The sequence below is a fragment of the Pseudomonas fluorescens HK44 genome (genome assembly GCF_000217955.3).
In the GTDB taxonomy this organism is placed as follows: Bacteria; Pseudomonadota; Gammaproteobacteria; order Pseudomonadales; family Pseudomonadaceae; genus Aquipseudomonas; species Aquipseudomonas fluorescens_AQ.
In genome coordinates this window covers 277,971-390,670 of sequence record NZ_AFOY02000004.1, presented here as the reverse complement: position 1 = coordinate 390,670, position 112,700 = coordinate 277,971, and the positions used below count along the sequence as shown (strand labels likewise).

At 58.4% G+C, this 112,700-nt stretch carries 111 protein-coding genes, 1 tRNA gene and 7 pseudogenes (2 of these 119 cut by a window edge); 35 read left to right on the top strand and 84 right to left on the bottom strand.

Going from position 1 to position 112,700, the window contains the following annotated elements:
• Positions 1–850, bottom strand: the 5' portion of a protein-coding gene (locus HK44_RS03755; protein WP_019689425.1) for an NAD-dependent epimerase/dehydratase family protein. 140 nt of this gene lie to the left of the window's left edge; the window shows 850 of its 990 coding nt (coding positions 1–850); it begins with the start codon at positions 848–850; its stop codon lies off the left edge, out of view.
• A 94-nt stretch (positions 851–944) separates the two neighbouring features.
• Here HK44_RS03755 and HK44_RS03750 point away from each other — a divergent pair, with 94 nt between their 5' ends.
• A complete protein-coding gene (locus tag HK44_RS03750) occupies positions 945–1,886 on the top strand; it encodes a LysR family transcriptional regulator (RefSeq protein WP_019689424.1) in 942 nt (313 codons plus the stop codon).
• A 29-nt stretch (positions 1,887–1,915) separates the two neighbouring features.
• A complete protein-coding gene (locus HK44_RS03745; RefSeq protein WP_019689423.1) occupies positions 1,916–2,494 on the top strand; it encodes a DUF4337 domain-containing protein in 579 nt (192 codons plus the stop codon).
• A gap of 156 nt (positions 2,495–2,650) precedes the next feature.
• Here HK44_RS03745 and HK44_RS03740 read toward each other — a convergent pair whose 3' ends face one another.
• Positions 2,651–2,986, bottom strand: a complete 336-nt coding sequence (locus tag HK44_RS03740) for a hypothetical protein (RefSeq protein ID WP_024264732.1) — start codon at positions 2,984–2,986, stop codon at positions 2,651–2,653.
• Between the two features lie 309 nt (positions 2,987–3,295).
• On the opposite strand from HK44_RS03740, the gene osmE reads away from it, so the two are divergent.
• From osmE to istB, 4 genes are all read left to right on the top strand, one after another.
• Positions 3,296–3,661: an osmotically-inducible lipoprotein OsmE gene (gene osmE, locus HK44_RS03735; RefSeq protein ID WP_019689421.1), complete on the top strand. Its 366-nt coding sequence runs from the start codon at positions 3,296–3,298 to the stop codon at positions 3,659–3,661.
• Between the two features lie 389 nt (positions 3,662–4,050).
• On the top strand, positions 4,051–4,437 hold the full coding sequence (locus HK44_RS03730; RefSeq protein ID WP_019689420.1) for a hypothetical protein: 387 nt from the start codon (positions 4,051–4,053) through the stop codon (positions 4,435–4,437).
• A gap of 204 nt (positions 4,438–4,641) precedes the next feature.
• On the top strand, positions 4,642–6,141 hold the full coding sequence (istA, locus tag HK44_RS03725) for an IS21-like element ISPpu27 family transposase (protein WP_141651662.1): 1,500 nt from the start codon (positions 4,642–4,644) through the stop codon (positions 6,139–6,141).
• The gene (gene istB, locus HK44_RS03720; RefSeq protein WP_024264730.1) at positions 6,134–6,937 is read left to right on the top strand and encodes an IS21-like element helper ATPase IstB; all 804 of its coding nucleotides are present in this window, start codon (positions 6,134–6,136) and stop codon (positions 6,935–6,937) included. Before istA ends, istB begins: the two co-directional genes overlap by 8 nt.
• 145 nt (positions 6,938–7,082) lie before the next feature.
• Here istB and HK44_RS03715 read toward each other — a convergent pair whose 3' ends face one another.
• Both HK44_RS03715 and HK44_RS03710 read right to left on the bottom strand, forming a co-directional pair.
• Positions 7,083–7,304, bottom strand: coding sequence for a carbamoyltransferase N-terminal domain-containing protein (locus tag HK44_RS03715; protein WP_024264729.1), 222 nt, complete (start codon positions 7,302–7,304; stop codon positions 7,083–7,085).
• 97 nt (positions 7,305–7,401) lie between these two features.
• Positions 7,402–8,025: a LysE family translocator gene (locus tag HK44_RS03710; protein ID WP_019689419.1), complete on the bottom strand. Its 624-nt coding sequence runs from the start codon at positions 8,023–8,025 to the stop codon at positions 7,402–7,404.
• Positions 8,026–8,467: 442 nt separating this feature from the next.
• On the opposite strand from HK44_RS03710, the pseudogene HK44_RS03705 reads away from it, so the two are divergent.
• Positions 8,468–8,833, top strand: a pseudogene (locus HK44_RS03705) (GntR family transcriptional regulator); the annotation flags it as partial.
• 321 nt (positions 8,834–9,154) lie between these two features.
• Here HK44_RS03705 and HK44_RS03700 read toward each other — a convergent pair.
• Both HK44_RS03700 and HK44_RS29590 read right to left on the bottom strand, forming a co-directional pair.
• Positions 9,155–9,793: a LysE family translocator gene (locus HK44_RS03700; RefSeq protein ID WP_019689417.1), complete on the bottom strand. Its 639-nt coding sequence runs from the start codon at positions 9,791–9,793 to the stop codon at positions 9,155–9,157.
• 44 nt (positions 9,794–9,837) lie between these two features.
• Positions 9,838–9,933: pseudogene (locus tag HK44_RS29590) on the bottom strand (hypothetical protein); the annotation flags it as partial.
• Between the two features lie 427 nt (positions 9,934–10,360).
• Here HK44_RS29590 and HK44_RS30385 point away from each other — a divergent pair.
• The 7 genes and pseudogenes from HK44_RS30385 to HK44_RS03660 form a co-directional block, all read left to right on the top strand.
• Positions 10,361–10,975: pseudogene (locus HK44_RS30385) on the top strand (tyrosine-type recombinase/integrase); the annotation flags it as partial.
• Between the two features lie 172 nt (positions 10,976–11,147).
• A pseudogene (locus tag HK44_RS03685) lies at positions 11,148–12,353 on the top strand (YfjI family protein); the annotation flags it as partial.
• Between the two features lie 162 nt (positions 12,354–12,515).
• Positions 12,516–12,791: a hypothetical protein gene (locus tag HK44_RS03680; protein ID WP_019689413.1), complete on the top strand. Its 276-nt coding sequence runs from the start codon at positions 12,516–12,518 to the stop codon at positions 12,789–12,791.
• Between the two features lie 531 nt (positions 12,792–13,322).
• Positions 13,323–14,087, top strand: a complete 765-nt coding sequence (locus tag HK44_RS03675; RefSeq protein WP_019689412.1) for an SDR family oxidoreductase — start codon at positions 13,323–13,325, stop codon at positions 14,085–14,087.
• Between the two features lie 11 nt (positions 14,088–14,098).
• Positions 14,099–14,557 (top strand): lipocalin-like domain-containing protein, encoded by a 459-nt coding sequence (locus HK44_RS03670; RefSeq protein ID WP_019689411.1) that lies wholly within the window; start codon positions 14,099–14,101, stop codon positions 14,555–14,557.
• 80 nt (positions 14,558–14,637) lie between these two features.
• Positions 14,638–15,933, top strand: coding sequence for an NAD(P)/FAD-dependent oxidoreductase (locus HK44_RS03665; protein WP_019689410.1), 1,296 nt, complete (start codon positions 14,638–14,640; stop codon positions 15,931–15,933).
• Positions 15,934–15,955: 22 nt separating this feature from the next.
• Positions 15,956–16,864: a LysR family transcriptional regulator gene (locus HK44_RS03660; protein ID WP_019689409.1), complete on the top strand. Its 909-nt coding sequence runs from the start codon at positions 15,956–15,958 to the stop codon at positions 16,862–16,864.
• Positions 16,865–16,873: 9 nt separating this feature from the next.
• On the opposite strand, the gene HK44_RS03655 is transcribed toward HK44_RS03660, so the two are convergent.
• The 9 genes from HK44_RS03655 to HK44_RS03615 all read right to left on the bottom strand — a co-directional run bounded on the left by HK44_RS03655 (position 16,874) and on the right by HK44_RS03615 (position 26,644).
• Positions 16,874–18,427: a carbohydrate porin gene (locus HK44_RS03655; protein ID WP_141651660.1), complete on the bottom strand. Its 1,554-nt coding sequence runs from the start codon at positions 18,425–18,427 to the stop codon at positions 16,874–16,876.
• Complete coding sequence (locus tag HK44_RS03650) at positions 18,424–19,638, bottom strand: L-lactate MFS transporter (protein ID WP_033865260.1); 1,215 nt, start codon at positions 19,636–19,638, stop codon at positions 18,424–18,426. The genes HK44_RS03655 and HK44_RS03650 overlap by 4 nt, the downstream gene beginning before the upstream one ends.
• Positions 19,639–20,002: 364 nt before the next feature.
• A complete protein-coding gene (locus HK44_RS03645; protein WP_019689406.1) occupies positions 20,003–21,064 on the bottom strand; it encodes an NADH:ubiquinone reductase (Na(+)-transporting) subunit F in 1,062 nt (353 codons plus the stop codon).
• Positions 21,065–21,074: 10 nt separating this feature from the next.
• Positions 21,075–21,434 (bottom strand): phenol hydroxylase subunit P4, encoded by a 360-nt coding sequence (locus tag HK44_RS03640; RefSeq protein WP_019689405.1) that lies wholly within the window; start codon positions 21,432–21,434, stop codon positions 21,075–21,077.
• A 72-nt stretch (positions 21,435–21,506) separates the two neighbouring features.
• Positions 21,507–23,063, bottom strand: a complete 1,557-nt coding sequence (locus tag HK44_RS03635; RefSeq protein ID WP_019689404.1) for an aromatic/alkene/methane monooxygenase hydroxylase/oxygenase subunit alpha — start codon at positions 23,061–23,063, stop codon at positions 21,507–21,509.
• 53 nt (positions 23,064–23,116) lie between these two features.
• Positions 23,117–23,389, bottom strand: coding sequence for an MmoB/DmpM family protein (locus tag HK44_RS03630; protein WP_019689403.1), 273 nt, complete (start codon positions 23,387–23,389; stop codon positions 23,117–23,119).
• Positions 23,386–24,381: an aromatic/alkene monooxygenase hydroxylase subunit beta gene (locus HK44_RS03625; protein ID WP_019689402.1), complete on the bottom strand. Its 996-nt coding sequence runs from the start codon at positions 24,379–24,381 to the stop codon at positions 23,386–23,388. The genes HK44_RS03630 and HK44_RS03625 overlap by 4 nt, the downstream gene beginning before the upstream one ends.
• A gap of 47 nt (positions 24,382–24,428) precedes the next feature.
• Positions 24,429–24,683: a phenol hydroxylase subunit gene (locus HK44_RS03620; protein WP_019689401.1), complete on the bottom strand. Its 255-nt coding sequence runs from the start codon at positions 24,681–24,683 to the stop codon at positions 24,429–24,431.
• Between the two features lie 260 nt (positions 24,684–24,943).
• Entirely contained in the window at positions 24,944–26,644 is a 1,701-nt protein-coding gene (locus tag HK44_RS03615) for a sigma-54-dependent Fis family transcriptional regulator (protein WP_031319303.1), read from the bottom strand.
• Positions 26,645–26,893: 249 nt separating this feature from the next.
• Here HK44_RS03615 and HK44_RS03610 point away from each other — a divergent pair, with 249 nt between their 5' ends.
• From HK44_RS03610 to HK44_RS03600, 3 genes are all read left to right on the top strand, one after another.
• Entirely contained in the window at positions 26,894–27,844 is a 951-nt protein-coding gene (locus HK44_RS03610; RefSeq protein ID WP_019689399.1) for an alpha/beta hydrolase, read from the top strand.
• A gap of 63 nt (positions 27,845–27,907) precedes the next feature.
• Positions 27,908–28,822: a SphA family protein gene (locus HK44_RS03605; protein WP_019689398.1), complete on the top strand. Its 915-nt coding sequence runs from the start codon at positions 27,908–27,910 to the stop codon at positions 28,820–28,822.
• Between the two features lie 318 nt (positions 28,823–29,140).
• Positions 29,141–30,829 carry a flavin-containing monooxygenase gene (locus tag HK44_RS03600; protein WP_019689397.1) on the top strand — a complete coding sequence of 563 codons (1,689 nt, stop codon included), beginning with the start codon at positions 29,141–29,143 and terminating at the stop codon, positions 30,827–30,829.
• A 94-nt stretch (positions 30,830–30,923) separates the two neighbouring features.
• Here the strand turns inward: HK44_RS03600 and HK44_RS03595 are convergent.
• Positions 30,924–31,749 (bottom strand): annotated as a pseudogene (locus HK44_RS03595) (efflux transporter outer membrane subunit); the annotation flags it as partial.
• 247 nt (positions 31,750–31,996) lie between these two features.
• Positions 31,997–32,086: transfer RNA gene (locus HK44_RS03590), tRNA-Ser, on the bottom strand.
• 308 nt (positions 32,087–32,394) lie between these two features.
• Between HK44_RS03590 and HK44_RS03585 the strand changes: the two genes are divergently transcribed.
• The 3 genes from HK44_RS03585 to HK44_RS03575 all read left to right on the top strand — a co-directional run bounded on the left by HK44_RS03585 (position 32,395) and on the right by HK44_RS03575 (position 35,124).
• Positions 32,395–33,084: a crotonase/enoyl-CoA hydratase family protein gene (locus HK44_RS03585; RefSeq protein WP_019689396.1), complete on the top strand. Its 690-nt coding sequence runs from the start codon at positions 32,395–32,397 to the stop codon at positions 33,082–33,084.
• A 213-nt stretch (positions 33,085–33,297) separates the two neighbouring features.
• The gene (locus HK44_RS03580; protein WP_019689395.1) at positions 33,298–34,020 is read left to right on the top strand and encodes a 1-acylglycerol-3-phosphate O-acyltransferase; all 723 of its coding nucleotides are present in this window, start codon (positions 33,298–33,300) and stop codon (positions 34,018–34,020) included.
• A gap of 132 nt (positions 34,021–34,152) precedes the next feature.
• Complete coding sequence (locus tag HK44_RS03575; RefSeq protein ID WP_019689394.1) at positions 34,153–35,124, top strand: magnesium and cobalt transport protein CorA; 972 nt, start codon at positions 34,153–34,155, stop codon at positions 35,122–35,124.
• A gap of 109 nt (positions 35,125–35,233) precedes the next feature.
• Here the strand turns inward: HK44_RS03575 and HK44_RS03570 are convergent, their stop codons facing one another.
• From HK44_RS03570 to HK44_RS03560, 3 genes are all read right to left on the bottom strand, one after another.
• Entirely contained in the window at positions 35,234–35,962 is a 729-nt protein-coding gene (locus tag HK44_RS03570) for an amidotransferase (protein ID WP_019689393.1), read from the bottom strand.
• A gap of 107 nt (positions 35,963–36,069) precedes the next feature.
• On the bottom strand, positions 36,070–38,214 hold the full coding sequence (locus HK44_RS03565; RefSeq protein ID WP_019689392.1) for a 3-hydroxyacyl-CoA dehydrogenase NAD-binding domain-containing protein: 2,145 nt from the start codon (positions 38,212–38,214) through the stop codon (positions 36,070–36,072).
• 41 nt (positions 38,215–38,255) lie between these two features.
• Complete coding sequence (locus HK44_RS03560) at positions 38,256–39,461, bottom strand: acetyl-CoA C-acetyltransferase (RefSeq protein WP_019689391.1); 1,206 nt, start codon at positions 39,459–39,461, stop codon at positions 38,256–38,258.
• 606 nt (positions 39,462–40,067) lie between these two features.
• Between HK44_RS03560 and HK44_RS03555 the strand changes: the two genes are divergently transcribed.
• Positions 40,068–40,874: a c-type cytochrome gene (locus tag HK44_RS03555; RefSeq protein ID WP_019689390.1), complete on the top strand. Its 807-nt coding sequence runs from the start codon at positions 40,068–40,070 to the stop codon at positions 40,872–40,874.
• A 63-nt stretch (positions 40,875–40,937) separates the two neighbouring features.
• Here HK44_RS03555 and HK44_RS03550 read toward each other — a convergent pair whose 3' ends face one another.
• The 14 genes from HK44_RS03550 to HK44_RS03485 form a co-directional block, all read right to left on the bottom strand.
• Positions 40,938–41,741, bottom strand: a complete 804-nt coding sequence (locus tag HK44_RS03550) for a transglutaminase family protein (RefSeq protein WP_019689389.1) — start codon at positions 41,739–41,741, stop codon at positions 40,938–40,940.
• Positions 41,738–42,688, bottom strand: coding sequence for an alpha-E domain-containing protein (locus HK44_RS03545; RefSeq protein ID WP_019689388.1), 951 nt, complete (start codon positions 42,686–42,688; stop codon positions 41,738–41,740). The genes HK44_RS03550 and HK44_RS03545 overlap by 4 nt, the downstream gene beginning before the upstream one ends.
• Before the next feature lie 12 nt (positions 42,689–42,700).
• A complete protein-coding gene (locus HK44_RS03540) occupies positions 42,701–44,110 on the bottom strand; it encodes a circularly permuted type 2 ATP-grasp protein (RefSeq protein ID WP_019689387.1) in 1,410 nt (469 codons plus the stop codon).
• A gap of 302 nt (positions 44,111–44,412) precedes the next feature.
• Complete coding sequence (locus HK44_RS03535; protein ID WP_019689386.1) at positions 44,413–44,754, bottom strand: ribonuclease E inhibitor RraB; 342 nt, start codon at positions 44,752–44,754, stop codon at positions 44,413–44,415.
• Between the two features lie 211 nt (positions 44,755–44,965).
• Complete coding sequence (locus HK44_RS03530) at positions 44,966–45,202, bottom strand: hypothetical protein (protein ID WP_019689385.1); 237 nt, start codon at positions 45,200–45,202, stop codon at positions 44,966–44,968.
• Positions 45,203–45,339: 137 nt separating this feature from the next.
• Positions 45,340–45,945 carry an START domain-containing protein gene (locus tag HK44_RS03525; RefSeq protein ID WP_019689384.1) on the bottom strand — a complete coding sequence of 202 codons (606 nt, stop codon included), beginning with the start codon at positions 45,943–45,945 and terminating at the stop codon, positions 45,340–45,342.
• A 41-nt stretch (positions 45,946–45,986) separates the two neighbouring features.
• Positions 45,987–46,241, bottom strand: a complete 255-nt coding sequence (locus HK44_RS03520) for a YkgJ family cysteine cluster protein (RefSeq protein ID WP_019689383.1) — start codon at positions 46,239–46,241, stop codon at positions 45,987–45,989.
• A 167-nt stretch (positions 46,242–46,408) separates the two neighbouring features.
• On the bottom strand, positions 46,409–46,912 hold the full coding sequence (locus tag HK44_RS03515) for a hypothetical protein (protein WP_019689382.1): 504 nt from the start codon (positions 46,910–46,912) through the stop codon (positions 46,409–46,411).
• 91 nt (positions 46,913–47,003) lie between these two features.
• Entirely contained in the window at positions 47,004–48,443 is a 1,440-nt protein-coding gene (locus HK44_RS03510; RefSeq protein ID WP_019689381.1) for a PLP-dependent aminotransferase family protein, read from the bottom strand.
• A 211-nt stretch (positions 48,444–48,654) separates the two neighbouring features.
• Positions 48,655–49,467, bottom strand: a complete 813-nt coding sequence (locus tag HK44_RS03505; protein ID WP_019689380.1) for an OmpA family protein — start codon at positions 49,465–49,467, stop codon at positions 48,655–48,657.
• On the bottom strand, positions 49,464–49,820 hold the full coding sequence (locus tag HK44_RS03500) for a DUF4398 domain-containing protein (RefSeq protein ID WP_019689379.1): 357 nt from the start codon (positions 49,818–49,820) through the stop codon (positions 49,464–49,466). The genes HK44_RS03505 and HK44_RS03500 overlap by 4 nt, the downstream gene beginning before the upstream one ends.
• A 9-nt stretch (positions 49,821–49,829) precedes the next feature.
• Entirely contained in the window at positions 49,830–50,654 is an 825-nt protein-coding gene (locus tag HK44_RS03495) for a substrate-binding periplasmic protein (protein WP_019689378.1), read from the bottom strand.
• An 80-nt stretch (positions 50,655–50,734) separates the two neighbouring features.
• On the bottom strand, positions 50,735–51,664 hold the full coding sequence (locus HK44_RS03490) for an electron transfer flavoprotein subunit alpha/FixB family protein (protein WP_019689377.1): 930 nt from the start codon (positions 51,662–51,664) through the stop codon (positions 50,735–50,737).
• Between the two features lie 2 nt (positions 51,665–51,666).
• Entirely contained in the window at positions 51,667–52,416 is a 750-nt protein-coding gene (locus HK44_RS03485) for an electron transfer flavoprotein subunit beta/FixA family protein (protein ID WP_019689376.1), read from the bottom strand.
• A gap of 547 nt (positions 52,417–52,963) precedes the next feature.
• Between HK44_RS03485 and HK44_RS03480 the strand changes: the two genes are divergently transcribed.
• Entirely contained in the window at positions 52,964–54,628 is a 1,665-nt protein-coding gene (locus HK44_RS03480; protein ID WP_019689375.1) for an electron transfer flavoprotein-ubiquinone oxidoreductase, read from the top strand.
• Positions 54,629–54,726: 98 nt separating this feature from the next.
• On the opposite strand, the pseudogene HK44_RS03475 reads toward HK44_RS03480, so the two are convergent.
• Positions 54,727–54,918: pseudogene (locus tag HK44_RS03475) on the bottom strand (helix-turn-helix domain-containing protein); the annotation flags it as partial.
• Between HK44_RS03475 and HK44_RS03470 the strand changes: the two are divergent.
• A pseudogene (locus tag HK44_RS03470) lies at positions 54,878–55,211 on the top strand (hypothetical protein); the annotation flags it as partial. The pseudogenes HK44_RS03475 and HK44_RS03470 sit on opposite strands and share 41 nt — an antisense overlap.
• Positions 55,212–55,218: 7 nt before the next feature.
• On the opposite strand, the gene HK44_RS03465 reads toward HK44_RS03470, so the two are convergent.
• The 4 genes from HK44_RS03465 to HK44_RS03450 all read right to left on the bottom strand — a co-directional run bounded on the left by HK44_RS03465 (position 55,219) and on the right by HK44_RS03450 (position 58,424).
• The gene (locus tag HK44_RS03465) at positions 55,219–56,022 is read right to left on the bottom strand and encodes an IclR family transcriptional regulator (protein ID WP_019689373.1); all 804 of its coding nucleotides are present in this window, start codon (positions 56,020–56,022) and stop codon (positions 55,219–55,221) included.
• A 60-nt stretch (positions 56,023–56,082) separates the two neighbouring features.
• On the bottom strand, positions 56,083–56,712 hold the full coding sequence (locus HK44_RS03460) for a 2-dehydro-3-deoxy-6-phosphogalactonate aldolase (RefSeq protein WP_019689372.1): 630 nt from the start codon (positions 56,710–56,712) through the stop codon (positions 56,083–56,085).
• Positions 56,713–56,721: 9 nt separating this feature from the next.
• The gene (locus tag HK44_RS03455; RefSeq protein WP_019689371.1) at positions 56,722–57,723 is read right to left on the bottom strand and encodes a 2-dehydro-3-deoxygalactonokinase; all 1,002 of its coding nucleotides are present in this window, start codon (positions 57,721–57,723) and stop codon (positions 56,722–56,724) included.
• A 218-nt stretch (positions 57,724–57,941) separates the two neighbouring features.
• Positions 57,942–58,424, bottom strand: a complete 483-nt coding sequence (locus HK44_RS03450; RefSeq protein ID WP_019689370.1) for a GNAT family N-acetyltransferase — start codon at positions 58,422–58,424, stop codon at positions 57,942–57,944.
• A gap of 122 nt (positions 58,425–58,546) precedes the next feature.
• Here HK44_RS03450 and HK44_RS03445 point away from each other — a divergent pair, with 122 nt between their 5' ends.
• Positions 58,547–59,194, top strand: coding sequence for an HD domain-containing protein (locus tag HK44_RS03445; RefSeq protein ID WP_019689369.1), 648 nt, complete (start codon positions 58,547–58,549; stop codon positions 59,192–59,194).
• 138 nt (positions 59,195–59,332) lie between these two features.
• On the top strand, positions 59,333–60,205 hold the full coding sequence (locus HK44_RS03440; RefSeq protein ID WP_019689368.1) for an esterase/lipase family protein: 873 nt from the start codon (positions 59,333–59,335) through the stop codon (positions 60,203–60,205).
• A gap of 63 nt (positions 60,206–60,268) precedes the next feature.
• Here the strand turns inward: HK44_RS03440 and HK44_RS03435 are convergent, their stop codons facing one another.
• The 4 genes from HK44_RS03435 to HK44_RS03420 form a co-directional block, all read right to left on the bottom strand.
• Positions 60,269–60,829 (bottom strand): DUF1285 domain-containing protein, encoded by a 561-nt coding sequence (locus HK44_RS03435; protein ID WP_019689367.1) that lies wholly within the window; start codon positions 60,827–60,829, stop codon positions 60,269–60,271.
• A 17-nt stretch (positions 60,830–60,846) separates the two neighbouring features.
• Complete coding sequence (locus HK44_RS03430) at positions 60,847–61,452, bottom strand: DUF4823 domain-containing protein (protein ID WP_019689366.1); 606 nt, start codon at positions 61,450–61,452, stop codon at positions 60,847–60,849.
• 249 nt (positions 61,453–61,701) lie between these two features.
• Entirely contained in the window at positions 61,702–62,670 is a 969-nt protein-coding gene (locus HK44_RS03425) for a GTP 3',8-cyclase MoaA (RefSeq protein ID WP_019689365.1), read from the bottom strand.
• Positions 62,671–62,810: 140 nt separating this feature from the next.
• Positions 62,811–63,449, bottom strand: coding sequence for a TetR/AcrR family transcriptional regulator (locus HK44_RS03420; RefSeq protein WP_019689364.1), 639 nt, complete (start codon positions 63,447–63,449; stop codon positions 62,811–62,813).
• 79 nt (positions 63,450–63,528) lie between these two features.
• Between HK44_RS03420 and HK44_RS03415 the strand changes: the two genes are divergently transcribed.
• Complete coding sequence (locus tag HK44_RS03415) at positions 63,529–64,662, top strand: aminotransferase class V-fold PLP-dependent enzyme (RefSeq protein WP_019689363.1); 1,134 nt, start codon at positions 63,529–63,531, stop codon at positions 64,660–64,662.
• 393 nt (positions 64,663–65,055) lie between these two features.
• Here the strand turns inward: HK44_RS03415 and HK44_RS03410 are convergent, their stop codons facing one another.
• From HK44_RS03410 to HK44_RS03350, 13 genes are all read right to left on the bottom strand, one after another.
• Positions 65,056–65,844, bottom strand: coding sequence for a TatD family hydrolase (locus HK44_RS03410; protein WP_019689362.1), 789 nt, complete (start codon positions 65,842–65,844; stop codon positions 65,056–65,058).
• Positions 65,845–65,856: 12 nt separating this feature from the next.
• The gene (locus tag HK44_RS03405) at positions 65,857–66,213 is read right to left on the bottom strand and encodes a PilZ domain-containing protein (RefSeq protein ID WP_019689361.1); all 357 of its coding nucleotides are present in this window, start codon (positions 66,211–66,213) and stop codon (positions 65,857–65,859) included.
• A 42-nt stretch (positions 66,214–66,255) separates the two neighbouring features.
• On the bottom strand, positions 66,256–67,242 hold the full coding sequence (locus tag HK44_RS03400) for a DNA polymerase III subunit delta' (protein WP_019689360.1): 987 nt from the start codon (positions 67,240–67,242) through the stop codon (positions 66,256–66,258).
• Entirely contained in the window at positions 67,235–67,867 is a 633-nt protein-coding gene (tmk, locus tag HK44_RS03395; RefSeq protein ID WP_019689359.1) for a dTMP kinase, read from the bottom strand. Before tmk ends, HK44_RS03400 begins: the two co-directional genes overlap by 8 nt.
• A gap of 19 nt (positions 67,868–67,886) precedes the next feature.
• Positions 67,887–69,071, bottom strand: a complete 1,185-nt coding sequence (mltG, locus tag HK44_RS03390) for an endolytic transglycosylase MltG (protein WP_019689358.1) — start codon at positions 69,069–69,071, stop codon at positions 67,887–67,889.
• Between the two features lie 3 nt (positions 69,072–69,074).
• Positions 69,075–69,890, bottom strand: a complete 816-nt coding sequence (pabC, locus tag HK44_RS03385; protein ID WP_019689357.1) for an aminodeoxychorismate lyase — start codon at positions 69,888–69,890, stop codon at positions 69,075–69,077.
• A complete protein-coding gene (gene fabF / locus HK44_RS03380) occupies positions 69,890–71,134 on the bottom strand; it encodes a beta-ketoacyl-ACP synthase II (RefSeq protein WP_019689356.1) in 1,245 nt (414 codons plus the stop codon). The genes pabC and fabF overlap by 1 nt, the downstream gene beginning before the upstream one ends.
• Positions 71,135–71,244: 110 nt before the next feature.
• Positions 71,245–71,481 carry an acyl carrier protein gene (gene acpP / locus HK44_RS03375; RefSeq protein WP_003175607.1) on the bottom strand — a complete coding sequence of 79 codons (237 nt, stop codon included), beginning with the start codon at positions 71,479–71,481 and terminating at the stop codon, positions 71,245–71,247.
• A gap of 197 nt (positions 71,482–71,678) precedes the next feature.
• Positions 71,679–72,419, bottom strand: coding sequence for a 3-oxoacyl-ACP reductase FabG (fabG, locus tag HK44_RS03370; RefSeq protein WP_019689355.1), 741 nt, complete (start codon positions 72,417–72,419; stop codon positions 71,679–71,681).
• 17 nt (positions 72,420–72,436) lie between these two features.
• A complete protein-coding gene (gene fabD / locus HK44_RS03365) occupies positions 72,437–73,375 on the bottom strand; it encodes an ACP S-malonyltransferase (RefSeq protein WP_019689354.1) in 939 nt (312 codons plus the stop codon).
• Positions 73,376–73,501: 126 nt separating this feature from the next.
• On the bottom strand, positions 73,502–74,512 hold the full coding sequence (gene plsX / locus HK44_RS03360) for a phosphate acyltransferase PlsX (protein ID WP_019689353.1): 1,011 nt from the start codon (positions 74,510–74,512) through the stop codon (positions 73,502–73,504).
• Positions 74,513–74,515: 3 nt separating this feature from the next.
• The gene (rpmF, locus tag HK44_RS03355; protein WP_003179396.1) at positions 74,516–74,698 is read right to left on the bottom strand and encodes a 50S ribosomal protein L32; all 183 of its coding nucleotides are present in this window, start codon (positions 74,696–74,698) and stop codon (positions 74,516–74,518) included.
• Between the two features lie 13 nt (positions 74,699–74,711).
• Entirely contained in the window at positions 74,712–75,239 is a 528-nt protein-coding gene (locus HK44_RS03350) for a YceD family protein (protein ID WP_008152342.1), read from the bottom strand.
• 105 nt (positions 75,240–75,344) lie between these two features.
• Here HK44_RS03350 and HK44_RS03345 point away from each other — a divergent pair, with 105 nt between their 5' ends.
• Positions 75,345–75,923: a Maf family protein gene (locus HK44_RS03345; protein ID WP_019689352.1), complete on the top strand. Its 579-nt coding sequence runs from the start codon at positions 75,345–75,347 to the stop codon at positions 75,921–75,923.
• 66 nt (positions 75,924–75,989) lie between these two features.
• Here HK44_RS03345 and HK44_RS03340 read toward each other — a convergent pair whose 3' ends face one another.
• From HK44_RS03340 to rluC, 3 genes are read right to left on the bottom strand one after another with little or no spacing between them, the layout of a single operon-like run.
• Positions 75,990–76,979, bottom strand: coding sequence for a S49 family peptidase (locus HK44_RS03340; protein ID WP_019689351.1), 990 nt, complete (start codon positions 76,977–76,979; stop codon positions 75,990–75,992).
• Between the two features lie 21 nt (positions 76,980–77,000).
• Entirely contained in the window at positions 77,001–77,663 is a 663-nt protein-coding gene (locus tag HK44_RS03335; protein WP_019689350.1) for an HAD-IA family hydrolase, read from the bottom strand.
• On the bottom strand, positions 77,653–78,612 hold the full coding sequence (rluC, locus tag HK44_RS03330) for a 23S rRNA pseudouridine(955/2504/2580) synthase RluC (protein WP_019689349.1): 960 nt from the start codon (positions 78,610–78,612) through the stop codon (positions 77,653–77,655). The genes HK44_RS03335 and rluC overlap by 11 nt, the downstream gene beginning before the upstream one ends.
• A 740-nt stretch (positions 78,613–79,352) precedes the next feature.
• On the opposite strand from rluC, the gene rne reads away from it, so the two are divergent.
• The gene (rne, locus tag HK44_RS03325; protein WP_019689348.1) at positions 79,353–82,535 is read left to right on the top strand and encodes a ribonuclease E; all 3,183 of its coding nucleotides are present in this window, start codon (positions 79,353–79,355) and stop codon (positions 82,533–82,535) included.
• A gap of 184 nt (positions 82,536–82,719) precedes the next feature.
• Here rne and HK44_RS03320 read toward each other — a convergent pair whose 3' ends face one another.
• From HK44_RS03320 to HK44_RS03280, 9 genes are all read right to left on the bottom strand, one after another.
• Complete coding sequence (locus tag HK44_RS03320) at positions 82,720–83,304, bottom strand: nucleotidyltransferase family protein (RefSeq protein WP_019689347.1); 585 nt, start codon at positions 83,302–83,304, stop codon at positions 82,720–82,722.
• A gap of 222 nt (positions 83,305–83,526) precedes the next feature.
• Positions 83,527–84,546 carry a UDP-N-acetylmuramate dehydrogenase gene (gene murB / locus HK44_RS03315; RefSeq protein ID WP_019689346.1) on the bottom strand — a complete coding sequence of 340 codons (1,020 nt, stop codon included), beginning with the start codon at positions 84,544–84,546 and terminating at the stop codon, positions 83,527–83,529.
• Positions 84,543–85,007, bottom strand: a complete 465-nt coding sequence (locus HK44_RS03310) for a low molecular weight protein-tyrosine-phosphatase (RefSeq protein WP_019689345.1) — start codon at positions 85,005–85,007, stop codon at positions 84,543–84,545. Before HK44_RS03310 ends, murB begins: the two co-directional genes overlap by 4 nt.
• Positions 85,007–85,771 carry a 3-deoxy-manno-octulosonate cytidylyltransferase gene (kdsB, locus tag HK44_RS03305; protein ID WP_019689344.1) on the bottom strand — a complete coding sequence of 255 codons (765 nt, stop codon included), beginning with the start codon at positions 85,769–85,771 and terminating at the stop codon, positions 85,007–85,009. Before kdsB ends, HK44_RS03310 begins: the two co-directional genes overlap by 1 nt.
• Positions 85,768–85,953, bottom strand: a complete 186-nt coding sequence (locus HK44_RS03300) for a Trm112 family protein (RefSeq protein ID WP_019689343.1) — start codon at positions 85,951–85,953, stop codon at positions 85,768–85,770. Before HK44_RS03300 ends, kdsB begins: the two co-directional genes overlap by 4 nt.
• Before the next feature lie 24 nt (positions 85,954–85,977).
• Positions 85,978–86,988, bottom strand: a complete 1,011-nt coding sequence (lpxK, locus tag HK44_RS03295) for a tetraacyldisaccharide 4'-kinase (protein WP_019689342.1) — start codon at positions 86,986–86,988, stop codon at positions 85,978–85,980.
• A complete protein-coding gene (locus HK44_RS03290; protein WP_019689341.1) occupies positions 86,988–87,416 on the bottom strand; it encodes an ExbD/TolR family protein in 429 nt (142 codons plus the stop codon). The genes lpxK and HK44_RS03290 overlap by 1 nt, the downstream gene beginning before the upstream one ends.
• Positions 87,413–88,048 (bottom strand): MotA/TolQ/ExbB proton channel family protein, encoded by a 636-nt coding sequence (locus HK44_RS03285; protein ID WP_019689340.1) that lies wholly within the window; start codon positions 88,046–88,048, stop codon positions 87,413–87,415. The genes HK44_RS03290 and HK44_RS03285 overlap by 4 nt, the downstream gene beginning before the upstream one ends.
• A gap of 110 nt (positions 88,049–88,158) precedes the next feature.
• Positions 88,159–90,393: a DNA internalization-related competence protein ComEC/Rec2 gene (locus HK44_RS03280; protein WP_019689339.1), complete on the bottom strand. Its 2,235-nt coding sequence runs from the start codon at positions 90,391–90,393 to the stop codon at positions 88,159–88,161.
• A gap of 135 nt (positions 90,394–90,528) precedes the next feature.
• Between HK44_RS03280 and HK44_RS03275 the strand changes: the two genes are divergently transcribed.
• The gene (locus tag HK44_RS03275; RefSeq protein WP_019689338.1) at positions 90,529–91,044 is read left to right on the top strand and encodes a DUF2062 domain-containing protein; all 516 of its coding nucleotides are present in this window, start codon (positions 90,529–90,531) and stop codon (positions 91,042–91,044) included.
• A gap of 566 nt (positions 91,045–91,610) precedes the next feature.
• Entirely contained in the window at positions 91,611–91,985 is a 375-nt protein-coding gene (locus HK44_RS03270) for a DUF6124 family protein (RefSeq protein WP_019689337.1), read from the top strand.
• A gap of 348 nt (positions 91,986–92,333) precedes the next feature.
• Here the strand turns inward: HK44_RS03270 and HK44_RS03265 are convergent, their stop codons facing one another.
• The 4 genes from HK44_RS03265 to HK44_RS03250 all read right to left on the bottom strand — a co-directional run bounded on the left by HK44_RS03265 (position 92,334) and on the right by HK44_RS03250 (position 95,502).
• Positions 92,334–93,113 carry an ABC transporter permease gene (locus HK44_RS03265; protein ID WP_019689336.1) on the bottom strand — a complete coding sequence of 260 codons (780 nt, stop codon included), beginning with the start codon at positions 93,111–93,113 and terminating at the stop codon, positions 92,334–92,336.
• The gene (locus HK44_RS03260) at positions 93,110–94,042 is read right to left on the bottom strand and encodes an ABC transporter ATP-binding protein (protein ID WP_019689335.1); all 933 of its coding nucleotides are present in this window, start codon (positions 94,040–94,042) and stop codon (positions 93,110–93,112) included. Before HK44_RS03260 ends, HK44_RS03265 begins: the two co-directional genes overlap by 4 nt.
• A gap of 133 nt (positions 94,043–94,175) precedes the next feature.
• Positions 94,176–94,799 (bottom strand): glutathione S-transferase family protein, encoded by a 624-nt coding sequence (locus tag HK44_RS03255; protein ID WP_019689334.1) that lies wholly within the window; start codon positions 94,797–94,799, stop codon positions 94,176–94,178.
• A 43-nt stretch (positions 94,800–94,842) separates the two neighbouring features.
• Positions 94,843–95,502, bottom strand: coding sequence for a transglutaminase-like domain-containing protein (locus tag HK44_RS03250; RefSeq protein WP_019689333.1), 660 nt, complete (start codon positions 95,500–95,502; stop codon positions 94,843–94,845).
• A gap of 249 nt (positions 95,503–95,751) precedes the next feature.
• On the opposite strand from HK44_RS03250, the gene HK44_RS03245 reads away from it, so the two are divergent.
• Complete coding sequence (locus HK44_RS03245; protein WP_019689332.1) at positions 95,752–98,199, top strand: acyl-CoA dehydrogenase; 2,448 nt, start codon at positions 95,752–95,754, stop codon at positions 98,197–98,199.
• 95 nt (positions 98,200–98,294) lie between these two features.
• Positions 98,295–98,693, top strand: a complete 399-nt coding sequence (locus HK44_RS03240) for a PA2817 family protein (RefSeq protein WP_019689331.1) — start codon at positions 98,295–98,297, stop codon at positions 98,691–98,693.
• Between the two features lie 108 nt (positions 98,694–98,801).
• On the opposite strand, the gene HK44_RS03235 is transcribed toward HK44_RS03240, so the two are convergent.
• The 7 genes from HK44_RS03235 to HK44_RS03205 all read right to left on the bottom strand — a co-directional run bounded on the left by HK44_RS03235 (position 98,802) and on the right by HK44_RS03205 (position 104,707).
• Entirely contained in the window at positions 98,802–99,566 is a 765-nt protein-coding gene (locus HK44_RS03235) for an ABC transporter ATP-binding protein (protein WP_019689330.1), read from the bottom strand.
• A gap of 103 nt (positions 99,567–99,669) precedes the next feature.
• Positions 99,670–100,380: an ABC transporter permease gene (locus HK44_RS03230; RefSeq protein WP_019689329.1), complete on the bottom strand. Its 711-nt coding sequence runs from the start codon at positions 100,378–100,380 to the stop codon at positions 99,670–99,672.
• On the bottom strand, positions 100,377–101,105 hold the full coding sequence (locus tag HK44_RS03225; protein WP_019689328.1) for an ABC transporter permease: 729 nt from the start codon (positions 101,103–101,105) through the stop codon (positions 100,377–100,379). The genes HK44_RS03230 and HK44_RS03225 overlap by 4 nt, the downstream gene beginning before the upstream one ends.
• Before the next feature lie 57 nt (positions 101,106–101,162).
• Positions 101,163–101,942: a transporter substrate-binding domain-containing protein gene (locus HK44_RS03220; RefSeq protein ID WP_019689327.1), complete on the bottom strand. Its 780-nt coding sequence runs from the start codon at positions 101,940–101,942 to the stop codon at positions 101,163–101,165.
• A gap of 356 nt (positions 101,943–102,298) precedes the next feature.
• Positions 102,299–103,675: a vWA domain-containing protein gene (locus HK44_RS03215; RefSeq protein ID WP_141651659.1), complete on the bottom strand. Its 1,377-nt coding sequence runs from the start codon at positions 103,673–103,675 to the stop codon at positions 102,299–102,301.
• Positions 103,672–104,127, bottom strand: coding sequence for a TadE/TadG family type IV pilus assembly protein (locus HK44_RS03210; protein ID WP_141651658.1), 456 nt, complete (start codon positions 104,125–104,127; stop codon positions 103,672–103,674). Before HK44_RS03210 ends, HK44_RS03215 begins: the two co-directional genes overlap by 4 nt.
• Before the next feature lie 106 nt (positions 104,128–104,233).
• Positions 104,234–104,707 (bottom strand): TadE/TadG family type IV pilus assembly protein, encoded by a 474-nt coding sequence (locus tag HK44_RS03205; protein ID WP_019689324.1) that lies wholly within the window; start codon positions 104,705–104,707, stop codon positions 104,234–104,236.
• Positions 104,708–105,183: 476 nt separating this feature from the next.
• Here HK44_RS03205 and HK44_RS03200 point away from each other — a divergent pair, with 476 nt between their 5' ends.
• From HK44_RS03200 to HK44_RS03190, 3 genes are all read left to right on the top strand, one after another.
• A complete protein-coding gene (locus HK44_RS03200; RefSeq protein WP_019689323.1) occupies positions 105,184–106,425 on the top strand; it encodes a type II and III secretion system protein family protein in 1,242 nt (413 codons plus the stop codon).
• 107 nt (positions 106,426–106,532) lie between these two features.
• A complete protein-coding gene (locus HK44_RS03195) occupies positions 106,533–107,270 on the top strand; it encodes a tetratricopeptide repeat protein (protein WP_019689322.1) in 738 nt (245 codons plus the stop codon).
• Between the two features lie 2 nt (positions 107,271–107,272).
• Entirely contained in the window at positions 107,273–107,536 is a 264-nt protein-coding gene (locus HK44_RS03190; RefSeq protein ID WP_019689321.1) for a DUF3613 domain-containing protein, read from the top strand.
• Between the two features lie 361 nt (positions 107,537–107,897).
• Here the strand turns inward: HK44_RS03190 and HK44_RS03185 are convergent, their stop codons facing one another.
• From HK44_RS03185 to cpaB, 5 genes are all read right to left on the bottom strand, one after another.
• The gene (locus HK44_RS03185; protein ID WP_019689319.1) at positions 107,898–108,866 is read right to left on the bottom strand and encodes a type II secretion system F family protein; all 969 of its coding nucleotides are present in this window, start codon (positions 108,864–108,866) and stop codon (positions 107,898–107,900) included.
• Positions 108,867–108,895: 29 nt separating this feature from the next.
• A complete protein-coding gene (locus HK44_RS03180) occupies positions 108,896–109,882 on the bottom strand; it encodes a type II secretion system F family protein (RefSeq protein WP_019689318.1) in 987 nt (328 codons plus the stop codon).
• A complete protein-coding gene (locus HK44_RS03175; RefSeq protein WP_019689317.1) occupies positions 109,879–111,318 on the bottom strand; it encodes a CpaF family protein in 1,440 nt (479 codons plus the stop codon). Before HK44_RS03175 ends, HK44_RS03180 begins: the two co-directional genes overlap by 4 nt.
• A gap of 3 nt (positions 111,319–111,321) precedes the next feature.
• On the bottom strand, positions 111,322–112,539 hold the full coding sequence (locus HK44_RS03170) for an AAA family ATPase (protein WP_019689316.1): 1,218 nt from the start codon (positions 112,537–112,539) through the stop codon (positions 111,322–111,324).
• Positions 112,540–112,695: 156 nt separating this feature from the next.
• Positions 112,696–112,700, bottom strand: partial view of a Flp pilus assembly protein CpaB gene (gene cpaB, locus HK44_RS03165; RefSeq protein ID WP_019689315.1) — the 3' end only. It continues 808 nt past the right edge of the window; 5 of the gene's 813 nt are visible here — the last part of the coding sequence; its start codon lies off the right edge, out of view; the stop codon is at positions 112,696–112,698.

The window sequence follows — 112,700 nt, the reverse complement described above, 5'->3', positions numbered from 1 at the left end:
GCCACAAATAACGCATTTCCAGCGTTTCACGGAAGGTCACAACAAAGGGCGAAGCCACTGTCAGCAACCACCACGGGAACGCCGTCACACGCGGCTCCATGCCCGTGTGCCGATAAACAACACGCTGGATAGCACGGCCCATCCGGATACCGTCGGTGTCCAGATGACCGGCCATATGAAAGCTTTCGAAAGCGTGGAGTGTGGTGCGGCGCTCCAGCAACTCGACCATGGTTCGCGCAACGTCAGGCAGATAGGCCCACTGATGAGCAACACCCCGCTCACCTGGATAACTCACTGCTTTGACGGGCCTCCCCGGCTTGATCAAGCCCAGGGAAAACCAGTTGTTACCGGCTCGCGGCCCGAAAAAATCCCCAGCGCGAACGATCAGCGCACGAGCGCCGTTGTCAGCAGCCTTGCGCAAGCGCTGCTCCATCTCCACCCGAATAGCACCTTTTCGGGTACGCGGCTGCTGTGGTGAATCTTCATGCAATACCGGAAAAGCATCAGGGCCGAAGTTATAAACCGTGCCGGGCAGCACGATGGTTGCCCCCTCGACCACGGCCGCAGCGATGGTGTTGTCGAGCATCGGCAACACCAGCTCCGACCATCGACGATAGCCCGGCGGATTGACCGCATGCACAATCACCGAACACCCTTTCGCTGCCTCGATAACCTCCTGCCGATTCAATGCATCGCCGCGCAACCACGTGATATCCGCTTGTTGATTGACGGCCTTTTCGAGGTGACGTGTCAGCGCGCACACCTCCCAACCGGCGTCTTTCAATTGACGCGCCACCTCCCCGCCAATCCCGCCCGTCGCTCCCAGTACCAGCACTTTATTGCTGCTCATGCCCGACACCTCAAGGTTATAGAGGGCTTGATCCTGAGCGAATGGAGGCTATAGATAAATTGCAGAAGATCAGCGTGACGCTATACATTTATGCATGGCATCAAATATTGCTTGGGAGCTCTATCGATCCTTCCTGGGTGTACTCAACGAAGGATCGCTGTCGGGCGCGGCGCGCTTGCTCGGCATCACACAGCCAACGGTCGGCCGGCACATCGCTGCGCTCGAAAAAGCGCTGGGTGTTGTTTTGTTTACGCGATCACAAACAGGGCTGATGCCCACCGAAGTGGCACTGACCCTGCGCGCCCACGCACAAACCATGGAAAATACAGCGGCCTCGATTGAGCGAGCCGCCTCAAGTCAGGGCGCGGCTGTACACGGGATTGTCCGTATTTCAGCCAGCGACGTGATTGGCGTCGAAGTGTTGCCGCCCATCATCACCCGGCTTCGCCAGCAACACCCGGCGTTGAAAGTTGAACTCGTGCTGACTAATCGCGTGGTCGATCTCTTGCAGCTCGAAGCCGACATCGCCGTGCGAATGATGCGCCCCCGGCAAGAGCAACTCGTGGCGCGGCGGATCGGTCAGATCGAACTCGGGCTGCATGCGCACGCCGAGTATTTGAGCCAACATGGCATGCCGCGCGACCTCAACGAACTGGCCGGCCATTCGATCATCGGCTACGACCAGCCGAACGCCTTTATCCGCAGCATCAGCAAGTCCATCAAAGGCATTGACCGCCAGCTCTTCTCACTGAGCAGCGACAGCGATCTGGCGCAGTTAGCATTGATACGCGCGGGGGCCGGTATCGGGTTTTGCCAGGTTCCGCTGGCCAAGCACGATGCAGCATTGCAACGCGTGCTGTCGACGTCGTTTTCGCTGGGACTGGAAACCTGGGTCACCATGCACGAGGACTTGCGCAATAGCCCGCGATGCCGCGCGGCCTTCGACGCGTTGGTGGAAGGGTTGCAGCAATATGCAAATCCGGATGGCAGGATGATTGAAATAGCGCCTTCGGCATCCACTCCAGTTACAATTTGATACCCATTCCCTCCTGCAGACTCACAGCCATGACTGAAGACTTCGAAGTCCCCAGCCCGCACGAAAAGCATCTGGAACACACGACCGAACACGCCCATGCCCGCGGGGACAGTTTCGCCAGCAAGATAGCGGTGATGACGGCGATCATGGCAACCATCGGTGCCATGCTCAGCTACCAGGCGGGTTCCACGGAAAGCGAAGCGGCCATGGACAAGAACAACGCCGCCATCAAGAAAACCGAAGCCTCCAACGAGTGGAATTACTACCAGGCTAAATCCAGCCGACAAAACCTCTCTGAACTGGCGATTCACATTCCCGGCCTCGACGCCGCGCACTACACCGCCGAAGCGCAACGCTACAAGACCGAAAAAGAAGCAGTGCGCAAGAAAGCGGAAGAACTCGAAGCAGAAGCTCGCGCGTGGGATGCAAAATCAGAATTGGTATTGCACCAGCATCACCGCTGGGCGCAGGCAATGACGGCGATTCAGATTGCCATATCGCTGGCGGCAATCACCTTGTTGACGCGCAAGGAATGGCTGAAACGGGTTGCGTACAGTGCAGCGGGCATTAGTATCGTGTTGGGTTCGCTGGCGTGGTTGCATCTATAAGTGTTTTGAGGGGACGACATCAGGTCATCCCCTTCGACCCGACTTTTTGACAAGCGGGCGGGCAGGCAATCAATAAACAATCGTGACCAGAACAGCCAGCCAAAGCAGCGGTGCGCGCATCCCGCATCACTCCAACGTCAATTCATAAGGCATGAATTACAAACAGTCGTGCACCGACTTCATCAGAGCGCGGGATTTGGCCCACGGCGGGCCTTGATACAGCGATATGCGGCTCCCATTCTTGTACTTCACGATATCCAGCGTCTCATCGGCCGTCACTACGCTTGGCGCAGTAATCCTGTAGCCGTTTGAAATCGTAGTCTGGGTGGTTTTAGGGATCTCGCGCTGCCAGGCCGGCAGAACGCACTGGGCGTAATCCTTGGGAACCTTGGCAGTGATCTCGCTGACATTCGGTTCACCCGGCACCAAAGAGGCCGGCAAAGAGCACCCCGCCAACGCTGCAACTGCAAGCGCACCTATCAAAACTCGCATAATTGTTCCCTGCAATAAAATGTGGCAAATGTAACGCGAGGCCGGGTAGACATCCAGCGTAATTAAGAGAACGCACTGTTGCATAATTGAGAACAAATCTATCGAAAAGGAACGTTTTCGTACGTTTCTGAAAGTCGCTCTGCTCCTTTTCGCAAACCCCGCCACGCGTGGGCTTTCTGTTATCTGCTCTTCCCTCGCACACCAATGCCTCAGCCCTGAGGATATTTGGCGTGCACCGCCGAACTCGACTTTACTTTTATTGATGCACCCAAGAGTTTCTTCACGACACTCACTTTCGGGAGCCCTGTCATGAACACCCCTGTATTCGCACTGGTCGTCGTGCTGTCCGCGGTGGCTGGATGCAGCTCCGAGACATCGGTCTATCGAGAGCAACCGCTGGTCGCAAAGGTAGAAATGGGCATGAGCAAGGATCAAGTCCAGCAAATCGGCGGCAAGCCTTTATCAATCAGTGATCGCACCGTCGAGCCCGGCACCTGTTTTGACTATATGCTTGCGCAAGCTGACCAAAAGCACACGTTCAATGTCAGTTTTGATGGTCGAGGCAAAGTCGACCACAAGAGCTTTATGACGTGCGCGGAATGGAGTCATGTGCAGCAAAAGGCCAGAGAGCCATCCAGCGGCATGGGCGGCGGGATGGGCGGTGGCGGTTATTAGCGCATGACGCTCCCTTGTCCTCACGGGGTTCTGCCCTATAAAGCCCCAAAATGACGCCCCCAATCTTTTTTCAACCATCAAAATACCCCCCTTGACTGCATTGGGAGTCAGGGGAGGGATCGAACAAGACAGTGTGAGCGTGATTGACACATAGACATTCACAAGGCGTCATCCCGGTTTCAATTTCTGCCTCCTTCCCCCGACATCAGATCAACAGTATTTCGTCGCAGAGTCATTGACGCGCCCCTTTTTGGGGCGTGGAATATTCTGGATCTGTTGACGTTTGGTGGCGAGCCGGGTTGCGATGCCCTGCGTCAAATGGGCTGCCGTCGCGGTCATCACAAAACATCAATAATCCCTGATGCAACAGATGTCGGGAGGATTTCCACATGGCTAAAATTAATGTTCTAGCTGGTGATTTTCTTCATGGAGTGGGGGCGTACGAATCCGGTGTTGTCAGTATCGAGACAGCGCTCTATCCGTGGCCTGGTATCAATGTCCCGGTTACCGATATCAAACATATCAACGTCGTCAACCAAACCCCGATCGCGCTGACACAATGCCCTTCCGGAATGGGCTTGGCCGCTGCGATGGCTTTAGCACCCACTTGGTCCGTGACAGACACCGCCATGACCCGGGCTGATGCAGAAGTAACGTTCTGGATTGAGCTCAGCGATGGCAGGAAAATGCTCTGCCTGACAGATATTGCCACCTATCGGCGCCTGGAAGCGGGATGCTCGCGGCCCACTTCGGGACTCAACCAGGAGGAAAGCTGAAAATGACCAACTCCGTGAAGAAAATGCAAATCCATACCGAAGACAAAGCCAGTCAGGCGCCGGTAACGACTGACCTTTGGCGCCCTCTGTGTTGCCGCTGACCGAAAACTGACCCAGTAAAGGCTGTTCTGCCGACTGAAAACTGACCCAGGTGTTCAACTGCTTCTGCTCGCTTTCCGAGCAGGAGAACACAGGGTGATCAGCATGGAAATGTTGGGAAAAATCCGGCGGATGTACTTCCGCGACAAGCTCTCGCTGCACCAGATAGCCAAGCGTACCGGGCTGTCGAGAAACACCATCCGAAAATGGGTCAGAGCACCCGAAGCCACCCAGCCGGCGTACCAACGGTGCGCAACCTTCAACAAACTCAGTCCATTTCACGAGACGCTGGAGCAGGCGCTCAAGGCCGATTCGTTTCGGGCAAAGCACAATCGCAGAAGTGCCAAAGCACTCTTCGAACAGATCAAGGCCGAGGGGTACGACGGCGGCTACAGCCAGCTCACCGCCTTCATACGCTCGTGGCGCGGCGAGCAAGGCAAGTCTTTACGGGCCTTTGTGCCGCTGACCTTTGCACTCGGGGAGGCCTTTCAATTCGACTGGAGCGAAGAAGGTCTGCTGATCGGCGGCCTGTTCCGACGCATCCAGGTCTCCCATATGAAGCTGTGCGCCAGTCGCGCATTTTGGTTGGTTGCGTATCCCAGCCAAGGCCACGAGATGTTGTTCGATGCCCATACCCGCTCGTTTGGCGCGTTAGGTGGGGTGCCGCGTCGCGGCATCTACGACAACATGAAGACCGCTGTCGACAAGGTCAACAAGGGTAAGGGGCGCACGGTCAATGCCCGGTTTGCCGTGATGTGCGCGCACTACCTGTTCGACCCGGACTTCTGCAACGTGGCCTCCGGCTGGGAAAAAGGCATCGTTGAAAAGAACGTCCAAGACAGCCGACGGCGCATCTGGCTCGATGCTCAAAACTGCATGTTCCACACCTTCGAGGAATTGAATGCCTGGCTCGGCCAACGCTGCCGTGCGCTCTGGGACGAACTGGTGCACCCGCAGTACAACGGGCTGACCGTGGCGGACGTCCTGGAACTGGAACGGGTGGAAATGATGCCCATGCCGACTGCCTTTGATGGCTACGTCGAGCGCACCGTTCGGGTCTCCAGCACCTGTCTGATCAGCGTGGCGCGAAATCGCTATTCGGTGCCGTGTGAGCGGGTCGGCCAATGGGTCAGCAGCCGTCTGTATCCTTCTCGGGTGGTTGTCATCGCCGATGAAACGACGATTGCCAGTCACGAGCGCCTGTTTGATCGAGATCAGGTCAGTTTCGACTGGCAGCATTACATCCCGCTTATCGAGCGCAAGCCCGGAGCGCTGCGCAATGGCGCTCCGTTTGCTGATCTGCCGAAGCCTTTGCAACTGCTAAAACGCGGTCTGAGGCGTCACACCAATGGTGATCGAATCATGACGCAGGTACTGGCGGCTGTCCCCATCGCCGGGCTCGATGCCGTGTTGGTGGCTGTGGAGTTGGTACTTGAATCAGGCAGCTTGAGTGCTGACCACATCCTGAATGTCCTGGCTCGACTGACATCGACAGCAGCCCCTCCGTCCGCCGAAACCAGCCTGCAACTCAAGATAGCGCCTGTCGCCAATACGGCACGCTACGACCGGCTCCGTACCACCGATGAGGAGACTCGCAATGCGTGATCTTATGGCGGAACTCAAAGAACTGCGTCTGCATGGCATGGCCAGCGCCTGGGAAGAACTGGCCTCGCAAGGCGAAGCCTCAACGACCTCGTCGAAATGGCTACTTGAGCATCTTCTCCAACAAGAACATGCGGATCGAGCGGTGCGCTCAGTGAACCACCAGATGAACATGGCCAAACTCCCCATGCATCGTGATTTGGCCGGCTTCGACTTTAGCGCTTCCAGCGCAGACGCTCGCTTGGTCAGGGATCTGTCCAACCTGGAGTTCACCGATACCGCGCAGAATGTCGTATTCATCGGCGGGCCTGGAACAGGCAAAACACACCTCGCCACCGCCTTGGCCGTGTCCGGGATCACGACACATCACAAACGCGTGCGCTTCTACTCCACGGTGGATCTGGTCAATCTGCTGGAGCGCGAAAAGTACGACGGCAAGACGGGCCGCATCGCTCAAGGGCTGTTACGCACAGACCTGGTGATACTCGATGAACTGGGGTATTTGCCTTTCAGTCAGAGCGGTGGTGCCCTGTTATTTCACTTGCTGTCCAAGCTGTACGAGCACACCAGCGTGGTGATCACCACCAACCTCAGCTTCTCGGAATGGTCGAGTGTGTTTGGTGACGCCAAGATGACCACGGCGTTGCTGGATCGGCTGACACACCACTGCCACATCGTCGAAACGGGCAACGAGTCCTACCGCCTGCAACACAGCAGCTTGGTCGCCCAGACGAAGATCAAATCACGTGAACGAAAGCGCAAAGACGAGGATGGTGCCGAGGACGATGAGTTGTTTTGATCCGCACCGAAAATACCCTGCCGCATGCCCACATGCGGTGGGGCTTAATGCCTTTTCCACCGGGACACGACTGCTAAGCTTATCCACAATTGCTGATGCCAAATCAGCAATCCGCCCTGGGTCAATTTTCAATCGGCAGGGTGGGTCAGTTTTCAATCAGCGCCGACAAGACCACGGCCTCCAGGTCATCCAGGGTAATACCCTCGGCATCAGGGCAATACTGAATCGCCTGGGCCGGAAATGCCGCATCGTGCCGCACGCGGGTGAAACGTTCTTCCTGGGCAGCTGCAACCGGGACACCCTCTTTCACCAAGGCGGCAGCACTGTTGTGATAGAAGGCAGAGATCGCTAAAACGTAAATAGCCATTTAAACGAGCATCCTCTTGGCATCATGCCAATACATGGAATCCCTTTCGCCAACACATCTACTGGCGTCTCGGTAACTCTTGCTTTTATAAACACCTTCAAGACCACCACTCGCCGAACGGCAAGCTTTTCAATACCGGTATCAATGACACCACCAGCACCAGGCTCATGGTGATATTGAACGCCTTCAAACGCTGCGGGTGAGTCAAGAAGCGCCGCAGGTATTGCCCAAAAAACACCCAGACCATCGAGCACGGCGAGCCGAACAAAAAGAACAGCAGCGCGATCAGCAAAATCTGAAAACCGTAGGCATCGACCGGCGAGGTATACGTCAACACCGCACCCACCGCCATCACCCAAGCCTTGGGGTTGACCCACTGAAACAATGCCGCACGGGTGAAGCCCAAGGGCTTTCCAGACTTGTCGTTAAGGTCCACTGTCGGCGCGCTGGCGATCTGGTAGGCCAGGTACAACAGGTACAGCGCACCCACCACCTGCAACACATCGTGAAGCCTGGGGTACTGTCGAAAAATCGCCCCGGCCCCCGCCCCGACGGCAATCAGCATCAATGGAAAACCGATGTTGATCCCCGCCACATGGCGCATCGTGCGCCCGATGCCAAAGTTCGCTCCCGACGACATCAACATGACGTTGTTAGGCCCCGGCGTGACGCAGGTGGCGATGACAAACAAAATGATCGAGTAGTAATCGAGGGTTTGCATCGTCACGCCCTTATCAACGGTAATCTTCCAGCGTCCCGCGCCGACGGACGTCGACCGACACGTCCAGGCCCCCAAATGGCTCGTTCAAATCCAGCCGCCGGATGTCCAACGGCAGGCTTTTTCAGCCATCTGCGGAGTGAGTGTCATCCTTGCCGTCATGCCGCCTTCATCCTCATTGGTAATCGCTGACCATGTACCGGAAGCGTTCTAAGCTGCTGCCAGACGTCTGAATTTGTAGGATTTTTCCCAAGACATGGGGTGCCGCCTTGGAATTTTGCGACTAACGTCTTGACTGGACATTCGTGCACCCTAGGAGAACTATCATCCCAAGGTATCTGGGTGTATTGCAGATACAGCGCCGGCTATTTTTTTTAATACAGTTGGCTTTTTTTGGCGAAAAATACTTCAAAACAAGTCCAATCTGTAGCTTCTTAAGCTACAGATGACGCGCTACAGTCAGAGCCATGACTCTCATCTGAACCTCGCCGAATTCTTCAGCAGCCACATCGAGCAGGGCCTTTATGGGCCAGGCGAGCGCCTGCCCTCTGTGCGCACGCTAAGCCAGGAACACCGCGTCAGCCTGACCACCGTGCAACAGGCCTATCGCGTACTTGAATGTTCGGGGCTGGCAATGCCGCGCCCCAAGTCCGGTTACTTCGTGCCGACCGGCCGACGCATGCCGGAACTGTCGTAGATGGGCCGCCCGACCTTGCGGCCGGTGGACATTTCCCAGTGGGACATGGTGCAGGAGCTGATGCGCTTCGAACAAAGCGCCAGCGTCGTGCAGCTGGGTTGCGGCATGCCCGACGACCGCCTGCGATCGGTCCGGGGCGCGCTCGACCGAAGCGCTGGCAAAAATGGTGAATTCATCACCGTAAGAAGGTCCTGCGGCCCTTATTGCAGACAAGTCAGCTCGCCCTCCGGGCAGAAGCGGGACCGTGTTTGCTGCGCGACAGCGCGGCGTCGAAGACGGGGGCGCAATCTCCGACAAAACGGCTTTCGCCGCGGATTTTCCCGGGAAGGATTTGTTGGGAACAGCGCCGAAAAAAGCCCTGTCTCTCATTGAGAGACAGGGCTTTTTTAAATCGCAGACAGGGTGTGCACCTGGATCGTGGGGACGATCAAAAAATCACGCGGTACGATGCTGCTCGAGCATTAAACGTACCGCGAGCCCCGCCAGCACAAACCCCATAAAGTAGCGCTGCACCGCCAGCCACAATGGGTTGTGGACGAACCACGCGGCAATCCCGGAGGCGAACAGCGCAATCAGCAGGTTGACCGAAAAGCTTACGCTGATCTGGGTCAACCCGAGGACGATACTCTGGGTGAACACTGAACCGTGCTCGGGGTTGATGAACTGGGGAAACACCGACAGGTAGAACACCGCGATTTTCGGGTTCAGGGCGCTGGTGAGAAACCCCATCAGGATCAGTTTCTTCGACGAGTCCGGCGGCAGTTGCTGGGCCTCGAACGGCGAGCGGGCCCCAGGTTTGAGCGCTTGCCAGGCCAGCCACCCCAGGTACAGCGCACCGGCCCACTTCAGCACTTCATAAGCCATCGGTACGGCGAGGAACACTGCCGTCAAACCTGCGGCGGCGGCAAATAGATGCACGAAGAAACCCGCCACCACCCCCAGCAAAGAGGTGATGCCAGCCCTGCGGCCCTGGCAGATCGAGCGGGAAATCAGGTAGATCATGTTCGGCCCGGGCGTGAGTACCATGAGCAGCGCGGCAGCAACGAACACGACTAAGTCTTGAGTGGGAATCATGGGGCAGTCCTTTGTCCTCTGGAGATCCGCTCGATGGCGATAGCTCGAATGATGATGGCTAGGCTACCGATGCGCAACCCAGAAGTCACGAACGGTGAGCGCGGGTCGTTGGGCACCGAGTTTTTGTTAGCGGTGATGTAGGGGGTGACGATCATCGAAGAGATCGAACATCTGCTGCATGGAGTCGAGTTTTTTGGAGAGCCTGGTCCTTTGTGCCCGTTCGTATCCAGATTGGGTTTGGATGATCTCGAAAGCTGGCTTGTCAGTACGCTCAATAGACTGAACGAGAGGGTGGGGAACAGAAACTGCAGAATGCAAAAAGGCCCCATAAATGGGGCCTTTAAGTTTAAATGTGGCGGTGAAGGAGTCCGCTATTTTAGCGTATTTATAAGTCCAGCGACGCTCAAGAAGATCTATAAAACCTCCATAAAAACATACAGTTGACGTAGATATTTTCTTTTGTGGTCCAGGCGTGACTACGGGAAGCCAGGGTCCAAGGTATGGGCTGGAGTATGGGCTGGCATTCATTTAGATTGAGTCATCATCCTTTCAAAGAGGAAGTGAGTGATGGCATCTCTGACGACGAAAGCGGTAGAAAAAATAGTCAGATCGGGGCTCCCCGGAATGACCAACGATGGTGACGGCCTCTACTTGAAACTCGGCCGTACCGGTGGGGCAAGTTGGATCTTCCGCTACAAGCTTGCTGGCAAGAGCCGAGACATGGGACTGGGCAGGCACCCCGAAGTAAGTCTTGCGGCAGCTCGTGAGAAAGCAGCAGAAGCCAGAAAGCTGAGTAAGTCTGGCGTCGATCCGCTTACCAGTCGGGATGAGGAGATGGAACGGCAACGGCTGGAGAAAGAAGCTGAACGTTTAGCTCAGGATGCAGCCAGGGCCAAAGCAACCACTTTCAAAGAGGTTGCTCTCGACTACATTGCTGCCCACAGGGCGGGCTGGAAAAATGCCAAGCATGCCCAGCAGTGGGAGAACACTCTGGCGACTTATGCGTTCAAGGTCATAGGCGATCTTCCGACGCAGGAAATAGGCATTGAGCATGTGCTGAAAATCCTCAAACCGATTTGGACAGTAATACCCGAAACCGCCAGCCGTTTGCGAAACCGTATCGAACTGGTACTCGATGCAGCAAAGGCCAGAGGGCTGCGCGATGGAGAAAACCCCGCGCGATGGCGTGGACACCTGGACAAACTGCTACCACCTCGCGCAAAAGTGCGAGCTGTGAAACATCACGCAGCAATGTCGTGGACAGAGCTTCCCGCCTTCATGGCGCCCCTTGGGAAAGCAAATGATCTGAGCTCTAAAGCATTGCGCTTTACCATCCTGACTGCCTGCCGAACCAGTGAGGTGCTTGAATCGACGTGGGCAGAGATCGACGTGGCAGCAAGGGTACCCGGTCGAAGCACTCGGGGATCTGTTGGGCCCTGCGGTCGAACGACTGGCCGAGGTGATCGGCGTGCCCTGCGCCATGGCCGCGCAATCGGTGCTGGCCAGCGCTGCCCTGGTGAGCCAGGGTCATGCCAATGTCCAACTCGACGGTCGAACCTATCCGCTGTCCCTCTACCTACTGACGGTGGCGTCTTCGGGTGATCGCAAAAGCGCGGTGGATCACCTGGCACTGAAGGCGGCGCGCGAGTGGGAACGACAGCAGTGGACCCTGTATGAGGAAAAGCTCAAAGCCTATCGCGCCGCTACCAGCATCATGGCCAAACCCAAAACCTCAAAGACAATCTCCGGGGCGGAAGGCGGCGAGCTGTCCGAGCCGGTACCACCGAGACTGATCATTGCCGAGCCCACCATTGAGGCCCTTGTCAAAAGCCTGTGCCATGGCTTGCCCAGCATGGGCTTGTTCAATGATGAAGGTGGCCAATTTTTGGGTAGCAGCACCATGAGCAAAGAGAATCTGCTCAAGGCAATCACCACCTTGTCGATGCTGTGGGATGGCAGCCCGATCGACCGGGCCCGCTCCATGGCCGGAGAAAGCCTGCGCGCCTATGATCGCCGCCTCAGCCTGCACCTGATGCTGCAGCCCTACCTGGCCAACCAACTGTTCAAAGACCCGGTGATCAATGGCCAAGGCATCCTCGGCCGTTGCCTGATCAGTTGGCCCGAGCGCCTGGCCGGCCAGCGACTCTACAAGGCGATCGACCTGACCCGAGATGCCAACGTCCAGCGCTACCAACAGCGGATCACCGCCCTGCTGCAAAAGCCCTGGTCGCTTCACAAGGATGGCTCACTCAATCCCCCCACGCTGGAGCTGACTCCCCGCGCTCGTCGGGCCTGGATTGATATTCACGACACCATCGAGTGCCAGTCTGGCGAGTTCGGCGAGCTGGCCGGCGTCCAACCTGTCGCGGGCAAGGCCGCGGCGAATGTACTGCGTATCGCGGGCGTGCTGGCCATGGTTGAAGAGGCCAGTGCGTTGGACGAAGCACACATCCAGCGCGCCTCCACGTTGATGGATTACTACCTGGCCGAGATTCAGCGCCTGACCGAACAGGAGCCGGTCAATAGCCGACGCGAGGAAGCGGATCGACTGCTGCGCTGGGCGAACAGCAACACGACCGGGTGGCCGTGATTATCCTGTTGGCCCGAACAACCGGTATGCGCCTGCGCGAAGCGATCCTGATCGACAGGCGCGGCAACAGATCAGTCATGAGCTCGGGCATAACCGGATCGATGTGGTGTCGGCCTACATTGGAGGTCGAGCGTGAACAAACCCTTCGATATGGCGCTGTTCCTGAGCGGTGTACTGACCGGCTCGCAGGTCACGCAGCAACGCCATCTGCGGCAAGCCCGAATCATGCAAGCGGCCATTCAACAGCGATGGCAGCGAGACAATCCCTGGACCTGGCAGCTCAAGCATGTGCGCTGGTTTCTCACTCAGCACCTGAAAGACCACTCCGACGCCACCCGGTATTACTACCGACTTACCGCCCTATTGGTCTGGAAACGATTAGGGAACGGCCGAGAATTGCCGATCTGACGCTCGACTAGTCGTGGGTAGGTGGCCCTCCAGTCTCACTTGTCCGCCTTCAACTATCTCAGTGTGGATATTTTCTTGGTGAATGAATCCACTCGAAAACACCGCCACAAAGGCAAAAAACAACCCAAACCGGTTAGTCGTGACAGGCCGAAAACGACCGATTGTGTTGAAAAAGTCGACCCGGCTTGGCTAGCCATGTATTGAACGGTGAAAACGCCGTTTTTGCACGCTGCTACGTCAAATCTGAGCACTTGAACCTACTGCGCAAAACACAGATTTCAATCTCAGACGCGTACTTTTCTGTCGTGGAATATAAGCCGACTTTTTCAACAGAATCGACCAAAAGCAGTCATTGGCCGCGTGCGAGGTTCGCACTCTTTTCCGTATAGATAACCTATGCAAACTGCTTATATGTCGTATCTCAATCATAGATTTCACTGATTGCATTAGGGGGGCTATTGTTAATCCATCAGATAAACAAACAGCGCCTGGCCCCTTTGGCTCGGCTATTCCTTGAACAGGAGACTAAGCATGACTGTGCAACGTGTTCTTATTACAGCAGGTGCCGGCGGTATCGGCCGTGCCATTGTCCAAGCGTTCATGGCCAAAGGCGCCAAGGTTTTTGTTTGCGACATTGATGCCGATGGTTTAACAAGGCTCGAAGTGGACTTTCCAGGCGTGAAATCCACGCTGTGCGACATATCCAGTCTCGCTGACATTGAAAAAATGGTGGCCTTGGCAGCTCAAACCCTGGGCGGGTTGGACGTGCTCATCAACAACGCCGGTATCGCCGGACCTACCGCGCCGGTAGATCAGCTGGATCCGGCTGATTGGGCCAAGGTCGTGCAAATCAACCTCAATGGCACGTTCAACGTGACCCACTTCGCGATTCCTCACCTGAAGAAATCCGCTGCTGGTTCGATCATCAACATGTCCTCGGTCTCGGGCCGTTTCGGTTACCCGAACCGCAGCGCCTATTCCACGACCAAGTGGGGCCTGATCGGGTTCACCAAGACCCTGTCGATCGAACTGGGCGCCGACAATATTCGCGTCAACGCCATTCTGCCGGGCGCCGTAGATGGCCCACGCTTCCAGAACGTGCTCAAGGGCCGTGCGCAACTGAGCGGTCGGAGCATCGAAGAAGAGACTGTTGCGGCGTTGGGCACCCAATCGATCAAGCACCTGGTCAACCCGAACCATATCGCCGATCTGGCGTTCTTCCTCGCCTCGCCAAGCGGTGAGTCGATTTCCGGTCAGATGCTGCCGATCGACTGCGACATGCAACACACTTCCTGAGGATAAAGACCATGAGCATGAAACTGCGCGACCAATTGATCGGCGCCTGGAAACTGAACTCCTATGTCGAAACACCGGTAGACGGTTCCGAACCTTTTTATCCGATGGGCGAGAAGCCAATGGGCATCATCATGTACACGCCGGACGGCTACATGTCCGCGCAACTGATGAAGCCAGAAGGCCGCGATAACTTCGCCATCAATGACTTCTACGAAGGCACCCTGGAAGAATACAAAGCCGCTGGTTCTACCTATATCGCCTACACCGGCCCGTTCAAGGTCGATGAAGAAAAACGCACCCTGACCCACAGCATGTTCATCTCGCTGTTCCCCAACTGGATGGGCCAGACCCAGCCTCGCGTCGTGAGCCTGGAAGGTGACGTCCTGACCCTGGGCACTGCAAGCCCCATCAATTCCAAAGGCAAGACCGTCAATTCGAAACTGGTATGGCACCGCGCCAAACCTGAATAACGGTAGCGCCCCGCACGTTTTTTTTCATCGCCGGCTGCCCTCCCGAGGGCAGTCAGTGAATATTTAGAGTGGTTTTCGTAATGCACCGAATAGTGATTGTGGGTGGCGGTGCCGGCGGGCTGGAATTGGCCACCCGACTCGGTCGCACCCTGGGCAAGAAGCGCAAGGCACGCGTGACATTAGTCGACGCGCACCTGACGCACATCTGGAAACCGTTGCTGCACGAGGTGGCCACGGGGTCATTGAACAGCACTGACAACGAACTCAACTACGTGGCCCAGGCTAACTGGAATCACTTCGAGTTTCAGATTGGCCGGCTCAACGGGCTGGATCGCGAGACCCGGCGGATCAGCCTTTCGGCGACGCTCGATGAACAAGGCAATGAGCTGGTGCCTGCACGCACGATGAGCTACGACAGCCTGGTCATTGCCGTGGGCAGCGTGACCAATGACTTTGGTACAAAAGGCGCCGCCGAGCACTGCATTTTCCTCGATGACCCCAAACAGGCCCTGAACCTGCACCGCAAACTGCTGAGTCACTATCTCAGCGCCCATGCGCGCCAGGAAACGGGCGACCACCTCAATGTGGCCATTGTCGGCGCGGGCGCCACCGGTGTCGAACTGGCGGCGGAGCTGCACAATGCTGCACAGGAATTGGCCGCTTACGGACTCAACAGCATCGAGCCGCAGAACATGCGGATCAATCTGATCGAAGCCGGCCCCCGAGTGTTGCCCGCCCTGCCTGAGCGCATCGGTTCGGCCGTACTGCGTGAACTGGAAAAGCTCGGTGTCATGGTGCGCACCTCATCACCGGTCAAGGCAATCACGGATGATGGCATGGTCATCGCCGATGGCACCTTCGTTCCGGCGACCTTGAAAGTCTGGGCCGCGGGTATCCGCGCGCCGGCCTTCCTGAAGGACATCGATGGTCTTGAGACCAATCGAATCAATCAATTGGTGGTCAAGCAAAATCTGCAAACCAGCCGCGACGAAAACATCTTTGCCCTGGGTGATTGCGCAGCTTGCCCAATGGGCGATGGCAGCGATAAAAACGTACCACCACGGGCACAAACCGCGCACCAGCAGGCAACGCTGTTGGCCACTTCCCTCAAGAATCGGCTGGAAGGAAAACCCATCGCCGACTACCAGTACAAGGACTACGGTTCGCTGGTCTCGCTGGCGAAATTCAGTGCCGTGGGCAACCTGATGGGCAGTTTGATGGGCAGCGTGAAAGTAGAAGGCTGGTTGGCGCGAATGTTCTACATTTCGCTGTACCGCATGCACCAGATGGCGCTCTACGGTATGTTCCGCACCGGCTTGCTGATGCTCAGCGATCGCATCGGGCGCAAGACCAATCCAAGAATGAAGTTGCACTGAAGCATTGTTACTGGAGAGGCGCATGGAACTGAGCGATATCGATTTGAATCTCCTAGTCTCCCTCGAGGTCTTGCTCCAGGAGTGCAATGTCACGCATGCGGCCCAACGCTTGAACATTAGTCAACCGGCCCTGTCTGCCCAGTTGGCCCGGTTGCGCCTGGCGTTCAACGATCCCCTGCTGATGCCTGCCGAACGAGGCCGGGGCATGACGCCCACGGCCATGGGACATTCGCTGAAGGAGCCGCTGAGCACGGCGCTGAAAGGCCTCAAGCAATTGGTCAGATTTCAGCCCAGTTTTGACCCGAAGCTGGACTCGCGACTGTTCAATATAGCCGCCAGCGACAATGCCATGATCGCACTGGGCACCCCTTTGCTGACCAAACTGCAAACCTTTTCCCCGCAAACGCTGCGCTTCATTTTTGGCCAGCCACAGAAGGACCAGATTGCGACACAGTTTGAACGCGGCGAGATTGATTTGTTGATCGATGACGTGCGTTTGATTCCTCAAAACATGAAAAGCCGAACGCTCTTTCGCAGTGGCTTCGTCATGGCTCAACGCCAAGGCCATCCAAGAGGCTTGGCGCCGCTGGATCTCGAGACGTATTGCTCACTTCAGCACCTGCTGGTATCGAGCGACACCGGCAACCCGCAAGGCTACATGGACGAATACCTTTCGACTTTGCAACGCAGCCGCAACGTATTCGTCACCCTCCCCCAACTGTCGCTCGTACCGAGGACGCTGCAAAGCGGCAATCTAGTGTGCACCCTGCCCGCTTCGCTGCTTGTCCACTTCGCTGATGGCCTGGATCTTTTTGAGCTACCGTTCACCGTACCCGAGTACGTTTTGAGCGTAGCCTGGCACCCCCGAAACCACTATGACCCCGGCGTCACCTGGCTCAGGGAACTGATCCTCGAGATTGCATCGGTTTAATAGTGTTGCTCAGTACATCATGTGCGGCAGGCCAAAGAACTTGTCCAGGCTGATGTTCAGTTGCAGCCCGAGTACCAGCGTATTGGGAATATCCTGAGGCGACGTCGGGGTGTACCGAGTGTCAGGATTGAAGGTGTACTGGATGTTGGGTAGCACCACCACCCCCGGCGATACATGAATCCCATAGTTCAACTCGACAATTTCTTCATGGGAAGAAACGTTGGAGTGACCGCCCCCCACGCTTCGCATGCCCGAAAGATAATCGACCTCTTTGCCGCTGAAGCGGATTTGTGAAACGGCCAGCCCGATCGTGTCCTCGTCGCGACCTTCGAAGGTGCCGGTTTTCACCAGCCCGCCCTTGACCGTGTATTGAATCGCCTCGGAGTCGTCGAAGTTGTAATAGACACTGCCAAAGGCCGCGAGGTTACGCCGCGATGAGGCATCAGGACGTAGCAGGACTTGTCCTCCTGTCAGGTAAATGGCCGTTTCACCTCGCTGGGTCTTGGGACTGCCTCCATGCCTCCAGCGCTCCTGCCCTTCGGTGTTGAGCAACACATCGTTACGCCGGGCATCCAGATAGGACACCCCTAAACGGTAGTAACGAGGCTTTACTTCATCATTGAAGTGAGTCTCATAGCCCGTCTCGGCCAGGTAATTGGTGCCGTGGATATGTTGGGTACCGAGATCAAACAAACCGGTGCGATCGTCGAAGGTCGTGTCATCCGCCACAAACGCGCCTGCCTGCACATAGGTTCGGGGGGCAGGGCTGAACTTGACGCGCCCACCCCATGACGACACCGGCGCCACTGCGGTTCCCGTACTTTGCGGGAAGCCGTACAGCACGCCGCAGAAGGCATGACTCATGAACTGGCAGGTGAGTTCGGACTGAGCAAAATAAGGCAATGCACCCATGCGCCCGACGATCACATTCAGGTCATTGTCATGGAGCAGGGAAAATCGTTGTTCCAGTGTCAGGTTCAGGAACCGCACCAGATTGAAAGGCGCGAAGTTTTCCTGAGAGTCGACGCCACCGCCAATGTACTCGGTGTTCAAACCTTTGCTGTGCAAGGCAATGACCGTCCAGTGCAGCGCGGCCTGGTTCCATCCCAGCATTTTTTGCAGATCAAGATCCATACCGACGGTGGCGTACTCGGAGGCCGTTACGCCCTTGCGTAGACCACCGGTGACGTTGCCGGCGATTTCTTCATTGAATCCTGCACGAAAATACATCCCTTTTTCGGCCGCATCTTCAAAAAAAAGCTTCGTCGACGATCCCATCAGTTGCCCATTGTCGGCGAGCCCCTTGCGAACTGGGGCTGCCTGGGTTGACGGGTCGGCCAGGGTCATCGGCTCCGCCCATGCCTGGATACAACTGGATGCCGCTAACGAGATGAACAAATAAGAAAGAGGCTTGAACGCAGCCTGGGAACGCACACACAAACGCATGACGATTGATTCTCGAAATATCCGGAGGCAGCCGAAGCTGTGAGACGGAGAACGCTGAACTGGATTGAACCGTTCACCCGCGCCGGTCGGCACCGGGTGAATAATGGGCGCCTTCAAGCCTGAGCCTTGCTCCAGTTGGAAAGGTTGCGACTCAGCAGGATGGCCAATGCGGTTCCGACCAGGCAAATGACAATCGCGATGCTGAATGCGTCGCTGAAATCGCCGTTGTTCTGGGCCGCCATCGAGGCGCCAAGACGAGGACCTACCGTGGCGGCAATGGCATAGCCGGTAAACATGATGCCGTAGTTGACACCGAAGTAACGGGCACCGAAACGCTGCGAAACCAGAGAGGGGAAAACCCCCATTACGCCCCCGAACGATACGCCGATGCCACAGATGGCAATGACGAAGCCCAGGGTTGATGTCGCATTGATCAACAACAGCAACATCAGCGCGACCAGGATGAAAATGATCACCAGGGCATTCGGACAGCCGATCCGGTCAGACACCGAGCCCCAGATAAAGCGACCTGCCGCATTGCTCGCTGCATAGAAGCCCACGTAGAGCGCCGCTGCACTCGAGGTGATGGCGAACATGTTTTGCCCCACTTGAGAGGCGTTGGCGGCGATCATCAAGCCGGACACGGCACCCGCTGCCATCAGGCTCAGCATCAGATAGAACATCGGGCTGCCGAGCATCTGTTTCCAGTCGGAGATTGGCGTCTCTTTGCCGGTCTTGACCGGTGGCGTCCATCCGGCTGGACGGTAGTCGTTAGGTGCCGTGCGAGAAATCACGCCACAGATGACCGCGATTACGATAAAACCGATACCCAGTGTGCGCACGGTCGACAGCACACCCTGACTGTCAATCATGGTTTGAGCCAGCGGTGCAGAGATCAACGCCGCCGCGCCATTGCCGGCCGTGACCAGACCTGTCGCCATGCCACGCTTGTCCGGGAAGTAACGCGTCGCATTACCCAGCGCACCGGCATAAGCCACCGACATACCCACGCCGCCCACCACGCCATAGCCCAGGTACAAGCCTGTCAGCGAAGAGAAATAGCCCATGCCCACGTAAGCCAGACCAAAAAGGACACCACCGACCAGGATCGCTTCACGCGCGTAACCCTTGTCGACGATCTTGCCGGCGATGATCATCGGGATCGGGCATACAGCGGTGCTGATGGTGAAGGCCAGGGAGATATCTTGCGCCGTCCAGCCTCGTGCCAGGGCAAGGGGCCCTGCCAGTACGCTGAAGGCATAGATAGAACCCGTGCACAGTAAAATCAGTACTGCCGCGGCAATGTTTATCCAGCGGTTGGCTGTCATGTTGACGTCCTCTCCAATGTTGCCTTCAGGCACCTGAAACATCGAGCGGATTCATGCTCAAAGCATTCCCCTCCCCTGAACTTGTGCTCAGTGGCAGACGCGATTGTTTGACAGGTGTGACCATGTGTGCCTTGCAGGACGCTCAAGACTGTCTGCCAGGGCTTATCGTGAGCGGCACCTTATGCCTTATCAAAAGTTCCATAAAACAATCCGCGGCTATATGTCGCATACCGAATTTCGATAGGTCTTCGAATGGCAGGTGGCGCCTGGCATGGCGGGGGCAGTGATCGAGTAGGAGGCTGTTCGCAAAAGCCAGGCAAAGCGCTGTCGAGGCCGGCAGCGCCCGGTTTTGCTGGAGGTTGAATCAGATTCGCTTGAACAGTGCCGAGCGCTGGCTGGTATCACCACCGTCGGCGGCGCTGTAGAAACGCTCCATGAAGATATCGCGCTCGAACAGCCGTCCCTGCATCAGGCACGTGACGGCGGCGTCGATCATCGGCGGCGGCCCGCACAGATAAGCCTTGTTGGCACTGAAACGACCGTCGAAATGCTGCTTCGCGGCGTCATGCACAAAGCCCTTGTACCCCGTCCATTCAGGATCCTCCGCCGCCTGATTGAGGGCCGGTACATAGGTGAAGTTGGCGTGGTCCCGGGCCAGTGCCTCGAACAGTTCGCGGTTGTACAGTTCGGCACGGTTGCGCGCGCCCTGGAACAGCACGATCTGGCGGGTATCACCGGCCTGCAACAGGTCGAGAATCATCGACTGCGGGCTCGACAACCCGGAGCCACCGGCGATGAATATCAGGTCCCCAGGCTGAGACGTGCGCACGAAGAACTGGCCGTAGGGTCCGGACAGTTCCACCGCATCACCCACCTTCAAATCGTCGTGAATCTTGCTGGTGACCCGCCCGCCGTCGACCCGGCGTACGTGCAGTTCGACTTCATCGGCGCGGCTCGGTGGGTTGGCCAGCGAGAAGGCCCGTGTGCCTTCAACCCCGGGCAGTTGCAGGTTGATGTATTGTCCGGACTGGAACGCCATCGGCCGATCAAGCTTGAGGTGCACGCCCTTAATGGTCGGCGACAGGTCCACTAGGGCGCTGACCACCGCCCGATAGTCTTCGACGGGATGGCCGAGGAAATCCGGGTCCGCGTCGATATCGGCCTCGATCACCATGTCGCTCTGCGGGATCGCGCAGCACGCCAGTACCTTGCCTTCTTCGCGTTCGATATCCATCAGCGCAAAGGGCGAGGCCGCGCCAAGATCCACTTCGCCTTCCAGCACCTGGACCTTGCAGGTGGCGCAGGTGCCATGGCCGCAGGCAAATGGCAACCAGACGCCTTGGCGCAACGCGGCCTGAAGGATGGTCTGCCCCTCTTCCACTTCGATCTGCTCGCCAGTGGGTTCGATGGTTACTTGGTAGCTCATGGCTGTGTCCTCAGTTGAAGCTGCCGGCAATGCCGTTCAAGCCAGGGGTATTGAGGTGCAACAGACTCTTGTGGTCGATGCCGTTGGCGATCAGGCTCGCGCCGTTGTCCGGGGTGAACGGCCGATCGTTGAGGCGCCACAGCGCCTGGCCGAAGTCGATCCGTGCCGTATCCGGGTGCTGGGCAATCGCGGGCTTGACCACCTGCTCGATGAAATCGCCGAACAGCATCGCCGGTGGCAGCGGGAAGGTCAGCGGGGCGCAGAACATCAGGTGTTTTTCCCAGCACAGGTACACCAGTTGCAGGCCATGGAAATTTTCCTGGCGGTCCAGGGGTTGTGCGTCATAGGCTCCGATGGCAGTCACGGGCATGATCGTTTTCCTTATTGTTGTCTGTTTGGGGAAGCAAGCCCGCAGGCTTGCTTCGGCACGCAAAGTCAGTGCTCAACCGGTCTTGAGTAGGTCCGGGTCCACCGGGGTGGCCGGCGCGCTGTTGCGGTCGTTGGGGTGCCAGTCCTGCCAGCGTCGATGTTCGGCGGAGCCGAGGTATTCGAAGTTGTCCTGGCCAGGGTTGATGTTGTAGTAGTCGCGTACCACCGACTCGACATCGGCACCACCGCAGTTGCCCTGCAGGATCTGGTGCACCGGCAGCCAGGCCTGGATGTACTTGGTCGGCTCGTATTCGAAGATGTCGCAGCAACCCTGGGAGCAGAAGTGATAACGCTCGCCTTCGTGCTCGGTGCTGCGATGACTGAGCGTGGTCTGGTCATCCGGCTCGCCGAAGGACAGCGGGATCTGGCAGATCTGGCAGAGCATCGGCAGGGTCGGGTTGTAGAAGCGCTCGCCCTTCTCTTGCAGTGCGCGCCAGTGTTCGAAGCGCGGGCGATAGATCTTGTCGAAAGTGTCGGGATATTTGGATGACAGCCAGTCCAGCTCTTCGTCGGTGGGCATCCAGGTGTGGAAGTTGGTCGCCTGGCTGTACTGGTAAAAGATCGACCAGGCCTGGTGGCTGACGTGATCCTTGCCGATCTTGGCCTCCTCGACGTGCTTGGGCGGACGGATGCCGTAGCGCTCCAGATCCTTGAACAACGCGCCACCCGCATCTTCGAAATACACACCCCAGGCTTCGGACCACGACATGACCTTATTGGGCAGCATGTAGTCCATCATCATCCCCACCAGCGTCAGCAGGCGGTAGCCGCGCCAGAACCACTTGTCGATCCAGCGCTGGATGATCGGCACGTTGTCTTCGTGCTGTTCGAGCAGGAACTTGATCACTTCAAGACCCAGGGTCATGTGCCGGGCTTCGTCGGACTGCGCGGAGAAACCGAAGGTCACCGTGGCCATGTCGCCGTTGAACGCCGCGCCTGACATGAACGGCACGAACAGCAGGTTGGTCAGCACGTACTCGAACGAAAACGAAATCGCCGTGAGGAACTCAAACGGGCCGGCCGTGCGCGCGTCCTCGAAGAACGACTTGGGCACCGAGAGGAACCACAGGCGGTCATGCATATGGGAAAAATCATGCAGGCCGTTGAAGTGTTTGTTGTAGTGACTCATGGCGTGGATCTGGGTCTGCACGTGGCGCAGTTCATCGATGGCCTGCATCTGGCAGGCGATCCGCGCACCGGCACCGCTGAATTGCCGGCCAACCCGGGCGAAGCCTTGATAGGCCTGGTATTCCAGCGGCGTGATGCCCGACAGAAACAGCTTCAGCGCGTTGACATAACGGGCATCGGAGAGCGTGGTATGGCCGTTGTTCTGCGAGAACGCATCGAAGATCGCGTAGAGCTTTTTCTCTTTCTCGGCCTGGTATTTCCAGTAGCTGTCCATGGTCAGGCGGAACGGGTCTTCCCACTTGTCCCAGTCGGTGATCTTGATGCCCTCGAAGCGCTCATGCGGATAGATATCCTCGTGGGTCTGGTAGCTGGGCTCCCAGTCCAGGTCACGGGTCATGCAGCGGTATTTCTCTTTGGCATTAAGGCGTTTTTTCACGGCCATGATGGCACTCCCGAATTCTTGTTATGGATCAAACACGCAATGGCGACTGGCGATCAGTTGCTCCAGTGCAGGGAGAAGCTGTCGTCCTCTTCCACCACGTTGCCGCCCAGGGTGATCACGTACATCAGCATTTCCTGGATATCCCAGTGGCTGCCGGTGATCTGCTCCACCGTGTCGCGACGAATATCCAGGCGGCCCCGGGCTTCGATGCGGATCATGGAGGGCTGGTGCTGGATCTCGGCATGGGGGTTGTCCTGGACAATGGCACTGACGATCGAGCGCGCGTAATCGGTGTCTTGCAGGTTGATGTAAACGAGGGAAGTCATACGTTGGCTCCTGTCAGGCCGATTTTTTTCAAACGTGCGGCGAACTCAGTGCATACGGTATCCAGTGCCGACTCATCGAGACCCAAAGCAGTCAAGGGTTGCAGAGCCTCGACCGAGCGCTGGCTCCAGTGATCGATCCAGCCCTGCACGAGGTCCTTGTTGGCCGCGCTTTCATTGATCACCGTCTTGAGCATCGCATCGACCCAGCGCTGGCTTTCGGCAAACCACAGGCGCATGAACTCGGTCAGCATGCCGACCTGGCCCGCGCCGTTGGCCGACAGTTGCTCGTCGAGCTTGTGGAACAGCAGCGGGTACACCAAGCCGTCGCTGACCAGGTTCTGCGCCACTGTCAATTCGAACCAGTCACGCACCACCAGGGTGTCCTCGACGTAGCGGCGCATGCCCTGCCACACCGGATCACTCAGCCACTGCTGTTTGGCCTGGGCCAGCAATAGCACGTCGCCGTCATCGAGCATCAGGCCGATGCGCGACAGGTACTGGGCGATGCCCAGACGGTCTACGGCATGGAACATGTGCATCTGCGTGACGCTGGTGCCAAAGCCGTCGGCGGCAATGTTGCTGTTGTTCATGTTGGCGCCCATCTCGGCGTGGCGCAGCGGCAACAAGAGCTTGCTGATCAGCTGAATATTGGCGCTGGACAGGCCGGCGAGCATGTCGCGCTTTTCGCAAAAGGCGTAATCGTGCTCGGCGTTTTCCTGCATCCTGGCCCGGGCCTGGACATAGGCGCCGTAGTAGTACTGGCGTGGGTCGCTGACCGCGTACCAGTCGGCCATGACCACTGCGGTGCGGGTGGCATCGTTGAGCAGTTTGTCCGGCTGCCACAGCGGCCGGTAATGAAAGTTGGTCGCCGATTCCAGGTCGAAACTGGCTTCCTGGTAACGACTGGCGACCTTGTCGCCAAACCGGCGACGGGTGTGGCTGAAGGTGTTGCGTAGGGTCTGGGCGGTAGTCGTCTTGATTTCAACGCTCATGGGCGTGCGTCCTGTCATTGTTGTTGTAGGGGGCGACGTGCCAGGGCTCAATAGCTCGGGTCTGCCTCGCCGTAGCGCCACTTCTGCATGTCTGCATCGATGGCCGCGGACATCTGCGCGTTCATGTGCTGTACGCGGTTGTGGGTGCAGAACTGTTCGAAGGCCAATCGCGGCAGTACCAGCTCGACGTAGAGCTCGGGGTCGCCAATGGCGAAGTCGAATTCGACGAAAGGATCAAAGCTGGAGCTGCGCACGCGAACGTAGCGCGGCATATCGTTGAAAGCAGTGGGTGATGGGTTCATGCATCCGGCTCCTGGTTGGGGCTGATGCAGAACAGAGCAATGGCTGTGCCACAGTCCATTGTCGGGGTGGGATGTGCTTATAGGTGGTTGATTAACAACAATTTATTTTATTTATCTGACAGGATGAATGGAGACCGCGGCGGGTGTTCAGCAGACTGCGTGGCCAGCGCTTTTCAGCATTTGATGAAGCGTTTTTCAGCATTTGCGCTATCCGGCCCAGGACGCCCCCCGCCAACTCGCGATGCCGGGGGAATGCCTGTTCAACTGTCTTTTTTCTCCAGGCGATAAGCTAACTGGGCACGGGTCAACCCCAGTACCCGAGCTGCCTTGGAAACGTTGCCATCCACTTTTTTCATCGCCGTTCGCAGCAGACGCGCCTCGAACTCTTCGAGGTTGAAGGCATCGCTGAGCAACGCATCGCAAATCGGATCGACATCGGCTGATTCCGGGGCAGGGGTGGACTTCAGATGTCCCTTGGTATCGATTTGATTCAGCGCCCGGCCTGGCTCTTGCACCGTCGAGAACAGCCCGTGCATGTCTATCATTTGATGGTTATCGGTCAGGATAACGCCCCGTTCGATCATGTTTTCCAGCTCGCGGATATTACCTGGCCAACCATGATCCATCAGTGCCAGCATCGCCTTGTCGGACACTCCCGAAATTCGCTTGTTGTAAAGGGTCTGGTACTTGCCAAGGAAGTGATCCACCAACAGCGGGATATCTTCCTTGCGCTCACGCAAGGCGGGAATGTAGACCGGGTACACGTTGAGACGGTAGAACAGGTCCGCGCGGAAACGGCCCAGTTTGACCGCCTCGGCGAGATCGGTATGGCTGGCTGCCACAAGACGGACATCGACCCTGATCGTGTTCGTCCCCCCTACCCTCTCCAATTCACCTTCCTGCAGCACCCGCAACAACGCGGCCTGCGCGCGGGGCGTCAGTTCCGCCACCTCGTCGAGGAACAGCGTTCCGCCGTTGGCCCGCTCGAACTTGCCTTCACGACTGGTGTTTGCACCGGTGTAGGCGCCTTTCTCCACGCCAAACAGTTCAGCCTCTATCAGCTCGGGGGAGATACAGGCACAGTTCAAGGCAATGAATGGATTTGAAGCCCTGGGTGACTGCAGATGCAAGCCACGAGCAAAGATTTCCTTGCCGACCCCGGTTTCGCCCTGCAGCAACACGCTGACCGGGCCTGAGGCCGCACGCTGAAGCAATTTGCTGGCCTGGCGAAAACTTGCCGAGCGGCCCACTGAATTGGCAATCAGGTCGTCATGTTCCGCATTGTCACGGACGTTATCCTGCAAATGGCTCAATTGGCTTTGCAGCGCCAATAATTCATCGGCCATCGAGTCGGGTTGCAGAAGCCGTTCGATCTCTTCGCGGTCCTCCCATTCGTTGGCAGGCTTTCCAACGATCCGGCAGTGACTGGCCCCGCATCCCAGGCATTCCACCTCCTTGTAGAAGATGCTTTGCCCCATGTAATAGGTGGTAAAGCCGCTGGAGTACCCGGTGAGAAGCCAGCACACCGGATCGTTGACAGGCCCGTGTTCCTTGAGGTGCAGTTCCGCTTCATAAGCATCCTGCCACTGGAACTCGGCGTAGAAACTTCCTTTGGCTACATCGAACTCCAGCTTCAATGGTTTGACGTTCACCATGCCCTTGATCAACGCCAATTGCGGCCCTGCAAAAAAGGAATCCGACGTGGAAAGGTCGGGGCGCAACGTTCGCGCGAGATTGGCATCACGCCACCCGGAATGGTAGCCCAGGCGCATCATCAAACCTCGGGCACGGGGGATGCCCAACGTGTTGATCAACTCCTTGCGCAAGTTGGCGAACAGGCTGCTATGGACCAGGAGCATGCGCTGCTCCTGCATCCAGATTTTACCCTGGTCAGTATCGAAGCTGATTTGCGAGACCAGGTCACGACTGGTTGGAAACTTTGGATCGAGGGCAGTAGGCATCAAGAACCTGCATGTCTGGTTAGAGCTGATCACCGGCGCATCCGGGCTGGATTTGCTGATTTGCTGAACTGCATGTCGCAAATCATGAAATCTTGCTTCGATGGCTTCGCCCAAGGCGCGGATCAAGACCCGTTCTGTTATTTTTATTGTGCTTTTTCAATAGCTTATTCGTATTCCAGGATTCGTCATCAAGCCTGGCACAGCTGTTGCTCTGTGCACCTCAACAACAATAACAATCAGAGGTGACATATGGCGCTCGATGCTGCAAGCCAATCATTGCTTGGGCAACTGGCTGATCAAGGGATCGCTCCGTTTCATCAAATGGACATGGCACAGGCGAGAGATTTCATGTCTGGCTTGCGCCCAGCGATCGGGCCGGGCCCGGATCTGTATCTTGTCGGCGAGACGATCATAGGGTCGGCTGGACATGAAATTCGCCTGCGAATGCTGAGTCCGTCAGCCGTTCCCAATGGCATCATCGTCTACTGTCATGGCGGTGGCTGGTGTCTGATGGGCATTGAGGATTACGACAGTCTAGGTCGTTTTCTTGCCGAGGAAACCGGGTGCACGGTAATACTGGTCGATTATCGGCTAGCGCCTGAGCACCCCTACCCGGCCGCGATTGACGACGTCTGGACAGCACTGGTCTGGGCTGACGAAAATCGATTCGCCTTGGGCGGCTCCATCCACTGCCCTCTCCTTGTCATGGGCGACAGTGCCGGAGGCAACCTGGCCGCTGTAGTCGCGCAAAAAGCCGGGCTTGCAGGGAAGCCGCAACTTGCACAACAGGTACTTGTCTACCCGGTCGTGCAGCCTGACACAAACGGCCAGAGCTACCTGAACCCGCAAAATCAAGGGCTCTTGGGCAAGCTATCGATGGAGTGGTTCTGGGATCATTACCTCACGGACGTGCAAGCCCGTCATACCCCTCAAGCCTCTCCCCTGCTGGCGGCCGACCTGAGTGGACTTCCTCCCACACTGTTGATCACGGCTGAACATGACGTGTTGTGCGATGAAGGACTGGCGTACGCGTTAAAACTGCAGGCTGCCGGCATCGAGGTCCAATGGCGTCAGTTCACCGGGCAGATGCATGGGTTCTTCACGCTTTTGAATGTGCTGCCGGAAAGTGTTGGCGCTCGCCGATATATCACTGACGGCATAAAGGCACGCTTGAAAAGATTGAAATCCATCACGGCATGACCATCACGCTGACCGCAACCTGACACTCCACCCAGAATTTACCGAGAATAAGGAAAACAAAAAATGACTCGAATCATTACATTCTGCCGCGTTTTTTTTGCCCTACTGGTGTTATGCCAGACCAGTTTCAGTATTGCCTCTGAGAATGGTGGGACCAACTGGCCCTTGGGAGTGAACACGGTAGTTCCCGCGATACTCATACCTCCGGGAGCCACTGAACTGTACAGTTACACGGCTTATTATTCCGCCGATTCCTTTCGCGGCAACGACGGAAAGTCATCGTTACCCGACTTCAAACTGGATGTATTTGTCCAGGCGCTCCGGGTGGTGCATACCTGGGACGTGAAAACCGAATCGGGGGTAGGATTCAGCTCCGGAGCGATCCTCTCGGGAGGCCGCAATTCCCTGGAAGTAGCAGGTCTGAAGGATCATAAAAGCGGATTCAACCAAATCTACTTGACGCCCCTTTACCTGACGTGGTCGCCAACGCCGGAACTCCATCTACTCACGGGTTTCAGTGCGTTCATTCCGCTGGGGAATTACGATCGAAAAGACCTGGTCAATACCACCAGCAACTACGCGTCCTATGTACAGGAGTTCGGCTTGACCTGGCTGCCCACTCCGGCTTGGGAGTTCTCGGCTTCCCCCACCTTTTCCTTCAATCAGAAAAACGATGATACCAACTATAAGTCAGGCAACATTTTCAATGTCGACTTCAACGTCGGCTATCGCCTGCCGATGAATCCGAACTGGCAAGTGGGCCTGGCCGGTCACTACACCAAGCAATTCACTGATGATCAGTTCGATGGCCATGACGTCCCTGGCGGCAACCGTCTGAGCAAAGTTGGCATAGGCCCCCAAGCGATTTACTACTTCAATCCGGCGACGGCCGTCGTATTCAAATGGCTGACAGAAACGTCCGTCAAGAATGGCCCGAAGGGCAATTCGCTGTGGTTCGAGTTTGCTCTACCTCTGTAAGTCTCTGCTCCACTTTCAGGCGCCTTTGGCGCCTTTTTTTTTCGCCACTTTTCTGTGCTTTTCATGAAATGGTTAAAACAGCCTTTGCTCTTTACATCATTTCAGAAACCCTTTGCATAACCCACAGTTCTTCGCCCTGCAAAACCAATTTATCTATATGATTTTTAAGGGTTTTATCAACTTGGCACATGACTTGCTCTAATCACATCAGCCGGTGAAGAACGCCTCACCGCAAGCCCCGGCAAACCGCAAAACGGTAGGTCGCCGAGGTTGAGCAAACAGACATATTCATCCCCACAAAAATAAAAGGTGAGTCCCATGTCCATCAGCAATCCAACCCACCACACTTCCCAGTCTCGAACAGAAGTGGATGCCGTCGTCGTAGGCGCAGGTTTTGCCGGTCTCTATATGCTCCATCTGCTGCGCGACAAACTGGGACTCGATACCCAGGTTTATGAAGCCGCGGATGGCGTAGGTGGAACCTGGTACTGGAACCGCTACCCCGGGGCTCGATGCGACATCCCAAGTCACCACTATTCGTATTCGTTCTCGGAAGAACTGCAACAAGAATGGACCTGGACCGAGAAGTACGCTGCCCAACCTGAGATCCTCAGCTATCTCAATCACGTCGCCGAGCGTTTCGATCTGCTCAAGGATATACGCTTCCAGTCCCGGGTCGTCTCTGCTCATTATGACGAGGCTTCACAGCGCTGGCTGGTCGACACCGATACGGGCGAACACGTCAGCGCGAAGTACTTCATCCCGGCCGTCGGCACCCTGTCGTCGGCGAACATTCCGAAGTTCAAGGGACACGGCAGCTTCAAAGGTGATGTCTATTTCACTGGCCAATGGCCCAAGGACGGCGTGGACTTCACCGGCAAGCGAGTCGGCATCATCGGCACGGGTGCTACTGCCATGCAGGCGATTCCCTTGATTGCCGATCAGTCCGCGCATCTCACGGTATTCCAGCGCACGCCCAACTACGCCGCTCCGCTGGTTAACGCCCCGATGGACGCCGATAGCGACCGGCAGGCGAAAGACAATTATCGTGAACTTCGCGAGCAGGCCTGGGAAACCTTCGCGGGCGTTCCATTCAATAATCTGAAACCCTCGGCACTTGAGGAGACGGCTGAGCAACGCCAGGCGCATTATCAATCCTGCTGGGACGATGGCGGCTTCAGTCTGTGGATCGGCAGCTATCAAGACATTTTGTTCGACAAGGAAGCCAACGAGACGGCAGCACAGTTCGTCAGGGAGAAAATTCGCCAGCGTGTCACTGATCCAGCAATCGCCGACCTGCTATGCCCTCCCGCTGGACAGACCTACGGCACCAAGCGCCAACCTTGTGAAACCAACTACTACGAAACCTATAACCGCGATAACGTCACACTCGTCGATATCAAGGCAGCCCCTATCGAAGCGATCACAGAGACTGGAATAACCACCACCAACCAACAGTACGATTTCGATTGCCTTGTTTACGCCACCGGATTCGATGCCTTTACCGGCGCCCTGTTCAAGATGGACATCCGCGGCCGAAACGGCCAGACCTTGCAAGATTGTTGGTCTGCCGGCCCACGCACATTGGTTGGCCTCTCGGCCCATGGCTTCCCGAACATGTTCACCATCACCGGACCGCAAAGCCCTTCGGTGCTGTTCAATATGCCGCTTGGTATCGAGATGCATTGCGAATGGATTGCCGAGTGTATCGACTACATGAACTTGAACGGTTTCGGCAGTATTGAAGCCAATCTTCAGGACGAAGATAAATGGATTGCCCACGTCAAAGAGGTAGCCGACGCGACGCTTCTGCCACACGCGACCTCCTGGTATTCAGGGGCAAACATCCCCGGCAAACCGCAAGTGTTCATGGTTTATCTTGGAGGCGGCAAACATTACAAACAAGTCATTACCGATATTGCCAACTCGGGCTACAAAGGCTTTACCCTCGAGCGATCGGTAATCTCCGATTTAGCTACGGCACGCCAGGCGGACATGGCTGTTTGAACAACGTCTGAACGAGCGAACAAGGCGGGAGAGTCGAGTGACTCTCCCGCCTTGTTCATGAACAGCATGTTTCGCTTGTCTGATTCCGTTGAGCTCAGGACTTCGCCGGCACCTGCCTCAACCAGCCACCGCCCAGAGCCTTGAACAGCGCCACCTCACTGCTCATCTGATTGAATCGGTCAGTCAGCAAGCCCTGTTGCGCGGTGAACAACTCCCGTTGTGCATCGAGCACCACGAGGTAACTGTCGACGCCTTCATCGTAGCGCTGGCGAGCCAGCTCGAAGTACTCCTGGGAAGTTACCGTCAGATCCTGCTGGGCCTTTAACTGCTCGCCAAAGGTGCCGCGTGCGGCGAGCCCGTCGGCCACTTCGCGAAAAGCCGTCTGAATGGCTTTCTCGTACTGCGCGACGTTGATGTCCTTGAGCACCTCGGCGTAATCCAGGTTGGCCTGCAGTCGCCCGGCGGTGATATTGATTTGCGGCACGAAGCTCCAGCTACCGGAGCCACCCTCGAACAGTCCACTCATGTCTTTGCTCAGCGTGCCTGCGTGGCAGTCAGCCTGACGCTCGGGAAGAACGCGGCACGCGCGCCGCACCGATATTGGCGTTGGCCGCCAGCAAGTTGTGTTCGGCCGCACGGATGTCCGGACGACGCAGCAGCAAATCAGCCGGCATGCCCATCGGTAGCACGGCGAACTGCTGTTCGTCGAAGCGCTCAGGCATCGCTGGCAACTCACTGCCCAGCAACAGGCGCAGCAGGCTCTGGACTTGCGCGACCTGACGCGTGTGGCGTGCCAGGTGTCCCCTCGCCTGCTCGACCAGACTGCGCGCCTGACGCACATCCAGAGATGAAGCGATTCCGGCGTCGTGACTGCTCCGGACCAGCGCCAGGCTTTCGTCGTAACGCGCTATTACTATCTGCTGACGATTGCTGCCCAGCGTTCGCGCGTTGGTGTCGATCAGAGGATGATCCCGATTACAACGATGCAAGTCAGATCGATCGACGGATCGCTGCTGGACTACACCGCTTAGAAACTGTCGGAATAATTAGCCTTTGGTCGCAAAGCACTGAGCCATCCAGGGTATGGGGCAAAGTATGGGCTGGGATTTTTTTCAGAAACGCAGAAACGAAAAAGCCCTGAATAATCAGGGCTCTAACGTAGAAATGTGGCGGTGAAGGAGAGATTCGAACTCTCGATACAATTTCTTGTATACACACTTTCCAGGCGTGCTCCTTAAGCCACTCGGACACTTCACCGTATCTCTTCAAACATGTTCTGTCTGTCGAGGCGCGCTAATGTAGTCGAAAGCTTTTCCGATGGCAAATATTTTTTTCAGAATTTTCATGCGGTTAAGCGATTTGTGCGTTCGGATGGATTTCGAGGCAGGGCAAACCTGCCAATCTTCGGCCGGGTGAATGCTTCTATATAGAGGGCAATGCGCGGTATGTATGGCCGACAACGCTGGGCGGGCGCGAATTGGCTGACTGGCCGGTCAGTCATGGCGCTTTACCTGACCTACAGCGGTGGGTAACGTCTGCCCCACTTCAATACAAGGAATAGCGTCATGAGTGAGTTGATTTCCTACCACCTCGAAGACGGTATCGCGACCCTGACCTTGAGTAATGGCAAGGTCAATGCCATCTCCCCGGACGTGATTGCCGCGTTTAATGCTGCGCTGGATCAGGCGGTGACGGATCGTGCAGTGGTGATCATCACCGGTCAGCCGGGCATTCTGTCGGGCGGTTATGACTTGAAGGTAATGACAGCCGGCCCTAAAGAAGCAGTGAGCCTGGTGACCGCTGGTTCGACTCTGGCCCGCCGTCTGTTGTCGCACCCCTTCCCGGTGATCGTCGCGTGCCCTGGGCATGCGGTGGCCAAGGGCGCGTTCATTCTGTTGTCGGCCGATTACCGGATTGGTGTCGACGGCCCGTTCAGTATTGGCCTGAACGAAGTGCAGATCGGCATGACCATGCACCACGCCGGCATCGAGCTGGCCCGTGATCGTCTGCGCAAGTCGGCGTTCCACCGTTCGGTAATCAATGCCGAGATGTTCGATCCGCAGGGCGCTGTGGATGCTGGCTTCCTCGACAAGATCGTTTCTGCCGAAGAACTGCAAGGTGCAGCACTGGCTATGGCGCGTCAGTTGAAGAAGATCAACATGACCGCGCACAAGAATACCAAACTCAAAGTACGCAAGGCCCTGCTGGAGACGCTGGACAACGCGATCATCCTGGATCAGGAACATTTGGTTTAACCCGAAAGCGCACCAACGAAAAGCCCGACCGCCGAGTCGGGCTTTTTCTTGCCTGATCTGTTTACAGTCCTTCAGCCGCTCTACTCCGCATCTGACGCTATCAGTCTGAAACATGCGCTTAAACATCGCCTATCTCCTACCTCTATAGCGGCAATTGCCGAAAACAGTGCACATCCGTACACTGCGCCACCTTTTGTCCCGGTGGGCCTGTAGATGCTGTATCTGTTTCGCATGTTATTGATGGGCCTGCATTTTGCTGTAGCGGGTGTGCTCGGTGTAGTGCTTGGCCTGTGCCGGCCGTTCAACCCGGATAACAGCCGTTTGTGCGCACGCCTTTATGCCTGGCCGGCGATGTGCATTTTGCGATTGCGAGTGAAGGCCGAGGTCGGCGGGCTAACGAACAAGACGCAAAGCTGTGTGGTGATCGCCAACCATCAGTCCAACTACGATCTGTTTGTGCTGGGTAATGTGGTGCCGCACCGCACCGTGTGCATCGGTAAAAAGAGCCTGAAATGGGTGCCGCTGTTCGGGCAGCTGTTCTGGTTAGCCGGTAATGTGCTGATCGATCGTGGCAATGCGCACAAGGCTCGGCAGTCGATGCTCACCACCACCAACACCTTGCAGCACAAAGACACCTCGATCTGGGTGTTCCCGGAGGGCACACGCAACCTGGGTGAAGAGTTGCTGCCATTCAAGAAAGGTGCGTTCCAGATGGCCATTGCTGCCGGGGTGCCGATTGTGCCTGTGTGCGTCAGCAGCTACATCAAACAAATGCGCCTGAACCGCTGGCGCAGTGGCAAGATCCTGATCCGCTCGCTACCGGCGATTCCTACCGCCGGCCTGAGCCTGGACGACATGCCGATGCTGATTGCCCAATGCCGCGAACAGATGCGCGAGTGCATCGAATCGATGGATCGACAGCTGCAAGCTGCCTGAATGAAGCCCGCCTCGTGCGGGCTTCTTTTTGCCGGCGAACTTCGCTTATTTTGCTGACTCTCAAGCTTAAGAGCAGGATAAGCTGAACACTGCCTGTCATTGCCATTTGCCAAGAAGAAGTGAATAAGAATCATGGGTAGAGTCGTTGCGGCTGCGGTCTACAGTGCCGGTAAGAGAGTCACCAATATCTCCCTCGATGAGGGCGCCGCCTGGGCGGCAAAACCGGGCCACTTTGTATGGATCGGCCTCGAAGAGCCGAACGCCCAGGAGCTGGCCAACCTGCAACGTCAGTTCGGCCTGCATGAATTGGCGATTGAAGACGCCCTCGATAAACACAGCCGATCGAAGCTGGAAACCTTTGGCGATGCGCTGTTTATCGTCACGTACTCGCCGGTGCGCCATGAGGGCAAACTGGAGTTCATCGAAACCCATATCTTTGCCGGCAAGGGTTACATCATCACCTGCCGTAACGGTCACTCCGCGTCCTACGCGCATGTGCGCCAACGTTGTGAGGCGCGTCCGCTGCTGCTTGAGCATGGCGAAGATTTCGTGCTCTACGCCCTGCTCGATTTCGTCATCGCAAACTATCAACCAGTGGGCGAAGCGATCCATAACGAGATCGATGAGCTGGAGCGCAACGTGCTGTGTAGCACGCTCAACGAAAAGGACATTCAGAACCTTCATGGATTGCGTCGCGACGTATTGCGCCTGCGCCGTTATGCGGCGCCGATGGTGGAAATCAGCGAAGAGCTGCAGAGGCTGAGCTTCCCGTTTATCGACAAGAACATGCGCCCGTACTTTCGCGATGTGCAGATCCATGTCACGCGGCAGATGGAGGACCTGACAACGTTACGCGACATTGCCAGCCAGACCATCGAGATCGGCGTATTGCTGGAAGCGGCCCGACAAAGCGTGGTGCAACGCAAGTTTGCGGCCTGGGCGGCGATTCTGGCGTTCCCGACGGCGGTGGCCGGGATCTACGGGATGAACTTTCAGAACATGCCGGAGCTGAGCTGGCACTACGGCTATTTTGTGGTGTTGGGGTTTATGACCGTGGGGTGTTTTGGATTGTGGGCGAGCTTCAAACGGTCGGGGTGGTTATAACGCAGGACGTATATGGCGAGCGCTTCGCGCTCGATCGCGGGCAAGCCACGCTCCCACAGGTACTCCTAAACCCTGTGGGAGCGTGGCTTGCCCGCGATGCTTTCAGGGTTTAAACCGATTTGGTCTCGGGTTTGTGGGCCACAAACCGCATCATCCACTCGGCAACGGTGGTGCCGTGGTGCTCTTGTGCCAGACTTTCCATGCCTTTCTGATAGACCTGTTCGCCAAGGTGTTGCTGGCGGATTTCCAGCAACGCCCGCGAGTAATCGTGAATGAACTCCGGGTGGCCCTGGAAGCACAGCACCTGGTCGTTGATGTGATACGCGGCGTACGGGCAAAAATCGCTGGAAGCGATCACCGTAGCGTTTTCCGGTAGCGCGGTGACCTGATCCTGGTGGCTGATCAGCAGTGTCAGTTCTTCCCGCACCGGGCTCATCCACGGTGCTTTGGCGGCTAGCTTGTATTTGTGGATGCCGACACCCCAGCCCTGGGTCGCGCGCTCGCTTTTGCCACCCAGCAGCAGCGCCAGCAATTGATGGCCAAAGCACACACCCAGCAGCTTGTCGCCGCGCTCATAGCGCGACAACAGGTAAGTCTTGAGGGTTTGAATCCACGGGTCAGTGCCGAACGAGTCAGCCTTGCTGCCAGTCACCAGATAGGCATCGAAACTCAGCTCATCGCTCGGATATTCGCCCTGCATGACGTTGTAGACGGTGAACTCGGCAGCGATGGGTTGCTGCGAAAACAGACGCTGGAACATCTGCCCGTAACCCTGATATTGATCGACCAACTCTGGACGCAGGATGTCGGTTTCCAGAATGCAGATGCGTAACGACATAAAAAATACCTGACACGATAGAGGCGATAGTGCACACCCAGAGCCTGCCTTGAAACGCTGGGTCAGGCAAGCCCGGTGCGCACCGCCAATCCGTCAGAGCGACTCCCTCAGAACAACGCGCCCTTCGCGGCTTTTTCCAGCAACAACGCCGGCGGTGTGAAGCGCTCGCCGTACTGCTCGGCCAGGTATTGGGCACGGGCGACAAAATCCTTCACGCCGTATTGGTTGATGAACTGCAACGCCCCGCCCGTCCAGGAGGCGAAACCAATGCCGAAGATCGAACCGATGTTGGCGTCGGCCGTCGACAGCAGCACGCCCTCCTCCACACAGCGCACGGTTTCGATGGCTTGCACGAACAACAGGCGATCGCGTACATCCTGTGGCGATATCTGCCCGTCAGCTTTCTCAAAACGCGTTTTCAGCTCTGGCCACAAATATTTCTGTCCACCGGCCGGGTATTCATAGAAACCGCCACCCGCGGCTTTACCGGGACGCTGGCATTCGTTGAGCAGCAGATCGATCACGGCAAACGCCGGGTGCGCTGGCAGCGGATTGCCTTCGGCTTGCAGGTCCTTGGCAGTTTGCTGACGGATGTGGCTCATCAGGCTCAGGGACACTTCGTCGGAGATCGCCAGCGGACCCATCGGCATTCCGGCCTTGCGCGCCTCGGCTTCGATCATCGGCGCCGAGATACCTTCGCCGAGCATGGCGATACCTTCATTGGTAAAGGTGCCGAAGACTCGCGAGGTGAAGAAGCCACGGCTGTCGTTGACCACAATCGGGGTTTTCTTGATTTGCAGGACGAAATCGAAACCACGGGCCAGGGTTTCATCGCTGGTGTTTGCACCTTTGATGATCTCCACCAGCGGCATTTTGTCGACCGGGCTGAAAAAGTGCAGGCCGATGAATGTCGACTGATCCGGCACAGCCGTCGCCAGACCACTGATTGGCAAGGTCGAGGTGTTGGAAGCGATGACCGCGTCTGCACCGACGACTTTTTGTGCGGCGCACGAGACCCTGGCTTTCAGCTCGCGGTCTTCGAACACCGCTTCGATGATCAGGTCACAGCCCGTCAGATCGGCATCCTGCTCGGTGGTCTTGATCCGCGCCAGGGTGGCGTCACGCTGCTCCGGGCTTAGCTGACCACGGGCGACTTTTTTGTCCAGCAGTGCTGCCGAATGAGCCTTGCCCTTCTCGGCCGCCGCCAGGTTGATGTCCTTGAGCACTACGTCGATACCGGCCACGGCACTGACATAGGCAATCCCGGCGCCCATCATGCCCGCACCGAGCACTCCAAGTTTTTTCGTCACGTGCGGTGCAAAACCCGCAGGACGCGAGCCGCCAGCGTTGATCTCGTTGAGCTGGAACCAGAAGGTGCCGATCATGTTCTTCGCCACCTGGCCGGTGGTCAGCTCGGTGAAATAGCGGGTTTCGATCAACTGCGCCGTGTCGAAATCGACCTGAGCGCCCTCAACCGCGGCGCAGAGGATCTTCTCCGGCGCCGGCAGGCAACCCTGGGTTTTGCTGCGCAAAATCGACGGCGCGATGGCCAGCATCTGCGCGACTTTCGGGCTCGACGGTGTTCCGCCGGGAATCTGGTAACCGCTCCCGTCCCAAGGCTGTTTGACCGTCGGGTTGGCAATAATCCAGGCCCGCGCCTTGGCCAGCAGTTCATCACGATCCGCCGCCAGCTCATCGACCAAACCGGCTTGCAGTGCTTGCTGCGGCCGGATTTTCTTGCCTTCGAGCAGATACGGCAGCGCCTTCTCCAGACCCAGCAGGCGCACCATGCGCACCACTCCACCGCCGCCTGGCAGCAGGCCCAGCGTGACTTCCGGCAAACCGATCTGCACCGACGAATTGTCCAGCGCAACGCGGTGATGGCAGGCCAGACAGATTTCCCAACCGCCACCGAGCGCTGCGCCATTGATCGCGGCGACTACCGGCTTGCCGAGCGTTTCCAGTGTCCGAAGCTGGCCCTTGAGTGTCAGCACCCTGTCGTAGAAGGCTTTGGCTTGAGGCTTGCCGACCTTGATCAGCTCGTTGAGATCGCCGCCGGCAAAGAAGGTTTTTTTCGCGGAGGTGATGATCACTCCGGCAATCGAATCCTTGTCGGCCACCAGACGCGCAACGCAATCGGCCATGGCCTCACGGTACACCGCGTTCATGGTATTGGCGCTCTGGCCCGGCATGTCGATGGTCAGGATGACGATCTGGTCCTGAGCTTTTTCGTAACGAATGGCATCGGTCATGGCAATTTTCCTTGAAGTCGGGTTTCCCTGAAGTCGGAGGCTCAGAGGCGTTCGATGATGGTGGCAATGCCCATGCCGCCGCCGACACAGAGGGTCGCCAGGCCGTAGCGCAACTGCCGCACTTCCAGTTCATCGAGCAAGGTGCCGAGAATTGCGCAACCGGTGGCGCCGAGCGGGTGACCCATGGCGATGGAGCCGCCGTTGACGTTGACCTTGGCCGGATCAATGGCCATGTCGTTGATGAACTTGAGCACCACCGAGGCAAACGCTTCGTTGACCTCGAACAGATCAATGTCCTCGACCCGCAGTCCGGCCCTGGCCAGGGCCTTGCGGGTGGCCGGCGCCGGACCGGTGAGCATGATGGTTGGATCGGTGCTGGTGACCGCCGTGGCGACGATTCGCGCCCGTGGCTGCAAACCCAGTGCCCGGCCTTTGGCTTCGGAGCCGATCAACATCAGCGCCGCGCCGTCGACGATCCCCGAGCTATTGCCCGGCGTGTGAACGTGGTTGATTCGCTCCACGTGGCTGTAGACCCGCAACGCGGTAGCGTCGAAGCCCATTTGCCCGATCATCTCGAAGCTCGGCTTGAGCTTGCCCAAACCTTCCAGCGTCGATTCGGTGCGAATGAACTCATCGTGATCCAGCAGGACGATGCCGTTCTGGTCCTGCACCGGTACCAGGGACTTTTTGAACGAGCCGTCCGCCCGTGCCCGTGCAGCCTTCTGTTGAGAGTGCAGCGCATACGTATCAACGTCTTGACGGCTGAAGCCCTCAATCGTGGCGATCAGGTCGGCGCCCACGCCTTGCGGGGTGAAGTGGCTGTGCAGGTTGGTCTGCGGATCCAGCGCCCAGGCCCCGCCGTCGCTGCCCATCGGCACCCGCGACATGGATTCGACGCCGCCGACCACGACCAGGTCCTCAAAACCTGAACGCACTTTCATCGCCCCAAGATTCACCGCTTCCAGCCCGGACGCGCAGAAGCGGTTGATTTGCACACCCGCGACGCTAACGTCCCAGTCGGCCACCAGCGCTGCGGTTTTGGCGATATCGGCGCCCTGATCGCCAATCGGCGTGACACAGCCGATCACGATGTCATCGACCTCGCGGGTGTCGAGTTGCGTCCGCTGTTGCAGAGCACCGAGCAAGCCTGCCAGCAGGTTCACCGGTTTGACGCTGTGCAAGGCGCCGTCAGCCTTGCCACGGCCACGGGGCGTGCGCAATGCATCGAAAATCAAAGCTTGGGTCATGACGTCCTCGTACCGCTGGGCAGGTGAATAGTTGGCGAGTTCTCACCTTAGGCTCAGCAGCGGCGGATTCAATGACCGAAGCGCTCAACGGCCTTGACGGTCACGCTCAGACGGACGGTAGTGAGCTATCGGATTAACCGATTCGGGTCACCGAACTGTCTAGCAAAAGGCCGTCAAAGCAGCTGGCAATAAGCCTCATGCCTTTTTAGAAGCGGTTTTCTATTATTTGATACGAAATGGATCTAAAGCACAGCCTGCGGGGCCCCTAAGGTAAACCGTACGAGGTTGTCGTCGGGTTTTGCCGAGGCGCTCGTGAAAAAGGAACGACAGCGCTTTGCCGTCATGGAGAAATGCAGGCAAGCATTCGACGCTCAGGAAATAACAAAAAAAGGCAAACAGCCATGTTCAAACATTCGAAAGTGCGTCAAGCCGGGCTCATTTTATTCGCCACTACGCTGTTACTGATTTTGCCGAACCTTACTAAAGTGATCGGATAATCAAGCGTGGTTGTTGATGACGCCTCACTAAAAAACTGACTCGCTCGCTACCCGGGTCTGCGTGCGTGTGCCAACCTTTGCGGCATACCCTCGACAGGATGGCGATCACTTGAAAGCTCTACTTTTGCTTGGGGCCTTGCTGCTCAGCACGCCCTCGTATGCCGCGCAGCTGGTGCTCGACCTGGGCACCGGCAGTCGAACATGGAAAACCGAGGAGTTGCTCAAGCATCCTCAGGTTCAGACTATTCAGATCGCCGACGATGTTTCCTACAAAAGAAACATGAGTTATCGCGCGGTGCCGCTGGCGGCGTTGTTGACCGGCATCAAGGCTGACGACCACTTGCAAGCCGTGGCCCTGGACGGTTTCGCTGCCGAACTGGCTGCCGCACCGTTGCTCAACACGGTGGGCGCGCAGGCGTGGCTGGCCATTGAAGACCCGGCCAACCCTTGGCCTGCGCTGGCGGAAGGCAAACCCGGCGCCGGACCGTTTTATCTGGTGTGGACCAACCCTCAGGCCGGCCATATCAGCCCTGAGCAATGGCCATTCCAGGTTGCCAGTATCAAACGCCTGGCGGCGGTCGGCGTACGCTTCCCTGCCCTGCTTCCAGACCCGGCGCTCGCCGCCAATGACCCGGTGAATCTGGGCTATGCGTTGTTCCAGAAAAACTGCCTGGCGTGCCACCGCCTGAACGGTGCGGGCGATGCGCAGTTTGGTCCGGATTTGAACATCCCCTTCAGCCCTACCGAGTACTTTGGCGCTGAATTCCTCAAGCGCTATATCCGCGACCCGCAAAGCTTGCGCCAATGGCCACAGGCGAAGATGCCGGGGTTCTCGACACAGGTATTGTCGGATGAGGAACTGACGTTGTTGGTGGGGTATTTGAAGCATATGGCGGGGCGTAAACAGCAGCCCTGACAGTTGAGGTGTGGCGCCTGGGCTGGCCCCATCGCGAGCAGGCTCGCGATGCGGTATCCCCGATTACGGCTGTTGCACCGAAATCTTCGGGGTTGGCGCGACGAACACCTTGGCGTGCATCTGCTCCCCGCCACCGCCACGGCGCATGCCGCGTACCGGGCAGGCATCGAGATAGTCGAGGCCTACTGCCACTTTCAGGTGACGCTCGGGTTTGGCCAGTTCATTGGTGACATCAAAGCTGTACCACGCGTCGTCGAGCCAGGCTTCAGCCCAGGCGTGACTGGCCAGGTGTTCACTGTTTTCGCTGTACAGATAACCCGACACATACCGCGCTGGAATCCCCAGGCTACGCGTGCAGGCAAGAAACGCGTGGGCGTGATCCTGGCAGACCCCCGCGCGCCCGGCGAACGCTTGAGCGGCGCTGGTGTCGACTTCAGTGGAGCCCGGCGTGTAGGTCATGCGCTGGTTGAGGCCGTGCATCAAGTCGATCAACGCTGTGCGATCACGGCGTTGGCGACATTGCTTCTCGGCGAATGCACGTAGCGCCTCATCCGCCTCGGTCAGTCGAGTGCAACGCAAGAACGGCAGCGCCGACTGGCGCTCATGCTCGGCCTCACGCAACTCATCGATGTCCACCTGCCCCCTCGCGCCGATGATGATCGCCTCATGGGGCTCGTCCATCGTCAGCACGTGCAAAATATTGCCAAACGGATCGAGTTGCGCACGCACCGGCCGTGGCAGGTCGAGCTGCCAGCTCAGCACGTGCTGACGCTCGCTGTCGTGAGGCGTTAGTCGCAAATACTGGATGCTCGCCCGCACCTGATCTTCGTAGTGATAGGTGGTCTCGTGGCTAATGGAAAGTCTCATGCAGCCTCCAGATAGGAACTGTGTATGGCGTTGCCCAACTGGCGCACCAGCGGGATGAACTCGGTCAGCCAGGCGTGCAAACCTTCACCGAGGATTTCGTTGATGCCGGTGTAACGCAGCCGCGCATCCATTTCTGCCGCCAGACGTTGTGCGGGACGGCCATTGGCCCCCGACAGGCTGGCGAGGATCTGGTCGATTTCTTCAGTGCAGGCACGCAGCGAGCGCGGTACGTCGGCACGCAGCAGCAACAGCTCGGCGACGTGCCTCGCGCCAGGTGCGTCGCGGTAGATCTCGGTATACGCCTCGAACGACGACAAGGCCCGCAGCAGCGCACTCCACTGGTAATACGCGTGGGCCGTACCGTCGCTGACCGCCTCGGCCTGATCGCCGGCCATTTCGTAGCGGGCATCGAGCAGGCGCAGCGTGTTGTCGGCCCTTTCGATAAAGGTCCCCAGGCGAATGAAGCGGAAGGCATCGTTGCGCATAATGGTGCCGTAGCACGCGCCCCGGAACAGGTGGGAACGCTCTTTGATCCACTCGCAGAAACGGCTCATGCCATAGCGACTGAGGCCCTGTTCGGCGATACCGCGAATCTCCAGCCAGGTCGCGTTGATGTTTTCCCACATGTCGGCGGTGATTCGCCCACGCACTGCGTGTGCGCTGGCCCGTGCGGCGCCGAGACAGCTGTAGATACTGGCCGGGTTCGCCGCATCCAGGGCGAAGAAGTGCAGCAAACGCTCGGCATGCAACTCGCCATGGCGATCCAGGTAATCGTCCAGCGTGCCGGTGATCAGCAAGGGCATCGCCAATTCGTGCAGACCATCACCTCGGCCATCCTGCGGCATCAATGACAGCGAATAACTGATGTCGAGCATCCGTGCGAGGTTTTCCGCCCGTTCCAGATAACGCGACATCCAGTACAAATCCGAGGCAGTTCTACTTAACATGGCAGGCTTCCTTCAATCCTCGACCACCCAGGTGTCCTTGGTTCCGCCACCCTGTGACGAATTGACCACCAGGGATCCTTCGCGCAGGGCTACACGGGTAAGGCCACCGGGTACGACCCGGGTTTCGCGGCCAGACAGGACAAACGGGCGCAAGTCGATGTGCCGCGGCGCGATGCCGTTTTCGACAAACGTCGGGCAGGTCGACAGGGACAACGTCGGTTGGGCGATATACGCGTGGGGCTTGGCCTTGATGCGTGCGCGGAACGCTTCGATCTCAGCGGCGGTGGCTGCAGGCCCGACCAGCATTCCGTAACCACCGGAACCCTGGGTTTCCTTGACCACCAGCTCAGGCAGGTTCGCCAGCACGTGAGAAAGTTCTGACGGGTTGCGACACTGCCAGGTCGGCACGTTTTTCAGGATCGGTTCTTCGTCCAGGTAGAAACGAATCATGTCGGTCACGAACGGATAAACCGACTTGTCGTCCGCGACACCGGTGCCGATGGCATTCGCCAGCACCACATTGCCGGAACGATAGGACGACAGCAGCCCTGGAACGCCGAGCATCGAATCCGGGTTGAACGCCAACGGATCGAGGAAAGCATCGTCGAGGCGACGGTAGATCACGTCGACGGCTTTCGGCCCGTCGGTGGTGCGCATGAACACCTTGTCGTCACGTACGAACAGGTCCGCGCCTTCCACCAGCTCCACGCCCATCTCCCGCGCCAGAAACGCGTGCTCGAAGAACGCACTGTTGAAGCGCCCGGGAGTCAGTACCACGACACTCGGATTGTCCAGCGGGCTGGAGCTTTTCAGCGTGTCGAGCAACAGGTTCGGGTAATGATCGATGGGCGCGATGCGCTGGGCGGCGAACAACTCGGGGAAGAGCCGCATCATCATCTTGCGGTCTTCGAGCATGTAGCTGACGCCGCTGGGCGTGCGCAAATTGTCTTCGAGCACGTAGTACGTGCCGTCGCCATCGCGCACCAGATCGACGCCAGAGATGTGCGAATAGATATCGCGATGCAGATCCAGCCCTTGCATGGCCAGCTGGTATTGATCGTTGGCCAGCACTTGTTCGGCCGCAATGATGCCGGCCTTGATGATGCGCTGCTCGTGATACAGGTCGGCGAGGAACATGTTCAATGCCTTGACCCGCTGAATACAGCCGCGCTCGACGATCCGCCATTCGCTGGCGGGGATGCTGCGGGGAATGGTGTCGAAGGGAATCAGACGCTCTGTCCCCTGCTCATCACCATAGAGCGTGAAGGTTATTCCGGCACGATGAAATAACAGATCGGCCTCGCGTCGCCGTTGTGCCAAAAGCTCGTCAGGCGTTTCAGCCAACCAACGGGCGAACTCCCGATAATGCGGGCGGACCAATCCACCAGCGTCGTACATTTCATCAAAACAGGTGCGGATCATGCCGTACTCCTTGTCACCCGGACACCTGGACTCCGCAAGGCCCGTGCCAGCGGCATGAACGCTTTACTATCAATCGGTTGGATAATCTCCGCAGACATGCCGCACCAATCCTGTGCGGCAAATGCCCCAACCTGTTCGTTCCCCGCTTCATTGCGAAGCAATGCTCATGGTCATTACCCGCATAGCCAGAGTTGATTTCACGGCCTGTGTGCGGTTGCGATCCTTTGACTTCTCAATGTCCGAAAACGAAAACGGCCAACCCTGAGGTCAGCCGTTGCTGAGTGTTGTCGCTGTTCATAGTGTTATGCGAGTAGCCCTCGTACCTCCTGCTTGACGCCCCATCCTTCGATAATCCCACCCAAAGGCTCGACCACCGCCTCAAAGTCCTGTTCGAAGTCGCCGATGCCGCCATAAGTGGCGTACATTACTTTACTCAACTCCAGATGCCAGGCACCGTCATCACGCACGCTGACCTGCGCATTCAAGGATTCACCGCGAAAATGCCCTGCCGCCCTGCGTGCCCGCTCCTCATCCGGAAAAATGGCGTAGAACTCGATGGGATGGAACCGTGAAAAGTCAAAACCGCCTTCTTTCATGCGGCGCAGCACACTGCTGCTGATGTCTTCTTGATAGGCTGTGCTCATGAAACGTCCTCCTCAAACTGATGGATAGACTTTCCGTACTCCCTGCGCCTGCAACCGAATGGTGAGGGCGATACGGCAATCAAATTGCCGCCGGGAAACAAGCATGTAGCTGACAAGACCAGACCTTAGCGATCCATTCGCTGATCTCGATTGCAGAGTAGCCCCAAGTCTGAGCTGCTGCCAAGGCCTGTTTGCGAGTCGCATCAAGTGGTTATACAAGTGGAGTGATACTGAGAATTTCAATGCTGTTCTGATCTTTCAGGCTTTTGACCGTCGGCTCCTCGGTTCGCCCCTCCAGATCATTGAGATCGAGCTCGGCCGGAACAGGGAGGAGTTTTGCCCGAATCAATTGCGCAGCCCGCTCCATCGTGGGTTTTTGTTCGCAATCGAATTGCTCGACGGTCTGCACACCGTGATCATCAACGAAGGTGACTTCCCACTTTTGCATCGGTGCCTCCTCGATAAAACCCACAGATGGGCTTACAACATCTCGACCCCAAATACCGGAAAATCGTTCCTCCTGAATCCATCGGTTTGATATTAAAAAGGCCGCCGGTTGGCAGCCTCTTTGCAAAAAGCGCGAGATTACTTCTCGGCGCGTGCTTTCAGGGCTTTCAAGGTATTGAAGGGTGCATCGACCACAAACTTGTTGGCCAGCCACGACGGCACACTACCACCTGGCTCGGTGTGAACCTGATAGGTCACTTCAACCTGGTCCGCGCCTTTTGGAACAAATTTCCAGAAACCCTGGACCTGGGTGACACGAACAAAGCCTTTTTCTTCAGGAAGGTAGGTCGGTACACCTTCAAGCTTACGCGTCAGGCTGCCATCGGCGCCTTCGACAGTGGTCACGTGCAACACCGAGTCACGCGCAGTCACCGGCCACGGGGTGCTGAACTGAGTGTAGGTCCAGCTTTGATCGCCTTCGTGCTTGAGCAACTTCTGCACCTTGCACTCATGAATCCAGGCACACGCGCCGGGCACATCTTCCTGAAGTGCACGCAACTTGGCCACGGAGGTCTTCATTACGGTCACACCGCGGTAGGCTTTGTACTGGGACCCGGCGACTTCACTCAGGGAAACCTTGATACCGTCCTCATCCTTGGCAGTTTTCCAGTCTTCAGCCTGGGCTGTTGTGGCCAGCAGAACGGTCAAACCACACAACACAGCGATACGATGCAGCGAACCCATAGTCTTATTCCTTATTGTTGAAGTTCCGTTCGTTGAACACACTACGCCGCGGTCATTTGCTCCCACCAACCGATCAACTTGATGGCTTCTTCCCGGTTGTTACCGCACACCTCGATATCCGCCTGAAATGCGCTACATACCGCCGGCCGTTCAGGCTTGCCGAAAATACTGCACAGATTATCGACAGACAGTTGCACGCAACGTTCTCCCGCCGCTTTGCCGTTTGGCATGCCAGGGATCGGTGTGCTGATGGAAGGGGCAATGCAACAGGCGCCACAGCCTTCACGGCAGTTCATGACGACACGCTCCTCGCGACGGGTAATATGTTGAATAACGTGGACTAGAGTACCCGCTAAAACAGCCGTTTGAAATTGGCCGGATAGAGGTTTTTCGCTCAAACACGCGTGACTGAGCAGTCTCCGACAAAGCGTCAGGTACGCGGGTCACAGATCAATACGCGATTTTACTGTTTGAACTGGAATTCCAGTGCCGCACCTTCGACTTCCCGGTGCTCTTCTTTGCGCATTTGCAACTGCATTTCGTTGCTCAGCAGGCGACCGTTGAGCTGGAACGGGCTGTCATCCCTGGTTTTTTCACCAAACATGGGCGGCAGTAAAGGAGCATGTTTGACTAGCGGAACGGTGCCAACAGGTTGCAACTGCTTGACCATGTCCGACGGCAAGCTCAAATCCAGCGTGGCCGGAGGCAAGTACGTGGTTCTGACCACTTCGCTCGCGGATTTTGATTTTGAAGCAACCGGTGGGCGTTTTTTCGGTGGCGTCGGCTTCTTTGCCACTTTGGTCTTTTTGACGGGAGTTTGGTTCTTCGCCGGCGCAACAGACTTCACTTTTGCCTCAGACGTGCTGACGCCCCCCTTATCCAGAGCGGTCGCAGCCATCGCGCTGCCTGGCATGAAGACACTCAAGAGGCACGCCAACATCAAACCAGCAGGAAAAATCGCTTTCATGAACACTACAGCGCTAACGGCAGAGGGCCATATGCTCGCTTGTTGTAAGGTCCCTGACAAGCTCGCATAGCAATCCAGCCCCGGGGACGCGTTAAAAACCGCCTGCTGTCTCCTGACAAAGCTGAGTGGCCAGCATCCCGAGTGTCATCAGCGCCCGCTCGGCTTCACGATTCCACGGCGTGCCGCAGTTCAAGCGAATGCAGTGATTGAATTGCTCGGTGTTACTGAAAATAAGCCCCGGCGCGATACTGATGCCCTGCTGCAACGCACGTACGTGCAGCTCCTGCGTATTGACCCGCCCCGGCAGGCTGACCCACAGAATGAAACCACCCGTGGGCCGGGTTATCTGCGTTCCCTCTGGAAAATACTGCTGCACCGCCAACTGGAAGGCGCTGAGGTTCTTGCGGTATTCCTGGCGGATATAGCGCAAATGACGATCATAGCCGCCGTTCTCCAGATAGGCCGCGATCCCCATCTGCGTCACGCTGCACGCCGAATGGGTGCTGAAGGTCTGCAAGCGCTGGATTTCCTGCTGGTACTTGCCGGCAATCATCCAGCCGATGCGCACACCGGGTGACAGGGTCTTGGAGAAACTTGAGCAATAGATGACCCGATCCAGTCGGTCATAGGCTTTCAGCGATTTGGTGCGGCCTTGCTCGAACATCAACTCGCCGTAAATATCGTCTTCGACAATCTGAATATCGAAGTCGGAAGCCAGACGCAGCAGTTGTTTTTGCCGCTCTTCCGGCATGGTGCCACCCAGCGGGTTGCTCAGGCGCGTGGTCAGCACCAACGCCTTGATCGACCATTGGTTGGCAGCCAGCTGCAAGGCCTCCAGGCTCATGCCCGTTGCCGGGTCACTGGGGATCTCGATGACTTTCAAACCCAACAAATCGGCGAGCTGCAACAAGCCGTAGTAGGTCGGCGACTCAGCCGCGATCAGATCGCCGGGGCGCGTCAGGACGCGCAACGACATTTGCAGCGCATCGACGCAACCATGGGTGATGACCACTTCCGATGGGTCGACCACTACGCCGGCATCACGCATGCGGATCGCCACCTGGCGACGCAACGGTTCAAAACCCGGGCTGAACATGTAACTGAACGCCCGCGGGCTGTGGAACCGCGTGACCTTGGCCAATTGCTGGTGCAGTGCCCGTACCGGCAGATAGTCGACACTGGGCACCGCCGCGCCCAGCGGGAACACCCCTTCGCGACGCGACTCGACCAACACTTGCTGAATGATACTGCTGCGCGTGACCAGGCCTGGGCGTTCAACACGGGCGATATCCGGTGTCGGCGCGGTCAGTGCCGGGGTCTGGTGGACGTAGTAACCCGACTGCGGACGTGCGCGAATCAGCCCCTGATCTTCGAGGTTGGCATACGCTTGAAGCACCGTTGCGTGGCTGACATTGAGCTGCGAACTCATCTTGCGCACTGAAGGCACGCGTTCGCCGGGCTGATAGACACCACGCCGGATATCCTCAGCCAATTGCTGAGCGATACGTTGATAGAGCAAGAGATTGGTCATGACGCAGCACTCGATTTCACGGGCATTTTATTCTTGTGTGAAACATTACCGGAACAGTTTAGAAGTGTACTGGGACAGTTGCCACAATAGTCGACCGTACAGTGCAGTGACAGCAAAAACTGTACTGCTTTTATAGGTATGGCGCGATCCAACTCGCAGGCAAAAAAAACCCGGCACCGCTGAGGGGCCGGGTTTTCCAGTAACGCTGACCTTAGCGGGCAGCGCCGAGCTGGCCTTTTTCGTCGGAGAACACAATTTCGACCCGGCGGTTCTGCGCACGCCCCCGCTCGGAAGCGTTGGCCTCTACCGGGTATTCATCACCGTAGCCTTCGACCTGAATGCGCTTATCTTCGATCCCCAGATCGATCAGCATGTCTGCCACCGACTGGGCGCGATCGCGAGACAGTTTGAGGTTGTCCTGCTTGCCGCCGGTGCTGTCGGTATAGCCTTCGATACGCACCACACGCTTGGGGTTGAGCTGCAGGAACTGGACAATTTTCAATACGGTGCGATTTGCCGAGTTTTTCAGCTCGGCTTCACCGGTGTCGAACAGAACATCCCCCAGGGTCATGACCAGACCGCGATCGGTCTGGGTCGTCGCCAGGTTGATGATTTGCTCTTCCAGCCATTTACCCTGTTGTTGCACGCTGAGCAGTTTGTTCTCGCGCAACGCCAGCTGCAGGCGCTGACGCTCCAGTTCAAGCTTTGCCCCACGTTCGTCATTCAGCGCTTGCTCGGTGTGCTGACGGGCAATTTCGCTGTAACGCTGACTCAGGTAAGCGTAATGCTTAACATCCGGGCCGCTGCCCCAGTAGGTCGACAGGCGATCGGCCCGGGCGAGGGACTCACCTGCCCGAATCACGTCTTTGGGCGCGATGCGCAGCACATTCGAGTCTTCCTTGACCTTCTGAAAGTCAGCGCTGGCTTGTTGCAAAGCCGCCGCGCTGTGTTGACCTGCGCAGCCGGCAAGCCCTGCGCACCCCATCAGCAGCAAACTGCCCAGAATGGTGTTTTTCAGGCTCATTGGGCATCTCCCAGTTGCTTGCGCAGGCGAGTGATGCGGGTGTTGAGCACGTTCAGTTTTTCCTGGCTTTTCACTGTCAGAACCTTGGCCTCGGCCAGACGCGCGTCCAGTTCTGCCTGTTCGGCCTGCATACGCGCATCCTTGAACGCTTGAGTGGTCATGTCGGCCTGAGCCTGAGCGAACTTGCCTTCAGCGAGTTTCAGCTCTGGCACGTCTTCAGTCGTTGCCCCGACAGCGGCGGCCTGTTCCAGGGCCCGTTCGGTCAAACGCAATTGTTCATTCGGCGCCGGATCGGCAGCACAACCCGCCAGGGCCATAACGGCCAGGGCAGCGAAAAAAGGTCGAAGAGTCACTAAAAATCCCTACTGTTTTGGGGTGCTGACGGGTTGCTGCAAGGGTGCTTTCCAGCGCTCCAGATTGCGCTGCAGCAGGGCCTGCGTCAGGCCGGACGCGGGCAATTCTGTCATCTTTTTTGACAACTGTCCGCGTAACCATGGATCGTTGCAGGCAGAGTTGCGGGAAATGACGAGGAACAGTCCCGGCCGGTCGATCGGCTGCGGATACGCCTGCACATTGTTGGTCATGCCCAATGTCTGCTCCATGGCCATCCCGGTATAACGCCCGGCGAGCACATAGTCCGCCTCACCCAGTAGCAACTTCTGGAAAGCCTGTGTCAGGTTCGGCAGACTCATCAAGGTCAATTGTTCTTGTGCGTAGGCCTCGAAAGATTGTGTCAAACGAGCCTTTGCCGAGACTGCGCCGACGTGCCCGCGCAGGTCCTGCGCCTCGTTGTAGACCCATGCCGAGCCCTTGCGGGTCCAGACCAGATAGTCGTTTTCCAGCAACGGCGGCTGGATGTAGTCCAGCGATTCGAGTTGATTGTCCATCAGAGCCGCGTCAGCCAGCATGTCGATACGCCCGCTGCGCACTTCATCCAGCGCTTGGGATCGATTGCCGGCGTACAGCAATTCGACCTTGATCCCCAATTCCCCCGCCAGCTGCTGCAACAAGTCGGCGCTGGTACCGATCAAGTGCGTCGGGTCTTGCGGGTCTTGCCACAGATACGGTGGTGCATCCGGGCTGCCGGTCACCACCAGACGCTCGCATTTGCCCGCAGCGACTGACAGCAAGGGCAAAGCCGACAGACCCAGCAGCACCCACAAGCCGCTCCAGCGACGCAAATCCATGGCGTATTCCCCACACTCAAATCGCAGACAATAAAAAACCCGGCCAAAAGACCGGGCTCTTTATAAGTCAAGCCGCTGGATTAGACCAGCTTCTCAAACTCGGGGATGGCTTCGAACAAGTCCGCCACCAGGCCGTAATCGGCCACCTGGAAGATCGGCGCTTCTTCGTCCTTGTTGATCGCAACGATCACTTTGGAGTCTTTCATGCCGGCCAGGTGCTGGATCGCGCCGGAGATACCGACGGCGATGTACAGCTGTGGTGCAACGATCTTGCCGGTCTGACCGACCTGCATGTCGTTGGGTACGAAACCTGCGTCGACCGCGGCGCGGGAAGCGCCGACAGCAGCGCCCAGCTTATCGGCCAGGGCGTACAGGTGTTTGAAGTTGTCGCCGTTCTGCATGCCGCGGCCGCCGGAAACGACGATCTTGGCAGCGGTCAGTTCTGGACGATCAGACTTGGCCAGTTCTTCGCCAACGAAGCTGGAAGTGCCAGCGTCGTGAGCAGCAGCAACCGCTTCAACAGCCGCCGAACCACCAACAGCTGCAACCGGGTCGAAACCGGTAGCACGCACGGTGATGACTTTTACCGAGGCGCTGGACTGAACGGTAGCGATGGCGTTGCCGGCATAGATTGGGCGCTTGAAGGTGTCAGCGCTTTCAACCGAGATGATCTCGGAGATCTGGTCAACGTCCAGCTGAGCGGCAACGCGCGGCAGGATGTTTTTACCGTTGGAGGTGGCGGCAGCCAGGATATGGCTGTAGCCAGCGCCCAGCTCGGCAACCAGAGGCGCTACGTTTTCTGGCAGTTGGTGTGCGTAGGCAGCGTTGTCGGCTACCAGCACTTTGGCCACGCCAGCGATTTTCGCGGCAGCTTCAGCTACAGCGCCAACGCCCTGACCGGCAACCAGAACGTGGATGTCACCACCGATTTTGGCGGCAGCAGCCACGGTGTTCAGCGTGGCCGGGGCCACTACTTTGTTGTCGTGTTCGGCGATTACCAAGATAGTCATGATTAGATTACCTTCGCTTCGTTTTTCAGTTTCTCGACCAGTTCAGCCACCGACTTGACCTTGATGCCTGCGCTGCGTGCAGCCGGCGCTTCGACTTTCACGGTCTTGTTGGTGGAGGCGGTGGAAACGCCCAAAGCGTCAGGAGTCAGCACTTCAAGCGGCTTCTTCTTGGCTTTCATGATGTTTGGCAGGGACGCATAGCGCGGCTCGTTCAAACGCAGGTCGGTGGTGACGATGGCCGGCAGTTTCAGCGAAACTGTCTGCGCGCCGCCGTCGATTTCGCGGGTCACGGCCACGTTGTCGCCAGTGACTTCGACTTTCGAGGCGAACGTGCCCTGACCGTAACCGCTCAGTGCAGCGAGCATCTGGCCAGTCTGGTTGTTGTCGCTGTCGATGGCTTGTTTGCCAAGGATCACCAGCTGAGGCTGTTCCTTGTCGACAACAGCCTTGAGCAGCTTGGCAACGGCCAGGGAAGTCAGGTCTTCGGCGGATTCGACGAGGATGGCGCGGTCGGCACCCAGAGCCAGCGCGGTGCGCAGTTGCTCTTGAGCGGTGGACGGGCCGATGGAGACGACGACGATTTCAGTCGCAACACCTTTTTCTTTCAGGCGTACGGCTTCTTCCACTGCAATTTCGCAGAAAGGGTTCATCGACATCTTGACGTTAGCGAGATCGACGCCGGAGTTGTCCGCTTTGACGCGAACCTTGACGTTATAGTCGACCACTCGTTTGACAGCTACAAGAACCTTCATGGATTCCTCGTTACTCTCCGGTGAAAAGAAAGTCGCCTAGGCGAACCTGGCGATTGATGCTCATCGGGCACAAGGGCACCTCTAAAAACGCCGGCATTTGTAATGGGTGACCCAGCTCACGAAGCGCGATGACCGTTCGTCAGTCGTGACTAACGAGTCATTCTTTGTCGCGACGTGTAAACTTCGCGCCAAACCTGCGCAGCGCGTCACCTTGTACTGCCTTCGCCCTGTTTTTAGAGGTGCTCTTGAAACCAACAGTCAGCCTACGGCGAGCGCAAAACCGCCCGTATCTTGACCGGAACACCTATTCCGGTCAATACGCCAAAATGGCCAGTCGTAAGCCGTGCTTCTTTGATTTATCTGGGCTGGAGCAAATTCAAACAAACGTTTGTATTGGACGCTAAGAGTGGTGTAGATATAATGCGCCGCCCAGAGAGAAAGGTGGCTCATCGATTGTCCTCTCCCAGCGTTGTGCAGGGATTCATGGATGCGACACCAAACCTCCAATTAGAAAAAAAACTGTTGAGCCTTGAGTAGGAGATAACCTGTGGAACGCGAATACATGGAATTCGACGTGGTCATCGTCGGTGCCGGCCCCGCTGGTCTTTCCGCCGCCTGCCGATTGAAGCAGAAGGCCACCGAAGCCGGTAAGGAAATTAGCGTCTGCGTGGTCGAAAAAGGCTCCGAAGTCGGCGCTCACATTCTGTCTGGCGCGGTGTTCGAACCTCGAGCGCTGAACGAACTGTTCCCGGACTGGAAAGAACTCGGCGCGCCGCTGAACACCCCGGTCACTCGCGATGACATCTTTGTTCTGAAGAACGCCGATGGCGCGATCAAGATTCCAGACCTCTTTGTGCCCAAGACCATGCACAACGAAGGCAACTACATCATCTCCCTGGGCAACCTGTGCCGCTGGCTGGCCCAGCAAGCCGAGAACCTGGGCGTAGAGATCTACCCAGGCTTCGCCGCTCAGGAAGCACTGTTCGACGAAAACGGCGTGGTTCGCGGGATCATCACCGGTGACCTGGGCGTTGACCGTGAAGGCAATCCGAAAGAAGGCCTGTACACCCCAGGCATGGAACTGCGTGGCAAGTACACGCTGTTCGCCGAAGGCTGCCGCGGCCACATCGGTAAGCAACTGATCAAGCGCTTCAACCTCGACACCGACGCCGACGCCCAGCACTACGGCATTGGCCTGAAGGAAATCTGGGAAATCGACCCGGCCAAGCATCAGCCAGGCCTGGTGGTGCACACCGCCGGTTGGCCGCTGGACATCATGGGCACCGAAAACACCGGTGGCTCGTTCCTCTATCACCTGGAAAACAACCAGGTGGTGGTCGGCCTGATCGTTGATCTGTCCTACAGCAACACATTCCTGTCGCCGTTCGACGAGTTCCAGCGCCTCAAGCATCACCCGGTGCTCAAGCAGTACCTGGAAGGCGGCAAGCGCATCAGCTACGGCGCCCGCGCCATCTGCAAAGGTGGCCTGAACTCGCTGCCGAAGATGGTCTTCAAGGGTGGCGCGCTGATCGGTTGTGACCTCGGCACCTTGAACTTCGCCAAGATCAAAGGCAGTCACACCGCGATGAAGTCCGGCATGCTCGCCGCTGACGCCGTGGCCGACGCCCTGTTCGCAGGCTCCGAAGGCGCTGATGAACTGAACAGCTACGTTGAATCGTTCAAAGCCAGCTGGCTCTACGAAGAACTGTTCGCCAGCCGTAACTTCGGCCCGGCGATCCACAAGTACGGCGCTATCGTCGGCGGTGGCTTCAACTGGCTCGACCAGAATATCTTCGGCGGCAAACTGCCGTTCACCTTGCACGACACCAAGCCGGACTACGCGTGCCTCAAACTCGCGGCCGACAGCAAGAAAATCGACTACCCGAAACCGGACGGCAAACTCAGCTTCGACAAACTCAGCTCGGTGTTCATCTCCGGTACCAACCACGAAGAAGAACAGCCTTGCCACCTGAAGCTGGCCGACGCGAGCATCCCGATCAGCAAGAACCTGCCGCTGTACGATGAGCCTGCTCAGCGTTACTGCCCGGCTGGCGTGTATGAAGTGATCACCAAGGAAGACGGCGAGAAGCGCTTCCAGATCAATGCCCAGAACTGCGTGCACTGCAAGACCTGCGACATCAAGGACCCTGCGCAGAACATCACCTGGGTAACGCCGGAAGGTGCCGGCGGCCCGACTTACCCGAACATGTAAGTCGTCTAGCTAAACATCAAGGCTCCCGGAATGGGGGCCTTTTTGTTACCTGGAGAAAACGACACCACCCCCTGTAGCAGCGCCTGAAATCCAAGCCACCCTCTCCTCCCCGGATTACGCTCAAAGTAGCGTTGGTACTCGCGACTGAACTGCAACGTGCTCTGATACCCCACCCGTTGCGCAACCTGCACAACCTGCGCCACTCCCAACCCTTCCAACAGCAACAACTGCTGCGCCTTGAGCAATCGCAAGCGCTTCAAATACTGCACCGGCGACAAAGTCGGTCTTCTCGGCATGAGTGGCCTTGGCCACATGGGCATCAAATTCGCCAAGGCCGTGGGCGCTGAAGTGACACTGCTCACCCGCTTGGCGAGCAAGTCCGAAGAAGGTCGCCGCGAGGGTGCGGCTCATTGATGGTGGTATCGCAGAAACCCGGGAAGTGCTGGATTTCTGCGCCGAGCACAGCATCATTGGCGACATCCAAATGCTCGACATTCGCCAGATCAATGAAGCTTACAGCCACATGATCGCCGGCGAGGTGAAGTATCGCTTCGTCATCGACAAGGCGACCTTGAAAGTCTGAGCAGACTTTAGCGGCTTAGAACCTGCCCCCCAAGCTCCGCCGACAGCCGAGCCGTGACTCCTTTGATCAGGGGAATCAGCTCGGCCATTTTTTCCAGCGGCATGTACGGTACGGTGCTGGCGATGCTGATACCGGCGACGATCCGCCGACTGGCATCGCGAACCGGTGCTGCCACACAGCGGATCGATGGTTCATTGTCTTCCAGATCGAACGCGTAACCACCCGCCGCATATTCCAGCATGCGCTGCTGAAACTGCTCCCAGGATTGCTCGGGAAGCTGCGGCCAGAACTGACTCTTCCCACCCACCGGCAAGCTGGCCTGATACAGCCGCTGCCATTCCTGCTGCGAGTCATCAAGCATCAGCGCCTTGCCAATCCCGGTACGCGCCAGTGGCATGCGATGACCGACTCGCGAGCGCATTTCCGGGCCATTGCGCCCCGGAATCTTGTGCAAGTACAGCACCTCGTCGCCTTCACGGATCGCCAGATGGATAGTGTCGCCGGTCAACGCCGACAACTCGTCCAGATACGGCCCGGCGAGGGTCACCAGCGGCAGCTCTTCACGAGCCTGAAAACCCAACTCGATCAGCTTGGGTCCGAGCAGGTAACCCACTTGCGGCACCACGCGCAGGTATCGCTCGTCCACCAGGCAACTGGCCAAGCGGTGCGTGGTGCTGCGTGTGGTACCGATCAGCCGGGCGATTTCCTTGAGGTCACGAGCGCCGCCGGCCACGGCATGCACCACCGCCAAACCACGCAACAACGTTTGGGTGCCGGTTGGCGCGGCATTTTTCGAGAGCTCTTCCTGCATAGTCCAGCCTTACCGTTGAGCGAGTGAACGGGCGGCATTATGGTTGCCCGCGTGCCGCCACTACAACTCGAAGTGCAGCGCGTTCCAGGCCGCGACATACGCCCCGGCCCGAACGGCCACTTCCTCCGGCGTGAGGCCCGGCTTGAACAACCCGGAACCCAGGCCAAAGCCTTTGACGCCTGCCTCGACAAACGCCTGCAGGTTGTCTGGAGTAATCCCGCCCACCGGCACCAGCACGGTCCCGGCCGGCAATACTGCGAGCCAGGCCTTCACTACCGCCGGGCCCATCTGCTCGGCCGGGAACATCTTCAGCACATCCGCGCCTTCAGCCAGTGCGGCGAACGCTTCGGTCGGGGTTGCCACACCCGGCGCCAGGTACAAGCCGGCAGCCTTTGCCGCACGCAGGACCTTGGTATCGCTGTGGGGCATGACAATCACCTGACCACCGGCGACTTTCACCTGCGCGACCTGCTCCGGGGTCAGCACCGTACCCGCGCCGATCAGGCAATCGGCAGGCAACGTGCTGCGCAGGATGTGGATGCTTTCATAGGGTTCAGGGGAATTGAGCGGCACTTCGATAACCCGGAAACCGGCCAGGTACAGAACCTCGCCGATGGCTGCCGCCTCTTGTGGGCGCAGGCCGCGAAGGATCGCGATCAGTCCGTTTGTTGCCAGTGCTTGCTTGAGCATGTCAGACCTCTAGTCGGGTTGAACGGGAGCACTTTTGCCGAGCAAGCCAGCCGCGACCGCCAGTTGCCACAAACCGCGTTCGGTCGCTTGTTCAGCCAAGGTCACATGAGGAAAACCGCAGGTAGCGAGGGCACGCTGATAGCGGGTGCAGAGTTGGGTATTGCCGATCAGAACGATCGAAGGAAGCTTTTTGCTGTGGTGGCGATGGCGATGCACCGTTGCCAGCGCCGCCAGCTCATGGCCGATCAACAAACCGGACAGATAGTCCGGCTGCTCCTTGGCGCTGAGTTCACCGATCAAGCCGAGACTGCGAGAACTGAACAGCGTCGACAGCGGGCCGATCTCACCGTCCACCGACAGCGCCACCTGCACGCCGCGATCAAAGGCTCCGCAGTCGAAGGCGACGCCGCGCTGTTGCGTGCGCCCGAGAATGCTGTGTTCGCTCAGCACAGCGAACAGTTCGCCAGTCATGAACGTGTCGAAATGAGTGATGCAGCTGTCGGTCACTTCCACCCATTTCGAATGGCTGCCCGGCAGGCCGATCAACAGATTGTCCCCCGCCCCCGCAGGCAGGTTTTGCAGCACGCCAAGGACCTGGGTTTCCTCGCCGCGCATCACATTCGGCAGCCGCGAACGCTGGATGACACCGGGTACGATATGCACATCGACGCCGCGCAGGCTGCGCACGACTTGTAGGGAATTACCGAGATTGGCGACATTCGCCGGAGTATCGCAGTAAGACGCTTCACGCCAGCCCTGCGCACTGCCGACCATACCGCAGGCAATCACCGGAAGACCGGGACGCGCATCGAGCCAGTCACCGCAGGCATCATCGAACGCCAGTTCAAATCCGTCGGTGCACAACTGACCGGCGATCACCCGCGGCGCTTTCGGCAACTGCATGATCCCCGACGCCAGTGACCGCTGATCGATGACGCCACCATTCGGGCCGAGCTTGTACGCACGAAGGGACGTCGCCCCCCAATCGAGCGCGATCAATTGCGCCAGCATCGCTTCACCTGTTTTGTTTTTGGCAGTGAGTGAGCTGGACTATAAACTTGGACGCAGAACAATCTCAATATATAAATATTAATCCTACATATTGGGATTTACTTGTTTGAAGGATATCTCGAATTTTTCTTGCCCATAAAAAAGATCGCAGCCTCCGGCAGCTCCTTGAATCGATGGAGCTGCCGAAGGCTGCAATCTTTGACAGACGCCGCTTGCGATCAATTGCCCTCGGCAAACTCCCGCAACACCGCCCCATCCATGCGATAACGCACCCACTCTTCCTGCGGCTGGGCGCCGAGGGACTTGTAGAAGTCGATAGCTGACTTGTTCCATTCCAGCACGCTCCATTCGAAGCGGCCGCAGTCGTTGGCGCAGGCGACTTTTGCGAGGTGGCGCAGCAGTTGTTTGCCGGCGCCGCCACCGCGTTGTTCGGGGGTGATGTAGAGGTCTTCGAGGTACAGGCAGTTACTGCCCAACCAGGTCGAATAGCTGAAGAAAAACACCGCGAAGCCAATCGGCAAACCGTCGCGCAGACAGATCAGGCCATGGGCGGTAGCGCCTTCGCTGAACAGGCTGCGTTCGATGTCGGCGACACTGGCGATGACTTCATGCCGGGCGCGCTCGTAGTCGGCAAGCTCGGTGATGAACGCAAGAATTTGTGGCGCATCGCTGGGGGTGGCCGGACGGATTTCGATCGACATGGACGTGCCTTGTGAACAGTTGAAACCGCCATACTATGTCGGCGATCAGCGCTCGTCACATGTCACTTCAAAACTTAATCTACCGGCGGCGTCACAAAAGTGCTCCGCACAAAAGGAATGTTATGAGCCTCGCGGCCTTCGCCCCACTGCAAAACCTCGCCTCAACCTTGCTGCCCCACGCGCTGGATCCGTCCGAGGATGGCGCCCACGATCTGTCGCACTTGCAACGGGTGTGGCGCAACGTTCAGCGGATTCAAACCGAAGAAGGCGGTGACCTTGAAATGTTGCTGGCGGCCGTATTGCTGCACGACTGTGTGGCGGTGGAAAAAAACTCGCCGCTACGCGCTCAGGCCTCGCGGTTGGCGGCGGAAAAAGCCTCGTCGATCCTCAGCCAGCTGGATTGGCCCATGCATAAAAGCGCGGCAGTCGCTCACGCCATCGAAGCCCACAGTTTTTCAGCGAACATCGCACCGACCACACTTGAAGCAAAAATACTCCAGGATGCCGATCGCCTCGACTCCCTCGGCGTGCTCGGTGTTGCCCGCACGTTTTACATCGCCGGGCGAATGGGCAGCACGCTCTATGATCCGCAGGATCCCACGGCGACATCGCGTGAGTACGACGACAAACGCTTCTGCCTCGACCACTTCCAGACCAAGTTGTTGCACCTCGCCAATGGATTCCAGACGCCGACCGGCAAGCATTTGGCTCAGTTGCGTCATGAACGCCTGAAGCGTTTCATGGACGAATTCATCGAAGAAATCGGCTGACCGTCCAGCACGACACGGGGTCATTGCTCCGCCCGGAGCAATTTGTACCATTGCGCTTTGTAAACTACGGTTAGCCGCGACAGATCAAGCAGTCAATAGCATCTGTTCCACTTGAATCCGCTATCGACAGGTATAAGCATGAACATGGATGCGTCTACGCAATACCCGATTGTTTTGGTTCACGGCCTTTTCGGCTTCGATACGATTGCCGGTTATCCCTACTTCTTCGATATCAAGGAAGCCCTGGAATACGCGGGCGCCCGGGTGTTTGCCGTCAATATTCCAGCCGTCAACGGCAATGAGGAACGCGGTGAAAAACTGCTCGAACAGGTCAACCGCATTTTGCAGGAAACAGGCGCAGCCAGGGTCAACCTGATCGGCCATAGCCAAGGCCCCCTGGCGGCCCGCTACGTAGCAGCGCTGTACCCGGAAAAGGTCGCGTCGGTCACCTCTGTCAGTTGTCCCAATCACGGCTCCGAGATTGCCGACCAATTGCATAAGGCACTGACACCCGGAGAGTTGCCCGAAGCGTTCGCGCTGGCCTTGTTGAGCGCGGTCGGCACGTTCATTTCATTGATCAGCGGCCACCCGAAAAACCCGCAGGACCCTCAAGCAGCTTTCGAATCGCTGACCAGCGCAGGATTGGCTGAATTCAATCGCAAGTACCCGCAAGGGGTGCCGAAAGTCTGGGGCGGTGAAGGCAACGAAATTGAAAACGGCGTGTATTACTACTCCTGGAGCGGGATCCTGCAGAACTTCCAAACCCCGCAAATACTCGATCCAACCCATATCAACTGCATCGTGCTGTCGAAGTTATTTTATAAAGAGAAAGACGCCAACGACGGGCTGGTCGGCCGATACAGCTCGCACCTGGGGAAAGTGATTCGCTCGGATTACCCCATGGACCATTTTGACGCCGTCAATCAAATGGCCGGGATCACCAGCTGGAACGTGAGCCCGGTCAGTCTCTATGTGGAACATGCCGTTCGGCTCAAGAGCAAGGGCTTGTAAGCCCATCGGCCATGACCTGGTTTAAATACCGGGCCATTTTTCGCCGTACAGAAGCACTGCGCGTTACGGCTCAAGCCCGATAGGGAAAAACTCGCCACCGCTCCAGACACCCAACCAGAGCTGCCCATCGATTTCTCGGGTTACGGCCAGTTCGATCAGTTGATAAAACACGTTGCGATGGATCAGCGCTTCAAGGTTGGTGCGTACATGCACGTAAGGCGCGGGCTCCTGGGTCAGCGGATCAATCACCACCAGCAACGGATGCTCGGCACCCGCCTCGGCCTGCTCATCAACATTGGTGGTGAAGCGCAACAGCTGGGCTTCGCCCTCGCCTTCAACGTCCAGCGTCACGGCAATGAAGGGCGCGTCATCGACCTTGATCCCGACCTTCTCGACCGGAGTAATCAGGAAGTAATCATCGCCGTCGCGGCGAATGATGGTGGAGAACAGCTTGACCATCGGCTTGCGCCCGATCGGCGTGCCCAGGTAATACCAGGTACCGTCGCGGGCGATACGCATGTCGATATCGCCGCAGAAGTCAGGGTTCCACAAATGGACCGGTGGCAAGCCTTTGGACTTGGGGATTTGCCCCAACAGATCGTTAGCTTTTTGTGGACCATTCATGCTGCTCTCCTGGTGAATTACTGATCGCTCATGCCCAACAGGCTACGAGCGTATTGCGCAAGCGGCTGAGCGATCAAGTCCTCTGGCTTATTGTCGTGGAACGTCAGCAAACCGCCACGACTCTTGATTCGTGCAGTATCGATCAAATACTGGGTACTGGTCTCGATCAGCATGATCTGAATCACTCCACTGTCGATCCCCAGGCGATCCACGGCGCCCTGATCGATCAACTCATCCGAGTTGCCGATACGGTCGTCGGCCTTGGCAAAACGGGTGTAGAGCAGGTAATGCGCGCCAGCCGCACGCGCCTCCCCCATGGCGGTGTCGAGACCTTCCGGGGCGCGAGCACGGCGAACCATCGGGAAATATTCGATGAAGCCGTTGAAGGCCTCTTCAGCGACTACGTTCGGCCGCGGATAGGCACTGCCCGGCGGCGCAAAAGCGCCTTGAGCGATGTAGATAAACGAGTCCGGCTGAATGCGCAGATTATTCACACGACGGCTGTCGCTGTGATCGAGCAGACCAGAGTCGCTCATGTGGTAGCGAACCCCTTCGCCCATGTCGCTGACATTCATGCAGCCGCCAAGCGCCAAAATGGCCAGCAGCAAAACCAGGCTACGCATCCTATCCTCCAGAGGCCGGTGACGGAAAACCGTCGAATGTCCGCAGGATGCAGCTTCCGCGCCAGTCCTTGAGAACTTGAACATTTCCAGATTGAGAATGAGGACCTGTGGCGAGGGAGCTTGCTCCCGCTCGGCGGCGCAGCCGTCGTAATACAGGTAAATGCGGTATGCCCGACAGGTCGCGGGGGATATGTTTTCAGGGCCGCTTCGCGACCCAGCGGGAGCAAGCTCCCTCGCCACAGAGATTTATCAGCCGCCGATAATCTTCATGATTGTTGCGCCACCAGAGAACGCCACTTCCTGCTTGTCTCCCAGAGCTTTCACCAGTAGACGCTGGAGCGCCGGCAACGCTTGATGACGGGGCTTGTCCAGCAAGTCACCAACATAGTGGCGGTTACTCGACGACAGGCAGCCATGCAGCCAGCCAGTGGAGGACAATCGCAAGCGCGAGCATGTGCGGCAGAACGGCACGCTTTCATTGGCGATCACGCCGAAACAGCCGCGCCCCGGAATTTCGTAGCGCACTGCCGTGGCATCCACCGGCGCGTCGGCCTGCAGGTATTCATAACGCTCACCGATCAGGCTCAGCAACTGCTTGAGGCTGACAAACTGCTGCAGGAACGCGTTCGAATCGCTGGCCAGATGACCCATGCGCATCAACTCGATGAAGCGCAATTCATAACCGCGCTCCAGGCAATAATCGAGCAACGGCATCACTTGATCGAGGTTCTGCCCGCGCAGCGGCACCATGTTGACCTTGATCTTGATGCCCGCTGCGCGTGCCTGGTCCATGCCGTTGAGCACGGTCGCCAGATCGCCACCGCGCGCAATGCGGCGGAACGCATCGGCGTCCAGGGTATCGAGGGAAACGTTGATCCGCCGAATGCCGGCGTCCACCAGCAAGGGCAGTTTCTTCGCCAGCAGTTGACCATTGGTGGTCAGGCTGATGTCGGCAAGACCCATTTGCCCGACAGCCGTCATGAAGGTTTCCAGCTTCGGGCTCACCAGCGGCTCGCCACCGGTGATCCGCAAGCGCTCGATGCCCGCGGCTTCGATCAGGTAGGCAACGCCGCGCGCCATGGCCTCGGCCGACAGTTCATCCTGCGCAGCCACCAGACGCTTGCCATTGGGCACGCAATAGGTACAGGCGTAGTTGCAGGCGGAGGTCAGACTGACCCGCAAATTGCGGAACTGCCTGCCTTGTCGATCAACGATCATGGATCACTCCGGCGGAAGTAGATTCGGAAGCGCTAAAACTTGACTCACAAATCAAGTTTTAGCAATACCTAAGCCTGAGTATATTCCTGGGGCACTGCGCCATACAGAGAAAACATGGCGCAATAAGGCATCTGAATGGTTCAGCTGCTCGGCGTGTCGGTATCGCGCTTGCGCTTGTTGCCCATGCGCACGCCGATGTCCATCAGGAACTGGAAGAAACCTTCCTGATCTTCCAGCACGTTGCTCCAGAACGGCGAGTGATAGAGCGCGACAGCGCCATGCACCAGCGCCCAGGAAGCGCAGTAGTGGAAGTACGGCGGCACGTCTTCAAGCTTGCCTTCGCTGATGCGGCCCTTGATCAACAAGGTCAGGCGTTCGAAGTTGGAGGCGCGAATCTTGTGCAACTCCTCGACCATCTCCGGCACCTGATTGCCCTTGACCACCTTCTCTTCCAGGCGATCGAACAACCGGTAGCGTTGTGGATCGCGCATGCGGAATTCGAAGTAGGCCCGAGACAGGGCTTCCTTATCCTTATCGACATCGGCAGAGTGCAGCAGCTCGTTCAGGTCACGCTCGTAATCGAGCATCAGGCGCAGATAGATCTCTGCCTTGGACTTGAAATGCTTATAGATAGTGCCTTTGCCGATACCCACGGCATCAGCGATCATCTCGACGGTGACACTGTCTTCACCTTGTTCGAGGAACAGCTTGAGCGCGGTGTCGAGAATTTCTTGCTCGCGGCGACGAAACTCACGGACCTTACGAGGTTCTTTATGCATAAGAAAAGGTCTGTAGGGGTCAAAATACGAAGCCGCGTATTATGCCTAAATTGCGCCAAATTGCACGGATCATCCGACCATGACTATGTTTCTTGATGAATTTGTACAGGCTCCGGGCCTGCGTTATTTGAACCATGCGGCCGTTGCACCCTGGCCAAATCGCGCCGCCGCGGCGGTGACACGCTTCGCTCAAGAGAACGTTTTACTGGGCGCGCGGGACTATTCGGACTGGATGACACTTGAACAACGGCTGCGTGAACGGCTGATGCGCCTGCTTAACGCACCATCGACGGATGACGTAGCGCTGGTCAAAAATACTTCTGAAGCATTGTCTTTTGTCGCCTTCGGACTGCCATGGCAAAGCGGCGACCAGATCGTCATCAGCGACGAAGAATTCCCTTCCAATCGCATCGTCTGGGAAGCATTGGCGGCACAAGGCGTAGAAGTAGTGCAGGCCAGCCTCACAGGCGATGACCCGGAAGGCGCCCTGCTGGCCGCCTGCGGACCGCGCACCCGCTTGATGTCGGTGAGCGCGGTGCAATTTGCCAGCGGTCTGCGCCTCGACCTGCAACGTCTGGGTGCCGGCTGCAAACAACAGAACGTGTTGTTTTGCATCGATGCCATCCAGCAATTGGGGGCGCTGCCCTTCGACGTCCAGAGCTATCAATGCGACTTCGCCATGGCCGACGGTCACAAATGGCTGCTCGGACCAGAAGGCCTGGGGGTGTTCTATGTGCGCAGCGAACTGCGCGAACAACTGAAACTGCACGAATTCGGCTGGCACATGCTCGAGCACATGGGCGATTACACTCGCACCGAATGGGAACCGGCCAAGAGTGCGCGACGCTTTGAATGCGGCAGCCCGAACATGCTCGGAGCGATGGCGCTGGAAGCCAGCCTGTCGTTATTGGAAGAAGTCGGCATGGAGCAAGTCGCTGCACTGATCGCCGAGCGAGTGAAATGGCTGCAGGACGGCCTGAGCGCAATCCCCGGCGTCATACTGCATAGCCCGCTGAATCCGGCCCGACGCGGGGGGATCTTTTCGTTCAGTATCGATGGCATCGATAATCAGACCGTTTACGAGGCCCTGACAGCCCAGCAGGTGGTCTGCATCCCGCGCGGTCCAGGCGTTCGTTTTTCACCGCATTTCTACACCGAAAAGCGCGTGATCGACGAAACTGTCGCCATTGTCGCGTCGATCGCCAGGCAGTGAGAACTCAAGCGAAGCGCCTGTATTCCAAATATGTTTAAGAAACAGTCGGGACAAACTGGACTCAGCGCAATAGTGATCAATACTTGAACTGTCGGCGTGACATCTCCCCCAAGTGCTGCGCCGATGAAGGTACCAAAGGACCGCGTACCTTTGTTTTACTCCTAATGGTCTTAACCCGGATTCACCCCCCAGAACCCGGGTTTTTTTTGCCTGCGATTTGAGGTTCTAAACCTTTTATTGCGGCGAGTGGGCTTGCCCGCGCCGGACTGCGAAGCGGCCCAAGCTCTCCCCCGGGAACTGTCAGATAGAACGCAACGCCCTGACTACGGCTGCTTCGCAGCCGAACGGGGCGGTGCGGCGTTCCGACAAGCCCCTCGCCACAGATTGCCCTGCTCAGGAATGCCTGACGTGCGCCAACGGAAACAGCCGCTTGAAGTTCTCCGTGGTCTGCTCGGCAAAGCGCTCGTAGGATTCGCCGCGCAACATGGCCAGGAACTCCGCCACATCCCGCACGTACTGCGGAAGGTTCGGCTTGCCACGATGAGGAATCGGCGCCAGGTACGGCGAATCGGTCTCCACCAGCAGTCGGTCCGCCGGCACTTGCCTGGCCACATCGCGCAAGGCGTCGGCATTGCGGAACGTCACGATCCCCGACAACGAAATATAGAACCCCAGATCCAGCGCGGCCTTGGCCATGTCCCAGTCTTCAGTGAAGCAATGCAACACCCCGGCCTGTGGCAATGCCGCCTCACGCAATAACCTCAGCGTATCGGCGCGGGCGCCGCGGGTATGGACAATCACCGGCTTGCCGGTCTGCCGGGCTGCTTGCAGGTGCAAACGGAAGGACTCCTGCTGCAACTCGGCCGCTTCCGGCTCGTAGTGATAGTCCAGACCGGTTTCGCCGATTGCCACCACTCGCGGGTGATTGAGCTCCCGCAGCAGCCAGTCCAGCGCTGGTGCGGCACCCGGCTGAACATCCAGCGGGTGCACGCCCACCGAACAATCGACGTCGTCGTAACGCTCGGCAAGAGCCTTGACGTCCTTGGCGTTGTCGACACTGACGCCGATACAAAGAAAGTGCCCTACCCCGCGCTGACGAGCAGCGGCAAGCGCAGCATCCAGCGAGCCGTCGTGTGCGGCGAGGTCGAGACGATCAAGGTGACAATGGGAATCTACGAGCATAAAAGACTGCAACTACATCGTATGAGTGGGACGGTCGGACTTCAGGGCTCCGACCAGGTAGGTTTCGATTCGGCTTCGGGCGGTGTCGTCGCCCTCATTGAACTGCACGCCGACACCGGCGGCGCGATTACCCTGTGCACCTTTGGGGGTAATCCAGGTCACTGTACCGGCCACCGGAATTTTTTCCGGTTCATCCATCAAGTGCAGCAGCATGAATACCTCGTCGCCCAACTTGTAGCTTTTGTTGGTCGGGATAAACAGACCGCCGTTCTTGATGAACGGCATGTAGGCCGCATAAAGCACGGATTTGTCCTTGATGATCAGGGACAGGATGCCGTTACGCGGGCCCGGACTGACGAGTTCATTCATGCTGACCTCCATGGCTGATGATCAGAGTCTAGGCGCAGACGCTCACTTCTGGGCAGGCAAGGACACCCATTGCACCAACAGCGCTTCCAGCAACAATGCCGGATTGAGGTTGGCCTTGCTCATCACTTTCTGCCGCTGGGCGAGAATCCAGTCCTGAATATTCAAGACTTTTTCCTGGGCGGCTTTCTGCGCAAGGTACTGAATCACTTTGCGCATGTCCGCCAGGCCAAGCCCGGCTTCGTCCTGAGTCAGCTGATAACGCAGAATCAGGCTCGACCAGTCGCAGAACCAGTCGAACAGCTGCAACATCGGAATGGATTTCCACTCTTCGGCCAGCTGCGTTGGTGACTGTTGCTGCTTGAGCAACTTCTTCACGCCCTCGACGACCAGCGCACGCTGCTCACGTACGCCCTGCCCTTGCAGCTTGACCGCCGCCAGCGGCGAACCTGCGGCCAGGGTCAACAGTTCGACACGCTCTTCTTCCGTGCAATCGGGCAAGGCCTTGGCCAGCCATTGCAGGCTCATGGCTTCACTCGGCAACGGACAGGCCTGTTGCACGCAACGACTCTTGATGGTCGGCAGCAGACGGCTGGTCTGGTGGCTGACCAGCAGCAACACGGTATCGCCCGAGGGTTCTTCGAGGCTTTTCAGCAAGGCGTTGGCGGCATTGATGTTCATCGATTCGGTGGGCTCGATCAGCACGACTTTGCGCCCACCCATCTGCGCGGTCTGGACCACGAAGCTGACCAGATCACGCACCTGATCGACCTTGATCGCCTTGTCGGCCTCTTCAGGTTCCAGGATGTAGTTGTCGGGGTGGCTGCCAGCCTTGAGCAGCAGGCAGGATTTGCACTCGCCGCAGGCGCCCTCTGCGGTTGGACGCTGGCAGAGCAAACTGGCCATCAGCCGCTCGGCCAGCGCACGCTTGCCGATCCCGGCCGGGCCATGCAGCAAATAGGCGTGGGCGTGCTGGGCTCGACCGGCCAATTGCTGCCAAAGGCTGTCTTGCCACGGATAGGCTTCAGCCACGGGCCAACTCCAGCAGACGCGGCAGCAAGGCATCCAGCGACTGCTGAACCTGCGCCAACGGCTGCGAGGCGTCCACCAACAGGTAACGCGCCGGATCAGCCTCGGCACGCTTCAGGAACGCGCTGCGCACTGCCTCGAAAAACACTCGCCCCTCAAGCTCGAAACGGTCCAGCCGACCGCGAGCACTGGCACGCGCCATGCCGATTTCAATCGGCAAGTCGAACACCAGCGTCAGGTCCGGGCGCAGATCGCCTTGAACGAAACTTTCCAGGGTCGCGATGCGCTCAAGCGACAATCCGCGACCACCGCCCTGATAGGCGTAAGTCGAATCGGTAAAGCGGTCGCACAACACCACCGCGCCCCGCACCAGCGCCGGACGAATGACCTCGGACAGATGCTGCGCTCGCGCTGCAAACACCAGCAACAGCTCGGTATCCGGGTTCATGACCTCATCGACCGGAGCCAGCAGCACGTCGCGGATCCGCTCGGCCAGCGGCGTGCCGCCAGGCTCGCGAGTCAACACGACTTCGATCCCCTTGGCGCGCAGACGCTCGGCCAGGTATTCACGATTGGTGCTCTTGCCCGCACCTTCCGGGCCTTCCAGAGTAATAAACAAGCCAGTCACAGGCAGTCCTTAGTCAGAGTCATTGCGGGCTTTGCGGCTCATCGGCACTCGGTGCCGGAGCGGCAGCTGGAGACGGTTGCGATGACGGCAGTTGCGGTGTCGCCTCTGGAGCCGTGGCGGGCGACGCCGGAGGAGTCGCTGCCTGCACATCAGGCGCCGCAGCCCCGTTGGCCGGTGCCGGACTGGAACGGTAATCCGCGCGACGCTTGATCTGAAACTCGCGCACAGCGCTGTTGTGGGCATCCAAGTCATCGGAGAACACATGGCTGCCATCACCACGCGCCACGAAATACAAACTGCTGCCGGACACCGGATTCAGCGCCGCATGAATCGCCTCACGACCGACCATGGCAATCGGCGTTGGCGGCAACCCAGCGTTCATATAGGTATTGTAGGGCGTCGGCTCTTTCAGGTGGGCGCGGGTCAATTTACCGTTGTAGCGATCACCCAGGCCATAGATCACCGTCGGATCGGTTTGCAGCAACATGCCGATCTGCATGCGCCGCACGAACACTCCGGCAATCTGCCCTCGCTCTTGCGGCACACCGGTTTCCTTCTCGACCAGCGAGGCCATGATCAGCGCCTGATAGGGTTCGGTATAGGGGGCGTCGGGGGAGCGCTTGCTCCACTCTTTTGCGAGGACATCGTCGAGGCGCTCGTATGCTTTTTCCAGCAGCTCGGCGTCCGTCATGCCCCGCACAAAACGATAGGTGTCCGGGAAAAACCGGCCCTCCGGAAACACTCCGGCGTGACCGAGCTTGCCCATCACATCGCTGTCACTCAGCCCCGCAAGGGTTTGTTCGAGCTTGTCATTTTTTGCCAGCGCCGCACGGACCTGATGGAAGTTCCAGCCCTCGACCAGCGTCAGGCTGTACTGAACCACTTCACCGCGCTGCCAAAGACCGATCAAGCCCTGTGCGCTCATACCCGGCAGCATGCGGTATTCACCGCTGTGCAGCGGCTGCGCGGCAAGGTTCAAGCGCCAGTACAGGCGCAGCCAAAAGGCGTCCTGAAGCACACCGTCGGTTTCAAGGCGATTGAAGGTCCCGGACGGTGTCGCGCCGCTCGGTACATCCAGTAACTCTTCCTGAGTAATATTGAGTGGCTGCTCCAGCGCCGAGTTGATCTTCCAGGCCGAAGCGCCCAGCAGTAGCCCTGCCAGAACCAGTCCGGTTTCCAGCAGCAGCAAGAATTTACGTCTCACGAATCAAGCATCCAGTAGCGCGCGGGCAATGCCTTGCAGTTTACGGGTGAGCGACCCAACCGGCCAGCTCAGTGCAGAATAAGCGCGTACCGGCCAGATGCCGTACACGCTATTGCAGACGAAAACTTCATCAGCCTGTTGCAGCTGATCAAGGCTGATGTCAGTGACATGCGTGACAATCCCCAACCTCTCGGCCTGGGACAAGAGTTCGGCGCGCATCACTCCGGCAACGCCGCAACGACTCAGATCAGCCGTCTGCAACACGCCATCACGCACCAGGAACACATTGCTGAAAACACCCTCGATCACCCGCCCCTGAAGATCCAGCATCAAACCTTCGGCGTGTTCGGTATCCTGCCATTCGGAACGGGCAATAACTTGTTCGAGACGATTGAGGTGCTTGAGGCCGGCCAGTAGCGGCTGCTCGGAAAGTCGGGTGGTGCAGGGAAACAGCCGAATACCTTGCTGCGCGTGCACAGCTGGATAAGCGACAGGAGGATTGCCTTGCAGAATACGGCGCGGCGACACCGAAGGATCGGCCGCGTAACCACGCTGGCTGTCGCCACGGGTCAGCATCAGCTTGAGCACGCCTTCGCCAAGGGCGGCGGCGTACGTCACTAGCTCACTGCGAATCAATGCATGATCCGCGTTAATCGCCAAACGCGAGCAGCCATCGGCCAGACGACTCAAATGCCGATCCAGCAGCAATGGCCGCCCACCCTTGACCGCGATGGTCTCGAACAGACCATCGCCATACGCCAAGCCGCGGTCTTTTAGCGACAGTGCGTCAGCCGGCTGACCGTCGACCCAGCTTTCCATCAATCGGCGAACCGGCGGAACACCAGCGAGCCATTGGTACCGCCAAAACCGAACGAGTTGGACAGCACCACATCGATCTTGGTGTCGCGCGCCGTGTGTGGCACAAAGTCGAGGTCGCAACCTTCATCCGGCTCATCGAGGTTGATGGTCGGTGGGGCCACCTGGCCGTTGATTGCCAGCACACTGAAAATCGCTTCGACCGCGCCCGCCGCACCCAACAGGTGACCGGTCATGGACTTGGTCGAGCTGACCGCCAGCTTGTAGGCGTGATCGCCAAACACCGATTTGATGGCGCAGACTTCGGCGAGGTCGCCGGCCGAGGTCGACGTACCATGGGCGTTGATGTACTGGATCTGGTCGACGTTCAGTTTGGCGTCACGCAGCGCGTTGACGATGCAACGTGCGGCGCCTGCGCCATCGGCCGGCGGCGAGGTCATGTGGTACGCATCGCCACTCATGCCAAAGCCAATCAGCTCGGCGTAAATGGTCGCACCACGCGCCTTCGCGTGCTCCAGCTCTTCAAGCACCAACGCACCGGCACCGTCGGACAACACGAAGCCATCACGGCCCTTGTCCCATGGACGGCTGGCGCGGGTCGGCTCGTCATTGCGGGTCGACAACGCACGAGCAGCACCAAAGCCACCCATGCCAAGACCGCAAGCAGCCATCTCGGCACCACCGGCAATCATCACGTCGGCTTCGCCGTAGGCGATATTGCGCGCCGCCATACCGATGCAGTGCGTACCGGTGGTACACGCTGTCGAAATGGCATAGTTAGGCCCCTGCGCACCCAGATGGATGGACAGGAAACCGGAAATCATATTGATGATCGAGCCCGGCACGAAAAACGGAGAAATCCGCCGTGGCCCCGAATCATGCAGCGTGCGGCTGGTTTCTTCGATATTGGTCAGACCGCCAATACCCGAGCCCATGGCCACGCCGATGCGTTCACGATTGGCGTCGGTGACTTCCAGGCCAGCGTTACGCACCGCCTGAAAACCTGCTGCCAGACCGTATTGAATGAACAGGTCGAGTTTGCGAGCTTCCTTGACCGACAGGTATTCCTCGACATTGAAGCCCTTTACCGAGCCGCCAAAACGGGTGGAATAGGCAGAAAGGTCGGTGTGTTCGATCAGACCAATGCCACTGCGGCCAGCCAGAATGCCCTGCCAGCTGCTCGGCACATCCGTGCCCAGTGGCGATAACATACCCATACCGGTGACTACGACGCGTCTACGCGACACAGCACTCTCCTTTTTTCAAATGACGACGTTGCATCAGGCCTAAAGGAAAAAACCGCACGCCGTGATGGCAGTGCGGTTTTTCCATGACAGCTAACAACGGCTACAAACTATTACGCCTGATGGCTAGTAACGTAGTCGATGGCAGCTTGTACAGTAGTGATCTTCTCAGCTTCTTCGTCAGGAATTTCGGTCTCGAATTCCTCTTCCAGAGCCATCACCAGCTCAACGGTGTCAAGGGAGTCGGCACCCAGGTCTTCAACGAAGGAAGCAGTGTTCACAACTTCTTCTTCTTTAACGCCCAGTTGCTCAGCAACGATTTTCTTGACGCGCTCTTCGATGGTGCTCATACCTTGTTTTCACTCCTAATGGACAAATTCAGGCAGCTGGCCAGTGGGTAAGTGTATAGAAAGGCTTTTCAGTTTTTCAACTGAAAGCTTCACTCCTCAAACCCTGACGACCCTCTGCCTATAAATAGATTGCAGCTTTATAACGGATTTTAGACAGCTCGTATGACATTTTTTTGAAGCAATCCGTCACATTTGAATTACATGTACATCCCGCCGTTCACCGGGATTGTAGCCCCAGTAACGTAAGCCGCACCGTCCGACGCAAGAAAAGCGACCACGGACGCGATCTCTTGAGCTTGCCCCAGACGGCCCAGCGGAATTTGCGCCTGCAAGGCTTCACGCTGCGCCTCTGGCAGTTCGCGGGTCATATCGGTATCGATAAACCCAGGGGCCACCGAGTTGACCGTAATCGAGCGCGAACCCACTTCACGCGCCAGAGCGCGGCTGAAACCTTCCAGACCTGCCTTGGCGGCTGCATAGTTTACTTGGCCTGCGTTGCCCATGGCACCCACAACCGAACCAATACTGATAATTCGACCCCAACGCGCCTTGGTCATGCCACGCAAAACACCCTTGGACAAACGAAACAGGCTGTTCAGATTGGTATCGACGACATCATGCCACTCGTCATCTTTCATGCGCATCATCAGGTTATCGCGGGTGATGCCGGCATTATTCACCAGAATCGCCGGCGCACCGAACTGCTCCTGAATGCTCGCCAGCACAGCCGCTACGGACTCGTCGCTGGTGACATTGAGCTCAAGACCGGTGCCTTGAATGCCGTTTTCTTTCAGGGTTGCCGCAATGCGCTCAGCGCCCGAAGCGGAAGTCGCGGTACCCACCACGATAGCGCCCTGACGACCCAGTTCCAGTGCGATAGCCTGGCCAATACCACGGCTGGCGCCGGTAACCAGTGCAACTTTACCTTGCAGACTCATGCAGGCTTCTCCTAAGTTCAGGCCAACGCTGCACGAGCAGCAGCGAAAGCATCCGGGGTGTTCAGGTTAGAGGTCGACACGCCTTCGGCGCAGCGCTTGTTCAGGCCGGCCAGGACTTTGCCCGGACCGCACTCAACCAGTTGAGTAGCACCTTTGGCGGCCAGCGCCTGGACCGACTCAACCCAGCGAACCGGCTTGTAGAGCTGCTCAAGCAGATCACGCGTGAGGGTTTCCAGGTCCGGCGCCACATCAGCGCTGACATTCTGCACCAACGGGATTTGCGGAGCCTGCCAGTTGATCGCAGCGATCGACTCGGCAAAGCGCTCGGCAGCCGGGCGCATCAGTTCGCAGTGCGACGGCACGCTGACCGGCAATGGCATGGCGCGCTTGGCACCACGCACCTTGCAGCCTTCGATGGCGCGCTCGACAGCCGCCTTGGCACCGGCAATCACCACTTGGCCCGGCGAGTTGAAGTTGACCGCGCTGACGACTTCGCCTTGCGCCGCTTCGGCACAGGCAGCCAGCACATCAGCGTCGTCCAGGCCGAGAATGGCGGCCATACCGCCCTGCCCGGCCGGCACCGCTTCCTGCATCAGCTGACCGCGACGCTCTACCAGCTTCACCGCGTCACCCAGACTCAGGCTGCCGGCCGCGACCAGCGCGCTGTATTCACCCAGGCTATGACCGGCGACGTAAGCCGGACGCGCGCCACCCTCAGCCAGCCACAGACGCCACAGGGCAATCGAAGCGGTGAGAATCGCCGGTTGGGTTTTGTCGGTTTGATTGAGCTGCTCTTCCGGCCCTTGCTGGGTCAGTGCCCACAGGTCGTAACCCAGAGCATCGGAAGCTTCTTTGAAAGTGTCGAGGATCAACGGATGTTGCGCGCCCAACTCGGCCAGCATGCCGAGGGACTGCGAACCCTGTCCTGGAAAGACGAATGCGAGGGAAGCAGACATGTAACAAGCCCCTAATGATCTTGTCGTCGGAGAATTGACGTCCTGTACTGCTGGACGCAAGAAACTGACAGTTGGATGGCTAATTGAACTGAGCGGTCACATTTAAGCATTGTCGAGCGAAAATGCCTAAAGCAACAAATCTTCGAGACGACCGTGAAGGCGCTGCGGCAGGTTCTCCTGAATCTCGATCAAAGCGCGCTGAATGGCACTCTGAAAGCCCTGCACACCCGCCGAACCGTGACTTTTAACAACGATCCCCTGCAAACCGAGGAAGCTTGCGCCATTATGTCGCGCAGGCGCCAGATCAGCCTGCAAGCGCTTCATCAGCGGCAACGCCAGAGCCCCGACCATTCTCGAGGCCAGGTTTTGCTTGAACAACGCCTCGATCCGCCCGGCGATCATGGTCGCCAACCCTTCGCTGGATTTGAGCAGGATATTGCCGACAAAACCGTCGCAAACCACCACGTCAGCCTCGCCGCGGTACACGCCATCCCCCTCGACGAAGCCAATGTAATTGAGCCCGCGAGCGTTTTGCAGCAGCGTGGCCGCCAGCTTGACCTGTTGATTACCCTTGATGTCTTCGGTGCCGATGTTCAGCAATGCGACCTTCGGGCGAGCAATGCCCAAGGTTTCAGCCGCCACAGAGCCCATCACCGCGAACTGGAACAGGTGCTCGGCACTGCAATCGACATTCGCCCCCAGATCGAGCAACTGGCAATAACCACGTTGCGTCGGGATCGCCGCCACCATCGCCGGTCGATCGATACCCGGCAAGGTCTTGAGCACATAACGCGACAACGCCATCAGCGCACCGGTGTTGCCAGCACTGACGCAGGCCTGAACCTTGCCATCGCGCAACAACTCAAGCGCAACCCGCATCGAGGAGTCCGGTTTGCCACGCAGGGCCTGGGAAGGCTTTTCGTCCATGCCAATCACGTCGCTGGCCGGCACAATCGTCAGGCGCGCGCGATCCACAGCCGACTGGCTGGCGATCAATTCTTCTAAAAGGGAGGGTTGACCGACGAGGGTCAGGTGCAGCGAGGGCGTAGCAGACAGACAAGCAAGGCTGGCCTGAACAATGCTGCGGGGACCGAAGTCCCCGCCCATTGCGTCAATCGCGATGACTTGAGCGGACAAGGATTACTCGTCAGCGCCCTTGTCGATCACTTTACGGCCACGGTATACGCCTTCTGGCGATACGTGGTGACGCAGGTGAACTTCACCAGTGGTCTTTTCTACGGACAGGGTGCTTGCCTCGAGAGCATCGTGCGAACGACGCATGTCACGGGCGGAGCGGGATTTTTTGTTCTGCTGAACAGCCATAATTGATTAACTCCTAAACGTTTGGGTCACGCTTTAACTGCGCCAATACACTGAACGGGTTGGACCGCGTTACCTCGTCCTCGCTCGGTTCGGGCTCATCGAGACCCGCCGGCTGCTGGCATTCTTCCGGATGATGAGCAGGCACAATGGGCAAGGCGAGCAGAAGCTCCTCCTCGATCAGTGACTGCAGATCCAAAGGATCTTCGCCCAGTTCCAGCACGTCATAACCTTTCGGCAACGACTGGGTATTCGCACCCTCCTTCACCACAGCATAACTGCATTCGCTGTGAATCGGCAGGGTGACCAGCTCAAGACAACGCTGGCAAACCATTTTGACCTCAGTGTCGATAAAGCTGTGGATGACCACAGATTTACGTTCATCTCGCTCAAAAACGAATTTAGCCTGCACCGTACCGACAGTGTCGGAAAGCGGGTCGCAGAGTCTCTCCAAATCGGCCAGCAGCATTTCACCTTGAAGGGTGGTGCCACGATCAGCCAATTTGCGCGGGTCAACGTGAGGTGGAATCGGGTCATTCAACATAGGCGCAGCATTATAGGGATGCCCCCAGCCATGTCAAAGGAAATTCAGTCCTGTCCGTCACTTGGAAGCCCCGCTAGAATTTGCGACTGACTTTTGGAGAGCCGTATGCTGCCTTTATTACTTGCTTCAAGCTCGGTCTATCGCCGCGAATTACTGACCCGCTTGCAACTGCCATTTACCTGCAGCTCACCGGATATCGACGAAAGCCATCAACCGCAAGAGTCAGCCATCGAACTGGTCAAACGCCTGGCCCGCGAAAAAGCCCAGGCGCTGGCCGGCAGTTATCCCGCCCATTTGATTATCGGCTCGGACCAGGTCGCCGTGCTCGACGGACGGATTATTGGCAAACCTCACACGTTCGAGAAGGCTCGCGATCAATTATTGGCCGCCAGCGGCGCCAGCGTGACCTTCCTGACCGGCCTGGCAGTGCTCAACAGCCAGACCGGCCATTGCCAGCTCGACTGCATCCCCTTCACCGTCCACATGCGCACGCTGGATCAGGCGCGCATTGAACGCTACCTGCGCGCCGAACAGCCCTACGACTGCGCTGGCAGCTTCAAGGCCGAAGGATTGGGCGTGAGCCTGTTTCAAAGCACCGAAGGCCCGGACGCCACCAGCCTGGTCGGCCTGCCGCTGATTCGCCTGGTGGATATGCTGCTGGCTGAAGGTGTGCAGATTCCTTGAGACTGCGATCTTCTGGTCAAAAAAATACCGGCCACGCAGGCCGGTTTTTTTTACATTGCACGATAATCAGCGCAATGCCGGCCCATGAAAGCCCATCCACATGGCCAACTGCTCAGCCACGCTGGCGCCGAGTTTTTTCGAGAAGCGATCGAACGCCGACTCTTGAATCGTGAAGTCGACCAGCTCTTTCTCGCCAATCACGTCACGCGCCACCGAACTGGCACTGCCCAAGCCATCGATCAAGCCCAATGGCAGCGCCTGCTCGCCCGACCAGACCAGCCCGGAGAACAGCTCCGGATGCTCTTTGTCCTTCAGGCGATCGCCGCGGCCCTTTTTGACACTGTTGATAAACTGCTGGTGAGTGGTATCCAGAACACCCTGCCAGAACTTGATCTCATCCGGTTTTTCCGGCTGGAACGGATCGAGGAACGACTTATGCTCGCCCGACGTATAGGTCCGACGCTCGACTCCGAGTTTTTCCATAGTCCCGACAAACCCGTAACCGGCCGCCGTCACGCCAATCGAACCCACCAGGCTCGCCTTGTCGGCGTAGATCTGGTCCGCTGCACTGGCGATGTAGTACGCCCCCGAAGCCCCCAGATCGGAAATCACTGCATAAACCTTGATCGCCGGATGCAGGGCGCGCAGACGACCAATTTCATCGTAGACATAGCCCGATTGCACCGGACTGCCGCCCGGACTGTTGATCCGCAGCACGATGCCCTTGACCTTCGGATCCTCAAACGCGGCGCGCAAACCGCCGACAATGTTGTCGGCACTGGCCGGTTCCTTGTCGGCAATCATCCCGGTCACTTCGATCAACGCGGTGTAGCTCGACCCGCGAGTCGCGCTTTTTTCAATATCCATCAGCGGCGTGAAGAGGATCAACGCGATGAACAGATAAACAAAGGTCAGCAACTTGAAGAAAATCCCCCAACGCCGCGAACGACGCTGCTCTTGCACACCGGCCAGCAGGGTTTTCTCAAGCAGCTTCCAGCTCTTGTCTTCGCCCTCTTCGGCACTGGCCTTGGCTGGCGCCTTCCATTCGTCGGTCATTCCATCCACCCCAACAAAAACCTAATTGGCCCGCTGACCCAGCCAGGCGTGCAATTGCGAAAAATGATCGATGGCCAGGCGCGGCTCGAACACGCGCAAGGCTTCCATCGATTGAGCACCATAGCTGACGGCAACCGAATCCATCCCGGCGTTGCGCGCCATCTGCAGATCGAACGACGAATCCCCCACCATCAACGCCTGCTCCGGGCGGACGTCGCAATGAGCCAGAATCTGTTCGAGCATCAGCGGATGCGGCTTGCTGGCGGTTTCATCGGCGGCGCGAGTGATATCGAAATAATTCTCCCAGCCGTGGGACTTCAACACGCGATCCAGCCCGCGACGCGCTTTGCCAGTAGCCACCGCCAGGTGATAACCCTCGACACGAAACGCCTCAAGCGACTCGACAACACCGTCAAACAACGGCGAAGGCACGGCCTCCGACGCAATGTAATGATCCGCATAGTGCTGACGGAACGCCACCAGCTCATCATCGCCAATCTCCGGATACAGCGTGCGAATCGCTTCCGGCAGCCCCAGGCCAATGATGCCTTTGACGGCAAGATCATCGCGCAACTGAAAACCGGATCGCTGCGACGCCACATGCATCGCCTCGACAATCCGACCAATGGAGTCGGCCAACGTGCCGTCCCAATCGAAAATCAGCAACTTGTAATCAGGGTGCACTCAGGCGCTCCACGGTCTTGGCCCACATTTCATCCACCGGCGCCTGAAGCTTGAGCTCACCGCCATCAGGCAGCGGCACGGTCAGCATGTAGGCATGGAGAAACAGGCGCTTGCCGCCCAGATCGCGAATCTCTTTGCTGAAGTCGTCATCGCCGTACTTGCTGTCGCCGGCAATGCAATGCCCGACATGCAAGGTATGCACGCGAATCTGGTGAGTCCGGCCGGTGATCGGTTTGGCTTCGACCAGGGTGGCAAAGTCGCCAAAGCGACGCAGGACCTTGAACACGGTCACGGACTCCTTGCCCTCCTCCTCGTCGACCTCGACCATGCGCTCGCCGGAGCGCAGATTGCTCTTGCCCAGCGGCGCACGGACTTGCTTGATCGAGGCAGCCCAGTTACCGCGGACCAGCGCCATATAGCGCTTATCGACGCCATCACCGCGCAATGCCGTGTGCAAGTGACGCAGCATGCTGCGTTTTTTGGCGATCATCAGCAGGCCGGAGGTGTCACGATCGAGACGGTGAACCAGCTCAAGCTCCTTGCAATCCGGACGCAACTGACGAAAGGCTTCGATCACGCCGTAATTCAAGCCGCTGCCGCCGTGAACAGCGATGCCGCAAGGCTTGTTGATCACGATCAGCGCCTTGTCTTCAAAGACAATCGAGGCTTCAAGGCGCTGCAACAAACCTTGCGCCAATGGCACCGGCTCGTCGCGTTCCGGCACGCGCACCGGCGGCACGCGCACGATGTCGCCCGCCTGCAGCTTGTACTCGGGCTTGATCCGACCTTTGTTCACCCGCACTTCGCCTTTACGCAAAATGCGGTAAATCAAGGTCTTGGGCACGCCTTTGAGCCGAGCGAGAAGGAAGTTATCAATACGTTGGCCGGCATATTCCGGCGAGACCTCAAGCAGTTGTACGCTTGGGGTCGAGGGGGCAGTAGTCGTCATGTCGGGAATGATAACAATTTTTTATGGAATTGAAGCACTTAATCATTGCTGCTATAGTCGCGAACGCCGCCAAAAGCGGCCTGGACAGAGGACAAACGGCAAATTGCCGGCCCTGACCAACGCAATTCATCAGGACGCGAGGCCGTCCTACGGGGCTTTCGCAACGATTGGAAGGTTCGTGATTGTAACAAGCGCAGGTGACATGAGGCCTGAAGCGAGCGCAGCAACAGAGTAACCACTCGTCTGATGCGCCGATATTTACGGCCAGTTCACAAAGTGCAGTCAGTCCCGAACCAGCCCTTGAGCGAGTGCTTCGGAAACAACGCCTGTTACAAGCTGAGTGTTAGCCAAACAGCTCTCGCCCAGTCTTGTGTAGCCATGAGCGTGAACTCCCCATTGGAGAACACGGTAAATGCCAACCCGCTGCGGATTCTGCGCGCGGCAGCACCCGAATTATCAGGGATACGTGTAGGGTGGAGATGCACAACCGTCGGACCGTGTAGCACTAGGCTTATATTTAGACGCTTCATCTCGTCCACAGTCGCCGGTTGATTCCTCCTCCTGACTGAGTGCTTAAGTAGCCACAGCAAGCAGGACGCGTACGTCGCGACTCCGGCCCAATTGGTCGAACCTCGCTAGACACTGGAGTGGCCAACCACTCCTGACGCACCTGACACCGACCGTGAGAAGTCGTGTGTGCCGAACGCCGTTTCCGGCAGCCCGGAAACCGACGGTACTACATGAAAAGAATGCTGATTAACGCAACTCAACCCGAAGAGTTGCGTGTTGCACTGGTAGACGGCCAGCGCCTCTACGACCTGGACATCGAGTCCGGTGCACGCGAGCAGAAGAAGGCCAACATCTATAAAGGCCGGATTACTCGTATCGAACCAAGCCTTGAGGCTGCCTTTGTCGATTTCGGCTCTGAGCGCCACGGCTTCCTGCCCCTCAAAGAAATCTCCCGCGAATACTTCAAGAAAGCGCCTGAAGGCCGCGTCAACATCAAGGACGTCCTGAGCGAAGGCCAGGAAGTCATCGTTCAGGTCGAAAAAGAAGAACGTGGCAACAAGGGCGCCGCCCTGACCACCTTCATCAGCCTGGCCGGTCGTTACCTGGTATTGATGCCGAACAACCCGCGTGCCGGCGGTATCTCCCGTCGCATCGAAGGTGAAGAACGCAACGAACTGCGTGAAGCCCTGAACGGCTTGGTTGCCCCGGCCGACATGGGTCTGATCGTGCGCACTGCAGGCCTGGGCCGCAGCAGCGAAGAAATGCAGTGGGACCTCGACTACCTGCTGCAACTGTGGACCGCCATCAAAGAAGCCTCGCTGGATCGTTCCGCGCCATTCCTGATCTATCAGGAAAGCAACGTGATCATCCGCGCGATCCGCGACTACCTGCGCCAGGACATCGGCGAAGTGCTGATCGACAGCGTTGAAGCCCAGGACGAAGCCCTGACCTTCATCCGCCAGGTGATGCCGCAGTACGCCAGCAAGATCAAGCTGTACGAAGACAGCGTTCCGCTGTTCAACCGTTTCCAGATCGAAAGCCAGATCGAGACCGCTTTCCAGCGCGTCGTTGAACTGCCTTCCGGCGGCTCCATCGTTATCGATCCGACCGAAGCCCTGGTGTCCATCGACATCAACTCGGCGCGCGCCACCAAAGGCAGCGACATCGAAGAAACCGCCCTGCAGACCAACCTTGAAGCCGCCGAAGAAATCGCCCGTCAGTTGCGTCTGCGCGACATCGGCGGCCTGATCGTCATCGACTTCATCGACATGACCCCTGCCAAGAACCAGCGCGCCGTGGAAGAGAAAGTCCGCGAATGCCTGGAAGCCGACCGCGCTCGCGTGCAAGTCGGTCGCATCTCGCGCTTCGGCCTGCTGGAAATGTCCCGTCAGCGCCTGCGCCCATCGCTGGGCGAAAGCAGCGGCATCGTCTGCCCACGTTGCAACGGCACCGGCATCATCCGTGACGTTGAATCGTTGTCGCTGGCCATCCTGCGCCTGATCGAAGAAGAAGCCCTGAAAGACCGCACCGCCGAAGTTCGCGCACAAGTGCCGATCCCGGTTGCTGCGTTCCTGCTCAACGAAAAACGCAACTCGATCACCAAGATCGAACTGCGCACCCGTGCCCGCATCGTCATCCTGCCGAACGATCACCTCGAAACGCCACACTTCGAAGTTCAGCGTCTGCGCGATGACAGCCCGGAAGCCCACATCAACCAGTCCAGCTACGAAATCGCTGCTGCCGCTGCTGAAGTGGAAGAAGTTCAACCGGCCGCCGCCACCCGCACCCTGGTTCGCCAGGAAGCCGCCGTGAAAACCGCTCCAGCCCGTGCCAACGCTCCGGTTCCGACCGAAGTCGTTGCTGCCCCGGTTGTGGCTCCAGTCGCCGCCCCTGAGCCAAGCCTGTTCAAAGGCCTGGTGAAGTCGCTGGTCAGCCTGTTCGCCACCAAGGAAGAGCCTGCTGCTCCGGTTGTGGTTGAAAAACCAGCCGCCGAGCGTCCGGCACGCAACGAAGAGCGCCGCAGCGGTCGTCAACAGAGCCGCAACCGTAACGGTCGCCGCGATGAAGAACGCAAACCACGCGAAGAACGCGCCCCACGTGAAGAACGTGCACCGCGCGAACCTCGCGAAGAGCGTCAACCACGCGAAGCCCGCGAAGAGACTCCAGCAGTCGCTCGCGAAGAACGTGCACCGCGCCCACCGCGTGAAGAGCGCGCACCACGTGCTCCGCGTGAAGAGCGCAAGCCACGTGGCGAGCGTGAAGAGCGCCCGGTTCGTGAACTGCGTGAACCTCTGGATGCCGCGCCAGCCGCTGCCGCCGCTGTAACGGCTGTTGCCGAAGAGCGTCCGGCTCGTCAGCCACGTGAAGAACGCGCCCCACGCCCACCGCGTGAAGAACGTCAACCACGTGCCGAACAAGCCGCTGCCGCCGTTGCTGAAGAAGAGCTGCCAACCAGCGAAGAGCAACTGCAGGAAGATGGCCAGGAAAACGCCGAAGGCGATCGTCCACGCCGCCGCTCCCGTGGCCAGCGTCGTCGCAGCAACCGTCGCGAGCGTCAACGCGATGCCAACGGCAACGTGATCGAAGGCTCGGAAGAGTCCGACACCAGCGAAGAGCCAACAGGCGCTGAACTGGCTGCTGGCCTGGCCGTTACCGCCGCCGTTGCCGGCACTGTGATCAGCGCTCCTGCTGAAGCTCAGGCTCATCAGCAAGCTGAACGCGCTACTGCTGCCGTGACTGAAGAAGTTGCTCAGGTTGAAGCGCCAGTCGTGGAAGCCACCACCCCGGTCGAAGCGCCAGTCGCTCCAGCGGTAGAAGTGGCTCCCGTTCGTGAAGCACAGCCTGAAGTTCAAGCTGGCGCTGAACCTGTCGCTGTTGCAGAACAGCAACAGCCAGTAGTCGCTGCCGAGCCAGTGGTTGAAGCCCCGGTCGCTGAAAAGGCGCCTGAGGTTCGCGAAGAGCAAACTGCGTTCAACTGGGTTGCAGAAACTGCAGCTGTCGAAGCTCCAGCACCAGTCGCTGAAGCCCCGGCTGTTGTTGCCGAGCCTGCTCCGGTGGTTGAAGCTCCGGTTGTCGCCGAAGTGGCTGCACCGGTTGTCGAAGCCGCCCCTGTCAGCGCCCTGACGCCAAGTGGTCGCGCACCAAACGACCCACGTGAAGTGCGTCGCCGCAAGCGTGAAGCCGAGCGCCTGCAGAAGGAAGCCGAACTGGCTGGCGCAGCTGCACCGGCTGTTGCTGCAGAGCCTGCTCCGGTTGTCGCTGAAGTCGTCGAGGCAGCCCCTGCCCCGGCAGCCGAAGTGACTGTCGAGCCAGCTGCCCCAACCATCGACGAAAACCTGCGTTCCGTCGAAGAAGTGGTAGAGAAAAAACCTGAGGCCCTGGAAAAAGAACACGAGCCTAAACCCCTCGCCTGATTCCATCAGCCACTAAAAAGCCCCGCCTGGTAACCCAGGCGGGGCTTTTTTATGCCTTTAACATCACACCAATCCCCCGTGGGAGCGAGCCTGCTCGCGATAGCGGTGGATCAGCTTGCATCAATACTGAATGTTAAATCGCTATCGCGAGCAGGCTCGCTCCCACACGGGATCTGCGCCGGGACTACTTGAAGGTCAACGCCTCAGGCACATCCACATCCCACAACACCCCGGGATCATTCACTGCCACCTCAACCACTTTCGCCGACGCAAACAGCGGCTTGGCCCCGCGGTCGCCGGACAACGCCATCAGCGCTGCACCCAACGAACGCCCAAATCCCACCGGATGCCCAAACTCACCACCTTGCACGGGCACACTGATGGTATCGACCGCAATCCCCTCAACAATCCGCTCGATAGTCGACGGCAAGATAAACGGCATATCCCCCAACACCACCAACCAGCCATCCAGCGCCGGACACGCAGCGACTGCCGCCGCAATGCTGTCACCCATGCCCGCGGACGCCAACAACAGCACCTGGCAACCATAATCCCGAGCCAGCCGCGCAATCTCTGGACGATCCGGCGTCGTCAACAACAACCGCGCTTCAATACAGGCTGGCAGATTGCGCAGCACCTGTTCGATCACCGGCCGCACAATGCCGTCGCGCCCTTCGCACATTGCCAGCAACTTGTCCTGATCGGCACCCGCCACTTGTCGATAACGACTGCCCTGCCCCGCCGCGAGAATGATCGCGCCTACGTTCATGTGTCAGCCTTCGCCAGCGAAGGTTTCTTCTGACTCAGCTCGACATTGAGTTGATGATCTTTTCCATTGAGCTTCAGGGTAATCATGGGCACGCCCGCATATGGGTAGAGTTATGGAGCAAATGATTGCATCATTGGCAGGCTAAGTTAGCTCGGCATTAACAAAAAAGCCCTGCAACCAAGATAGGTGTGCAGGGCTCTGAAGTCAGCGATCAAGCGTCACTCAATACTGATTCGGCTCCATTTCCAGCTCGACATTGAAGCGCTCGGCGATGTCTCTCTGGATCCGCTGTGCCAGGTTCAGCAGCTCAAGCCCGGTGGCTGTGCCGTAGTTGACCAGCACCAGCGACTGCAAACGATGCACGCCGGCGTCGCCGTCACGAAAGCCTTTCCAGCCCGCCTGCTCAATCAACCAGCCGGCCGCCAATTTCACCCGGCCATCCGCTTGTGGATAACCAGCCAGGCCCGGATGCTCAAGGCGAATTTGTGCCGCCAGCGCTGCCGATACCAGCGGGTTCTTGAAAAAGCTGCCGGCATTACCGAGCACCGCCGGGTCAGGGAGCTTCTCATTGCGAATGCTGCAAATCGCCTGGCTGACATCGGTCGCGGTGGGATGATCGATGCCTTGCTCGGTCAGGCGCTGACGAACCGGGCCGTATTCCAGATGCAAATGCTCGACGCGGTTCAGGGCAAAACGTACTCGCAGGATCAACCAGCGACCGACCTGCTGCTTGAACAGGCTGTCGCGGTAGGCAAAGTTGCACTCGGCCAGCGTGAAATCCCGCAGCTCGCCGGTCTGGCGGTCCAGCGCGGTCAGACCGGCGAACACATCCTTGATCTCGACCCCATAGGCCCCGATATTCTGCATCGGCGCGGCACCGACGGTGCCCGGGATCAGGCTGAGGTTCTCAAGACCCGACAGACCCTGCGCCAGTGTCCATTGCACAAACGGATGCCAGCTTTCGCCGGCCTCGGCTTCGATCACCACCTGACTGCCGTTGTCGCTCAACACCCGAATACCACGGGTGGCCATGCGCAGCACCAGCGCGGCAATGTCTGCGGTCAACAACAGGTTGCTGCCACCGCCAATCACCAGCAGCGGTACAGCGTGCGCGGCCGAATACACCAGCGCCTCGCGCACATCGGCATCACTGTGGGCTTCGGCGAACCATTGCGCGCGCACGTCCACGCCAAAGCTGTTGTACGGCTTCAGCGAAACCTGCGATTGCAGGTGCAAAGTCATAAGCGTCCCTTCAATTCAATCACCAGCAAATCGCTGGCGCGCTCGATCAGGTCCAGCACCTGCTCGAAGCCTTGATCGCCGTCGTAATAAGGATCCGGCACTTCATCCACGCTCGACTCATAGCGACGCAGGAACAAATCCAGCTCCGCCCTGCCCTTGGCCGGTTGCAACGCCTTGAGGTTGCGCAGGTTGCTGTGGTCCATGGCGAGGATCAGGTCATAGCTGGAAAAGTCGGCGCGCGTGACCTGTTGGGCACGTTGCGCGGACAGGTCATAACCACGGCGCAACGCGGCGGCCTGGCTGCGCTTGTCCGGCGCCTTGCCGACGTGCCAGTCGCCGGTGCCCGCAGAAGCCACTTCGACCTGATCGGCCAAACCGGCATCACGCAGTTTGTGTCGCAGCACACCTTCAGCCGTGGGTGAACGGCAGATGTTGCCCAAGCAGACGAACAGAACCCGCATCAGGCCTCCAGCAGGCGACGAACGCGTTCGAGGTCTTCAGCCGTGTCGACACCCGGTGGCGGTGCAATCAGTGCATCGGCAACGTGAATCCGCACACCGTGCCAAAGCGCACGCAGTTGTTCCAGACACTCGGTGTTTTCCAGCCAGCACGGGCCCCAGCTGACAAAGTCATGCAGGAAACCGGCGCGATAGGCATAGATGCCAATGTGCCGACGGTAAGGAACGCCAGCCGGCAATTGCTCGCGGCTCTTGGCGAAGTCGTCCCGCGCCCACGGCAAGGTGGCGCGGCTGAACGTCAGCGCCAGGCCATTCAGATCGCTGACGACCTTGACCACGTTGGGGTTGAACAGGGTTTCAACGTCTTCGATCGGCTCGGCCAGAGTCGCCATGCGCGCTTCGGTATGGGCCGCCAGGTTGGCCGCAACCTGATCGATCACACTCGGTGGAATCAACGGCTCGTCGCCCTGCACATTGACCACGATAGCGTCCGGCGCCAGGCCCAGTTGGGCAGCGACTTCAGCCAGGCGATCGGTGCCGGAGTTGTGATCCTCGCGAGTCATCACCACTTCAGCGCCAAAGGCCTTGCAGGCCTCGACTATGCGCACATCGTCCGTGGCAACCACCACCCGCTGCGCACTGCTTTTGCTCGCTTGTTCCCAAACGTGCTGGATCATCGGCTTGCCGGCAATCATTTGCAGAGGCTTGCCCGGCAGACGGGTGGAAGCAAAACGCGACGGAATCACGACGGTGAAGGCAGTGCTCATTTATCCAGACGCTCTTCTGCCGTCAGGGTGCGCGCTTCGCTTTCGAGCATCACCGGAATGCCATCACGAATCGGATAGGCCAGACCGGCGCCTTTGCTGATCAGCTCGGTTTTATCGGCGCTGAGCTTGAGCGGACCTTTGCAGATCGGGCAAGCGAGGATGTCGAGCAATTTGGTGTCCATGAGCATTCCCTGGATAAAAGCGTTTTAAGGCAAAAGACGTGCGGGCAACAGCCGCATCAACTGCGTGTCGAACCAGGCCACGAAGGCCGGCGATGGCGCAGCATCGACCGTCAGATACCACCAGTCAGCGGCCGCGAAGGTTCGGCATTTCACCGCATCCTTCTCGGTCATCACCAACGGTAGCGACGGTGTGAAATTCAAGGCCGCCGCGCTGTATTCGGCGTGGTCGGCAAAAGCATGTGGAACAGGCTGCCAGTGTAGCGTTTCAAGGGTGTTGAAGAAACGTTGCGGATTACCGATTCCGGCCACCGCGTGCAAGGCCTGACCAGCGGGGAAATGCTCAAGCGAGCGCCGTTCGCCCGTCAGCAGGTTGACCAGCGCGGTCGGTCGCAGCTGGAACGCAAAGCCGTCGTCGCGATCTGCCGTGGCACCGTTGTAGAGCAGCGCATCGACGCTTTGCAGGCGTTCGACCGGCTCACGCAGAGGGCCCGCCGGCAGGCAGCGTTTATTGCCCAGTCCGCGCGCGGCATCGATCAACACCAACTCAAGATCGCGTGCCAGACGGTAATGCTGCATGCCATCGTCAGACAGGATCAGATCCAGCGGCTCAGCGGCCAGCAGTGCCTGCACGGCGCGACTGCGATCGGGATCAATCATCAATGGCACGCCGGTGCGCTGGACGATCAACAACGGTTCGTCGCCCGCGATGGCCGCGCTCTGCCCGGCGTCGACCCGCCAGGGCAATTGCGGCGGTTTGGCGCCATAACCGCGACTGACCACACCAACCCGCAAGCCGCTGCGCTGGCAGTGTTCGATCATCCACAGGATCAACGGCGTCTTGCCGGTACCGCCCACCGTAATGTTGCCAACCACGATCAGCGGCACCGGTGGCTGGTAGATCTCGCCCTGGCCGGCCAGAAACCGTTCGCGCTTGGCCGTGACCACGCGCCGGTACAGCCACTCCAGTGGCTGCAACAGTTTCAGCGCCGGATGACCGGCGTACCAGGCGGCGAGCAAACGATCGGACATGGCCATCAGGGTGCCGGCGCCGCCTCAACGGTGGTCATGCGCAAGTGGGTGAAACCCAGCTTGCCCGCGGCATCCATCGCCGTGACGACGGCCTGATGCTGGGTTTTGCCATCGGCGCTGATCGACAGCGGCGAATTGGTGTCGCCATTCGACTCCTTCTTCAAGGCGTCGATCAGGCTGGCCAGATCGTTCTTCGGCAACAATTGGTTGTTGACCGAAAACACGCCGTCGGCGCTGATGGCGATGTCCAGTTGCTTGGCCTGCTGGTCTTCGGCAGGTGACCCGCTGACAGCTTCCGGCAGGTCGACGCGCAGCTGGGTTTCCCGGGTAAAGGTGGTGGTCACGACGAAGAACAGCAGCAGGACAAACACCACGTCGATCAGCGACACGAGGTTGATGTCCACGTTCTCCCGTTGCTTGCGGCGGAATTTCACGCTTTGCCCTCAGCCAGATCGACGTCACGGTCGCCCTGCACCACTTCAACCAGCTTGATGGCTTCCTGCTCCATGCCCACGACGAGTTCATCGATGCGCCGTTGCAGGAACCGGTGGAAGAACACCGACGGGATACCGACGATCAGGCCCGAAGCCGTGGTGATCAAGGCTTTGGAAATACCGCCGGCCAGTACCGCAGCGTTGGTGGTCATGCCGGTGCTCATGAACGAACTGAAGATGTCGATCATGCCCAACACCGTGCCGAGCAGGCCGAGCAACGGCGCCATGGCGGCGATGGTGCCCAGCGCGTTGATGTAGCGTTCCAGCTCGTGGATCACCCGGGCAGCCGCCTCTTCGATGCACTCTTTCATGATCTCGCGACCATGCTTGGAGTTGGCCAGGCCCGCGGCGAGGATCTCGCCCAACGGCGAGTTGGCGCGCAGCTCCTTGAGTTTTTCCTTGTTGAGTTGCTTGTCCTTGATCCAGACCCAGACCTGCCCGAGCAAATGCTCCGGGGTCACACGGCTGGCCCGCAAGGTCCAGAGACGCTCGGCAACGATCGCCATTGCCGCGATGGAACTCAGAATGATCGGCAGCATCATCCAGCCGCCGGATTTGACCAATTCCCACACAGTGACAGTCCCCTCGAAAAAGTCCGCCACTTTAACATACAGACTCGACAGAGAGACCCGACACGCCACAGACCGTGTGTCGCATGGCGCGCCGCGCTGATGACCGGTGGTTATTGGCTGACCAACGGCGGTGCACGCCAGAAACGTGGTTGCTGGCGCAGTGACTCGGGCGCCTCGAACGCCCCCAGACGCAAACGCAAGGCACCCTGCTCGGCGCTGTCATAAACCTGCATACCCAGCTTGCGATAACGCGCCAGCACTTGCGGATGCGGATGACCGAACGAATTGTCGTGCCCACGAGAAATCAACACAGCCTTGGGTGCCAACGCGGTGAGAAAGGCCATCGACGATGAGCTGCGACTGCCGTGATGCGGCGCTTGTAGCCAGTCGGTCGCGACCGCCAGCGGACTTTCCAGCAACGCCTGCTCGGCCCAGGCGTCGATGTCGCCAGTCAACAACAGACGCTCGCCGTTGGCTTCGATCTGCAGGACGCAGGACTTCTGGTTGCTTTCGCTCGCCCCGGACCATTGCCAGAGCGTAAAACCCACACCGTCCCACTCCCAGCGCTGACCGCTCTCGCAGGCCTGCGCGTGCAACTCGGCCGGCAGGGCTTCGGGATCACCGCTGAGCACCTGCGCCACCGGCAATCCGCGTGCGACCGAGCGCGCGCCACCGGCGTGATCGGCATCGGCATGACTGATCAACATCACCTCCAGCTTGCGCACACCGAGCTTGCGCAACGACGGCAACACCACCCGCTCGCCCAGATCAAAATCACCGAAACGCGGACCGGCGTCATAGAGCAACGTGTGATGACGCGTGCGGACGACGATGGCCAGCCCCTGGCCGACGTCCAGTTGCCAGATTTCAGCCATGCCGTCAGGTACGGATCTGAGTGGCGGGAGCACCATCAACAGCAGCATCGGCCAGCCCAACAACCGCATGGGCAGGCCTTTGGGCAGCAACAGCAGAAAAGCGCCCGAAGCACTTATCCCCCAGACCCAAAGGGGAATCACCGGGGCAACCCATGCCGGTATCCGCCCGGCCACCAATGCCAGACCGTTGAACAGCACGTCAAGCAAGCCGCCGGCCAGCCACAACAGCCCCTCGCCGATATAAGGCAGCGGCAACAGCAACGTCCCGAGCAAAGCCGGGGGCAACACCACCAGGCTGATCCACGGCACGGCCAGCAGATTGGTCAACGGGCCACTGAGACTGATGGGCAAACCGAGTATCAGCAGCAACGGACACAAGCCAATCGCGATCAGCCATTGCGCCCGCGTCCAGGTTTGCCACCAGCGCCAGGCGCCCAGGCGGCCGCCGAAGGTAAAAATCAGCACCGCCACCGCTGCAAATGACAACCAGAACCCCGCCTGCAAACTGGCCAACGGCTCAAGCAACAACACCGTATTCAACGCCAGCAGCAAAGGCCACCAGGCACCCAGATGACGAAACCGCAGCCGCCATAACAGCACCAGACCAATCATCACGCAGGCTCGGCGCACCGGCACCTCGAAACCGGCCAACAGCCCATAACCGAGCGCCGCCGCGAATGCCATGCCGCAGGCCCACGGCAGCCAAGGCAATCTCTGCGGCCACAATCCATAACGCGCCAATCCGGCAATCAGCAGATAAACCATTCCGGCCAGCAAACCGATGTGCTGCCCGGAGATCACCAGCAAATGCACGGTGCCGGTGTCTTGCAACACGCGCCAGTCTTCGCTGCTTAGCCCGGATCCGTCGCCCAGCACCAGCGCCGCCAACGCCCCCTCTCGCCCTTGTGCATCGACCGCCAGCAAACGCTGGCGAACAGCATCACGCCAGGCCCCTTGTGCAGGCCGGAGCAACTGCCCGTCCTTGACGCTTCCCGTCGCGCCGATGCGTTGTGCCAGCAACCAGGCGTCGTAATCAAAGCCCTGCGGATTGAGCAGGCCTGTGGGGCGTTTCAATTTCACCGCCAGCCGCCAGCGCTCGCCGCTGTTGACGGTCGGGCCGTCGTACCAGGCCAACCGCATCAAACCCGGCAAGCGTGTGCGCCGCGACTCGCTATCGGCCAACTCGAAACGCACCACGCCTTGCGCGTTCTGCGGCAAGCCGACGACTCGTCCTTCGACCCAGCGGGTTTGCCCGTCGAGGTCCGGCGCCAAACGATCCGCCAAGGCCCAGTACGCACTGGCACACGCCCAGCTGAAACCGAACAGAAAAAACGCCAGTGGGTACGTGCGAAATGGCAACAGCATCAATGCCAGTACGGGCAGCAACAGCAGTAACCAGACCGGTGGCAACACCGGTAAAAAACGCAAGGCCAACAGACCCAACGCGAGCGCCAACATCCCTGTGCGCATTAGCCTGTCCTTGAGAGTCCCCTCTCTTGGATTAGCCGAGTTACCAAAGTCCGCATTTATTAATTGTCACAAAGTCTGAACGGGCGCTCCGTAGAATCCGGGCATACTTGCCGCTTGAACCGACCGAGAAGCCTTATGCCCCGGCGCTTATTCAAACGTTACATGCCAGACCCGACCCGCATCCGGGAACACAAATCCTTACGCTTTCTCGGCACGCTGCTGCACGACCCGAACCTCTGGCACCTCAATCGGCATTCGGTTGCGCGCGCCATGGCCATTGGCGTGTTCGCCGCATTTCTACCGATTCCGTTGCAAATGCTGGTGGCGGCACTGCTTGCCATTTGGCTGCGCGGCAATATTCCGATCGCGGTGAGCCTGGTCTGGCTGACCAACCCGATCACCATGCCCGTGGTGTTTTACTGCACCTATCAGACCGGCGCCTGGCTGATGGATGTCCCCGCCCGCAGCCTGCCGGATGAGCTGACCTGGGAATGGATCAGCGGTGAGTTGTCGACTCTTTGGCAACCGTTTCTGCTGGGCTCGGTGGTGACTGGCCTGGTGCTCGGCGCGTTGGCCTACTGCCTGACCATGATCTACTGGCGCTGGTGGGTGGGTCGACAATGGAAGCGGCGCAGGCGAAGCCGGATGTAGCAGCTGTCGAGCCCGTGACGCTCCGCGTCCCCAAGAACGATCAAACAGCCAATTACAGGACCGCACCCGTCGTAGCAACTGCCGAGCCCGCGAGGCTGCGTTCGGCCGCGCAGCGGTCGTAAAATCAGGCAACACCTTCGTTCAGGTAAACCGCGTACGCAGGATTTGCGAGGACTGCGTCCTCGAACGCAGCCTCGCGGGCTCGGCAGCTGCTACGACGGGTGTTTAAGCTTGCCTACGCTGTGCCCATCAGAGGCTACAACGCCTTGCGTCACGGCCTACACCTGCGCCAGAATCCGCCGGCTTGTGCGCTTTGGTCCTCGCTTCTATTGTTCTCCTGTCGCTGCCCATCAGCGATCGGGTTTAGCAGCTCGGAGGTTTCACGTAGGTGCACTGCACTTCAGAAATTCAGGTATTCCATCCCTGAACTCTATGGTGGCTGTGCGCAGGGCACCCTCGGGTGCGCCGGTTTTTCGTGATTCCTCCCGGTCTGCTAACCTGCGTACAGCCGCCACCCTTTCGTTTAGCAGCGAATCGGTGGTAGCTCCAAAGAGGAAATTACGACAATGTTCAAACCAACTCCAAATCCACCCGAAACCGATCCGGTTTCTCCCTACGCCTCCCTCGACTCAAAAGAACTCCACGCCGCCGCGCACCGTGCGCTCGATCATTACCTGGTGCTGCCGGAAACCAAGACGTTGTTAGCCGACCGACGCCCAGGCTGCATTTTCGTCATCGCCCCCGACGTCGACAGCGAAACCCTGCTGGCCCACGCCTGCGAGACCCTTGCGTCGGTCAATGTCATGGCCAGCGACCTGGCGTTTGAACTTGAAGGCCCCAAACGCAATACCGCGCTGGCGATTCAGCAGATGATTTCTCTGGCCGAGTTGGCGGTGAATCGGGCGCTGGATCACCTCGATCCACCGGATTCACCGCAGTAGCACGCCAACACGCTGATCGTTCCCGCGTGGGAACGATCATCAATAAACAAAGGCCTCCACTTGGGAGCAACGCTGTTCACTTAAGGAAGTCTGGAGGCCTGAGAAGTATCTGTGGCGAGGGAGCTTGCTCCCGCTGGACTGCGCAGCAGGCCCAATTCAGGGCCGCTTCGCGCCCCAGCGGGAGCAAGCTCCCTCGCCACAACTGCGGATGTGCCTGAAACATCGGCTTAAGTGAACAGCATTGTCCACTCGGGAGGCCGTTTTTTGTGTAGTACCCATCTTTTGCAGTGCTGGCAATCACGCCTTCGCGAGCAAGCTCGCTCCCACAAGGATCGAGTTTGCCGCGGGTTACGTGCGCATCCCGCGTCCGCTGACCAGCAACCGCGCGCAACCGATGTACAGCACCACGGTTGCCACCAGCATGAAGGTAATGGCAATGCTGATCTTGATGTCCGAAACGCCGAGGATGCCGTAACGGAAAGCGTTGACCATGTGCAGCACCGGGTTGGCCAGCGATACGGTCTGCCAGAACGGTGGCAGCAGGCTGATCGAGTAGAACACCCCGCCCAGGTAGGTCAACGGTGTCAGGACGAACGTCGGGATAATCGAAATGTCGTCGAAGTTGCGCGCAAAAACCGCGTTGATGAAGCCCAGCAGCGAAAAAATCGTTGCCGTCAGCAACACCACCAGCAGGGTAATCCCCAAATGGTGAACTTGCAGGTGAGTGAAGAACAGCGAAAGCAGCGTCACGATCACGCCCACTGCCAGACCGCGCAGCACCCCGCCCACGGTGTAGCCGATCAGAATGGTGTGCGGCGAAACCGGTGAAACCATCAGCTCCTCAATGGAGCGTTGGAATTTGCTGCCGAAGAAGCTCGAGACCACGTTGCCGTAGGCGTTGGTGATCACCGACATCATGATCAAGCCCGGCACGATGTATTCCATATAGGTGAAACCACCCATATCACCGATTTGCCGGCCAATCAGATTACCGAAGATCACGAAGTACAGAACCATGGTGATGGCCGGCGGCAGCAGGGTCTGCGGCCAGATCCGGGTAAAACGCCGGACCTCACGATAAACAATGGTATTGAGCGCAACGAGGTTGGGCTTCAGTTCGGAACTCATACGGCCACCTTCGCCAGATTTTTCTCCACCAGAGACACGAACAACTCCTCGAGGCGATTGGTTTTGTTGCGCAGGCTCAGCACTTCGATGTTCTGCATGGCCAACTGACCGAACAACGCTGTGATGCCGACGGACTTGTCGACCTGGACTTCCAGGGTGTGACTGTCGAGCAGGCGGGTTGGATAACCATTCAACTGCGGCGCAACCATCATGGCGCTCTTCAGGTCCAGCAGGAACGTCTCGACATGCAGTTGGCTGAGCAGGTTACGCATGCTGGTGTTTTCGACGATGGTGCCGTGGTCGATGATGCCGATGTTGCGGCACAGCTGCTCAGCCTCTTCCAGGTAATGCGTGGTGAGGATGATCGTGATGCCTTTCTGGTTCAGCTCGGTGAGGAAGGTCCACATTGAGCGACGCAGTTCGATGTCCACACCGGCAGTCGGTTCGTCGAGGATCAGCAGGCGCGGTTCATGCACCAACGCACGCGCGATCATCAGTCGCCGCTTCATGCCGCCCGACAGTGAGCGTGACGGCACATCGCGCTTGTCCCACAGGCCGAGCTGAGTCAGGTATCGCTCAGCGCGTTCCTTGGCGACTTTGTGCGGGATACCGTAGTAACCGGCCTGGGTCACGACAATGTCGAAGGTCTTTTCGAACTGATTGAAATTGAATTCCTGCGGCACCACGCCGATGCAACGCTTGAGCGCAGCCGGCTCGCGGTCCAGGTCGTGGCCAAAGATATTCACCGTTCCGCTGGTCTTGTTCACCAGGGTCGAGAGAATGCCGATGGTCGTGGATTTGCCGGCACCGTTGGGGCCGAGCAAGGCGAAAAAGTCACCTTCGGCGACATCCAGATCGATACCACTCAAGGCCTGGAAACCGTTGCCGTAGGTTTTGGTTAGCTGCCGGATGGACAGAGCAGAACTCATATCGGATTTACGCACCAAGAAGGGAAGTTCGGAATAAATAAGAGCGGGCGGCGACCCATGCAACCGCGGCGCATAGACGCAATGGTGCTTGGCGACGCCGCACAAGTACAGTCAAGTGTGTTGATAGTCAGTATTAAGTCAACGCGGTCATGACGGCTTTTTGATACGCCGGACGTTGCTTCAGTCGCGCATACCAGGCTTGCAGATGGGGCATTGGCGCTCGCTCGATGGGCATCTCGAACCAGGCATAGATAAAGCTGCCCAACGGAATATCGCCCACGCCGATCTCGTCACCGGACAAATAAGGCTTTTGCGCCAATGCCTGATCGACCATCGACAGCAATTGCTCGCAGGTTTTCTGCGCCGCGTTGATCGCAACCCAATCCTGCTGATCGGCCGGGGTGCGCAATACGCCCCAGAACACCTGGCGGAAAGGTTCGGCAAACGACGAAGTGGTCCAGTCCATCCACTTTTCCGCGCTCGCCCGGGCCTGCACATCGGCCGGGAACCAGTTCGAACCCGCCGCGTGACGGGCAGCCAGGTAACGCACGATGGTATTGGATTCCCACAGTACAAAACCGTCGTCTTCAATCACCGGAATGCGGCCATTGGGGTTCATCGCGCGATATTCCGGTGTGTCGACCACACCAAAAGCCCCGCCCGCATCCTGCGTTTCGTAGGTCAGCCCGAGCTCTTCGGCGCACCACAGTGCCTTTCTGACATTCGACGAATTTTTCCGACCCCAAATCTTCAGCATGACCGCTCCTCGATGGATGAATGCCGGGGCAGTCTACGCCGGATCAGCCGCGACTCAAATCAGTCTGCATGTCCCCGAGCAATGCCGGTAACTGGTCGTTGAACAAATGCGGGTAGCGTTTTTCCAGGTACTCGAAGAAGAACGGTTCGGGCACGTCGGCGAACTGGCCATGGTCGACCAGGTACTCCATCGACTGCAGCCCCTGGCGATTGAACGGATGGAAGATGCTGTCATTGATCCCGTCGAACTCCAGTGCCGGCACATCGAACAGCTCACAGAGTTTCTGGTTGAACGCCGGTGTGGCCTTGACCCAACGGCCCTGCAAATACAACTCGGTGTAACCGTGCATGGCGAACACGTCACTCTTGAGCAACTCGATCAAGCGCGGGGTCGACAGGTGATTGCGCACATCCGCGAGGCCAATCCGCGCCGCGATTCCACAGTGCCGCGCGCAACCTGCCAGCAAGGTGGCTTTGGGTACGCAGTAGCTTTCGCCGGTGGCCAGTGCATAACTGCCGCGCAAGGTCGCGGGATCACGGCTGAAGGTATAGGGGTTGTAGCGCACCGCTTCACGCACGACGTAATACAGACTCACCGCTTGCTTGACCGGGTCACGGCTGTTGCCGCGATGCCGTTCAGCGAACTCCACCACCGCGGGGTGGTCACTATCGATGAAGCGGCCGGGGCTCAGGTACTCGTGCATGAGAAAAATCTCCTGGGGAAGCCATGAGTCTATCGGCAGACCTAGCACAGAGATAACGACGTTTCGGCCAAACATCAGCGTTTGTCGCACGCTCAGCGAAGCTTTTTTACAGCGTCCGTCAGCGTTATCACTCACGAAATTCACCGCTGTTTCCCACGATTTCAAACACATTGCTCTGACCACCCCGTTTTGCAGATGCCGTCTAAGCTCTGAAGGTGGTTTTGACCCTGGCTTCACGGAGGATTGAATATGCTGCTGTTGTGGATACTGGTTCTGGTGGTCGGGATTGCCTGGCTGGCTCACCGCCGCATCGCGCCCCTGCCCGCCCTGGGTATCGTGGCGGTCTATCTGCTGGCGATGGGAGTCTTCAGCCACGCTCGAGGCTGGCTGCTGCTGATTTTCTGGATCGTGCTGGCCGTCGTGGCGGCGCCACTGCTGCTGCCCGACTTGCGACGCAAATACTTCAGTGCCCCGCTGTTCAACTGGTTCCAGAAAACCCTGCCGCCGATGTCGCAAACCGAACGCGACGCCATCGATGCCGGCACCGTCTGGTGGGATGGCGAGCTGTTCAGCGGGCGTCCGGACTGGAACAAACTGCTGTCTTATCCCAAAGCGCAGTTGAGCGAAGAAGAACAGGCGTTCATCGATGGCCCGACCGAAGAACTCTGCGCCATGGTCAGCGACTGGCAGATCGGCCAGACGATGGACCTGCCGGCCGAAGCCTGGGCACACATCAAGCAGAATGGTTTTTTTGCCCTGATCATTCCCAAGGAATTCGGTGGCAAGGGGTTTTCCGCCTACGCCCACTCGCAAGTGGCGATGAAGCTGGCCACCCGCAGCGGTGACCTGGCCTCCACCGTGATGGTGCCCAACTCCCTCGGCCCGGCCGAACTGTTGCTGCATTACGGCACCGATGAACAACGCAACCATTACCTGCCCCGCCTGGCGCGTGGCGACGACATCCCGTGTTTCGCGTTGACCGGCCCGCTGGCCGGCTCCGATGCGGGCGCCATGCCTGACACCGGGGTGATCTGCAAAGGCGAATGGGAAGGCCAGGAAACCCTGGGTCTTCGGCTGAACTGGGAAAAGCGCTACATCACCCTGGGCCCGGTCGCCACCCTGCTCGGCCTGGCGTTCAAGGCCTATGACCCGGACCATCTGCTGGGTGACGAGGAAGACCTTGGTATCAGCCTCGCATTGATCCCGACCGACACCGCCGGTGTCGAAATCGGTCGCCGCCACCTGCCTCTCGGCGCCGCGTTCATGAACGGCCCAAACTCTGGCAAGGACGTATTCGTGCCGCTGGACTTCCTCATCGGCGGCCAGGAGATGCTCGGCAAAGGCTGGATGATGCTGATGAATTGCCTGTCCGTCGGGCGTTCTATTTCGCTGCCGGCAGTCGGCACCGGCGCCGCCAAGTTCACCAGCCTGGTGACCGGTCAATACGCTCAGGTTCGTGAGCAGTTCAACGTGCCGCTGTCTGCCTTCGAAGGAATTCAGGAAGCGCTGGCGCGTATCGGCGGCAACGCCTGGATGATGGACGCCGCGCGGATGCTCACCGCCAACGCGGTGGATCTCGGCGAGAAACCTTCGGTGCTCTCGGCGATTCTCAAGTATCACCTCACCGAACGCGGTCGCGAGTGCATCAGCCACGCGATGGATGTGCACGGTGGCAAGGCGATCATCATGGGGCCCAATAATTACCTCGGGCGCAGCTGGCAAGGCGCGCCGATCTTCATCACGGTGGAAGGCGCGAACATCCTTTCGCGCAACCTGATGATCTTTGGACAAGGCGCGATCCGTTGCCATCCATTCGTGCTCAAGGAAATGGCCCTCGCCGGCCGTGAAGACAAAGACCAGGCACTGAAGGAATTCGACGGCCTGCTGCTCAAGCACATCGGTTTCGCCGTGAGCAACGCCGCCAGCACCCTGGTACTGAACCTCGGCGTCGGGCATTTCGAACATGTACCTGGGGACAAACTCAGCCAGGGCTACTTCCGTGCCCTCAACCGTCAGGCCGCGGCATTTGCCCTGCTCGCAGACCTGAGCATGATGTTGCTGGGCGGTGAACTGAAACGTCGCGAACGCCTGTCGGCCCGACTCGGCGATGTACTGAGCAACCTGTACCTGGCCTCAGCCGCCCTCAAGCGTTACCACGATCTTGATTCACCCGAACACATGGCGCCGCTGTTTACCTGGGCCATGGAGGAGAGTCTCGGCCAGTCGGAACGGGCGCTGGATGAACTGCTGAGCAACTTCCCGAACAAGGTGCTGGGTTGCCTGATGCGGGTGATCGTGTTCCCGTTTGGTCGCCGTCACAAAGGACCGTCGGACACACTCGGTGCCGAAGTGGCTGCGGTCATTGGCCGGGCCAAGGGCGATCCGACACTCGAAGAGTTGCTGGGAGGGTGTTACCGGCCGCAGTCGGTCGATGACCCGGTCGGTGCTCTGCAACATGCCTGCGACCTGCTGAGTACCGCACAACCGCTGCAGAAAAAAATGCACTTTGCACTCAAGAGCGGGCAGTTCAAACCGGGAGCCGGGGAGCATGTCATCGACGCCGCCCTGGAGGCCGGCGTGTTGCAAGCCGCAGAAGCACATACCTTGCATGAGGCCGAAGCCGCGCGGCGCAAAGTGATCGACGTCGATGACTTTTCCAAGGAGCAACTTGAACTGGCGAAGGGCAAGACCCGCTAACGCAGCGGCTCGTCCGGCGGGTCAATGATGAAAAGCGGGCGCTGGAGCTATATACTCCAGCGCCCGTTTTGCTTTAGTTCTAGAGGACTCCCGTTATGCTCGACCAAATTCTCGTCCAGCTCGACCTCCTGCGCAGTATCCTGGTCGCTGTCGGTGAAGCCGAGCAGGTTCCAGACGAAAGTCATGCCTTGTTCCTGGAGCGCTTCGACGAACTGCGTGCGTCGCTGCCAATCGATCCGATCGAAAGCCAATACCTGGGTCAGGACATTCTTTGTCAGGTCATCACCCGTTATCCGCAAATTGCCCACCTGGTCCCTCGCGACCTGTTGTGGTATTTCGCCGGCGACTGCCTGCACTACATGCCCGACGATGAAATCGGTCTGTATCAGGCACTGGAAGAACGTCGTTACGAAGCCGAACAGAACGACGAACCGTTCGACTGGAATCAGGAAAAACAACTGCTGGCCCTGTCGAACCAGGACAGCAAGCACTGATCCCGGATCAGAAATACAAAAGGCCCGCACGGTTAAACATGCGGGCCTTTTTTTGTCGCAAAGATCAAAAGATCGCAGGCTTCGCGAGCTCCTACAGGGTTTGGGGTGTTACTTCAGGTTGCCGCTGAGGAACTGCTTCAGCCGTTCGCTCTTCGGATTGCCCAGCACGTCTTCAGGCGCGCCCTCTTCCTCTACCCGCCCCTGATGCAGGAACAGCACCTGATTCGAGACTTTGCGGGCAAAGCTCATTTCGTGGGTCACCATGATCATGGTCCGGCCTTCTTCGGCCAGGCCCTGGATTACCTTGAGCACTTCGCCTACCAGCTCCGGGTCGAGCGCCGAGGTCGGCTCATCGAACAGCATGACTTCCGGCTCCATGGCCAGTGCGCGGGCAATCGCCACCCGTTGCTGCTGACCACCGGACAGGAACGCCGGGTACTGGTCCGCCACACGCGCTGGCAGCCCGACCTTATCCAGATAACGTCGGGCACGATCTTCAGCATCTTTCTTGCTGACACCCAGCACCCGGCGCGGGGCCATGGTGATGTTTTCCAGCACGGTCATGTGGCCCCACAGATTGAAATGCTGGAACACCATCGCCAGCCGGGTGCGCAGTCGTTGCAGTTCAGCATCGTCGGCCACATGCATGCCATGGTGGTCTTTGACCATCCGGATCTGCTTGCCGTCCAGGCTCATGGCGCCGTCGTTGGGTGTTTCGAGAAAGTTGATGCAGCGCAAAAAGGTGCTTTTGCCCGAGCCGCTGGCGCCGATCAGGCTGATCACGTCACCGGTTTTGGCTTTCAGGGAAACGCCCTTGAGCACTTCGTGGCTACCGTAACTCTTGTGTAGTTCTTCAACAGTCAATTTGTACATGTGCGCAAGCATCCTCTAAGGGAAAATGGGTCGCCGCTGCGTAGACGTCGCAGTCGGCGACAAAGCCCGTGGCCTGATGAGCGGCCGTACAGAGCGCTAAGTCCTAGTGAGCCGGGCCCAGAAAAGCCAGCCAGCGACGTTCGGCAATGCGGAACAGCCCGACCAGCGCAAAGGTGACCAACAGGTAGATCAGCGCGGTAATGCCGAACGACTGAAAGGTCAGAAAGGTCGCCGAGTTGGCATCCCGCGCCACTTTCAAAATGTCCGGGACGGTGGCGGTGAAGGCCACGGTGGTCGAGTGCAGCATCAGGATCACTTCGTTGCTGTAGTACGGCAACGAGCGACGCAGGGCCGACGGCATGATCACGTAGGCATACAACTTCCAGCCCGTCAGACCGTAGGCTTTGGCGGCTTCGACTTCACCGTGGTTCATGCTGCGAATCGCCCCGGCGAAAATCTCCGTGGTGTAGGCGCAGGTGTTCAGGGCAAAGGCGAGGATGGTGCAATTCATCGCATCGCGAAAGAACGCATCGAGCACCGGCTGCGCACGGACTGCGGCCAGGCTGTAGATCCCGGTGTAGCAAATCAGCAGCTGGATATACAGCGGTGTGCCACGGAACAGGTAGGTGTAGAACTGCACCGGCCAGCGCACGTAAAGCTTGTTGGAAACCCGGGCAATCGACAGTGGAACCGACACCAGGAAGCCGATGAAGATCGAGGCGCTGAGCAGCCACAGCGTCATGGCCAGGCCAGTGATGTGGTAACCGTCGCTATAGAGGAAAGGCTTCCAGTAGTCCTGCAGTAATTCGATCATCGTACCGCCTCCCGGGAACCTGCCGCGTAATGCCGTTCGAGCCAGCGCAGGACATAGTTCGACGCGCTGGTGATCACCAGATAGATCAGCGCTGCCAGCACCAGAAAAAAGAACAGTTGATAGGAGCTTTTACCGGCGTCCTGAGCGGCTTTGACCAGGTCCGCCAGGCCGATGATCGACACCAGCGCGGTGGCCTTGAGGATCACCATCCAGTTGTTGCCGATGCCCGGCAGGGCGAAGCGCATCATTTGCGGGAACACCACGAAGCGAAAGCGCTGAGCACGGCTCAAGCCGTAGGCCGTGGCGGCTTCCATCTGTCCGCGGGGCACCGCGAGGATCGCTCCGCGAAAGGTCTCGGTGAAGTACGCGCCGTAGATGAAGCCCAGGGTGATGATCCCGGCGGCGAACGGATTGATCTCGATATATTCCCAGCCCAGCACCTCGGTGAAACTGGTCAACCAGGTTTGCAGGCTGTAGAAAATCAGCAGCATCAGCACCAGGTCCGGCACGCCGCGAATCAGCGTGGTGTAGAGCTGGGCCGGAATCCGCAACAGTTTGACGCTGGACAGTTTGGCACTGGCGCCGATCAGGCCGAGCAAAACGCTCAACAGCAGCGACAGTATCGATAACTTGACGGTCATCCAGGAGCCTTCCAGCAACAGAGGGCCGAACCCCTTCAAGCTGAATGCGGAGAGCCCGAGTGTCTGCAAAAGTGCTTCGAACATAATTCAGGAACCTATCGCGATAAAAAAGCGCCCGTCCCGAGGACGGGCACCGGGGCCTTACTTGCCGCTGTAGAGACTCAGATCACCGAAGTGTTTCTTCTGGATCGAGTCGTAGGTGCCGTCATCGTGGATCGCCTTGATGCCTTTATCGAGAAGGGCCTTGAGCTCGGTGTTGCCTTTGGCGATACCCACCGCTGTTTTAGCGGGCAACAACTCGCTGTCGATCGGCTGGCTGACCTCGTAATCAGCCCCTTGCGGCGACTTCAAAAAGCTCAGCTTGGCTTGCAGCATGTCCTGGATCGTGGCGTCGAGGCGACCGGACATCAAGTCAGCGTAAACCTGGTCCTGGTTGGCGTAGGCCTTGGTTTCAACCCCGGCTTTGTCCAGTACGGCCTTGGCGTAGGCTTCCTGGATGGTGCCTTGCTCGTAGCCGACTTTTTTACCCTTGAGCGAGGCTACGTCAGAAACGCTGGAGCCTTTCTTGTAGACCAGAGCGGTCGGGCCGGAGAACAGCTCGCTGGAGAAGTCGATGACTTTCTCACGGGCCGGAGTCACGGTCATGGAAGAGATCACGCCGTCGAACTTGTTGGCCTTCAGGCCTGGAATCGTGCCGTCAAAATCGCTCTCGACCCATTTGCACTTGACCTTCAGCTCGGCGCAGATCGCGTTGCCCACATCGATATCGAAGCCCACCAGGCTGCCGTCGGCCGCTTTGGACTCGAACGGTGCGTAGGAAGGATCAACGCCAAAACGCAGCTCTTTGTACTCTTTGGCCGTGGCTACGCCTGCGGCCATGCACAAGGTCAAAGCAGAAAGGGTCAGCAATGTTCTTTTCATTATTATCAATTCCTAAAACCACTACGGGCGCTTGTGGCGCATGGGTGTTGTAACCGAGGACTTCTACGCACACACACTTACTTGTACATACAAGCATATGCAATCAACCAGCCAACTCGCTGAACGGCAGATGAAGAAAGCTTTTAGAAGCGACAGGAAAGCCTCTGGAACGGGGCTTTTGGAATGATTAGAAAATGCTCGAGGATTATCGAGCCGCGCTCATGAATGTTACCGGGGCCACATTTTGCGTCGTGTCGGTGCATCCGGTAACAATCTTAGAAGGCATATTTCGTGTGGAAACAACCCGCAGTGGGACAGCCTCGCGGGTTGAGTGCAGGCAATGCCGTCTTCAAACGTTACAGCGCATTGGGCGGGATCAGCCGCGGTTTCGTCAGCGCGTATGAGATGGTTTTGAAGGCTGTATTCAGGTTGACGCTCCCCCCGGCTGCGTTCGGGCAAGTGTCAGAGAAAAAATAGGAGGGGCCTGAGGCGATCTGCTGCATCGTGTTGCAAGGCGTCAAATCGCTACTACCGTCGCTGCACGGCGCCGAAGTGGAACCGCCACCGATATAGGCCACGCTATAGATCAGCGTACTGGTCTGCTTGACGGTATTGGCTGCCGTAACGGCCGCCTTGCATTCCGTTCCATATTGGCTTTTGTAGGTGTTGCCGAGTTGAGCTTGTGATGAAGATGCATCGCCGTCGCTCATCAGGACGATCACGTCTTGCCCGGGCGGCGACTGCCCTTGTGACATGTTCAGCAAGGCTGCCTGCGCGGAAGAAATCGCCTGGGTGAAATACGTGCCTAAACCGCCAATGGCCTGGATGCCGCCGCAGCCACCTACCCCTAGCGCCTGCGCGATGCTTGAAGTCGTGTTGACCTGGCCGTTTTTGAGAAAGCCGGAACTGAGCCCGGAGACTTGATAGGTGGCGCCGCTCGTAACAAATCCCGGCGCCACCGCCGAGTAACTGCTGGCTATAGATTGCTTCGAGCCGCATGAAAAGTTGGTACTTGCTGCGAGCGGCGGGTAGGTCATCAAGCCAACGTTGTCACCAGCGTTGGTCAAGTTGCTTATGAGTGTGAGTGCCGCCTGCTGGGCACATTGGAGTCGAGTCATTGCCTTTCCATTGGCCCCCAGGCAATTAGCGTCGGTGGTATTCATCGATCCTGTGGTGTCGAGCAAAATAATGACATTGTATTTGGTGGGCACGGCTCCGCCGCCGGCTGCAGCCTTCGAGGAAGCGGTAATTTGCATTGAAGCGATACCAAATACCTGGGAAAAGTAGAGCGGCACCGTCGCTTGCTGGACTACCTGGATACCATTGAATTTCGACACTGCTCCGGCTGCGGGCAACTGGGCATTTACCAATTGCAGACCTGTGATGGTGGCCGGCGACACCGTGACGCCGGAAGGAAACGGGTTGTTCCCCTGTGCGGCGAGGTGCGCGGAGTACGTTTTGGCATTCGTTTGCGCCGTTGCAAACGGAAAGTTCCAAAGGTCGGCGGCTCCGGCCAGCGCGGCGGCATCAGTAGCGGCCTGCAGGCGCTTCTGATTGTAGAGAACGTAGCCCGCATCAACGCTCAGGGCGACAAATCCCAGCAGGACGGCCATCGAGATAGCGACCAGGATAACAACGGAGCCACGTTGGTGGCCCATGGTCTGCTGCCGGTCAGACATTCTTGACATGATGGTGTACTCCTTGAGTTGAGGAATTTGATAAGGAGTGTTCACTGCGTTCGCTCTACGACTGTGAAGCTCAGCGATGAAGGGAGCAGGTTCGTAACACCGGGAAAAGACCCTACGAATAGGGGCTTATAAGGGGAGTACGTCACCGTGACCGTGGCATTAGTGACCGCCCCATTCAGCACTGCATTGTTCAGGCCGGTCGCGCAAGTAGCGTCAGCGCTGCATGAGGCGTTTCCCACGGAAGTCGAGTACGACAGATTCGCTACGGTCAAGTAGGCCGCCGATTTCTGGATCTGCGTTTTGGTGTCCGTGTAGGGGGTGGTTGTCCCGCGCTGGCTGGCGAAGAAGCGCGCGCCTGACGACGCGACATTCATGACCATCACGGTGTTAACGAGCAACCAGCCAAACTCCGCCAGACAGAAGAGCAATAGAACGAGCAATGGGGCCACGAGGGAGAACTCGACGGCCGCTACGCCTTTTTGCATTTTTCGCATCATGATCGTCCCCAACGTGGCATGGTGTTCGTCACCGATGCCTTCATGGCACAAACGTCACACCGTTTTTGCCAGGTGTGGCCCCGTGTGGCGACTCAAGGATTGCCGGCTATTGCACAAGCTCCGACATTGTCGCATTCAAGCTCGAGGGCACGACTAACGCGAGGCTGCCTAATGAGCCACCCAGTATCGGAGCGAACAGGTAAGTAAGAGTAATACTGGCTTGTGTGCCGGTAGCCGGGGCCTGACTGGCCGTGCCCAGAGCGGTGGCGCAGGTGGCGTCGCTCTGGCACGACGCTCCATTCACGGACACGTTGATCGTCAACGTCTTATTCAGGCTTGCTAAAGGCGCGATGATTCCCGCCGCCGCCAGTACCGCGTTTTTAGTGTCCGAGTACGGGGTGGCATAACCACGCTGGGTGGCCAATAGACGTGCCCCCGTCGACGCGGCACTTGTTAGCACGGCGTAGTTGAAGAACAGCCAGCCAAACTGGAAAATCCCAAAGAGGAGCATCAGCAGCAACGGGAGTACAAGTGTGAACTCCACAATCGTCGTACCGGTTTCGCGCTTGGCACTCATCATGTCCCCTCCCCGGCGTCACTGTCCGCCGTGAAAAACTTCACTCGCCCACGCTATTCGCCTGAACATCTGCACGGAATCATTGTTCATCAACGACTCCCTAATCAGGGCGTTTGCTTCATGAACTGCTTGTCTGAACCCTAGCCAACGGGCAACAGAGGGGGTTAGGACTTTTTTGCCGATCACTAAAACTTTTTTGCGGCAGCCCGCGTTCGCGGATTGCTGATGGGGTGTCAGTCGTTGAAGGTTTTTTCCTGAGTAATGGCATTTAGGGCTTTATGCGCTACCGTCAGATAACGAAACAGCGAAATAGAGAAATAGCTACTTGGGGCCGGTACGGGGTCATCCCACACCAGGAAAGATCGAGGGATGATACAGATGACAAACTCGGGCGAACGCGCTGACCAGAACGGTTGCCCAAGTGATCTGTGACAGCCAGGTCTGCGAGTGAACTTTCCCATTCAGCAAGGAAGTCGTGAATGAACAGTAATTCCGTGCAGGTGTTCAAGCGAGTGACGTGGGCTTTGATGATCGCAGGCTTGCCTTCGGGGGCGGCGCTGGCGGCGCCGAGCGGCTGTACGGGATTGGAGCAGATGCCGGCAGTGGTCGAAGTGGGCGAAGGCATGCAGCAAGCCATGCGCTCCCCCGTGGCAATCACGCGGCTGGCGGTGGGCGACCCCAAAGTCGCCGATGTGCATCTCAACGGCAATGATGCGTTCCTGCTGACCGGCATGGCGCCCGGTGCGACCAGCCTGATGATCTGGACGGGATGTTCCAGCGCGCCTCGCCAGAGCATGGTGTTCGTGCGCGGCAAAGCCGTTACGGCCGTGGCAGGCTCATCAGTGCTGCCTTCGGAAGATCCGCTGTTGCCGAGTCAGGTGCAGACCGATATTCGCTTCGTGGAAGTCAGCCGCACCAAATTGAAAGAGGCCAGTACCTCGATCTTCGGCAAAGGCGGCAGTTTTCTGTTCGGCTCTCCGGGCACGGTGCCCGGGGTGACGGTGGCACCCGGTCAACTGGGTAACACCATCACCAATATCCCGCTCAATAATGGCAGTTTCAATATCGGCTTTGGCGGCGGCAAGGTATTGGGGCTGATCAACGCCCTGGAAAACAGTGGTTTTGCCTACACCCTGGCGCGTCCAAGCCTGGTGGCGCTGAGCGGGCAAAGTGCGAGCTTCCTGGCCGGTGGCGAGGTGCCAGTCCCGGTGCCCAGCAGTGGCAGTAATAATTTTTCCATCGAGTACAAGGAGTTCGGCATCCGTCTGACCCTGACCCCGACTGTGATCGGTCGCCAGCGTATTACCTTGAAGGTGGCGCCGGAAGTCAGTGAACTCGACTTCACCAACGGCGTGTCCATCGCTGGCACGATCGTACCGGCACTGACAATACGGCGTACCGACACCAGTATTTCCCTGGCAGACGGTGAGAGTTTTGTGATCAGCGGCCTGATCAGTAGCAAGAACATTTCGTCGGTCAGCAAGTTGCCTGGCCTGGGAGATATTCCGATCCTCGGCGCATTTTTCCGCGACTCCACGATCAATCGCGAAGAACGCGAGTTGCTGATGGTCGTGACCCCGCACCTGGTGCAACCACTGGCGGCCAATGCCCAGTTGCCGTCATTGCCCGGCGAGCAACTGCGCAATTACGACCCGAACTGGTTCCGTATGTATTTCCTGGAAAACGGCGACTTCGACCGTCGCAGCGGGTTATCGCAATGAACCGGAACCAGAGCTTCTGTCAGGCTTTTGCGGGGAAATGCACAACCACACCGCTGAGTCGTGACCTTGTCGACCTGCGGGCCTTGAACGCTTTCCAGGGGTGGAACATGAAAGCATTGATTGCTGGTTTAGGGCTACTGATGCTCGGCGGCTGCGCCACCAACAATGGGGACTCCTGGTCTTCGCTGTCAAGCCAGGGAAGCTGCTCCAAGCCGGGTTCCGATCAGGAACTGTCGTTGAACCTGGCGGACGACATGATCAATGACGGCAAGCTGCACGCCAGCCTGGCCAATCTGCAAAGCCTGCCGGACAAACTGGAGGCCGTGCGTCTACGCAAGGCCAAGGTCTACCGCATGCTGGGCCGTAACGAGGCCGAGCCGCTGTACAAAAGCCTGCTCGGTACTTGCCTGGCCGCTGAAGGCGAACACGGCCTGGGGCAATTGGCGGCAGCGCGCAACAATAACGAACAGGCGCTGACTTATCTGGAGCGGGCGGCACGGATGTCACCCACAGACGAGAAAATCCGCAACGACCTGGGCGTGGTCTACCTCAAGCAGTTGCGACTCGAAGAGGCACGTTTCGAGTTCATCACGGCCATGGAGTTGAAACAGTCCAATCAACTGGCAGCGCTCAACCTGGTGACCTTGCTGATTTATCAGGACAACTGGAAGCAGGCGGCAGAGCTGGTCAACCGTGCCGGCTTGAGCCCTGAGCAAGTCAGCGATGCTCGGACACGCGCACAGAAGCTCAAGAGTACGGGCAAGGGGCCGGCGCCCGGTGAACGGGTAGCGGCCATACAAGATCAGGCACAACCCACTATCAACAAACCAACAACGCAGAGGTAGTGATGAAACCGAACCTACTCAGCTGCTTGGGAGTATTGCTTTTCCCGCTCGCAGCACACGCCATAGAACCCGGTCCGGCCTCCCCGCAACAGCAGGGAACCGAAATCTGGCTAGTGTTGCAGAGTGGTGGGCAGGCGGCTTCGCCCACCCTGCAATCGGCCAAGGCCGGCGAGCGGGAATTAGCGCTGCAGCGCTGGCTGGACAACTACAGGCATCCGATTCCCGAGTACTACAAAGACACCTCGGGCCAGCAACCGCAGCAGTAGCTCGCAACATAACGTGTAACAGAGCTGGCGACGACGCTTTTTCATCTCTTCCCCCGGAGCTGCCTGGTTATTAGGCCAGCAGCAGCCGGGTGCACTCATGCCTGTCGTTATGCAGGTCGTCAGCATGACCTGGCTGGGCATGCCTTGGTTCGACAGAGCGTCGACGACGAGAGGGTTTGGATGGCGCAGAGTACGACAACAGCTGCTGACTGGAAGGAACGTCCAACGCTTCAGCGTTGGTGTCGAAGAGCTCGACGGCGATCATCCATTGACTCGAGTTTGCCTGGCTTATTCCTCGCGCTGACATCCTGAAGCCTCTACCCAGGATGTCAGGATGTCCTTACTTAGCGCCCCTGCCTTGTCACAGCATGTTGAATGCTTTAAACACACCGATGAGTGCGGGCCCTATGGCGACCAGGAAGAAACTTGGCCACAGGCAGAAGATCAGCGGGAATACCAGCTTGGTGCCGACTTTGGCTGCTTTCTCTTCGGCAAACTGGGTACGCCGGTCGCGAAACTCCTCGGCATAGATACGCAGCGTGGCGCCAACACTGGTGCCGAAGCGGATGCTCTGCGCCAGCAAGCTGACCAATCCTCGAATATCTTCCAGGCCGGTGCGTTCGGCCAGGTGTTTGAGCGCTTCGGTACTGGGAATACCGGCGCGGATTTCAGAGTTGACCAGCGCCAGTTCCAGGGCAAGCTCTGCCTGGCTGACAGCCATCTCGTCAGCCACCCGCTCGATGGCCTGAGGCAAGGCCAGACCGGACTCCACACACACCACCATCAGATCAAGGGCATCCGGGAAGGCGACGAGCAGCCGACTCATCCGGGCCTGCTTGCGCTTGTCGACATAGAGGGCCGGTGCCAGCCAGCCAACACCGACTGCCAGGACCAGCAACAAAAGGCCCATGCTCAGAGACAGCTTGGGAATCAGCGACAGAGCCAGTAGCGTAACGCCCACCAGAATCAGCGGCATCAGCAAGCGAACTGCCCAGTACATCTGCACCGCCTTCGCCGAACGATAGCCCGCATGTATCAGCAGGGTTCTGACTGCAGAGCTCTGCCCTTGCGCGACTGAACCAAAGCGTTGGCCCACCTGTTCCAGCATCAACTGCAGATTACTGGGCGGCTCTTGCCCCTGGGCTGTCCCACCTTGGCTACGTTTGATCATCACAAGACGGCGCTTGAAGGGGTCCTGCAGCCCCTGCACCAGCAATAGCAGGGTAATGACAACCAGCACCGTGCTCAGGCCGATGCCACCCACGAACAGCAGGCGCGCCAGGCGCTCATTATTCACGACACTGTCGAGCAGGCTTAGCAGATAGTCCATCACAAGCACTCCTATACGGTGGCCTGGATTCAAACCTGAATCCGAATGATTTTACGTATCCAGAAAATTCCGATCAGCATGGCGACAAAAGCACCTACAACCAGCTTCTGGCCCACGGGCTCAAGGATGAGCAAAGGCAAATAGGTCGGGGTGGTGATCAGAATCGCCGCAGCCAGCACAAAGGGTATGGACACCAGTATCCAGCCCGACATACGCCCCTCGGCCGACAGTGTCTTGACCTTGCGCTGAAAACGGAAGCGCCCGCGAATCATGCTGCTTAACCGCTCCAGCACCTCGGTCAGATTGCCGCCAGTCTCGCGGTGGATCAGCACCGAGGTCACCAGCATCATCACGGTCATGCTCGGCACGCGCTCCAGCAGACCCAGCATGGCCCGACGAACATCGTTGCCGTAGTTGATATCGGCGAAGGTCAGGCCGAACTCGGCCGCCACCGGCCCCTTATGTTCCTCTGCCACCAGCTGCAAGGTCTCATTGAATGGATGCCCTGCCCGCAGAGCACGGCATATGGCATCCAGAGCGTCCGGCAGCCCCTCCTCGAATTGGGCGAAGCGCTTGCTGCGATCGCGGGATATCTTCAGTATCGGCAGCCAGAACAGCACGAAGGCAAACGGAGCCGCCATCCACCAATGTTGCGTGAATACCCAGAGCCCGATTCCTCCCATCGCCGCCAGGGACACACCGAGCAAAAGCACCCGATAGGCACGATAGTCATGCCCGGCCTGCTCGATCATCTGCGCCAGCGCTTCCATCGCCGGCAACTGTTCCAGGCGCGCTTCCAGGGGTGACAGGCGCCGCAGGTATTTTTGCCGCAACACGGTCTGCATATTGGGCAGATTGCTGGCCTGCTCCAGCACATTAAGGCGGCCGCGGATACGCTTGCGTACCTTGCCGGCTTCGCCGAACACCGGTACTACGACCCCTTGACTGAGCAAGAACATGGCGGTGAACACCATGCCCAGGAACACCAGGATAAATTCGCCGGGGATCTGACTCATGACTGCCCCTCCATCCATTCAGGCCGAAACAGGCTGAGCGGCAACTCGATGCCACGCTTGCCCAGTACATCACGGAAAGCCGGCACCATGCCGGTGGGACGGAACTCGCCCAGTACCTCGCCGTGCTCGCCCATGCCACGCCGGACGAAACCGAAGATCTCTGTCATGGTGATGATTTCACCCTCCATGCCATTGATCTCCTGCACGCTGACCACCCGCCGCTTGCCATCCTCCTGGCGCTCCAGTTGAACCACCACATCGATGGCCGAAGCAATCTGCTGGCGCATAGCTTTCATTGGAAAGGTGAAGCCGGTCATCGACACCATGTTCTCGATGCGCCCCAGGGCATCACGGGGGGTGTTGGCGTGGATGGTGGTCAACGAGCCATCGTGGCCGGTGTTCATCGCCGTCAACATATCCAGCGCCTCGGCGCCGCGCACCTCACCGATCACGATGCGGTCAGGGCGCATACGCAAACTGTTGCGCACCAGTTCGCGCTGGTTCACTTCCCCGCGCCCTTCGATATTCGACGGGCGGGTTTCCAGGCGCACCACATGGGGCTGTTGCAGTTGCAACTCGGCCGAGTCCTCGATGGTGACGATCCGCTCATTGTGCGGAATGAAGCTGGACAGCACATTGAGCATGGTGGTCTTGCCGCTGCCGGTACCACCGGAGATCAGCACATTCAGCCGCCCGCGAACGATGGCCTTGAGCATCAGCGCAATGACCGGGGTCAGGGTGCCCATCTGCACCAGGCTCTCGGTGTTGAGCAGATCCACCGCAAAGCGGCGGATCGACATGCTGGGGCCGTCGATGGCCAGCGGCGGAATAATGGCGTTGACCCGCGAGCCGTCTTTCAGGCGCGCGTCCACCAGTGGCGAGGATTCGTCGATGCGCCGCCCCAGGCTGGAAACGATGCGGTCGATGATATTCAACAGATGCTGGTCATCGCGAAAACGCACATCGGTTCTCTGTAGCTTGCCAAAGCGCTCGACATACACTGAGGCATGCCCGTTGACCAGGATGTCGGACACACTGTGGTCAGCCAGCAGCGGCTCCAATGGCCCGAGCCCCAGCACCTCGTCGGTGATCTGCTTGATGATCACCTGGCGGCTGCTGGCCGTCACCGGTGCCGAATGCTCGTCCAGCAAGCGCAAGCTGATCTCGCGAATCTGTCGGCCGGCCTCGGCCGGTTCCAGGGTGTCGAGCAAGGACAGATCCATCACCTTGAGCAACTGTTGGTAGATCTTCTCCCGCCATTCGATCTCAACCGAATTGAGCTTGGTCCGGGTCTCGTAGAGCACGTCCGGCACACTGGCTTCCCAGGCCATGGGCACACTGGCACCGTCCGCACTGCTAACGGGGACCTCCGACAGGTCTGCCGGAGCATTTTTATCGGACTGCTGACGCAGGCGATTACGAAAGTCGCTGAGCATGGTTTACCCCCCGAACAGACGGCTGAAGGTACGTTTGAGCAAGCCCTGCCCACTGGCCTCGGTCCCGATAAGATTCTGGCTCAGTTCGCGCACGGCGACGGTGATGGAAGCCCGTGGCGCATGGAGCTCCAGTGGCACTCCGGTATTCTCGCTTTCACTGACCACCGCATAGTCATTGGGCAGTTTCTGCAGATCCGTGCAACGCAGCGCCTCGGAAATATCCTTGAGGCTGATCGGCGAATTTTTGTTGTAGCGATTGACCACCACCTGCAGACGGCTGCCCTGCAAGCCCAGATCCTCGCGCAGGATCCGCGTCAGGCGCGTGGCGTCCTTCAGGTGGCTGATGCTCTGCTGCACCACGATGTAGACGCGGTCAGCCTGCTCCAACGTGACGCCGGTGAGGTGGTCGATCTGCCGTGGCAAATCCACCACCACCCAGTCATAGGTACTGCGCGCCAGATGCAGAAGGCTCTCGAGCTGCTCCAGGCGTACATCCTGCGGCAGGCACAACTCACCGGCGCGCCCGCCGAGCACATGCAGGGTCGGACTGAAATGGCTGCAAAAGCCGCGCAAGGCAACGTTGTCCAACGCCTCGATCTGCTGCAGCACGTCCACGTGGCTGTGGGGCGTCTGCACATCCAGGCAGTGCGCCACACTGCCGAACTGCAGATCCAGATCCAGCAGCAGGGTTCTGCCGCCACGAATGCTCAGCTGATGCGCCAGGTTACAGGCCAGCATGGTGGCGCCCGAACCGCCTTTGGCATTCATCACTGCAATCAGCTTGCCTGTCGTCCCTTCCCCGGCATGGGCCTCCATCAGCATACGGCCGAGCGCGGCCTGTAATTCTTCCGCCGCCACCGGCTCCGGCAGGAAGTCACGGGCCCCGGCCTGCATCGCCAGACGCATGCCCTCACGCTCATCCAGGGGCCCACACACCAGCAGTGGCGGGCGCTCCTTCGCGGGACACAGCAACAGGGCCGCCAGTTCCTCGCGCCACAAGTGGCTGACGCGCAGCAACAGGAAGTCGGGCATCTGCTCCAGCCCATACAAGGGGTCGGTATGGCCGTTGCTCACCAGACGCGTGCTCACCTGCAGGTTGGGCAAATCCTGGCTCAAGGTTTTCAGATGCTTCAAGACCTCGGCGTCACGGCTACTGATCAGCAGGCGCATGCCTTGCTGATGGGCCGTGGTCGCGTTGGTGGCTTCCCTCATGTTCAACATGGCTTGATCTCCGATGTCTCGGGTTGGCCGATGGGCCTGGAGCCCGGCAATAGCGACTAGAGGATCAATCGGTACTTCTTGAGTCTGCGGACAGTAACTTGCTGGCAAACCCTTTTTTAATGCCACTTACCTGCCTGGCTTCTGCCCCCCTCAACCTTATA

Bases quoted from the DNA above. Each gene is read 5' to 3' on its own strand.
- HK44_RS03250 (WP_019689333.1), bottom strand. From the start codon at position 95,502: ATGCACGAGTACCTGAGCCCCGGCCGCTTCATCGATAGTGACCACCCC.
- HK44_RS03265 (WP_019689336.1), bottom strand. From the start codon at position 93,113: ATGAGTTCCGAACTGAAGCCCAACCTCGTTGCGCTCAATACCATTGTT.
- istB (WP_024264730.1), top strand. From the start codon at position 6,134: ATGCGTGATCTTATGGCGGAACTCAAAGAACTGCGTCTGCATGGCATG.
- HK44_RS03620 (WP_019689401.1), bottom strand. From the start codon at position 24,683: ATGAACCCATCACCCACTGCTTTCAACGATATGCCGCGCTACGTTCGC.
- fabG (WP_019689355.1), bottom strand. From the start codon at position 72,419: ATGAGTCTGCAAGGTAAAGTTGCACTGGTTACCGGCGCCAGCCGTGGT.
- HK44_RS03540 (WP_019689387.1), bottom strand. From the start codon at position 44,110: ATGATCCGCACCTGTTTTGATGAAATGTACGACGCTGGTGGATTGGTC.
- HK44_RS03615 (WP_031319303.1), bottom strand. From the start codon at position 26,644: ATGCCTACTGCCCTCGATCCAAAGTTTCCAACCAGTCGTGACCTGGTC.
- rne (WP_019689348.1), top strand. From the start codon at position 79,353: ATGAAAAGAATGCTGATTAACGCAACTCAACCCGAAGAGTTGCGTGTT.
- HK44_RS03185 (WP_019689319.1), bottom strand. From the start codon at position 108,866: ATGGACTATCTGCTAAGCCTGCTCGACAGTGTCGTGAATAATGAGCGC.
- HK44_RS03700 (WP_019689417.1), bottom strand. From the start codon at position 9,793: ATGATTCCCACTCAAGACTTAGTCGTGTTCGTTGCTGCCGCGCTGCTC.
- HK44_RS03750 (WP_019689424.1), top strand. From the start codon at position 945: ATGGCATCAAATATTGCTTGGGAGCTCTATCGATCCTTCCTGGGTGTA.
- HK44_RS03575 (WP_019689394.1), top strand. From the start codon at position 34,153: ATGGGTAGAGTCGTTGCGGCTGCGGTCTACAGTGCCGGTAAGAGAGTC.
- HK44_RS03570 (WP_019689393.1), bottom strand. From the start codon at position 35,962: ATGTCGTTACGCATCTGCATTCTGGAAACCGACATCCTGCGTCCAGAG.
- HK44_RS03520 (WP_019689383.1), bottom strand. From the start codon at position 46,241: ATGAACTGCCGTGAAGGCTGTGGCGCCTGTTGCATTGCCCCTTCCATC.
- HK44_RS03415 (WP_019689363.1), top strand. From the start codon at position 63,529: ATGACTATGTTTCTTGATGAATTTGTACAGGCTCCGGGCCTGCGTTAT.
- HK44_RS03260 (WP_019689335.1), bottom strand. From the start codon at position 94,042: ATGAGTTCTGCTCTGTCCATCCGGCAGCTAACCAAAACCTACGGCAAC.
- HK44_RS03460 (WP_019689372.1), bottom strand. From the start codon at position 56,712: ATGCTCAAGCAAGCACTGGCAACAAACGGACTGATCGCGATCCTTCGC.
- HK44_RS03640 (WP_019689405.1), bottom strand. From the start codon at position 21,434: ATGCCCGTGACTGCCATCGGAGCCTATGACGCACAACCCCTGGACCGC.
- HK44_RS03665 (WP_019689410.1), top strand. From the start codon at position 14,638: ATGCACCGAATAGTGATTGTGGGTGGCGGTGCCGGCGGGCTGGAATTG.
- HK44_RS03195 (WP_019689322.1), top strand. From the start codon at position 106,533: ATGAAAGCATTGATTGCTGGTTTAGGGCTACTGATGCTCGGCGGCTGC.
- HK44_RS03715 (WP_024264729.1), bottom strand. From the start codon at position 7,304: ATGGCTATTTACGTTTTAGCGATCTCTGCCTTCTATCACAACAGTGCT.
- HK44_RS03670 (WP_019689411.1), top strand. From the start codon at position 14,099: ATGAGCATGAAACTGCGCGACCAATTGATCGGCGCCTGGAAACTGAAC.
- HK44_RS03455 (WP_019689371.1), bottom strand. From the start codon at position 57,723: ATGCTGGCGCAATTGATCGCGCTCGATTGGGGGGCGACGTCCCTTCGT.
- HK44_RS03635 (WP_019689404.1), bottom strand. From the start codon at position 23,063: ATGGCCGTGAAAAAACGCCTTAATGCCAAAGAGAAATACCGCTGCATG.
- HK44_RS03345 (WP_019689352.1), top strand. From the start codon at position 75,345: ATGCTGCCTTTATTACTTGCTTCAAGCTCGGTCTATCGCCGCGAATTA.
- HK44_RS03190 (WP_019689321.1), top strand. From the start codon at position 107,273: ATGAAACCGAACCTACTCAGCTGCTTGGGAGTATTGCTTTTCCCGCTC.
- acpP (WP_003175607.1), bottom strand. From the start codon at position 71,481: ATGAGCACCATCGAAGAGCGCGTCAAGAAAATCGTTGCTGAGCAACTG.
- HK44_RS03435 (WP_019689367.1), bottom strand. From the start codon at position 60,829: ATGAATGGTCCACAAAAAGCTAACGATCTGTTGGGGCAAATCCCCAAG.
- murB (WP_019689346.1), bottom strand. From the start codon at position 84,546: ATGACTTTGCACCTGCAATCGCAGGTTTCGCTGAAGCCGTACAACAGC.
- HK44_RS03275 (WP_019689338.1), top strand. From the start codon at position 90,529: ATGCCCCGGCGCTTATTCAAACGTTACATGCCAGACCCGACCCGCATC.
- HK44_RS03445 (WP_019689369.1), top strand. From the start codon at position 58,547: ATGAGCCTCGCGGCCTTCGCCCCACTGCAAAACCTCGCCTCAACCTTG.
- HK44_RS03605 (WP_019689398.1), top strand. From the start codon at position 27,908: ATGACTCGAATCATTACATTCTGCCGCGTTTTTTTTGCCCTACTGGTG.
- rluC (WP_019689349.1), bottom strand. From the start codon at position 78,612: ATGACGACTACTGCCCCCTCGACCCCAAGCGTACAACTGCTTGAGGTC.
- HK44_RS03625 (WP_019689402.1), bottom strand. From the start codon at position 24,381: ATGAGCGTTGAAATCAAGACGACTACCGCCCAGACCCTACGCAACACC.
- HK44_RS03560 (WP_019689391.1), bottom strand. From the start codon at position 39,461: ATGACCCAAGCTTTGATTTTCGATGCATTGCGCACGCCCCGTGGCCGT.
- HK44_RS03240 (WP_019689331.1), top strand. From the start codon at position 98,295: ATGCTCGACCAAATTCTCGTCCAGCTCGACCTCCTGCGCAGTATCCTG.
- HK44_RS03420 (WP_019689364.1), bottom strand. From the start codon at position 63,449: ATGCATAAAGAACCTCGTAAGGTCCGTGAGTTTCGTCGCCGCGAGCAA.
- HK44_RS03645 (WP_019689406.1), bottom strand. From the start codon at position 21,064: ATGAGCTACCAAGTAACCATCGAACCCACTGGCGAGCAGATCGAAGTG.
- HK44_RS03235 (WP_019689330.1), bottom strand. From the start codon at position 99,566: ATGTACAAATTGACTGTTGAAGAACTACACAAGAGTTACGGTAGCCAC.
- HK44_RS03535 (WP_019689386.1), bottom strand. From the start codon at position 44,754: ATGAGCACAGCCTATCAAGAAGACATCAGCAGCAGTGTGCTGCGCCGC.
- HK44_RS03490 (WP_019689377.1), bottom strand. From the start codon at position 51,664: ATGACTATCTTGGTAATCGCCGAACACGACAACAAAGTAGTGGCCCCG.
- HK44_RS03430 (WP_019689366.1), bottom strand. From the start codon at position 61,452: ATGCGTAGCCTGGTTTTGCTGCTGGCCATTTTGGCGCTTGGCGGCTGC.
- HK44_RS03245 (WP_019689332.1), top strand. From the start codon at position 95,752: ATGCTGCTGTTGTGGATACTGGTTCTGGTGGTCGGGATTGCCTGGCTG.
- HK44_RS03580 (WP_019689395.1), top strand. From the start codon at position 33,298: ATGCTGTATCTGTTTCGCATGTTATTGATGGGCCTGCATTTTGCTGTA.
- HK44_RS03175 (WP_019689317.1), bottom strand. From the start codon at position 111,318: ATGCTCAGCGACTTTCGTAATCGCCTGCGTCAGCAGTCCGATAAAAAT.
- osmE (WP_019689421.1), top strand. From the start codon at position 3,296: ATGAACACCCCTGTATTCGCACTGGTCGTCGTGCTGTCCGCGGTGGCT.
- HK44_RS03600 (WP_019689397.1), top strand. From the start codon at position 29,141: ATGTCCATCAGCAATCCAACCCACCACACTTCCCAGTCTCGAACAGAA.
- HK44_RS03740 (WP_024264732.1), bottom strand. From the start codon at position 2,986: ATGCGAGTTTTGATAGGTGCGCTTGCAGTTGCAGCGTTGGCGGGGTGC.
- HK44_RS03745 (WP_019689423.1), top strand. From the start codon at position 1,916: ATGACTGAAGACTTCGAAGTCCCCAGCCCGCACGAAAAGCATCTGGAA.
- HK44_RS03465 (WP_019689373.1), bottom strand. From the start codon at position 56,022: ATGCAGGAAGAGCTCTCGAAAAATGCCGCGCCAACCGGCACCCAAACG.
- HK44_RS03675 (WP_019689412.1), top strand. From the start codon at position 13,323: ATGACTGTGCAACGTGTTCTTATTACAGCAGGTGCCGGCGGTATCGGC.
- HK44_RS03440 (WP_019689368.1), top strand. From the start codon at position 59,333: ATGAACATGGATGCGTCTACGCAATACCCGATTGTTTTGGTTCACGGC.
- HK44_RS03610 (WP_019689399.1), top strand. From the start codon at position 26,894: ATGGCGCTCGATGCTGCAAGCCAATCATTGCTTGGGCAACTGGCTGAT.
- HK44_RS03545 (WP_019689388.1), bottom strand. From the start codon at position 42,688: ATGTTAAGTAGAACTGCCTCGGATTTGTACTGGATGTCGCGTTATCTG.
- HK44_RS03255 (WP_019689334.1), bottom strand. From the start codon at position 94,799: ATGCTGAAGATTTGGGGTCGGAAAAATTCGTCGAATGTCAGAAAGGCA.
- HK44_RS03230 (WP_019689329.1), bottom strand. From the start codon at position 100,380: ATGATCGAATTACTGCAGGACTACTGGAAGCCTTTCCTCTATAGCGAC.
- HK44_RS03280 (WP_019689339.1), bottom strand. From the start codon at position 90,393: ATGCGCACAGGGATGTTGGCGCTCGCGTTGGGTCTGTTGGCCTTGCGT.
- HK44_RS03450 (WP_019689370.1), bottom strand. From the start codon at position 58,424: ATGTCGATCGAAATCCGTCCGGCCACCCCCAGCGATGCGCCACAAATT.
- rpmF (WP_003179396.1), bottom strand. From the start codon at position 74,698: ATGGCTGTTCAGCAGAACAAAAAATCCCGCTCCGCCCGTGACATGCGT.
- HK44_RS03710 (WP_019689419.1), bottom strand. From the start codon at position 8,025: ATGCAAACCCTCGATTACTACTCGATCATTTTGTTTGTCATCGCCACC.
- HK44_RS03205 (WP_019689324.1), bottom strand. From the start codon at position 104,707: ATGATGAGTGCCAAGCGCGAAACCGGTACGACGATTGTGGAGTTCACA.
- HK44_RS03585 (WP_019689396.1), top strand. From the start codon at position 32,395: ATGAGTGAGTTGATTTCCTACCACCTCGAAGACGGTATCGCGACCCTG.
- HK44_RS03530 (WP_019689385.1), bottom strand. From the start codon at position 45,202: ATGCAAAAGTGGGAAGTCACCTTCGTTGATGATCACGGTGTGCAGACC.
- HK44_RS03660 (WP_019689409.1), top strand. From the start codon at position 15,956: ATGGAACTGAGCGATATCGATTTGAATCTCCTAGTCTCCCTCGAGGTC.
- HK44_RS03225 (WP_019689328.1), bottom strand. From the start codon at position 101,105: ATGTTCGAAGCACTTTTGCAGACACTCGGGCTCTCCGCATTCAGCTTG.
- pabC (WP_019689357.1), bottom strand. From the start codon at position 69,890: ATGGAAAGCTGGGTCGACGGTCAGCCGGCTGACGCACTGTCGCTAAAA.
- HK44_RS03320 (WP_019689347.1), bottom strand. From the start codon at position 83,304: ATGAACGTAGGCGCGATCATTCTCGCGGCGGGGCAGGGCAGTCGTTAT.
- HK44_RS03515 (WP_019689382.1), bottom strand. From the start codon at position 46,912: ATGAAAGCGATTTTTCCTGCTGGTTTGATGTTGGCGTGCCTCTTGAGT.
- kdsB (WP_019689344.1), bottom strand. From the start codon at position 85,771: ATGAGCACTGCCTTCACCGTCGTGATTCCGTCGCGTTTTGCTTCCACC.
- HK44_RS03630 (WP_019689403.1), bottom strand. From the start codon at position 23,389: ATGACTTCCCTCGTTTACATCAACCTGCAAGACACCGATTACGCGCGC.
- HK44_RS03200 (WP_019689323.1), top strand. From the start codon at position 105,184: ATGAACAGTAATTCCGTGCAGGTGTTCAAGCGAGTGACGTGGGCTTTG.
- HK44_RS03350 (WP_008152342.1), bottom strand. From the start codon at position 75,239: ATGTTGAATGACCCGATTCCACCTCACGTTGACCCGCGCAAATTGGCT.
- HK44_RS03340 (WP_019689351.1), bottom strand. From the start codon at position 76,979: ATGACCGACGAATGGAAGGCGCCAGCCAAGGCCAGTGCCGAAGAGGGC.
- istA (WP_141651662.1), top strand. From the start codon at position 4,642: ATGGAAATGTTGGGAAAAATCCGGCGGATGTACTTCCGCGACAAGCTC.
- HK44_RS03565 (WP_019689392.1), bottom strand. From the start codon at position 38,214: ATGACCGATGCCATTCGTTACGAAAAAGCTCAGGACCAGATCGTCATC.
- fabD (WP_019689354.1), bottom strand. From the start codon at position 73,375: ATGTCTGCTTCCCTCGCATTCGTCTTTCCAGGACAGGGTTCGCAGTCC.
- HK44_RS03650 (WP_033865260.1), bottom strand. From the start codon at position 19,638: ATGACAGCCAACCGCTGGATAAACATTGCCGCGGCAGTACTGATTTTA.
- HK44_RS03300 (WP_019689343.1), bottom strand. From the start codon at position 85,953: ATGGACACCAAATTGCTCGACATCCTCGCTTGCCCGATCTGCAAAGGT.
- HK44_RS03180 (WP_019689318.1), bottom strand. From the start codon at position 109,882: ATGAGTCAGATCCCCGGCGAATTTATCCTGGTGTTCCTGGGCATGGTG.
- HK44_RS03405 (WP_019689361.1), bottom strand. From the start codon at position 66,213: ATGAATGAACTCGTCAGTCCGGGCCCGCGTAACGGCATCCTGTCCCTG.
- HK44_RS03510 (WP_019689381.1), bottom strand. From the start codon at position 48,443: ATGACCAATCTCTTGCTCTATCAACGTATCGCTCAGCAATTGGCTGAG.
- HK44_RS03270 (WP_019689337.1), top strand. From the start codon at position 91,611: ATGTTCAAACCAACTCCAAATCCACCCGAAACCGATCCGGTTTCTCCC.
- HK44_RS03410 (WP_019689362.1), bottom strand. From the start codon at position 65,844: ATGCTCGTAGATTCCCATTGTCACCTTGATCGTCTCGACCTCGCCGCA.
- HK44_RS03525 (WP_019689384.1), bottom strand. From the start codon at position 45,945: ATGGGTTCGCTGCATCGTATCGCTGTGTTGTGTGGTTTGACCGTTCTG.
- HK44_RS03210 (WP_141651658.1), bottom strand. From the start codon at position 104,127: ATGATGCGAAAAATGCAAAAAGGCGTAGCGGCCGTCGAGTTCTCCCTC.
- lpxK (WP_019689342.1), bottom strand. From the start codon at position 86,988: ATGGCCATGTCCGATCGTTTGCTCGCCGCCTGGTACGCCGGTCATCCG.
- HK44_RS03170 (WP_019689316.1), bottom strand. From the start codon at position 112,539: ATGTTGAACATGAGGGAAGCCACCAACGCGACCACGGCCCATCAGCAA.
- HK44_RS03485 (WP_019689376.1), bottom strand. From the start codon at position 52,416: ATGAAGGTTCTTGTAGCTGTCAAACGAGTGGTCGACTATAACGTCAAG.
- HK44_RS03310 (WP_019689345.1), bottom strand. From the start codon at position 85,007: ATGCGGGTTCTGTTCGTCTGCTTGGGCAACATCTGCCGTTCACCCACG.
- HK44_RS03425 (WP_019689365.1), bottom strand. From the start codon at position 62,670: ATGATCGTTGATCGACAAGGCAGGCAGTTCCGCAATTTGCGGGTCAGT.
- HK44_RS03220 (WP_019689327.1), bottom strand. From the start codon at position 101,942: ATGAAAAGAACATTGCTGACCCTTTCTGCTTTGACCTTGTGCATGGCC.
- HK44_RS03505 (WP_019689380.1), bottom strand. From the start codon at position 49,467: ATGAGCCTGAAAAACACCATTCTGGGCAGTTTGCTGCTGATGGGGTGC.
- HK44_RS03550 (WP_019689389.1), bottom strand. From the start codon at position 41,741: ATGAGACTTTCCATTAGCCACGAGACCACCTATCACTACGAAGATCAG.
- HK44_RS03495 (WP_019689378.1), bottom strand. From the start codon at position 50,654: ATGGATTTGCGTCGCTGGAGCGGCTTGTGGGTGCTGCTGGGTCTGTCG.
- HK44_RS03730 (WP_019689420.1), top strand. From the start codon at position 4,051: ATGGCTAAAATTAATGTTCTAGCTGGTGATTTTCTTCATGGAGTGGGG.